General features: G+C 69.2%; 89 protein-coding genes, 1 tRNA gene and 2 pseudogenes (2 of these 92 only partly in view). 44 read left to right on the top strand and 48 right to left on the bottom strand.

The annotated features are described in order from the left end of the window. Positions 1 to 1,235: the 3' portion of a styrene monooxygenase/indole monooxygenase family protein gene (locus ACFT7S_RS05660; protein ID WP_382727390.1), read on the top strand. Its footprint begins 10 nt before the window's first position; 1,235 of the gene's 1,245 nt are visible here — the last part of the coding sequence; its start codon lies beyond the left edge, outside the window; its stop codon occupies positions 1,233 to 1,235. Positions 1,236 to 1,298: 63 nt separating this feature from the next. Here ACFT7S_RS05660 and ACFT7S_RS05655 read toward each other — a convergent pair whose 3' ends face one another. The 5 genes from ACFT7S_RS05655 to ACFT7S_RS05635 form a co-directional block, all read right to left on the bottom strand. Then, positions 1,299 to 2,498: an NlpC/P60 family protein gene (locus tag ACFT7S_RS05655; protein ID WP_382727388.1), complete on the bottom strand. Its 1,200-nt coding sequence runs from the start codon at positions 2,496 to 2,498 to the stop codon at positions 1,299 to 1,301. 120 nt (positions 2,499 to 2,618) lie between these two features. Next, a complete protein-coding gene (locus ACFT7S_RS05650) occupies positions 2,619 to 5,240 on the bottom strand; it encodes a PQQ-binding-like beta-propeller repeat protein (protein WP_382727385.1) in 2,622 nt (873 codons plus the stop codon). 108 nt (positions 5,241 to 5,348) lie between these two features. Continuing rightward, complete coding sequence (locus ACFT7S_RS05645; RefSeq protein ID WP_382727383.1) at positions 5,349 to 5,624, bottom strand: hypothetical protein; 276 nt, start codon at positions 5,622 to 5,624, stop codon at positions 5,349 to 5,351. A 4-nt stretch (positions 5,625 to 5,628) separates the two neighbouring features. Then, a complete protein-coding gene (locus ACFT7S_RS05640; protein ID WP_382727380.1) occupies positions 5,629 to 6,396 on the bottom strand; it encodes a TetR/AcrR family transcriptional regulator in 768 nt (255 codons plus the stop codon). 125 nt (positions 6,397 to 6,521) lie between these two features. Then, positions 6,522 to 7,457 carry a diiron oxygenase gene (locus ACFT7S_RS05635; RefSeq protein ID WP_382727378.1) on the bottom strand — a complete coding sequence of 312 codons (936 nt, stop codon included), beginning with the start codon at positions 7,455 to 7,457 and terminating at the stop codon, positions 6,522 to 6,524. A gap of 182 nt (positions 7,458 to 7,639) precedes the next feature. Here ACFT7S_RS05635 and ACFT7S_RS05630 point away from each other — a divergent pair, with 182 nt between their 5' ends. From ACFT7S_RS05630 to ACFT7S_RS05620, 3 genes are all read left to right on the top strand, one after another. Next, positions 7,640 to 8,746, top strand: coding sequence for a ferritin-like domain-containing protein (locus ACFT7S_RS05630; protein WP_382727375.1), 1,107 nt, complete (start codon positions 7,640 to 7,642; stop codon positions 8,744 to 8,746). Positions 8,747 to 8,963: 217 nt separating this feature from the next. Next, positions 8,964 to 9,878 (top strand): ADP-ribosylglycohydrolase family protein, encoded by a 915-nt coding sequence (locus tag ACFT7S_RS05625; protein WP_382727373.1) that lies wholly within the window; start codon positions 8,964 to 8,966, stop codon positions 9,876 to 9,878. A 55-nt stretch (positions 9,879 to 9,933) separates the two neighbouring features. Next, positions 9,934 to 10,806 (top strand): hypothetical protein, encoded by an 873-nt coding sequence (locus ACFT7S_RS05620; RefSeq protein ID WP_382727370.1) that lies wholly within the window; start codon positions 9,934 to 9,936, stop codon positions 10,804 to 10,806. On the opposite strand, the gene ACFT7S_RS05615 is transcribed toward ACFT7S_RS05620, so the two are convergent. From ACFT7S_RS05615 to ACFT7S_RS05570, 10 genes are all read right to left on the bottom strand, one after another. Beyond that, a complete protein-coding gene (locus ACFT7S_RS05615) occupies positions 10,807 to 11,319 on the bottom strand; it encodes a DUF3291 domain-containing protein (protein WP_382727367.1) in 513 nt (170 codons plus the stop codon). It abuts the gene before it with no gap. Further along, complete coding sequence (locus ACFT7S_RS05610; protein ID WP_382727364.1) at positions 11,262 to 12,383, bottom strand: amidase; 1,122 nt, start codon at positions 12,381 to 12,383, stop codon at positions 11,262 to 11,264. Before ACFT7S_RS05610 ends, ACFT7S_RS05615 begins: the two co-directional genes overlap by 58 nt. A gap of 24 nt (positions 12,384 to 12,407) precedes the next feature. Beyond that, entirely contained in the window at positions 12,408 to 13,865 is a 1,458-nt protein-coding gene (locus ACFT7S_RS05605) for a peptidoglycan D,D-transpeptidase FtsI family protein (protein WP_382727362.1), read from the bottom strand. Further along, a complete protein-coding gene (locus ACFT7S_RS05600) occupies positions 13,862 to 15,241 on the bottom strand; it encodes an FtsW/RodA/SpoVE family cell cycle protein (RefSeq protein WP_382727359.1) in 1,380 nt (459 codons plus the stop codon). Before ACFT7S_RS05600 ends, ACFT7S_RS05605 begins: the two co-directional genes overlap by 4 nt. A 120-nt stretch (positions 15,242 to 15,361) precedes the next feature. Next, positions 15,362 to 15,805: an SH3 domain-containing protein gene (locus ACFT7S_RS05595; protein ID WP_382727357.1), complete on the bottom strand. Its 444-nt coding sequence runs from the start codon at positions 15,803 to 15,805 to the stop codon at positions 15,362 to 15,364. A 256-nt stretch (positions 15,806 to 16,061) separates the two neighbouring features. Continuing rightward, positions 16,062 to 16,385: a zinc-ribbon domain-containing protein gene (locus tag ACFT7S_RS05590; RefSeq protein ID WP_382727355.1), complete on the bottom strand. Its 324-nt coding sequence runs from the start codon at positions 16,383 to 16,385 to the stop codon at positions 16,062 to 16,064. After that, positions 16,382 to 18,502 (bottom strand): HEAT repeat domain-containing protein, encoded by a 2,121-nt coding sequence (locus ACFT7S_RS05585; RefSeq protein WP_382727352.1) that lies wholly within the window; start codon positions 18,500 to 18,502, stop codon positions 16,382 to 16,384. Before ACFT7S_RS05585 ends, ACFT7S_RS05590 begins: the two co-directional genes overlap by 4 nt. A 215-nt stretch (positions 18,503 to 18,717) precedes the next feature. After that, the gene (gene ligD / locus ACFT7S_RS05580) at positions 18,718 to 19,614 is read right to left on the bottom strand and encodes a non-homologous end-joining DNA ligase (protein ID WP_382727350.1); all 897 of its coding nucleotides are present in this window, start codon (positions 19,612 to 19,614) and stop codon (positions 18,718 to 18,720) included. Positions 19,615 to 19,711: 97 nt separating this feature from the next. Then, complete coding sequence (locus tag ACFT7S_RS05575; protein WP_382727347.1) at positions 19,712 to 20,767, bottom strand: Ku protein; 1,056 nt, start codon at positions 20,765 to 20,767, stop codon at positions 19,712 to 19,714. A gap of 256 nt (positions 20,768 to 21,023) precedes the next feature. Continuing rightward, positions 21,024 to 22,673, bottom strand: coding sequence for a hypothetical protein (locus ACFT7S_RS05570; RefSeq protein WP_382727344.1), 1,650 nt, complete (start codon positions 22,671 to 22,673; stop codon positions 21,024 to 21,026). Between the two features lie 302 nt (positions 22,674 to 22,975). Here ACFT7S_RS05570 and glyA (ACFT7S_RS05565) point away from each other — a divergent pair, with 302 nt between their 5' ends. After that, positions 22,976 to 24,250, top strand: coding sequence for a serine hydroxymethyltransferase (gene glyA / locus ACFT7S_RS05565; protein WP_382727342.1), 1,275 nt, complete (start codon positions 22,976 to 22,978; stop codon positions 24,248 to 24,250). Positions 24,251 to 24,324: 74 nt separating this feature from the next. Here the strand turns inward: glyA (ACFT7S_RS05565) and ACFT7S_RS05560 are convergent. The 12 genes and pseudogenes from ACFT7S_RS05560 to ACFT7S_RS05505 all read right to left on the bottom strand — a co-directional run bounded on the left by ACFT7S_RS05560 (position 24,325) and on the right by ACFT7S_RS05505 (position 34,644). Next, positions 24,325 to 24,812: pseudogene (locus ACFT7S_RS05560) on the bottom strand (type II toxin-antitoxin system VapC family toxin). Beyond that, on the bottom strand, positions 24,802 to 25,071 hold the full coding sequence (locus tag ACFT7S_RS05555) for a type II toxin-antitoxin system Phd/YefM family antitoxin (RefSeq protein WP_382727340.1): 270 nt from the start codon (positions 25,069 to 25,071) through the stop codon (positions 24,802 to 24,804). Before ACFT7S_RS05555 ends, ACFT7S_RS05560 begins: the two are co-directional and overlap by 11 nt. 468 nt (positions 25,072 to 25,539) lie before the next feature. Beyond that, on the bottom strand, positions 25,540 to 25,836 hold the full coding sequence (locus ACFT7S_RS05550) for a hypothetical protein (protein WP_382727338.1): 297 nt from the start codon (positions 25,834 to 25,836) through the stop codon (positions 25,540 to 25,542). A gap of 32 nt (positions 25,837 to 25,868) precedes the next feature. Beyond that, positions 25,869 to 26,012 (bottom strand): annotated as a pseudogene (locus ACFT7S_RS05545) (polymorphic toxin type 30 domain-containing protein); the annotation flags it as partial. 33 nt (positions 26,013 to 26,045) lie between these two features. Continuing rightward, positions 26,046 to 26,459 (bottom strand): hypothetical protein, encoded by a 414-nt coding sequence (locus ACFT7S_RS05540; protein ID WP_382727335.1) that lies wholly within the window; start codon positions 26,457 to 26,459, stop codon positions 26,046 to 26,048. Between the two features lie 214 nt (positions 26,460 to 26,673). Next, a complete protein-coding gene (locus tag ACFT7S_RS05535; protein WP_382727333.1) occupies positions 26,674 to 27,144 on the bottom strand; it encodes a hypothetical protein in 471 nt (156 codons plus the stop codon). Positions 27,145 to 27,153: 9 nt separating this feature from the next. Then, positions 27,154 to 31,797, bottom strand: coding sequence for a putative T7SS-secreted protein (locus ACFT7S_RS05530; protein ID WP_382727331.1), 4,644 nt, complete (start codon positions 31,795 to 31,797; stop codon positions 27,154 to 27,156). Continuing rightward, positions 31,797 to 32,444, bottom strand: coding sequence for a hypothetical protein (locus ACFT7S_RS05525; protein ID WP_382727328.1), 648 nt, complete (start codon positions 32,442 to 32,444; stop codon positions 31,797 to 31,799). The genes ACFT7S_RS05530 and ACFT7S_RS05525 overlap by 1 nt, the downstream gene beginning before the upstream one ends. Continuing rightward, the gene (locus tag ACFT7S_RS05520) at positions 32,441 to 32,824 is read right to left on the bottom strand and encodes an SseB family protein (protein ID WP_382727683.1); all 384 of its coding nucleotides are present in this window, start codon (positions 32,822 to 32,824) and stop codon (positions 32,441 to 32,443) included. The genes ACFT7S_RS05525 and ACFT7S_RS05520 overlap by 4 nt, the downstream gene beginning before the upstream one ends. Positions 32,825 to 33,324: 500 nt before the next feature. Next, complete coding sequence (locus ACFT7S_RS05515) at positions 33,325 to 33,537, bottom strand: DUF397 domain-containing protein (RefSeq protein WP_382727326.1); 213 nt, start codon at positions 33,535 to 33,537, stop codon at positions 33,325 to 33,327. 30 nt (positions 33,538 to 33,567) lie between these two features. Continuing rightward, positions 33,568 to 33,792, bottom strand: a complete 225-nt coding sequence (locus ACFT7S_RS05510) for a DUF397 domain-containing protein (protein ID WP_382727323.1) — start codon at positions 33,790 to 33,792, stop codon at positions 33,568 to 33,570. A gap of 3 nt (positions 33,793 to 33,795) precedes the next feature. Then, a complete protein-coding gene (locus tag ACFT7S_RS05505; protein WP_382727320.1) occupies positions 33,796 to 34,644 on the bottom strand; it encodes a helix-turn-helix domain-containing protein in 849 nt (282 codons plus the stop codon). Positions 34,645 to 35,033: 389 nt separating this feature from the next. Between ACFT7S_RS05505 and ACFT7S_RS05500 the strand changes: the two genes are divergently transcribed. The 3 genes from ACFT7S_RS05500 (at position 35,034) to ACFT7S_RS05490 (ending at position 36,240) form a co-directional block, all read left to right on the top strand. After that, positions 35,034 to 35,597 (top strand): ATP-binding protein, encoded by a 564-nt coding sequence (locus tag ACFT7S_RS05500; protein ID WP_382727318.1) that lies wholly within the window; start codon positions 35,034 to 35,036, stop codon positions 35,595 to 35,597. Between the two features lie 74 nt (positions 35,598 to 35,671). Then, positions 35,672 to 35,848 carry a hypothetical protein gene (locus ACFT7S_RS05495; protein WP_382727315.1) on the top strand — a complete coding sequence of 59 codons (177 nt, stop codon included), beginning with the start codon at positions 35,672 to 35,674 and terminating at the stop codon, positions 35,846 to 35,848. Next, the gene (locus ACFT7S_RS05490) at positions 35,848 to 36,240 is read left to right on the top strand and encodes a type II toxin-antitoxin system VapC family toxin (protein ID WP_382727313.1); all 393 of its coding nucleotides are present in this window, start codon (positions 35,848 to 35,850) and stop codon (positions 36,238 to 36,240) included. The genes ACFT7S_RS05495 and ACFT7S_RS05490 overlap by 1 nt, the downstream gene beginning before the upstream one ends. Positions 36,241 to 36,367: 127 nt before the next feature. On the opposite strand, the gene ACFT7S_RS05485 is transcribed toward ACFT7S_RS05490, so the two are convergent. Next, complete coding sequence (locus tag ACFT7S_RS05485) at positions 36,368 to 37,609, bottom strand: glycosyltransferase (RefSeq protein WP_382727310.1); 1,242 nt, start codon at positions 37,607 to 37,609, stop codon at positions 36,368 to 36,370. Between the two features lie 139 nt (positions 37,610 to 37,748). Here ACFT7S_RS05485 and ACFT7S_RS05480 point away from each other — a divergent pair, with 139 nt between their 5' ends. Then, entirely contained in the window at positions 37,749 to 38,288 is a 540-nt protein-coding gene (locus tag ACFT7S_RS05480; RefSeq protein WP_382727308.1) for a DUF1697 domain-containing protein, read from the top strand. A 93-nt stretch (positions 38,289 to 38,381) separates the two neighbouring features. Here the strand turns inward: ACFT7S_RS05480 and ACFT7S_RS05475 are convergent, their stop codons facing one another. Next, positions 38,382 to 39,422, bottom strand: a complete 1,041-nt coding sequence (locus ACFT7S_RS05475) for a hypothetical protein (protein ID WP_382727305.1) — start codon at positions 39,420 to 39,422, stop codon at positions 38,382 to 38,384. 202 nt (positions 39,423 to 39,624) lie between these two features. Between ACFT7S_RS05475 and ACFT7S_RS05470 the strand changes: the two genes are divergently transcribed. Further along, positions 39,625 to 40,407, top strand: coding sequence for an enoyl-CoA hydratase/isomerase family protein (locus ACFT7S_RS05470; RefSeq protein ID WP_382727303.1), 783 nt, complete (start codon positions 39,625 to 39,627; stop codon positions 40,405 to 40,407). A 58-nt stretch (positions 40,408 to 40,465) separates the two neighbouring features. On the opposite strand, the gene ACFT7S_RS05465 is transcribed toward ACFT7S_RS05470, so the two are convergent. Both ACFT7S_RS05465 and ACFT7S_RS05460 read right to left on the bottom strand, forming a co-directional pair. Then, complete coding sequence (locus ACFT7S_RS05465) at positions 40,466 to 41,446, bottom strand: GNAT family N-acetyltransferase (RefSeq protein WP_382727300.1); 981 nt, start codon at positions 41,444 to 41,446, stop codon at positions 40,466 to 40,468. Then, positions 41,443 to 42,237 (bottom strand): phytanoyl-CoA dioxygenase family protein, encoded by a 795-nt coding sequence (locus ACFT7S_RS05460; protein WP_382727298.1) that lies wholly within the window; start codon positions 42,235 to 42,237, stop codon positions 41,443 to 41,445. The genes ACFT7S_RS05465 and ACFT7S_RS05460 overlap by 4 nt, the downstream gene beginning before the upstream one ends. 233 nt (positions 42,238 to 42,470) lie before the next feature. On the opposite strand from ACFT7S_RS05460, the gene ACFT7S_RS05455 reads away from it, so the two are divergent. Beyond that, complete coding sequence (locus ACFT7S_RS05455) at positions 42,471 to 43,172, top strand: HAD family hydrolase (RefSeq protein WP_382727295.1); 702 nt, start codon at positions 42,471 to 42,473, stop codon at positions 43,170 to 43,172. A 22-nt stretch (positions 43,173 to 43,194) separates the two neighbouring features. Here ACFT7S_RS05455 and ACFT7S_RS05450 read toward each other — a convergent pair whose 3' ends face one another. From ACFT7S_RS05450 to ACFT7S_RS05415, 8 genes are all read right to left on the bottom strand, one after another. After that, positions 43,195 to 44,553, bottom strand: a complete 1,359-nt coding sequence (locus ACFT7S_RS05450) for a LysR family transcriptional regulator (protein ID WP_382727293.1) — start codon at positions 44,551 to 44,553, stop codon at positions 43,195 to 43,197. Between the two features lie 122 nt (positions 44,554 to 44,675). Further along, positions 44,676 to 46,151: an MFS transporter gene (locus ACFT7S_RS05445; RefSeq protein WP_382727290.1), complete on the bottom strand. Its 1,476-nt coding sequence runs from the start codon at positions 46,149 to 46,151 to the stop codon at positions 44,676 to 44,678. After that, positions 46,148 to 48,193, bottom strand: a complete 2,046-nt coding sequence (locus ACFT7S_RS05440) for a B12-binding domain-containing radical SAM protein (protein ID WP_382727680.1) — start codon at positions 48,191 to 48,193, stop codon at positions 46,148 to 46,150. Before ACFT7S_RS05440 ends, ACFT7S_RS05445 begins: the two co-directional genes overlap by 4 nt. 58 nt (positions 48,194 to 48,251) lie before the next feature. Next, positions 48,252 to 49,655 carry a B12-binding domain-containing radical SAM protein gene (locus ACFT7S_RS05435; protein ID WP_382727287.1) on the bottom strand — a complete coding sequence of 468 codons (1,404 nt, stop codon included), beginning with the start codon at positions 49,653 to 49,655 and terminating at the stop codon, positions 48,252 to 48,254. Beyond that, a complete protein-coding gene (locus ACFT7S_RS05430; protein WP_382727284.1) occupies positions 49,652 to 51,013 on the bottom strand; it encodes an asparagine synthase C-terminal domain-containing protein in 1,362 nt (453 codons plus the stop codon). The genes ACFT7S_RS05435 and ACFT7S_RS05430 overlap by 4 nt, the downstream gene beginning before the upstream one ends. Before the next feature lies 1 nt (position 51,014). Continuing rightward, a complete protein-coding gene (locus ACFT7S_RS05425; RefSeq protein WP_382727281.1) occupies positions 51,015 to 52,124 on the bottom strand; it encodes an AMP-binding protein in 1,110 nt (369 codons plus the stop codon). A gap of 38 nt (positions 52,125 to 52,162) precedes the next feature. Beyond that, positions 52,163 to 53,596 (bottom strand): aldehyde dehydrogenase family protein, encoded by a 1,434-nt coding sequence (locus ACFT7S_RS05420; RefSeq protein ID WP_382727278.1) that lies wholly within the window; start codon positions 53,594 to 53,596, stop codon positions 52,163 to 52,165. A 2-nt stretch (positions 53,597 to 53,598) separates the two neighbouring features. Next, entirely contained in the window at positions 53,599 to 55,047 is a 1,449-nt protein-coding gene (locus tag ACFT7S_RS05415) for a B12-binding domain-containing radical SAM protein (protein ID WP_382727276.1), read from the bottom strand. A 438-nt stretch (positions 55,048 to 55,485) separates the two neighbouring features. Here ACFT7S_RS05415 and ACFT7S_RS05410 point away from each other — a divergent pair, with 438 nt between their 5' ends. Both ACFT7S_RS05410 and ACFT7S_RS05405 read left to right on the top strand, forming a co-directional pair. Next, positions 55,486 to 56,268 (top strand): phytanoyl-CoA dioxygenase family protein, encoded by a 783-nt coding sequence (locus ACFT7S_RS05410; protein WP_382727273.1) that lies wholly within the window; start codon positions 55,486 to 55,488, stop codon positions 56,266 to 56,268. 8 nt (positions 56,269 to 56,276) lie between these two features. Beyond that, positions 56,277 to 57,128, top strand: coding sequence for an enoyl-CoA hydratase/isomerase family protein (locus ACFT7S_RS05405; RefSeq protein ID WP_382727270.1), 852 nt, complete (start codon positions 56,277 to 56,279; stop codon positions 57,126 to 57,128). On the opposite strand, the gene ACFT7S_RS05400 is transcribed toward ACFT7S_RS05405, so the two are convergent. Further along, positions 57,121 to 57,801 (bottom strand): NUDIX hydrolase, encoded by a 681-nt coding sequence (locus tag ACFT7S_RS05400; protein ID WP_382727268.1) that lies wholly within the window; start codon positions 57,799 to 57,801, stop codon positions 57,121 to 57,123. The two genes, ACFT7S_RS05405 and ACFT7S_RS05400, sit on opposite strands and share 8 nt — an antisense overlap. A 214-nt stretch (positions 57,802 to 58,015) precedes the next feature. Between ACFT7S_RS05400 and ACFT7S_RS05395 the strand changes: the two genes are divergently transcribed. After that, entirely contained in the window at positions 58,016 to 59,194 is a 1,179-nt protein-coding gene (locus tag ACFT7S_RS05395; protein ID WP_382727265.1) for a P1 family peptidase, read from the top strand. 30 nt (positions 59,195 to 59,224) lie between these two features. Here ACFT7S_RS05395 and ACFT7S_RS05390 read toward each other — a convergent pair whose 3' ends face one another. The 5 genes from ACFT7S_RS05390 to ACFT7S_RS05370 all read right to left on the bottom strand — a co-directional run bounded on the left by ACFT7S_RS05390 (position 59,225) and on the right by ACFT7S_RS05370 (position 68,210). Next, entirely contained in the window at positions 59,225 to 59,623 is a 399-nt protein-coding gene (locus tag ACFT7S_RS05390; protein WP_382727262.1) for a hypothetical protein, read from the bottom strand. 82 nt (positions 59,624 to 59,705) lie between these two features. Next, on the bottom strand, positions 59,706 to 63,677 hold the full coding sequence (locus tag ACFT7S_RS05385) for an SGNH/GDSL hydrolase family protein (protein ID WP_382727259.1): 3,972 nt from the start codon (positions 63,675 to 63,677) through the stop codon (positions 59,706 to 59,708). A 207-nt stretch (positions 63,678 to 63,884) separates the two neighbouring features. Continuing rightward, entirely contained in the window at positions 63,885 to 65,345 is a 1,461-nt protein-coding gene (locus ACFT7S_RS05380) for an MFS transporter (protein ID WP_382727256.1), read from the bottom strand. 52 nt (positions 65,346 to 65,397) lie between these two features. After that, positions 65,398 to 66,933 (bottom strand): aldehyde dehydrogenase family protein, encoded by a 1,536-nt coding sequence (locus ACFT7S_RS05375; protein WP_382727254.1) that lies wholly within the window; start codon positions 66,931 to 66,933, stop codon positions 65,398 to 65,400. Positions 66,934 to 66,995: 62 nt separating this feature from the next. Further along, a complete protein-coding gene (locus ACFT7S_RS05370; RefSeq protein ID WP_382727251.1) occupies positions 66,996 to 68,210 on the bottom strand; it encodes an aminotransferase class V-fold PLP-dependent enzyme in 1,215 nt (404 codons plus the stop codon). 315 nt (positions 68,211 to 68,525) lie between these two features. Between ACFT7S_RS05370 and lat the strand changes: the two genes are divergently transcribed. From lat to bla, 4 genes are all read left to right on the top strand, one after another. Then, the gene (gene lat / locus ACFT7S_RS05365) at positions 68,526 to 69,914 is read left to right on the top strand and encodes an L-lysine 6-transaminase (RefSeq protein ID WP_382727248.1); all 1,389 of its coding nucleotides are present in this window, start codon (positions 68,526 to 68,528) and stop codon (positions 69,912 to 69,914) included. A 56-nt stretch (positions 69,915 to 69,970) separates the two neighbouring features. Then, positions 69,971 to 81,163, top strand: coding sequence for an amino acid adenylation domain-containing protein (locus ACFT7S_RS05360; RefSeq protein WP_382727245.1), 11,193 nt, complete (start codon positions 69,971 to 69,973; stop codon positions 81,161 to 81,163). A 26-nt stretch (positions 81,164 to 81,189) separates the two neighbouring features. After that, positions 81,190 to 82,179, top strand: a complete 990-nt coding sequence (locus ACFT7S_RS05355; RefSeq protein WP_382727242.1) for a 2OG-Fe(II) oxygenase family protein — start codon at positions 81,190 to 81,192, stop codon at positions 82,177 to 82,179. 177 nt (positions 82,180 to 82,356) lie between these two features. Continuing rightward, a complete protein-coding gene (gene bla / locus ACFT7S_RS05350; protein ID WP_382727240.1) occupies positions 82,357 to 83,340 on the top strand; it encodes a class A beta-lactamase in 984 nt (327 codons plus the stop codon). Positions 83,341 to 83,477: 137 nt separating this feature from the next. Here the strand turns inward: bla and ACFT7S_RS05345 are convergent, their stop codons facing one another. Then, positions 83,478 to 85,592: a LamG-like jellyroll fold domain-containing protein gene (locus ACFT7S_RS05345; RefSeq protein WP_382727237.1), complete on the bottom strand. Its 2,115-nt coding sequence runs from the start codon at positions 85,590 to 85,592 to the stop codon at positions 83,478 to 83,480. Between the two features lie 529 nt (positions 85,593 to 86,121). Then, positions 86,122 to 86,193: transfer RNA gene (locus ACFT7S_RS05340), tRNA-Arg, on the bottom strand. 152 nt (positions 86,194 to 86,345) lie between these two features. On the opposite strand from ACFT7S_RS05340, the gene ACFT7S_RS05335 reads away from it, so the two are divergent. From ACFT7S_RS05335 to ACFT7S_RS05210, 26 genes are all read left to right on the top strand, one after another. Continuing rightward, the gene (locus ACFT7S_RS05335; protein WP_382727235.1) at positions 86,346 to 86,780 is read left to right on the top strand and encodes a response regulator; all 435 of its coding nucleotides are present in this window, start codon (positions 86,346 to 86,348) and stop codon (positions 86,778 to 86,780) included. A 55-nt stretch (positions 86,781 to 86,835) separates the two neighbouring features. Beyond that, positions 86,836 to 87,897: an ArgS-related anticodon-binding protein NrtL gene (gene nrtL, locus ACFT7S_RS05330; RefSeq protein ID WP_382727232.1), complete on the top strand. Its 1,062-nt coding sequence runs from the start codon at positions 86,836 to 86,838 to the stop codon at positions 87,895 to 87,897. 24 nt (positions 87,898 to 87,921) lie between these two features. Further along, the gene (gene lysA, locus ACFT7S_RS05325) at positions 87,922 to 89,313 is read left to right on the top strand and encodes a diaminopimelate decarboxylase (RefSeq protein ID WP_382727229.1); all 1,392 of its coding nucleotides are present in this window, start codon (positions 87,922 to 87,924) and stop codon (positions 89,311 to 89,313) included. A gap of 95 nt (positions 89,314 to 89,408) precedes the next feature. Next, entirely contained in the window at positions 89,409 to 90,710 is a 1,302-nt protein-coding gene (locus ACFT7S_RS05320) for a homoserine dehydrogenase (protein WP_382727227.1), read from the top strand. Positions 90,711 to 90,716: 6 nt separating this feature from the next. Continuing rightward, positions 90,717 to 91,787, top strand: a complete 1,071-nt coding sequence (gene thrC, locus ACFT7S_RS05315; RefSeq protein ID WP_382727224.1) for a threonine synthase — start codon at positions 90,717 to 90,719, stop codon at positions 91,785 to 91,787. Between the two features lie 355 nt (positions 91,788 to 92,142). Beyond that, positions 92,143 to 93,060 (top strand): homoserine kinase, encoded by a 918-nt coding sequence (gene thrB, locus ACFT7S_RS05310; RefSeq protein WP_382727221.1) that lies wholly within the window; start codon positions 92,143 to 92,145, stop codon positions 93,058 to 93,060. A 389-nt stretch (positions 93,061 to 93,449) separates the two neighbouring features. Beyond that, positions 93,450 to 95,534 (top strand): transcription termination factor Rho, encoded by a 2,085-nt coding sequence (gene rho / locus ACFT7S_RS05305; protein WP_382727218.1) that lies wholly within the window; start codon positions 93,450 to 93,452, stop codon positions 95,532 to 95,534. A gap of 280 nt (positions 95,535 to 95,814) precedes the next feature. Beyond that, positions 95,815 to 97,590, top strand: coding sequence for a trypsin-like serine protease (locus tag ACFT7S_RS05300; RefSeq protein ID WP_382727216.1), 1,776 nt, complete (start codon positions 95,815 to 95,817; stop codon positions 97,588 to 97,590). A 137-nt stretch (positions 97,591 to 97,727) separates the two neighbouring features. Further along, positions 97,728 to 98,852: an LCP family protein gene (locus ACFT7S_RS05295; RefSeq protein ID WP_382727213.1), complete on the top strand. Its 1,125-nt coding sequence runs from the start codon at positions 97,728 to 97,730 to the stop codon at positions 98,850 to 98,852. Positions 98,853 to 99,018: 166 nt separating this feature from the next. Next, complete coding sequence (gene rpmE / locus ACFT7S_RS05290) at positions 99,019 to 99,243, top strand: 50S ribosomal protein L31 (protein WP_382727210.1); 225 nt, start codon at positions 99,019 to 99,021, stop codon at positions 99,241 to 99,243. Between the two features lie 149 nt (positions 99,244 to 99,392). Then, positions 99,393 to 100,469, top strand: coding sequence for a peptide chain release factor 1 (gene prfA / locus ACFT7S_RS05285; RefSeq protein WP_382727209.1), 1,077 nt, complete (start codon positions 99,393 to 99,395; stop codon positions 100,467 to 100,469). Positions 100,470 to 100,509: 40 nt separating this feature from the next. Next, positions 100,510 to 101,355, top strand: coding sequence for a peptide chain release factor N(5)-glutamine methyltransferase (gene prmC, locus ACFT7S_RS05280; RefSeq protein WP_382727206.1), 846 nt, complete (start codon positions 100,510 to 100,512; stop codon positions 101,353 to 101,355). 64 nt (positions 101,356 to 101,419) lie between these two features. Beyond that, positions 101,420 to 102,067: an L-threonylcarbamoyladenylate synthase gene (locus ACFT7S_RS05275; protein WP_382727203.1), complete on the top strand. Its 648-nt coding sequence runs from the start codon at positions 101,420 to 101,422 to the stop codon at positions 102,065 to 102,067. Then, a complete protein-coding gene (locus ACFT7S_RS05270; RefSeq protein ID WP_382727201.1) occupies positions 102,064 to 102,705 on the top strand; it encodes a protein-tyrosine-phosphatase in 642 nt (213 codons plus the stop codon). Before ACFT7S_RS05275 ends, ACFT7S_RS05270 begins: the two co-directional genes overlap by 4 nt. Before the next feature lie 156 nt (positions 102,706 to 102,861). Next, entirely contained in the window at positions 102,862 to 104,142 is a 1,281-nt protein-coding gene (glyA, locus tag ACFT7S_RS05265; RefSeq protein ID WP_382727198.1) for a serine hydroxymethyltransferase, read from the top strand. A gap of 84 nt (positions 104,143 to 104,226) precedes the next feature. Further along, a complete protein-coding gene (locus ACFT7S_RS05260; RefSeq protein ID WP_382727195.1) occupies positions 104,227 to 105,591 on the top strand; it encodes an MraY family glycosyltransferase in 1,365 nt (454 codons plus the stop codon). 263 nt (positions 105,592 to 105,854) lie between these two features. Next, positions 105,855 to 106,292 carry a hypothetical protein gene (locus ACFT7S_RS05255; protein WP_382727677.1) on the top strand — a complete coding sequence of 146 codons (438 nt, stop codon included), beginning with the start codon at positions 105,855 to 105,857 and terminating at the stop codon, positions 106,290 to 106,292. A 225-nt stretch (positions 106,293 to 106,517) separates the two neighbouring features. Continuing rightward, positions 106,518 to 107,339 carry a F0F1 ATP synthase subunit A gene (atpB, locus tag ACFT7S_RS05250; protein WP_382727192.1) on the top strand — a complete coding sequence of 274 codons (822 nt, stop codon included), beginning with the start codon at positions 106,518 to 106,520 and terminating at the stop codon, positions 107,337 to 107,339. A 71-nt stretch (positions 107,340 to 107,410) separates the two neighbouring features. Beyond that, the gene (gene atpE, locus ACFT7S_RS05245) at positions 107,411 to 107,641 is read left to right on the top strand and encodes an ATP synthase F0 subunit C (RefSeq protein ID WP_250967599.1); all 231 of its coding nucleotides are present in this window, start codon (positions 107,411 to 107,413) and stop codon (positions 107,639 to 107,641) included. 45 nt (positions 107,642 to 107,686) lie between these two features. After that, positions 107,687 to 108,232 carry a F0F1 ATP synthase subunit B gene (locus ACFT7S_RS05240; RefSeq protein WP_382727189.1) on the top strand — a complete coding sequence of 182 codons (546 nt, stop codon included), beginning with the start codon at positions 107,687 to 107,689 and terminating at the stop codon, positions 108,230 to 108,232. Then, positions 108,229 to 109,044, top strand: coding sequence for a F0F1 ATP synthase subunit delta (locus tag ACFT7S_RS05235; protein ID WP_382727186.1), 816 nt, complete (start codon positions 108,229 to 108,231; stop codon positions 109,042 to 109,044). Before ACFT7S_RS05240 ends, ACFT7S_RS05235 begins: the two co-directional genes overlap by 4 nt. 143 nt (positions 109,045 to 109,187) lie before the next feature. Further along, positions 109,188 to 110,759 (top strand): F0F1 ATP synthase subunit alpha, encoded by a 1,572-nt coding sequence (gene atpA / locus ACFT7S_RS05230; protein WP_173315996.1) that lies wholly within the window; start codon positions 109,188 to 109,190, stop codon positions 110,757 to 110,759. Positions 110,760 to 110,762: 3 nt separating this feature from the next. Next, complete coding sequence (locus ACFT7S_RS05225) at positions 110,763 to 111,680, top strand: F0F1 ATP synthase subunit gamma (protein ID WP_382727183.1); 918 nt, start codon at positions 110,763 to 110,765, stop codon at positions 111,678 to 111,680. Then, the gene (atpD, locus tag ACFT7S_RS05220; protein ID WP_382727180.1) at positions 111,680 to 113,122 is read left to right on the top strand and encodes a F0F1 ATP synthase subunit beta; all 1,443 of its coding nucleotides are present in this window, start codon (positions 111,680 to 111,682) and stop codon (positions 113,120 to 113,122) included. The genes ACFT7S_RS05225 and atpD overlap by 1 nt, the downstream gene beginning before the upstream one ends. 109 nt (positions 113,123 to 113,231) lie before the next feature. Next, positions 113,232 to 113,609: a F0F1 ATP synthase subunit epsilon gene (locus tag ACFT7S_RS05215; protein WP_382727177.1), complete on the top strand. Its 378-nt coding sequence runs from the start codon at positions 113,232 to 113,234 to the stop codon at positions 113,607 to 113,609. 133 nt (positions 113,610 to 113,742) lie between these two features. Continuing rightward, on the top strand, positions 113,743 to 114,189 hold the full coding sequence (locus ACFT7S_RS05210) for a DUF2550 domain-containing protein (RefSeq protein WP_382727174.1): 447 nt from the start codon (positions 113,743 to 113,745) through the stop codon (positions 114,187 to 114,189). Between the two features lie 115 nt (positions 114,190 to 114,304). Here ACFT7S_RS05210 and ACFT7S_RS05205 read toward each other — a convergent pair whose 3' ends face one another. Next, positions 114,305 to 115,343 carry the 3' portion of a glycosyl hydrolase family 18 protein gene (locus ACFT7S_RS05205; protein WP_382727172.1) on the bottom strand. It continues 839 nt past the right edge of the window, so only the last 1,039 of its 1,878 coding nucleotides appear in the window; its start codon lies off the right edge, out of view; the stop codon is at positions 114,305 to 114,307.

Raw genomic sequence — 115,343 nt, 5'->3', positions numbered from 1 at the left:
TACTCATTGTCGGAGCCGGCCAGTCCGGACTCCAGCTCGCTCTCGGACTGCAGTCGAGCGGGTACGAAGTCACCCTGATGTCCAACCGCACGGCCGACGAGATCCGGACCGGCCGGGTCATGTCGACGCAGTGCATGTTCCACACCGCGCTCCAGCACGAGCGCGACCTCAAGCTCAACTTCTGGGAGACGCAGGCCCCGCGCATCGAGGGCCTCGGCGTGTCCGTCGCTGCGCCGGACTCCTCGCGTGCCATCGACTGGGTCGGCAAGCTGGACGGCTTCGCGCAGTCCGTCGACCAGCGCGTGAAGATGGCCGGCTGGATGGAGACCTTCGCCCAGCGCGGCGGTCAGCTCGTGATCCACGGTGCGGCCGTCTCGGACCTGGACTACTTCTCCCGCACCTATGACCTCGTGATGGTCTCGGCCGGCAAGGGCGAGCTGGTCTCCATGTTCGGCCGGGACGCCGCGCGTTCGCCGTTCGACGCCCCGCAGCGAGCCCTGGCCGTGGCCTATGTGCACGGCATGGGCCCGCGCCCCGAGCACCCGGACTACGACGCGGTCCGCTGCAATCTGGTCCCGGGCGTCGGCGAGCTGTTCGTCATGCCGACCCTGACCACATCCGGCCGTGCGGACATCCTGTTCTGGGAAGGCATTCCGGGCGGACCGCTCGATGCCTTCCAGGGCATCAAGGACCCGTCCGAGCACCTCGCCATGACGCTGGAGCTGATGGAGAAGTTCACTCCGTGGGAGTACGCCCGCGCCACCAAGGTCGAACTGACCGACGCCAACGGCACGCTGGCGGGCCGCTATGCCCCGACCGTCCGCAAGCCGATCGGCCGACTGCCCGGCGGTGGCCTGGTCCTCGGTGTCGCGGACGTGGTCGTGGCCAACGACCCGATCACCGGCCAGGGCTCCAACTCGGCTTCCAAGTGCGCGAACGCCTACCTGGAATCGATCATCGAGCACGGCGACCGGGAGTTCGACGCGGACTGGATGCAGTCCACGTTCGACCGTTACTGGGACACCGCGCAGCACGTCGTGAAGTGGACCAACGCGATGCTCGGCGTTCCGCCGGAGCACGTGCTGAACCTGATCGGTGCCGCCGGTCAGCTCCAGCCGGTTGCCGATCGCTTCGCCAACGGCTTCAACGACCCGGCGGACTTCGACAACTTCTTCTTCGAGCCCGACCGGACGAACGCGTACCTCGCCGAGGTCACGGGCTCCGTAGCCGGCTGACCCGAAACCGGGCTGTCACGTCGTTCAGGTCGACGTGACAGCCCGGTGGTTCTTTCGCGTCCCCTACTCGACCGGGGCGGTGTCGGAGCTGTACCCCGTGTCGTTGCCCGCAATGGCGTCCTCCGGGAGCACCGGAGGCGTGTACGTGCTCAGCGGCTCGGCGCCCGGGTCCGGGCGTACCGCGCCCAGCAGCGGGTTCGAGGCGACCGGCGAGACCTTCACCGTGGCCCCCGGCCGCGGCGCCTGCACCACCATGCCCTTGCCGATGTAGAGCGCCACATGGGTCGCCTTCGGGAAGTAGATCACCAGGTCGCCGGGGCGTAGCGACGCGATCGGCACCTTGGGCAGCTGCCGCCACTGCTCCTGCGAGGTTCGCGGAATCGGCCGCCCGGCCGTCGACCAGGCCTGCGAGGTGAGCCCGGAGCAGTCGAACGACGCCGGTCCCTCGGCGCCCCATACATACGGTTTGCCGATCTGCCGGACCGCGTACCGCACGGCGTCGCCGCCCTGCTGGGACGGCGGCCGGGTCGAACTGAGGGCCCCGGAGGCGACCAGTTCGCGCTGGGCCGTGTCCGTGCCCTCCTTCTCCAGCCGGGAGACGGCGGCGAGCTGTTCGGCGGTGAGCGAGGCCAGCATGGCCTCGATGTCCTTCAGCCGGGAGCGTACGACGTCGCGCTGCTTCTTCTGCCTGGCGGTGGTCGTCTGCTGCTTGTCGAGCGCCTTGCGGGACGCGGTTGCCAGGAGATCGGCGTTCTTCTCGGCCCCGGCGAGCCGGTCCACCGTCGCCGCCCGGCCCGCGGCCACGCGCTGGATGATGTGGCTCTGGTCCAGGGCGGTGGCCGGGTCACGGGCCAGCAGCAGTTGCATGTACGCGGAGAAGTCGGACCGGCCCTGGTACTGCTCGCGGGCCAGCCGGCCCGCGTCACGGCGGCCCTGGTCGAGCGCGATCCGTGCCCGGGCCAGATCGTTCGCCAGCTTCTTCGCCTCGGCGGTCCGCTTCTTCAGCTCCACCGCGGTGCCGTTGTACGTCTCGCCGGCCTCCTCGGCCTGGCGGTAGAGCGTCTGAAGCTGCTTCAGCAGCCCGGCGACGCTCTCGGGCTCGGTGTCGTCGGCCGCGAACGCGTCGTCCGCGTCCACCGTCGAGTCGTCTTCGTTCACCGACGGAGCCGGGCTCGGGTCGATGGGCTCGGCGGTGGCGGGTGCGGCCGAGACGACCGCCGCGATCACCGCTGTGCAGAGCGCACGCAGGACTCTGCCGGGCACGACATCACCTCCGATGACGGAGCGGGGACCCGTAATGGGATTACCCCACAAATGACCGAATCCTCTCCATCCGGTCATGTGGTGTCAGGTGATGCAAGCACCGCGCGGCGTGGCGGCCGGTCAGGTCACCGGGAAGGCGTAAAACACCCTGCCCCGCTGCACGACGGCGGTCCCGCCGGACGTACGGACCCGGTACGGAGCGAGGACCATCGCCCCCTTCGGGTCCTTCTCCGGGTCCTGCACCCCGATGTCCTGGAACTTCCACAGCCGCCGACCGTCGGCGGCCGCGAACGCGGTGACCTGGGTGACATCCGCCGCGAGCAGCGTCTTTCCGCTGCCGCTGAGGGCGAGCGAGGGCGCGTTGCCGCCGAGGGGCACCTCGGTCGAGCGCCGCCAGCGCAGCCGGCCGGTCTCCCGCTCGACGACACCGACCTCCTGATTCCGGTTGGTGATGTGGAGCAGTTCCCCGGCCGGCACGGGGGTCCCGAAGACGGACGCCTCGGTGCCGTTCACCCGCCACAGCGGCTTGCCCGTGGCCGTCTCGAACGCCTGGAGATCGTCGCCGACGGCCCCGTACAGCTGCCCCTCCTCGTCGCCCGACGCGGCCCCGTCCGGCGTGACCGTGCCGAACCGCCGGGTCCACAGCAGCTTTCCGGTCTTCCGGTCGAAGCAGCGGAACGAGCCCTTGCCCTTCGCGGCCTTGACCTCGGCGGGGGTGAGCGTCGCGGCGGTCTGGCGTACGACGAGGTCGGCGGTCCGGACGGCGGTGAGCCGGTAGTCCGGTGTGCCGGGGGAGCGCCCGGCGGGCACGGCGACGCGCCAGAGTTCCTTGCGCTGCACGATGTCGTACGCGAAGAGGTGGGCCCGGACGACCTGGGTGTCCTTGCCGGGCTTCTTGCCCTTCTTCGGCTTCTTGGCCTTCACGGTGACCGTGTGGGAGCCGGTGAACCAGACGACGGAGCCGGACCGGCCGGTGAGCGGGGCGGCCTTGAGGCCCGGTGCGTCGGTGAAGCCGGTCGCGTACGCCACCCGGTGGACGATCTTGCCGTCCTTGGGGGAGAGCCAGAGGAATTCGGCCGGGCCTGCAATGAAGCAGAGGTTCTCGCCCGCGGCCAGCACCTCCTGCCCGCCGGCGGCGTCCGCCTGCTGCCAGGCCTTGCGTCCGGTACGCAGGCTGACGCCCGTCGCCCCGTTCTCGCCGCTCAGCACCAGCAGCTTGTCCCGCCAGATCGCGGAGGTCAGGGGCGCGGGCTCGGACGCCGGGAGCGTGTACATCCACCGCGGCTCGGGCGGCAGTCCCGGGACGGCGCGACGGGGCTTCGGCGCGGGCTTGTCGTCGGCCGGGGGTGCGGAGTCGTCGGAACCGAAAGCGAGCACGGCGCCCGCCCCCACGAAGAGTCCGGCGGCCCCGGCGGCGAAGACGGTGAGCAGTGCCCGGCGGTCGCGCGCGGCACCGAACGGCCCGGACGGCCCGGGGGAGTTGGCAGGGGCAGGGGAGATGGCCGGTGCGGGGGTCTGGGCGGGCAGGGGGAGCGGTGCCTGCGGGGCAGGGGTGAAGGGTGCCGTGCTCTGCGGTGCGGCGGCCTGCGCGTAGGGGTACGGGGCCGGGGCGGGCGGGAGCGCGGTCTGCTCGCGGGGGATGGCCAGTTGTGTGGTCGGCCGGTCGATGTGCGGCGGCCTGTTCCCGATGGCCTTGAACCGGGTGGTCCTGCTGTCCTCGACGGCATCCGTGCTCTCACCGGACTGCTCCGGCGCGACGGGGGAAGTGACTGGTGAGGGCGCCGCGTTCTGCACCACCGCGTCCTGTGGTTCATCGGACGGCGGCTCATCGAAAGTCGGTTCATCGGACGGCGGTTTCAGCCCACGCGCCCAGCTCTCCTGCTCGGCCACCGCAGCCGACAGCGGTTCGGACAGCCAGTCGCCCTTGGCCAGGGCCGACGCGCCCTCCAGCGCCAGGTCGGCGGCCACCGAGCCCGCCGACGGGCGCTCGGACGGGTTCTTCGCCAGGCAACGGGCGATCAGCTCACGCAACGCGTCCGGTACGGAGTCCAGTTCGGCATTGCCGTGCGCGATCCGCTCGGCGGCCTCATCGGCCGGGCCGTCCGCGAGCGGGGTCGTGCCGGTCGCCGCGTACGCGAGCAGCAGCCCCAGGACGAAGAGGTCGGACGCCGGGCCCGCCTCCTCGCCCCCGACCTGTTCCGGGGTGAGATAGCCGAGCCGTACGGAGAGCTGACCGCCCGGCCGCGCCTCGGCGGCCGCCGCAGCGCCCAGCGGTCCGAACGCGGTGAGCCGGGGGCCGTCCTCGGCCAGCAGAACCGTCCCGGGAGCCAGCCCCTGGAGGACGGCCCCGGTGGCGTGCACCCGGGACAGGGTTTCGGCGACGCCCGCACCCAGTATCCGCACGGCACGCTCGGGGAGCGGCCCGGTGAGGTCGATGGCCTGAGCGAGCGTCAGCGCGGGTACGTACGGCCACGCCGTCCACAGCTCACCGGAGTCCGGGGCGGCGAGCGGAGCCTGCACCCATCCGCCGGCCAGCCGCTCCGCCGTGCGCGCCTCCGCCTGGAAGCGCCGCCGGAAGGCGGGCACCGCCGCGAGTGCGGGCCGCGCCGCGCTGACGACGGCGAGTTCGGTGGTGTCGGTGTCCCTGACCACGTACTGCACGGCGCTCGCTGTCTCACGGAAGCGCGCCAGCACGGTGTACGGGCCGAAGTGACGTGGATCGTCCTGACGCAGCGCCTCCATGGCGCACCCCCCTTGTTCCCGTGCCTCGGCACCAGATCGTCGATCTTAGAGGGTCCGGCCTCCGTTGCCCGGCCCGGACACCCGTCCCGCGCCGGCCGGCGCGAGGAGTCAGTGCCCGCTGCCGGGCTTGGTCCAGGGCCACTTGAGGGTCCGTCGCTCGCGGCCCCCGGGGGCGTACTCGTACACCCAGCCGCGCGGCAGCCCCAGCCGCTTGGTGTGTCCGGCCGCGATCCGCTGGTACGCGTACACGGTGTGGGGCCCGCCCTCGGCGTCCGGTACCGGGACCTCGTACCACTTGGGGGGATGGCCGGTCGCGCCGACGAGGACGGGCAGGACCCGGCCGTCCAGGGGGCCGCCTCTGAAGAGGGTGTTCTCGCTTCTCACCGGGTCAGTCTGACGCAGCGGGCAGCAGGTGGGCCGCACCGGCCATCACCGGAATCACCAGATCCGCCAGTCGTCCGGCCGGACCTTGGGCCGTTTCCAGTGGCAGCAGGTCCGTCACCGCGGCGGCGGTCTCGGCGTCCGTCGCCGCGGTCGCCGCGAGCAGCGCGATGAGATGGTCCACGAGCCAGCCGCGCAGTCCGGCCGCCGGGGGCTGTTTCCCCTCGTCCAGCCAGATCAGGGACGCCGCCTCGACGGCGGCGATCCAGGTGCGCACCATCATCCGCAGCCTCGGCCCTGCCGGTTGCTGCCCCGTGCCGTTGCCCCTGCCGAGGTGCAGCAGGATCTGCTCGGCCGCCGCCCGGCGTACCCCGTCGACGATCGCGGTCGTACGGGAGGTGTCGGCGACGCTGCCGCCCTGGAGCAGCGCGCTGAACCCGGCGTCGTGTTCGTCGACGAAGGTGAGATACCGGTCCAGGACCCGCGACAGCCGTTCGGTGGGCGGTCCGACTGCGGGTTCCGTGAAGCACAGCGTCAGCTCGGCGGCGGCCGACCCGAGCGCCGCCTCGTACAGCTGCTGGCGGCCACCGGGGAAGTACCGGTAGACGAGCGGCCGTGAGACTCCGGCGACCGCCGCCACCTCGTCGAGCGAGACCTCGTCGGGGGCCCGGTGCGCGAAGAGGCCGAGGGCCGCGCCGATGATCTGGGCGCGGCGCACCTCGACCCCGAGCCTTCGGTACGCGGGTGTCGTCGGGGCTTCAGCAGCGGCGGTCATGCCAAGAAGCCTAGGGCCTCCCGTTTGGATCATGCCGGGCCCGCCCGCGGGGAGCGAGCATGGACCGACCGGCGATTGGGGGGCGGCGTCGCGGGGCTCCCACCCCCCCCAATCGCCGGTCGGTCTCAGGCCAGCAGACCCGAGCTCCTCCACAGCCTGCGCCCCACTCCGTTCAGCACACCGATGTCGTCGAGGAAGTCCGTCAGCCGCTTGGCGCCCGACTGCATGACCTCGGCGCGGTGGCCGCTCGCCTTCACCTGGGCGACGGCTTCCCGGCGGTCCAGGCCGACGCGCTCGTACACCTGCGGGTTGACGAAGCAGACGGAGAAGACGCGGGCCGCCTCCCCGCAGCTCACCCGGGTGAGCTCCCGCTCCCAGCGCGGTGCGGTGACCATCTGGCGGCGCAGCTCCTCGCGGGCGTACCGGACGTGCCGTGCCTCCTCCACCACATGGATGCGGGTCACTCCGCGCACCAGGGTCTGCACGCGCTCGTCCGGGAAGGTCAGCCGCTGCATCCAGTCGAGGATCTCCTCGCCGAGGAGGGTCGAGGCGAACGAGCCGGGGGTGGTGGAGACGGTCTTCATGATCCGCGCCAGGTTGTGATAGAGGCGCGGTACGGGGTAGTTGGGGGCGCCGCCCCAGGTGATCATGCGGCCGAACATCAGCGAGTGCCGGCACTCGTCCGCGATCTCGGTGAGGGCGTAGCGGACGTGGTTGCTGGTCGCCGGCTTGTCGTAGATGTGCCGGACGAGCAGCTGCATGAGGATGATCTCGAACCAGATGCCGAGCGAGGCGAGCGAGGCGGCCTCGTGCCGCGCCAGCTCCATCCGCTGTTCCTCCGACATCTTCCGCCAGAGCGGGGTGTCGTAGAGGGAGATCAGCTCGGGCGGCCAGAACCACTTGCCCTCCTCGATCGCCGAGTCCCAGTCGAGCTCGGTGTCCGGATCGAAGGAGTGCTTGGCCGAGGATTCGAGAAGACGCTCGGCGATCTGCTCGCGGTCCCGCAGGGGCCCGAGTGCGTCACGGAGCAACTGCACATCGCGTTCGGTCGCTGTCGACATGGCTGAGGGCACCTCACACATGGGTTACCGGCGGTCACTTCTTATGAGACTGCCTGTCAGTAAGCCCGTCAATCCCTTGCGCGCGACTTGTTGACCCGGCGTCTACCACCGTGTGAACCTGCCAACTGACGCCAGTGCCAAGGAACTCGGCGACGCGACCGTGCAAGGCGAAGGAGCCGTCCGTGTCGACACATGACCTCTACACCACTGCCCCCGACGAGCCGACCTGGCAGGTGCCGGCCTCCGGAGCCGCCCGTTTCAGCTGGGACTACGACGACGGCCGGGAACGTCTGCTCGCCCTCTACCAGAAGGGCAAGGACAAGCAGTGGGACGGCAACAAGCGCATCGACTGGAGCCTGGAGGTCGATCCCGCCGACCCGCTCGGCACTCCCGACGAGGCGCTCACGCTCTACGGCACCCCGCACTGGGCGAAGATGACCGAGCGCGACCGGGGCGAGCTGCGCAAGCACTACACCTCCTGGCAGTTCAGCCAGTTCCTGCACGGTGAGCAGGGCGCGATGGTCTGTGCGGCGCGCATCGTGGAATCGGTGCCCGACCTGGACGCGAAGTTCTACTCCGCGACCCAGACGATGGACGAGGCCCGGCACGCGGAGATCTACGGGCGGTTCCTGCACGAGAAGGTCGGGATGCTCTACCCGATCAACGACAACCTCCAGGGGCTGCTGGGCGACACCCTGCGCGACTCCCGCTGGGACATGCCCTACCTCGGCATGCAGGTCCTCATCGAAGGGCTGGCCCTGGCCGCCTTCGGCATGATCCGCGACACGACGACCAAGCCGCTGCCCAAGCAGATCCTCGCCTATGTCATGCAGGACGAGGCCCGGCACGTCGCCTTCGGGCGGATGGCGCTGCGCGACTACTACAAGCAGCTGAGCGACGCCGAACTGCGGGAGCGCGAGGAGTTCGTCATCGAGGGCTGCTACCTGATGCGCGACCGGCTCAGCGGAGTCGAGGTGCTGGAGAACTTCGGCATCGGCAAGCAGGAGGCCACGGAGCTCTCCGAGCACTCGGAGTATCTCCAGCTCTTCCGCAAGCTCCTCTTCAGCCGCATCGTCCCGTGCGTCAAGGACATCGGCCTGTGGGGCGAACGGCTCCAGAAGGCGTACGTCGACATGGGCGTGTTCGAACTCGGTGACTCCAGCCTGGACCTGCTGATGGCCCAGGACGAGGAGATAGCCGAGCAACTGGACCGCGACCGCTTCGGGGCGGAGGAACAGGAACGGGTGGCGGAGGTCGCGGACGCGATCGCGGAGGGAGGGGCGGGCTGAGCGCTCCCCAGGCCTGTCCGGCGGATCATGGCCGGGGGCCACGACGCCTGGCACTTCCCCGAGCTCTCAACTTCGTCCGAGCAGGGGAGATCCCACCTGAGGACGCTTCGGCGCCTTGCGATGCACCGCACCGGACGCCGCGTCCCATCCGACCCTGATCCGCCGGACAGGCCCTAATCGATGGACGCACCCGGCTGCCGGGCGGGAGGATGCCCCCATGACGCCTCCCTCCGCAGCCGATCCGGCGCCGGCCGCCGCCCGCCGCAGCCTCGAAGGGCTGGCGCTCGGTGACGCTTTCGGGGAGCGCTGGTTTCCGCTCTTCCGCGAGCCCCGGCAGGCGTACAACGAGGTCCGCGCCCGCCGCACACCGAGCGAGCCCGTGTGGAACTGGACCGACGACACCGCCCTCGCCCTGGCGCTGAACCGCGTCCTCGAGGAGTGCGGTCACGTCGACCAGGACCGTCTCGCCCTGTTCTTCGCCCTCGCCTTCGACGTCGACCAGGCACGCGGCTACGGCCACGGTATGCACCTGCTGCTGCCGCAGTTGCTGACCTCGCCGGCCGACTGGCGGACCCTGGCGCCCGAGCTGTTCGAGGGCGGCAGCCTCGGCAACGGTGCCGCCATGCGGGTCGCGCCGCTCGGTGCCCGCTTCCACGACGACCTCGGCCATGCCGCCGAACAGGCCGTGCTCTCCGCGGAGGTCACCCACGCACACCCGGAGGGGATCGCGGGCGCGGTGGCCGTCGCGGTCGCCGCGGCTCTCTCGGTACGCGGTGAACTCACCCTCGCCGGCGTCGCGGACCGTACACCCGAAGGGCTCGTACACGACGGACTGCGCCGCGCCGCGGACGTGCCGTTCGCCACCGAACCCTGGAAGGCCGCGGATCTGCTCGGCAACGGGCAGCGCATCCGCGCCGACGACACGGTCCCCTTCGCGCTGTGGACCGCCGCCCGCCACCGGGACGACCTGGAAGCGGCGCTCTGGGCGACGGCGGAGGGCTTCGGTGACGTCGACACGACGTGTGCCATCACCGGCGGGGTCGTGGCCGCGGCCACCGGGACCGGCGGGGTGCCCGACGAGTGGATGCGGCGCAGGGAGCCGCTCGGGCGTTCCGGTTATCTCTCGACCTGATACCGAAACGGGCCTTGTCGAAATTACGTTCGCACCTGTCACGTAACGTGAGCGCATGACCATGCCGCCTCAGCCGCCGCAGGGCCCGTACGGGCCGCCTCAGCCTCAGTCCCAGCCTCCGCAGAACCCGTACGGCCAGCAGCCCGCCGGCCCGCCCCAACAGCCCTACGGCTACCCGCAGCAGCCGCAGCCGCCTTACGGTCAGCAGGGTGCGTGGGGGCAGCCGGGGATACCCGGGCAGCCGGGCATGCAGCCGGGCATGCAGCCCGGGATGGGCGGGTGGCCGCCGCAGCCGCCGCCGCGCAAGAAGCGCACCGGGCTGATCGTCGGCATTGTGGTCGGTTCGCTGGTGGTCGCCGCGGGCATCGCCTTCGGCGTCGCCCAGCTCGTCGACGAGGGGGCGGACGCGGCGTTCCCCGAGGCCGAGTACAAGCTCGTGGTGGCCAAGAAGGTGCTGGACGAGGAGTTCACCCTCGCCCAGGACATGTCCGACACCGAGGGCAAGGAGATCGAGGACACCCCCGACGCCAGCATCCGGGACGGGAAGGCCGTCGTGGCGCAGTACACCGCGGGCACCAACGCCCTCGTGCTCTCCGGTATGCACGGGCGGCTCGCCACCCCCACCTTCATGCGCGGCAAGATCATGGAGGGGGCGGCGGAGGCGGAGGGCTCGAAGCTCGTCGTGCCCGCCAAGGAGTTCAAGCCCACGGGCTACGACATCACGATCGAGTGCCAGGTCGTGCAGTCGACGGAGGGCGGCATGACGAGCAACATCCCCATGTGCGCCTGGGGCGACCCCAACACGGCAGCCATGGTCGCCGTGGTCAGGCCGGAGGACGTGGTGAAGGACGCCAAGTCCATCGACCTGGCCAAGGTCGCCGAGGAGACGGCGAAGGTCCGATCCGAGATCCGCAAGCCGCTCGGCTGATCAGTTCGTCGCGGCTTCACCAGCAGCTTCGGTGGCGGCCGGTGCCGGGAAGCGCGTCCGCAGGGTGAACGCCCGCTCGGTGGGGCCGTGTTCGCGCAGGTGGAGCAGGCGCTTCTCGGCATCCCCCACCGAGGGGCGGTCGCCCGCCGGGACCCACCACAGGGCGGTCATCGACTCCTCCACCTTCGCGAACCACTCGCGGCGCCGGGCCATCAGCTCGCGGTGCCGTCCCGCGTACATGAACGTGGTCAGTGCGTCCGCGTCCCGCCACACGGACATGTTCACGATCAGCCAGGCGTCCCCGAAGACGGCCACGTCCGTGGCGTTGCCGGAGTCGGCCTGGAGGCGCCAGACGAAGCCGTCGGCCGCGTCCGCCACCGCGTTCACCGGGTCGAGGCCGTCCACGAAGTCCTTGAGCTCCGGGGAGTCCAGAGGGAACCTCAGCCGGGATATGTTCACCTGGGCCAGCTCGTAGCCGGGTTTTTCGGCGATATGTGCGTCCATGGAGTCCATGGCGGCACAGTAGGCAACGCGTCCTCGACGACGCGGGCCATTCCGAGCAGCGAGACATCCGCCCCACGCCCCGCCACGAGTTGCAGCCCGACCGGGCAGCCGTCCGAGGTGAACCCGGCGGGCACACTCGCCGCCGGATGCCCGCTCAGGTTGAACGCCCAGGTCGAGGCGGTCGAGTAGACCTCGCCGGGCCCCTCGTGCCCATGGGGCCGGTTGGGGGTGGCAGGGGTGAGCAGCAGCGGCGTACGGACGAAGAAGGCGTCGAGCCTGCGGTCGTTCTCCGCGCGGACCGCAGCGGCGGACGGGGACGGTGCGCCGCCGCGTATCTCCTGCCACGCCTGTCCCGGGTCGAGCAGCTCGCAGCCGCCGGAACCGAGCCGTACGACACCGGAGGCGGCCAGCCGCTCCACCGCGCCCCGGACCACCGCCGCCACCTCCGGGTCCACCTGCGCGTACCCGAGATCCTCGCTGTAGAGGGCAGGCACGGGCAGTTGCGCCATCCGTGGCTCGTACCCGTCCAGGACATGGCGCAGATACGTCTCCGCCCGCGCCGCCGAGCGGGCGAGCACCCCGGCCGCCGCGAGCCCGGAGCGGTCCGGGGAAGGGAGCAGTCCGTTCGTCGTCTTCAGCCCGAACACCCCGCACCAGGCCGCCGGGATGCGGACGGAGCCCGCCCCGTCGCTGCCGGTCGCCAGCTCCACCAGGCCCGCCGCGACGGCGACGGCCGAGCCCGCCGAGGAACCCCCGGGGGTCCGGTCCGCGCGCCAGGGGTTCACCGTACGGCCGTGCGCGCCCTGTCCCCAGGTCTGCCAGGCCGTACCGGGGCCCGGCACGGACGTCGCGCCGACCGGGACACCACCCGCCGCGATCAGCCGACGGGCCACGTACGACCGGATACCGGACCGCCCCTTCACCGCGAACGGCAGCCCGGCCAGCGGCAGGGTACGGGCAGCCGGCTCGCGGGCGAGCGCCTCCTCGGGCCAGACCTCGATGAACGCGCTCAGCCCGGGATCGAGCCGGGCGATCCGGTCCAGCGACCGTGCCACCGCCGATGCGTGCGTCATGCCGCCAGTGTTCCGTCCGCCCGCTCAGCCGTCGAGCGCCGCCTCCATCACGGCCCGCGCGATCGGCGCCGCGCTGCCGCCGCCGCTGATGTCGGCCCGGTTCGCGGAGGCGTCCTCCACGACGACGGCGACCGCGACGGCCGGGCGGCCCGAGTTCTCGTCCTGGGCCCAGGAGATGAACCAGGCGTACGGCGTGCCGGAGTTGTCGATGCCGTGCTGGGCGGTGCCGGTCTTGCCGCCGACGGTCACCCCGTCGATCGCGGCGTTCGTCCCCGTACCGTTCTCCACCACGTCGACCATCATCCGTTGCAGCCGCATCGCCGTCGTGGGGTTCATCGCCTGGTGGTACGAGCGCGAGCCCTGCTGCTGGACCGGGTCCCCGTCATGGGTGGTCGTACGGTCCACCAGATGCGGATATCTGAGGTCGCCGCCGTTCGCCACCGCCGAGGCGACCATCGCCATCTGGAGCGGGGTCGCCGTGGTGTCGAACTGCCCGATCGACGACTGGGCGAGCTGGTCGTCGCTCATCTCCGTATCGAAGTTGCTCTTCGCCACCCCCGAGGGGATCTTCAGTCCGGTGTCGTTGAAGCCGAACTTCCCGGCCGCCTCCACCATTCCGTCGAGGCCCACCTCCACCCCCAGATGCGCCATCACGGTGTTGCAGGAGACCCGGATCGCCTCGGACAGCGACGCCTTGCCGCAGCCGCTCGCCTCGTTGGGCAGGACGGTCGAAGTGCCGGGCAGCACATAGGGCGAGGGGGTGTCCGTCGGCTCGTCCGGGTCGCTCACCACGCCGGAGTCCAGTGCCGCGGCGGCCGTCACGATCTTGAAGGTGGAGCCCGGCGGATAGGTCTGTCGGATGGCCCGGTTGAGCATCGGCTGACTCTTCGACGTGGTGAGCCGGGCCCAGGCATCGGTGACGGCCGAGCCCGTTCCGGAGAGCCGCTCGGGGTCGTACGAGGGGGTGGAGACCAGGGCCAGGATCTTGCCGGTGGACGGTTCGAGGGCTGCCACCGCGCCCCGCCGCCCGCCGAGCCCGTCGTACGCGGCGCGCTGCATCGCGTCCTTGATGGTGGTGACGACGTTCCCCCCGGGCTGCCGACTGCGGGTGACGTCGTTCCACAGGGGGAGCGGGGCGAGCAGCGAGTCGGTGCCGGACAGGATGTCGTCCTCGGCGTTCTCGATGAGGGTGGTGCCGTAGGTCTGCGAGGCGTACCCCGTCACCGGTGCGTACAGCGGGCCGTGCTTGTAGGTGCGCTCGTACGCCAGTTGCTCGCCGGTGTCCTTGGAGCCGGTGACGGACTCCTCGCCGACCAGGATGTTCCCGCGCGGCTGGTCGTAACGGTCGATCGTGGAGCGGCGGTTGGCGGAGTTGCCGTCCAGTTCGTCGGCCTCGAAGAGCTGGATGCGGGCGGCGTTCACGAGCAGGGCCACGAGCAGCAGCAGACAGAAGGCGGCGGCCCGCCGGATGTAGCGGATCACGACTCGTCCTCCATTACCGGTGCGATGACTCCTGTCTCCGCCTGATCGGGGTGCGGGGTGCGGGCCACGTCGCTGACCCGGATCAGCAGCGCGACGATGATCCAGTTGGTGACGACGGACGAACCGCCCTGCGCCAGGAAGGGCATGGCCATCCCGGTCAGCGGGATCAGCCCCATCACGCCGCCCGCGATCACGAAGACCTGGAGGGCGAGGATCGAGGCGAGCCCGATCGAGAGCAGTCGTCCGAACGGGTCGCGCAGTGCGAGGCCGGCCCGGTAGCCGCGGGCCACCAGCAGTGCGTACAGCAGGAATACGGCGGTCAGCCCGGCCAGGCCGAGTTCCTCGCCCGCCGTCGCCAGGATGAAGTCGGACTTGGCGGCGAAGCCGATGAGGATGGAGTGGCCGAGGCCGAGGCCGGTCCCGAGCATGCCGCCCGCGGCGAACGCGAACAGTGACTGGGCCAGCTGGCTCGGGCCCTGCCCCGCGTTGATGGACGCGAACGGGTCGAGCCAGTCCTCGACCCGGCTGTGCACATGCGGTTCGAACGAGCCGACGACGAAGGCGCCGACGGCGGCGAGCACCATGCCGACGGCGATCCATCCGGTCCGGCCGGTCGCCACGTACAGCATGATCACGAAGAGCCCGAAGAAGAGCAGCGAGGTGCCCAGGTCGCGTTCGAGGACCAGGACGCCGACGCTGAGCAGCCAGATCGCCACGATCGGCCCCAGCACCCGGCCGGTGGGGAGCTGGAGCTTCCACAGCTTGCGGCCGGTGTACGCGAGGGCGTTGCGGTTGGCGGCGAGATACGCGGCGAAGAAGACCGCGAGGAGGATCTTGGCGAACTCGCCGGGCTGGAAGGAGAATCCGCCGACCCTGATCCAGATCTTGGCGCCGTTCACCGCGGGGAAGAAGATCGGCACGATCATCAGCACCAGTGCGGCGGCGACCGAGAGATAGGCGTACCGCTGGAGCACCCGGTGGTCGCGGAGCAGGACGACGACGGTGATGAAGAGCGCGACGCCGAGGGTGGACCAGATCAGCTGCGTGGGCGCGGCCTGGTCCTTGGGGGTCTCCAGGTCGAGCCGGTAGATCAGCACCAGACCGAGACCGTTGAGCAGCACGGCGATCGGGAGCAGCAGCGGATCGGCGTACGGGGCGCGGAAGCGGACGGCGAGATGGGCGACGAGGGCCAGCAGGCCGAGCCCGGCGCCGTAGCCGGCGACATCGGGCGGTACGGCGCCGTTCCTGGCGAGTCCGACGTCGGCGTATCCGTAGACGGAGATGAGGACGGCCCCGATGAGGAGGCAGAGCTCCACCCCGCGCCGCTTGGGCAGGCGTAGCTCGGGCGGGGGAGCGTCCGCCCTCGTTGCGGTCATGCCACGCAACGTAGCAAGAGGTGGGAGTTATTTCCCTTATGTCATAGCGCTTTCCCTGATGTCATAGCGCGCCCGTCCCCGGGGACGATCGGGACGGGCGCGCTCAGCGGTGCCGGACAGTCAGCACCAGCGAGGGGCCGTACCGATGTTCGCGATGTAACGGGCCGAGCCCCAGGCCCAGGTGCCGTTGGTGAGGAGATACCAGCGGTTGTTGCCGTCGACGTTGCTGCCGGTGGTCTTGCAGAAGATGTGCACCACTGTGTCGTACGGGACGTGTCCGACGATCCGGCTGCTCCGGGTGGGACGGTCGCGCAGCAGCAGCCCGGACCGGGCGATGACGCGGCCGAGGTACTTGCCATGGGCGGCCTTGGTGGCGGCGTCCTCGGCCTCCTCGGGGGAGTCGCCGTCCCCGGCGGGAGCGGTGGCCTCCGCGCGTGGGGCGGCCGGCGGTGCGGCGGGTCCGGCGGCGAGGGCCGGGGCGGCGGCGGCGAGGGCCGCGAGGGTGCCGGTGGCGATGCAGAGACCCATTCGGCGGAATGCCGGACGGCGGGAGTGAGCGGACATGCTGCCTCCAAGGGGAAGGAATTGGGGGCGAGGGACCCGTGGGACACGGCTCTCGCCTCGCCTGCTTCACCCTAGGTTCGCTACGTAGAGTCTGCAATCCGACGCTATCTGTCACTTCCGCCTGGTTTGTTCTTTCTTGGGGTGGTCGGGGGCGCTGTGGCCGCCCGGGACCCTCCGCCGTCCTCCGGCCCGTCGTCGAGCGCCACGTACTCCGGGAGGATGAGGGTTGCGGGGCGGGGTGCGGGGCGGCGGTGGATCAGCGCTGGTACGGGTTCTGGCCCGAGCCGGGAGGCGCGTACCCCGGCTGCTGCTGCGACTGGCCGAACGGATTACCGTCCTGGTTCGCGGCGTGCTGCGCGAGCAGCTGCTCGGCCTGCTCCTTCGGGATCTGCTGCTCCCCGCCGCAGAACGTGCACTGCGTCGCGAACTTCGTGGAGAACGGGAAGAGCGGCACGAAGAACAGCGTGAACTTCGTGACCCTCTTGCGCAGCGTGTGCGCGGCGGGATTGCCGCACCAGCCGCACACCATCGTCAGGATGGCCAGCTGGTACAGATACCCCCGCGTACCAAAAATGATCATGGTGTGGTTCCCTTCCCCGTGTTCCCCAGCAGCGTCCGCCGGCACAGCGCCAGCAGCTGTTCGTCCTCATATGTGTCGTGGCTGCCGTACCCGCCGTCCATCGCGTTGTGACGGCGTACGGAGGCGAGCTCGGCGCTCAGCACATGTGCTGCCTCCGACCCTGCACCAGCAGCCCCCATCCGCGCCAGGCATTCCGCGACCCGGACTCTGACGTGACGGTTCTTCTCCCACGCCGCAAGGAGTATGGGCACCACATCACCGGCCCGGCCCGTTACCTCCCAGAGGGCGATCGCGGCATCCACGCGCAGCCACAGCTCCTCGTGGCGCAGCAGCGCGCGCAGCTTCGGCGCGGCCACCGCGGCGCGCTCGCCGAGCCTGCCCAGCGCGTTCGCCGCCGCCCGCCGGTCGTGCACCTGCTCCGCCCACAACCCCTCGATGAGGACCGGCAGCACGGTGTCGGCGTCCCCGTCGACCGCCCACAGTGCCTCGGCCGCCTCCGTCGCCGCCGCGGTCCCCGGGCGGCGGAGCAGCGCCCGCAGGTCCGGGACGGCGCATTGCGCCGCGGGCCCGAACGAGCCGAGCGCCCGCAGCGCCGCCGTACGCAGCCACTCGCCGCGGTACTCCGGCGCACCCCGCAGCATCCGCAGCACCTCCGGCGCGGCCTCGCCCGCCCGGAGCGCGGTCAGCCCACTGAGCAGCGGACTCGCCCGGTCGTACGCGCTCTCGTCGAGACGGACCTCACTGAGCCTGCGTTGCAGCGCACCGGCGAGCGGGGCCGCCGCCGCACCGAGGTGCCCGATGGCGAAGCCCACGTCGTGCGGGACCTCCGGCCGGTCCAGGGCCGCCGCCAGCGCGGGCACGACCCGGGCGTCGCCCAGCCGGGCCAGCGCCTTCACGGTGGAACCGAGCCCCGGCGGCCCGCTCGCCCACTCCTTCACCCAGGCCCCCGGATCCGCCGCCATCCGCTCGGCCAGCGCGTCCGCGGCAGGGGCTGCCAGACCGAACAGCTCTTCCAGTACGTGGGAGGCGGCATCGGCCAGCCCCGGTTCGGGATCGGCGAGCTGGGCGCCGATCAGGGCGACCAGGTCCTCGTACGAGCCGCGCCAGGCCCTGATCAGCCCACTGCTCATCCGCACGGCATCGACGCGCTGCCACCGGTCCGGGCTGCGCAACTGGTCGGTCAGCAGCGCCGTCCGCTCGGCGACCCGGTCGTCCAGGCCGACGTGCAGCGTCCGCAGCAGATCGGCCGACCAGGGCGCGCTGCGCCCCGCAGACTCCTCGGCGGACAGCGCCCGCAACTGCCCCACCAGCGTCGGGATGCCGGTGTGCGGTGCCGGGTCGCCGCCCGGCGGCGGTCCGGTGTCCGCGGGCTGCTCCGGCACCGGCGGTACGGACCGCAGCTCCCGCATCAGCCCCGCGACGACCGCCACCACATCGCGCGGCAGCGAGTCCGGGGAGCAGCGCGCGAGCTGGGCGAGCGCCGCGAGCCGCAGCCCCGGCCCGTACTTCCGCGACGACAGACGGCTCAGCCACTCCGCGGCCCGGCCGGCGAGCGGCCGGTGGCGCAGCGCGACCCGTCCGGCCGCCTCGACCAGCGCCATCCGCACCTCGTCGTCGGGCTCCACCGGGAGCCGCTCCCGCAGCAGGGCGAGCACCCGCACCGGGTGGCTGTGCAGGGTGGCGAGTGCGAGCGGGGCGGCGAGCCGCACACCCGGGTCCTCGTCGGCGATCAGCTCGAAGAAGACCCCGGCGCCCGCGGTGACGGCCGCCGCCGCCATCGCGTAGTTGGCGGCGCCCTCGATCTCCTCCTCGTCGATCTCGGCCTCGTCGTCCTCGTCCAGATCGATGCCGCCGATGCTGGTCAGCAGCTCGACGATGCAGCCCCGGTCCTGTATCCCGGGGTCCACCACCAGCTCGAAGAGGAAGGGAATGCAGGCGAGCGTGCACCCGTACACATCGCCCTGGTGGTGGACGGCCCCGTACATGCCGTCCAGGGCGCTCTCGCGCTCGGCCGGGTCGGCGGACGCCAGGCCGCGCAGTAGCCCCGGCACATCGTCGGCCGGCCCGTAGGCATGCTCCATCGAAGCCCACTCGACCTCGTCGATCCCCGCGAACACGCCATCCCCTCCCCGCGAACGCCCCTGCACCCGACGGCAGACACCACGGTTTCAAGCAGCGCCTGGGCAGAGTGTGCACCACACCCCCGACAATCCACCCTCCACTTGTGGCCTTTCCTGGCACAGTCACAGGGACGTAATCAGGGCGTTTCAGAGACCCGGGTCCATAGGCATACGGCGGCCCGGGTCCACAGGCCTGCGGCGGCCCGGCAGGCCTACGGCGCGTCCGGCAACGGCCGGGCCAGCTCCGGGTCGAACAGCGGGCCGAGCAGATCCCCGTACCGATCCAGCCGCGCAGCCATGTCGCCCGCCAGGAACACCATGTCGCCGGGTGCCCCGCAGCCCCCGATCTCGTCCCAGGTGACGGGCGCGGACACGGTCGGTTCGGCCCGGGCCCGCAGGGTGTACGGGGTGGCGGTCGTCTTGGCGGCGGCGTTCTGGCTGAAGTCGACAAAGACCTTCCCCGGGCGCAGCGCCCGGGTCATGCGGTGCACGACCAGCTCGGGCAGGGTGTCCTGCGCCTCAACGGCCAGCCCCTTGGCGTAGGCCGACACCTGCTCGGCGGGGGTCGGCTCCAGGGGGACGAGCAGGTGCAGCCCCTTGGACCCGGACGTTTTGCCGTAGGAGGTCAGCCCGTCCGCCGCGAGCCGTTCCCGCAGCCAGAGCCCGACCGTGCAGCACTCCACGATGCTCGCGGGCGCCCCGGGGTCCAGGTCGAACACCAGCCGGTCGGCGATCTGGGGAGCCTCGGCCCGCCACTGCGGAGTGTGGAATTCCACCACCAGATTGGCCGCCCACACCAGGGAGGCCAGATCCTGTACGAGGACCTGGCGCGAGCTCTGCGCCTCATGGCGCTGCACCTCGGCCGTCCGTACCCAGTCGGGCGTACCGGGCGGCGGGTTCTTGGTGAAGAAACGCTGTCCGTCGGGCCCGTCCGGGTAGCGCAGGAAGGAAACGGGCCGGTCGTCCAGATGCGCGAGCAGCGGCGCCGCGACCGTGGCCGCGTAGTAGTGCAGCACCTCGCCCTTGGTGGTCCCGGTGGCCGGATACAGCACCTTGTCGAGATTGCTGAGCGCCAGCCGCCGCCCCTCCACCTCCGTGATCGGCGTCATACGACAAGAATCACACGAAATCCGACCCAGACAATTGCTGGGGGAGGATCAGGGCAGCACAGGGCTATGCCAGGCGTGGTGCAAGGATGCGGCCGGTTCAGGCGGAGGCCCGCTTGGTGGTCTTCTTGGCTGCTGTCTTCTTGGCCGCTGCCTTCTTCGCAGCGCCCCTGCCCGTGCTCTTCGTGGCGGCGGTGGTCTTCTTACCGCCGGATTCCTTCGGTGATGGGGCGGCCTTCTTGGCTGCGGAGCCTGTCGCTTTCCTGGCTGGTGCCGCCTTCTTCGATGCCGACTTCCTCGCCGGAGCCTTCTTCGCGGTCTTGCGGGCAGGCAGGGTCCGGACCTCGGCCTCTGTCTCCTCGCCGGTGTCCTCCCCGCGCGACTCCTTGGCCGCGCGGACGCTGTTCTCCAGGGCGGCCATGAGGTCGATGACCTTGCCGCCGGTTGGAGCGGCTTCCGCCTCGCGCGGTGGCTCGACACCCTGAAGCCTGGCTTCGATCACCTGCTGGAGCGCTTCCTGATACTCGTCATGGAGCGCTGACAGGTCGAAGTCCTGGGAGAGCATGTCCATGAGGGACTTGGCCATCTGCAGTTCCTGGGGCCGGATCGTCACGTCGCCCTCCGGCGTGACGCCGGCGGCGGAACGGACCTCGTCGGGCCAGAGGCAGGTCTGGAGGACGAGGGTGTCCTCATGCACTCGGAGAACGGCGAGCGACTCCCTCGACCGGATAGCGATTTTCGTGACGGCGATCTGTCCGGATTCCGTCAGAGCCTCTTTGAGCAGGGCATAGGGTTTTTCCGCTGCCCGGTCGGACGTGCCGACGTAGTAGGCCTTGGAGAACATCAGCGGATCGATGGTCTCGGCATCGACGAAGGCCAGCACGTCAATGAGCTTCTTGCTGGGAAGGGGGAGGTCCGCGAGATCTTCGTCGGAGAGCATGATCATGCTGCCGTCCGGGGCCTCATAGCCCTTTGTGATCTCCTGGTAAGAGATCTCGGCGTCCTCGGCTTCGCATACGCGCCGCATCCGCACCCTGGAGCCGTCCTTCTCGTGCACCTGGCGAAGCGGGATGTCGTGCTCCTCCGTGGCCGTGAAGAGTTGGACTGGGATCGTGACCAGCCCAAACGAAATGGCCCCCTTCCAGGTCGCTCTCATGCAGTGCTCCTTCCCTGGGCCCTCAGGCTAAGCCGAGGGCAGGCGCCGCGACACTCGGCGACCACCGGGCCCCGACGGACCGGCCGGCCCGTCACCGGCCGGTCCGTCGGTAGGCTGCGAGCCGGGGATCAAGATCAACGGGGCGTGGACATGCCGCCCCCGGAAGCGCCGGCACGCCGGACGTGCCCGCGGGCGGTCCCGACCGGGACGGCCCACGCAAGGACCCCGCCCAGGGAGATTGAGGTGCGCGGCCCGGTCAGCCGGTCGACGCCGGACTGATCGGGTCGGACAGGGAGGGCAGGTCGAGACCTGGGGACGGATCGCTCTCGGTCGTCACGTACGTACAACTCGTATACGTATAACCGGGCTTGACGCTCGATCCCGACGAGTAGCTGTCCACGTCCGCCGACGCACCCGTGCCGTGCTTGTACAGGAAGTGGTAGTCGCCCGCCGGGAGTTGGAGGGTCACCTTCGGGTACGTCTTGCCGCTCGCCCGGCAGGCGAGCTCCGGCCCGCTCGACGCGCTGTACCGCTCGCAACTGCCGCACGCCTTCAGCTCGACAGCGCCGGAGACCGGGCCGGTGTAGAGGATCTCGACCGCGTTCGGCGCGTCGTTACTAATGACGAGCTCCATCCGGGAGCCGCCCGGCTTCTTCCGGGGCGGCAGCCGCTTGCCCGCCGACGGCCGGTCCTCGGCTATCTCCGCCGCGATGACGATGTCCCGGGCGTGCTGTCTGCGCCCGTCCTTCTTGTACGTGTCGGCGAAACCGGTCAGCGTCTCTCGCGCCTCGGTGAACTTCTTGTCCTTGAACTCGTCCACCCCGCAGGCGTAGACACCGTCCCGGACGCCGCCGTCGGCCTTCGCGCTCAGCGCGGACACGGTCTTGTCGGGCATCGCGGCCACCGTGGCACCGATACGCCGCAACACCTCGGTCGCCGCGCACGGTTCGCCCCCGCGCACCGCCTCGACCTGCTCGTCCATCTTCCCGGTGACAGCCGGTCCGACCTTCTTGGCCGGTGCGGAACCGGGCAGCGTACGCAGCAGTTCGCCCAGCTCGCCGCCGTCCGAAGCGTCGTTCGCGTCGCTCCCGTCACCGAGCTTGGACACTCCGCACCCGTACAGCGACTCGGCGAGCGGCTCGTCGGGCCACCCGGCCAGGGAGCCCAGCAGCTTCGCGTCGACCGAGTCGGGCACGGTCTGCAGATGGGTCAGCGGCTCGACGGCCTGGCAGTGGTCCTTGGCCCGGTACGGTGCCGAGACCGCCTCGTAGTACGCCTTCAGCCGTGACGGCACCAGCTTCCCGGCCCGCGAACCGGCATGCTCCTCGCCGAGCTCGCGGTAGACGGCGAGCGCGGACCGGTACTCCACCCGTCCCCTGGCGAACGGCTGCTTCGACGCGGCGGCGACGGCCCGGTCCCCCTTCTCCAGCCGGTCGAGCAGCATCTGCTCGACGGCCTTGTCCCGCTCGGAGCCGTACACCACGACGCCACCCGCCGGGACCCCCAGCAGCACCACGCCCAGCACGGCCGCCACCAGAGGCTTCCACGAGCCGCCCACGGCCGAACGCCGGGCGGTCCACGCCCCGTCGGCGGCAGCGAGAACGAGCACGACGAGAAAACTGACGACAATCCCCGCAGGCACCCCATCGGCCTCGGCCGGGAGCGTGGCCAGCAACAGCCCACCGGTCGCCGCCCAGCAGAGGGCCGCCCTGGCCCAGCGCCGCATCAGGGCATAGCCGAGCCCGAGCCCCGTGAGGTTGAGCAACGCGACGGCCACGGAACGCAACGCCGCACCCGGTGGCGGCGGCCCGACCGCAGGGGGGCCGCCCGGAGGCGCTGGTGGCCCACCTGGCGCCTGCCAGGGCCCCGGCTCCGGCCCGAAGTGCTGATGATCCCCCGCCGTCATACGGTCCCCCAACCGTCGAACCCGCCTAAGTCTCCACGAAGCTGCCCGCTTTCCTCACGGTCCATGCTCCGAATCGGCACATCTTGGCGGCGGTCCACGTTGTGGATGTCCGTGCTGCCGTCTCGTCCGACCAGTAAAGTGCGCAGGGCCGCGACTGGCGCGTACCCCGGCAGGGGTCCTGTGGAATCGACCACGAGGGAGCGGCACACCCCGGGCGCGCCCGGGAGCGTCACCGCCGGAGAGCCGTCCGCCTGGGCATCCGGGTCCATGCCGCAGCAATGCGACCGACCCGGGAGGATCCCATGACCGCACCCGCCATCCGCCACCCCGCCCTGGCTTCCGCAGATCCGGAGATCGCCGCCCTGGTGACCTCCGAGGAGCAGCTCCAGGCGGACACCCTGCGCCTGATCCCCAGTGAGAACTACGTCTCGGCCGCGGTGCTTGAGGCATCAGGCACGGTGCTCCAGAACAAGTACTCCGAGGGCTACGCGGGCAAGCGCTACTACGAGGGCCAGCAGAACATCGACCAGGTGGAGACACTCGCCGTCGAACGGGCCAAGGCGCTGTTCCGCATGGACCACGCCAATGTGCAGCCGTACTCCGGCTCACCGGCCAACCTCGCCGTCTATCTGGCGTTCCTGAAGCCCGGCGACACCGTTCTCGGTATGTCCCTCCCCATGGGCGGCCATCTGACCCACGGATGGGGGGTCTCAGCCACCGGCTCCTGGTTCCGCGGAGTGCAGTACGGGGTACGTCGCGACACGGGACGCGTCGACCTCGACGAGGTACGTGACCTGGCGCTCGCCGAGCGCCCCAAGGTGATCTTCTGTGGCGGTACCGCCGTCCCCCGGGTGATCGACTTCGCCGGCTTCGCCGAGATCGCCCGGGAGACCGGAGCCGTCCTCGTCGCCGACGTCGCCCACATCGCCGGCCTGATCGCCGGTGGCGCGCACCCCTCGCCCGCCCCGTACGCGGACGTGGTCTCCACCACCACCCACAAGACCCTGCGCGGCCCCCGCGGCGCGATGCTGCTGTCCAGGGCGGAGCACGCCCGCGCCATCGACCGCGCGGTCTTCCCGGGCCTCCAGGGCGGCCCGCACAACCAGACCACGGCAGCCATCGCGGTCGCCCTGAAGGAAGCGGCCGGCGCAGACTTCAGCGGCTACGCCCGCCAGGTGGTCGCCAACGCCCGTGCCCTGGGGGAGGAGTTGGCAGCCCTCGGCTTCGACCTGGTCTCAGGAGGCACGGACAACCACCTCCTGCTGATCGATCTCACCGCCAAGGCCGTCCCCGGCAAGATCGCGGCCAAGGCCCTGGACCGTGCGGGCATCGTGGTGAACTACAACACCGTCCCGTACGACACCCGTAAGCCCTTCGACCCGTCCGGCATCCGCATCGGCACCCCGGCCCTGACCTCGCGCGGCATCCCCGCCTCCGAGATGGGCGCCGTCGCACGCTGGATCGACCTCGTGGTCGACGCGGCCCGCACGGGCGACGAGGCCACGATCACGAAGGTCCGCGCCGAGGTGAAGACCCTGATGGACGCCTACCCGGCGCCGGGGCTGCCCGTGGCCTGACCCCTCCGGCGAGGGCAAGCCCTGCCGGTGCGCGGAACTGGTCAGAGGGGACGCTGTGCGAGCCGCCCGTATCTTCACCGGTCGTGGAGCACCTTGGGGCGCGTGACGGGCACGACCGTGAGGAGGTCGTCCAGTCCCTTGAAGTCGTCCGGGTTCGTGGTGAACAGCGGAAGCTCCTCGGCGACGGCGACCGCGGCGATCATCAGGTCCGCGATTCGGCGTCGTGGTTTGCGGCCCACGCCGATCACGGCGGCGCACACCCTGCCGTAGATGCGGGCGGCCTCCGCCCCGAAGGGGATGGGATCGAACTCGTTCTCGGCCCGCTGGAGCACATCGAGCCTTCTGGCACGCTCGGCGTGTTCGTCGTAGTCGGACTGCTCCTCGTTGCGGCGGACCTCGTGGGGTCCGCCGCAGAGAGCTCGCCGAGAGTGATGGCACTGATCGCCATCTCGGCGGGGAGCTCGGCGGGGTCCAGCCACTTGCGCAGAATCATGATGCTGGTGTCGAGCAGCCCTCGCCGGTACGCGACGGGCGGCACCGCGGCGGGTCCCTCAACGGGCATAGGGGTCGTCCATTCCCTGTTCGGCCGTACGCTCCTGATCGGCGCGGAAGGCGTCCAGGGAGATGTCGGGGGCGGTACGTGACATGCCGGCGAACTCCTCGCGCGGGACGAACGTACGGCGCCGCCGCAACGGAATCAGCTCACCGATCTGGTGCCCGTCCCGGGTGACGGTGAACGACTGACCGCCCTGGACGGCGTCCATGATCTCTTTGCACCGATTACGGAGATCCCGCTGGGTGATCTCGGGCTGCGCGCTCATGGGTCTACGGTACGCGGGGTAGGTCGCGGTGTGCTATCGGGTGCTACGGGGGAGGGGGCGATCGTTGCGCGTGAGAAGAATTCGATTGCATTCACCGCCACTTCCCCATTTTGTCGTTGATTGCGCCCACGGTGTGCCGGACATCGATTTCAGCGAACCTCTGAAACCATTGATCCCCCGGCGCAAAGCAGCCACTGATTCCCCGGCGAAGGAAACCCTGGCGGTGTGTGGCGGATCGAAGAAGTTGACGTTGTCATCGGGGAAAAATGCCTGCCCGATGCGTGCGACTTCACCGATGCACCTTACGGTGCAGACCTCTCCGCGATCGTTGGAGCGCTCAACCTCGTAGATCTGCAGTCGACTGGGTTCGGCAATAATTGTGTGCCTCCGCGACGAACTGCGATATCTGTTCCGGTGAAAGTTTGGGTGCATCCCATTTTGGCGCGTCAGTTGACCGCGCGGCCTTGCTCAGCTTTCCAGCAAGTCGGTGACGTATCCCTGGATTTGAGGTGACAGTTCCCCGAGTCGGATCTCCCGCAGCTGCGCGACATGGTTAAGACCGACATGACCGGTTGACACCAATTCGAGGATGGCATGGAGCTCGGCCTCCAGGGCTGAGTTCTCCTTCTCGGAGGCCGCAGCCGCCGCAAGCAGCGTAGCCAACGATGAAGCCTGAGCGGGCGAATAGGCACTCAGATGATCGGCGACTTCGTCGGCCGCGCGTTCACGCGTTGCCGGTTCTGTATCCAGGACCTTGCATGCCATGCGATAAATTCACGGGATTCCATATGCTCAACCTATTTGATCAATACGGCTGTCGATGGCGCAAAGCCCCCTGCCTCTCCCTGGCATTTGCCACAGATCGAGATCCGGTAGACGTCCCCATTCGCTGCATTCGAGCCCGCCGGGGCGGTTCCGTCCCTGTCATGCACCCGGAGTCGAACGGCGGTCGAGGTCCTTGACCCGCCTGCGGTCTACCAGGGGTGATTACGAGGCTTGCGCAGCCAGAATCCGTGCGGCTCTTCACCTGAGGACGGCTTCAGCCACGGGCGGAGCTCGTCCACCTCGTCCGGCACCGACTCGTGCACAAAGCGCTCATCCAACGCTGCCAGCAGAGTGGACAGCTCCGCTTGAGTCTCCTCAGTCAGTGTTCCCATGGCAAGCTGCAGTTGATCGCGTGCATCCAGATCATTGATGTAAGCGCTGATCGGGTACTGCCCCGGTAGTTGCCAGTCGGACTCCATCCTCCGCACAAGATGCTCCCATGCCGAGAACAGGCTCCTGACGGAATACACCGGATCTGTAATCTTCTCGCGAAGTCTGGGCGCAACCCGAGCTCGCTCGATTTCCAATCGGCGGGCATCGCACCGAGAGACGCTGTTGATCACCGACGGAGTGATCCTGGACCATGTCTCGCCTGTGTTCGGTGCCTCCGCCGACCCCTGCCAAGATTTCGAACTTTCGTTCATTGCACTACTCCTGGAGTTGGCGCATGTTCAGGTCAACAAAATCTGCTCCAGAACCATGCGCTCATCGTCCGCGACGCGGAGCTTCGCAATGCGTCGCCCGAGCACATCGTAGGTGTATCACCACTTCTGGCCGTCAGGGGTGGTGACCGAGCTCAGACGATCTTCGGCGTGACGTAACGAAGGCGATGTATTCGTGCTCCTCTTCGAAGATCACGAGCATCTTTTCCCCGTCCTCCGAAATGATTGTGAGGTCTCGCCCGATCGCCTCCAGCAGACTCTCCGGCCAGTTCGGAGAAAGGCAACGGAACTTCAGCCAGGGGAAGTTTTGCAACCCTGTATGAGTGATCAGGGTTTCCGGGAATCCATGGTCTTCAGCTACAGATTTCACCCAAATGGCTAGATCGTGAAGCGACTCGGTAGTGAACGTGTAGTCGGGCGGAGTGGTTGACCGTGTAAACCGGGAAAATTCAGTAGCTACCCAATCGGGGATTTCTCCGGGATCCACAAAGTTCAGGAATGTGTCGTTCGGAAGAGCGTGTTCAATTTCATCCCTCTCCTTTTTTTCTTTTGCGAGTAGGATCTTTTTTCTCAATGCTTCGCTCACTTACTCACCTTACTGTCCTGTGTAATACATGTGGTGTTTTTCTCCGACCTGCTGGTATCTTTCGCCCATCATGTCTACATTGTGGCCGCCCCCGCCCTTGGGTTGTCCGGCATGAAAATGAGGGTAGGGGGCATGGGGGTCAGCTGTATGCTCGGCGATTACTCGCGTGCCCTGAGGTGTTTCATATTGATAGTAGCGTCCATGTGCGCCCGCGTTCTTCGGATCGTATACGTAGTTGCTCGCCCGATGGCGCTGTGTTGCATCGCCGCCGACCTCCCATTGTTTCACCGGCTGTTGACTGTTGGGAATGCCCGCTCTCTCCCGTGCTGCGTTGAATGCTTCAGCGCGTTTGTCGAAGAATTTGTTGCACGGTGCGAGCCCGTATGGGTCGCTCCAGGTGTGAGGGTTCTGTACATAGGTGGACGGGTTGGGGGCGGGTGCTAGGCCAAGTGGGTCTGTTGAAAGGTATCTGGCAGTTTCGGGGTCGTAATAGCGGTGGAGGTTGTAGTGCAGGCCAGTTTCAGTATCAAAATACTGACCGGGGAATCGGAGGGGTGTGTACGCCTTACTGTTTTTTTCCCAGGCGGTCGTGCCCCATACAGTGTTACGTGTGTGCCAGGCTATTTCGCCAAATTCATCAATCAGTTCGCAGGGTGTCCCGATCAGATCCGTGACGATACTGAAGAAACGTCCATCGATCTCGTTTCCGGAGGCGTCAAGAATGCGTTCTGCCTGAGCCATGGGGTGGAGTCCGTCATGATCCCAGGTGAGCGCGACAGCGCGGGAGTGCACCGCGTTGTTCGTTACTTGTTCGCACAGGTTCGCGCCGTCCCAGGCGAATGTCGTCTCTTCCAGTACACGTCGGCCGTCATCCGCAAGGCGGCGCTTGAATGCCCGGCGGCCCAGCGGGTCGTACCCGTAGCGCCAAACCTCGCCACTGGGTGTGGTGACCGAGGTCAGGCGATCGTGTGGATCCCACCCGTACTGCCAGGTCTCGGACTTGCCGGAGAGAGAGAGTTTCTGGCGTAGTACGACTCTTCCCTGCCCGTCGTGCTTGTAACGGAAGTTACCCGCGCGACGTATCCGCGTGCCGACATAGCTGCGCGTGCCGATGGACTCGTGCTGGGGATGCGAGGAGGGCCAGGCTGCCTCGACTTGGTTGCCGGCCGCATCGTACGCATACTGCTCGGTCCAGTTGGGGGCTCGAACCTCAGTTATTCGGCCTACCGGATCGAGCGAGATGCTCTTGAAGCCGGAGATGTGGTCACGTACTCCGATGAGGTTGGCGTCTGGGCGGTACGAAAAGAAGCGGTGCCGAAGATTACGACCCCGAGTCGTCACCTGCTGCTCGATCAGTCGCCCCACCGAGTCACGTGCCTGGTTAATTGTGAGCATTTCACCGAGTCGACGGTTGATCTCGCGTCCGGCAGCGTCATATTCGAATAGGAGTGTGCGGCCGGAGGTGGTGAACTCACTCCGTCGACCCGCCGCATCATATTTCCACCGGCTGATTGCTCCGCTCGGTGTCGTTCGCCCGATTTGCCGCCCGAGCGCGTCGTAATCGTACTCGACCGTCCGGCCGTCTACGGTCTCGGATTTCAGGCGCCCGTAGCGGTCACGCAATCGTGTCAGCGTGACGTCGGAATCGGTCGCTACTGCCAGCTCGTCGAAGATATCGTATTCGTAAGTTGTTACAGAGCCCATGGACTCCTTGCGGAGTGTTTGACCCAGTGCGTTTCGTTCGAATTCTGTTTTCTGGCCCAACCCATTGGACATGCCGCTCAAATGGCCGCTGGCGGTATACGTATAGGTGAGTGACCTGCCGTCGAAATCAGTTTCCGATAGTAGCTTCCCTGTCGGGTAGTAGGTGTATCGCCACGTCAGCCCTTGTGGGTTTTTAACTTGAACAAGGCGTAGGTTCGTATCGTGACTGAACTCATGCCGTATACCGTCAGGGCCGGATCGGGCGATCATCAGGTCGAAGTCTGAGTACTCGAAGACAGATATGCTACCCAGGGCATCGGTATGCGTGAGGCAGTTACCCTCTCCGTCGTACGTCCAAGCTTGGGTGCTGCCATCCGCCTCCTTTCGGCGGGCGAGATTTCCTTCGATCGTCCACTCGAAGACAGTGGCTTCTCCGAGCGGATCGGTGACGAGCCGCAGGCGACCAAATCCGTCGTGATCGCACGAAGTCGTTCCACCCGCAGGATCCGTCGTCTCTATCGGGATGCCCGCCGTGTTGCAGCGTATGAAGGAGCTGTGGCCCAGGGCGTCGGTCAGAGATACGAGGTGCCCGTTCTGGTCGTAACGGTAGTGCGTCGTTGCGCCAGTGGGATCAGTGACCGATGCGCGGTTGCCGCGCTCGTCGTATGTCTGTCGGGTGACTGTTCCGTCCGTGCTTCTGATGCGTACGGGTAGACCAAGGTTGTTGTAATCAACCACCAGTTCCCGTCCGTCGGGTCGCACCACCGAGGTGAGGTGACCGTTCTCGTCGTATACGGACTGTGTGACGTGACCCAGTGGGTCGGTGACGGCGAGCGGTCGGTGGTAGCGGTCGTACTCGAAGCGGGTGACCGCTCCGAGAGCGTCGATCTCGGCGACGACCTGGGAGCGGTCGTTGATCACATAGCGCGCGGTGTGGTCCATGCCGTCCGTCATGGACGTCATGCGCAGGCCGGTCTCGGGGTCGGTGTCGTCCCAGGTGAAGTGGGCTTCGAGGTGTCCGTTCGTGCCGGTCTGGTACACGCAGCGGTCGTGTTCGTCGTAGACGTACTCGTACCGACTGCCGTTGGTGTCCGTCCACGCGGTGATGCGGCCCAGCTCGTCGCAATCGAAACGCAGTGGTACGCCCGAGGAGTTGGTGACCGCTGTGAGGTGGCCGTTGGTGTAGCCGTAGCGGAGGATCTCCTGGTCGGTGCCGTCCGGTGCAGCGCCTGCCAGGTGCAGGGCGGTGACCCTGCCATCGCTCGTGGTGAGCTTCAGGTGGTAGCCGCCGTGGTGCACGATCGACGCCGGAGCACCCGTCTCGTCGTACTCGAAGGTGATCCAGCGGCCGTTGCGGTCGTCGATCTGAGCCAGAAGCGCCAGCTCCCCGCTGGGATGGTCGACGAAGTGCCGGACCCGGCCGGTCTCCGGGTCGGTGACCGTATAGCCGTCGCTCACCCGGTCCAGAGGCCAGCGCCGGCCATGCGTTGGCATGACAGGAACGCCGGGCGCGGGATGCGGATAGGCGAGCAGACTGCCTTCGTCGCAGCTGAACACCACTCCCTCCGCGTCGATCTCCAACCGCTGGTCGACCGTGCTCGACCAACCGGATCCGAACCAGCGGCCTGCTCGGTAGGAGGAATCAAATACACGCCCGAAGACAAGAGGCAGCGACCCGGGCAGCACGATGTCCGTCTGCGGGAGCAGCATGCGACCGGTCGCGACGTCGACGGGGTCTCCGGCGCACTTGACTTCGCTGCACTTCTTGGCGTTGGAGTCGGGGTTGTTCTCGTGTCCGTGCCGGTTCTTGCCCTTCGGGCTGTCGGCCAGGTCCTTCATCCCGGCCCGCAGGCCGCCCTTGAGCAGACCGCCGCCCTTGGTGCCGACGAGCTCAGGTATGAGTCGGCCGATGAATTCGGAGGGGTCGCCCTTGGCGGCGTCCCAGGCGTTCTTGAGTGCCCGGTCGGGGTTGGCGGCGGTGGAGACGAGGCCGGAGAGCGTCATGTTGACGCCCTTGTAGTACTCGGCCGGGTGGGTCAGGTTGTACGGATCCTGCGGATTGACCGAGCGGACGAAGTTCACCAAACCCGCGGTGCCCTTGATGACACCGCCACCAAGGTGGGCCAGCTCGATGCCCTGGCCCACGCCGTAGTCGACAAGCTCCTGTTTCGCCCGGTCCAGGCCGGTGGGCTCCTTCGGAGCATGGGCCATGGCAGCGGTGACCGCACCCTTGGCCGCTTCGGCAGCCTCGTTGCGCGCTCGCCGGGCACCTTCGAGGATCTCCTGTGCGTGCTGCCGTTTGACCGTGCTCGGATCGGAGAACTCCCCCGGATGCGGTAGCGGGTGATCGGTGTTGCGGACGGCGTCGTAGGCTGCCGCCTTCTTCCGGAACGCGGCAGCAGCCGTCTCGTAGTCCTGCTTGCCCTCCTTGTAGAGAGCGATCGCCTCCCGGGCCTTGCCCTGCGCGCCGGTGACCGTCCCGGCATACGTCTCCAGCGCGGCGGCCGCGTCCTCGAACGCGGCCGCCGCCCGCAGCCAGTCAGTGGGCAGGGTCTGGAACTTCTCCCGGAAGGTATCGGCGGCCACGCCCTTCCAGTGACCGGAGTCGAGCCGTTTCATCCCGCCGCCCACGAGATCGAACGCCTTCTGGAAGTCCCGCAGGTTCTTCACCGCCGCGGCGATCTTCTCCGGCCTGCCGTGGATCAGCTCGTTCGCTTCCTCACTCTGCCCGAGCTGCTGCTCCCCGACCTCCGCACCCAGCGAGGACGCGGTCTTATCACCCCAGTCCTCGACCGAGTCCGCCCACGAGTCGGCACCGACCTTCTCCAGACCGGAGCCGAGCACATCGGTGCCCTTGTCGATGCCCTCGCCAACGAGCGCCTTGCCCTTGTCGACAAGATTGCCGGCCCCGTCGTAAAGGTCCCCGCCGAGCTTTCCCCAGTCCACCATCAGCGACTCTCCCCCCACCGCGGCTGCTCGGCCTGATCGATCGTCGCCTGCGACGGATCGAGCTGCTCCTTGAGCTGTTCATCCGCCGCCGCCCGCACCCCCGGGTCGATCAGACCGCTGCGCTCCATCGAGTCGAGCGCGGCGTCCTCAACGTCGTAGGCGGTGTTCTGCCAGTTCTGCTGAACCTCGCCGTGGGCCTCGATCATCGACTCCGCGCTGTAGTCCGGATTGTCGTAAGCGGACTGACTGCTGATCGTGTCCCAGCTCATCTTCTTGACGTCGTCCTCGGACAGGTGCGGATTCCCGTTCAGGGAGTTCACACCGACCTTGAACGAGTCCTTGATGTACTGCTCCTGCTCCGCGAAGGAACCCGCCGACAGCCCGACCGCGAGCGCGAAGCCGTTCCCCTTCTGCGTCAGGGCCCGCACACCCCACTCCCAGCGGTCGCAGAACGTCTGGAACTCCGACGCCAGCCCGCCGTGCCCCAACTCCAGCCCCGACAACGCAAGATCGGAGAACCCTCGGCCCGTAGATGCCTGGCCGATCATGCCAAGATCCTTCAACTCGGCATGCGCCAGATCGATCCCCTTCGCGATCGCAGCCAACGCCTCCGGCGGCACATCAAGATCAGGACGCTCCCCGCTCACTGCATCCCCCCGAGATCCACCGCAACCGCATCCGGCACGATCCCCGCCACCGGCGGAAACAACATCCCGCCGTCCCCACTACCGGCGTCCAGTGCCACTCCCGCAGGGCCCGGCAGCATAGGCACCGTCACATCAAGCAACCGCGCGCCCAGAACGGTCTGATAGGTCCACTCCCGCCCGGCATCCCCACGAGCCCGCGCGAACCGGGCCACCGCTTCTTCGTCAGAGAACGCGCAGATCCAGCGAACCCCGTTCTGTTCCGCCGACCACAGGTCACCATGGGCATCCAGCGGCACCAACACGGCCGTACGCCTGAACTCGCCCAGCAACACAGCAAACTCATGCCGGGCAGCCGCCATCGGATCACCGTCCGGCGGCATGGCCGGAGTCGGGTCCGGTGCCTCACGCTGCGCGGAAGACGCCTCGTCAGCAGGCCAGTCGGCCAAGTCTGCGATCTTTGAACGCGGGGCAGACGGCTCTGCTGGATGATTCCCGATATCGAACACGCGTCGAATGCTGTCACGGCACGCTTCTCAGAAGCAACGCATGAAAAGTGGCCAGCCAGTCGTCGAGAGGAGCGCCGCGCACTTGGGCGCAGAACGGGACCGGTAGCGAGGAGGGCTCTGCCTCTGGGGGCCGGGTGGCTCTTCATTCGGCGGTCACTGAAACCGGAAAGGCTCAAAAGGTCGGCCTGAATGGGCCGCTGGCATGATGGTGCCGTTCTGATCTCGACGGGCAGCTCGGTGAGGTCCACCCACTTGCGCAGAATGCATGATGTGGCGTCGAGCAGCTTCTGCCGGTACCAAGGCAACCTCCGGACGCCCCAGCTATGCGGGCGCGGGCAGGCAGGTAGCTGCCGCCTATTCCCCGCCCGAGCGACTCAGATCAGGTCGCTGACGAACGTGCACCAGGCTTCGCGGCCGAAGGCGATGAACGGGCCGGCGGGGCGCTTGCTGTCGCGGACGGGGACGAGGTGGGGGAGGTTTTGACCCACTTCGACGCACTCTCCCTGCCCACCGCTGTAGCTACTCGTGCGCCACTCAGGTCCGGCTAGGTCCTGCAGGTCTGGCGTGCTGTGGAGTGCGCTGGCCATGCTCTACTCCCTCGGCGCAGGGTTGGATGGCTACAGGTTGTCGAAGTCTCCAACCGTCATGCCCGACTTGAAGGCACGCCACTCGCCGGGGGTGAAGCAGAGGTGCGGGCCGGACGGGTTCTTCGAGTCGCGGACTGCAACGCCGCCGCCGGGGAGGGGGGCCAGCTCGAAGCACTCGCCGTTGTTGGCCGTGAAGCTGCTCTTCTGCCACGACAGCGTGGAGGCATCGATCGAGTAGAGGTCTGCCTTCTCCATGAGTCAGTCATCCTTGTTTCTGGTACGTGCGATGATGTCGCGGCTCTCGTCCGGAGAGAGTGCCGCATCCATGAGGCTGCGGAAGAGGCGATGCAGGCGCCGCAGGTCTCGGGGGTCGTCCATCGTCAAACTACCAGCGACCGACTCGCCGAAGGCCACGTCGGGCACGTCCTCGTCTGAGAACTGCAGGATTCTGAACGCGCCGATCTGGGCGGCATCTTCGCCTTTCGTGTACGGAACGACTCGGAGCTCGACGCTTTCGTGCGCGGAGATCTCCAGCAGGTAGTCCAGCTGCTCCTGATGCGTGCGCTTGCCTCCCACCTGGAAGTCCAAGGCGGCTTGCGTGATGACGTAGCGGCACTCCAGTGGTGCTGCTGTCTCCAGCAGGCAGTGCCGCTGTCGCAGGCCACGTACCTCGACGAGCGCATCGATCTGATCCGGTCCGAGCGAGGTGAAGCCCACGCCGGTGACTGCCTGTGCGTAAGCCTCTGTTTGCAACAGGCCCGGCAGGATGCCGACTTGATACTCATGAACGGTTGAGGCCGCTGCTTCGAATCCGAGGAACCGTTCGTACTGCGCGCTGATTACGTCGTTGTACGGGGACCACCATGGTGGGCGCCGCTCGCGCGTGGCTGCGTGCAGTTCAGCGAGTTCGTCGCGCTGGGCGGCAGGTACCTCATAGAGGTCCATGAGCTTGGCGAAGTGGGCCTGGGAGCACACTCGTTTGCCGTTCTCAATGCGGCTGATCAGTGAGAGATCGCAGGCCAGAGACGCGGCGACCTCCGCGAGAGTGAGCTGGTCGGCTTCGTTGCGCAGGCGACGCAGGGTTCGGCCGAAAGTGACGCGGGACATGAGCAAGGTGCTGCTGTTGCCGGAGATGACTTCCCCCTGGGTGTGCGAACGAGCCGCTTAGGCCGTTCAGTTGGCGGCAATCGTGGACGGAAATGAGTCGGGAGCGATCAATTCCTATCTGCGTTGTCAATTGACAGGCAGGTGACTTGACGATGCCTGGCAGAGGGTCCGTTTAGCTTCTGTGACGTACCGCACTCGAGCGAAAGCCGAGAGTGGTTGCGTCCGTTCGGTCGCGCGGGACACGTGCGACGACTGATGGACGAGCGAGCGCTGGCCTCTCATCTTGGGGCGCGGACTGCTCGCGGAATCGGCGGGTGCTGTGATGGGCGAACCGTACGAAACGAACTTCAGGCTCGCGCTGCCGCAGCAGCGTTCCCCGGGCGCGGGCGGTGCTGCGGGCCAAGCTCGGGGAGTGGCGTGCCGGTCGCGGCGCCGCAGAGGACGGCGAGTTGGTGCTCTCGGAGCTGGTGACCAACGCGCTGTGCGTACCCGCGCCGGGAGATCGGCTGGTGGGCGTGCGCATTGCATGCAGGGAGAGGGGCGAACTCCTGCGGCTGGAGGTGAGTGACGCGGGGGAGGGCCGGCCGGAGGTGCAGCGGCCCGGTGAGATGGACGCGGCCGGGCGTGGGCTGCTGCTTGTGGAAGCCCTGGCCCATCGCTGGGGCGTGGACGAACGCCTGGCCGGGATCGGCAAGACCGTCTGGGCGGAGCTGCTGGCCCCCGGTGTCGACCCCGCTCCGCCGGAAGTGGAGATCGCGGCGGTCACCGTCCGCCCCGGCCAATGCGTACGCGCTTGGGGCGCTTGGCGCATGGTCCAGACAGTCCGGAGTGAGCGGTACGCGTCGAGAGGGCTCGCCGTCGTCATCGCCCTGGACGACGGTGGTCCGGCACTTCGCCTGCATGCGGCGGAACCGGTGACTGTGCGGACCGGTGGGCCGGTGGCCGCGTCGTGAGGGGGTTGTGGAAGAGGTTCCGTCAGCGCAACGTGCGCCGCGCCGGGCCACGCTTCACCGGCACCTTGACGCAGGTGACCGACGGCCGGCTGGTCGTGATCAGCCGGGCCGGTGAGCCGGTACCGCAGGTGCTGCCGCCACCGCCGAAGGTGCTGCGCGCCGGTCGCGGCTCGCTCCGGGGCCGTATCCGCATCCCCGCCAACTTCGACGACCCGCCTGCCACCATCGCCGAAGCTTTCGGGGTGCGTTGATGCGACTTCTGCTCGACGCCAGGGTGGTCATGTGGTGGCTGGACGACTCACCGGAACTGTCACTGAAGGTCAAGGACTTGCTGGACACCGAGCCTGGTGTCCACGTCAGCGCCGTGTCACCGTGGGAGATCACCACCAAGCAGTTTCTCGGCACGTTCGAAGGTCCGGGAGATCTGGCCGAGCAGGTGCGTGACGTCCAGTTCGGCAGCCTGCCCATCACCGCCGCCCACGGGGTGCGGGCCGGTCGGCTGCCGATGCTGCACACGGATCCCTTCGACCGGATGCTGATCGCACAGGCGCAGGCCGAAGGGATGGTGCTGGTCACCAGGAACACGTGGATACCGCAGACGACGTACAGGTCATGCGGGTCTGACCCGCCGCTACTCGGGTGAGGTGTAGCGCCGCTTGCCGTCCACCGTGGCGTATCCGTCAGGCAGGGAATCGCCGACCTCCTTCATTGCGGAAGGGATGGAGCGTGATCCGCTACGAAGACTCCGCAAAACGGCGCGCCGCGTTGGTTCACGCGGACGTCGGCGCCCCTTCCTGGCCGATCGTGTCCAGCAGCAGCTTCGCGGCCACCGTCGCACCGTCCGTGCGGATCGTGTCGGCCAGGGCCACCGCTCGTGCGCAGGTCTCGGAGGTCAGGGCCGTCTTGAGCGCGGCCGACAGGGACTCGACGGTCGGGGTCGGGCCGTCGTGTGCCGCGCCGATGCCCAGGTCGGTCACCCGGGCGGCCCAGTACGGCTGGTCCGCTCCCTGGGGTACCACCACATGTGGCGCGCCGGCCCGGGTGGCGGTCGTCGTGGTGCCCGCGCTGCCGTGGTGGACGACGGCGGCCGCCCGGCGGAACAGTGCCTGATGGTTGACCTCGCCGACGGCGAAGCAGTCGTCCTGGTCGTCGATCAGGGCCAGGTCGGCCCAGCCGTGGGAGACGACTGTGCGGCGGCCCTGTGCGCGGATCGCCTCGATGGCCACCCGGGCGACGTCCTTCGGGGCGCTCATGGGCGTGCTGCCGAAGCCCACGTACACCGGTGGTGTGCCGGCGTCCAGGAACGCCACCAACTCGGTGGGGAGCGGGCGTTCGTCCGGCAGGATCCACGCGCCGGTCTGCACCACGTCGAGATCCGCCGTCGGCTGCCACGGGGACAGGACCGGGTCCGTGGCCAGCCACGGCTGGTCGGTGAAGGCGTAGTCGCGGATGTTGTCCACGGGTGGCAGGCCGATCGACTCCCGCTGGGTGTTGAGCAGCTCGCCGAACATCGCGTTCGCGATCTGGGCGTCCAGGTCCCACAGCGCGCGGTTGTCGGTCGCGCCCAGTGGCAACGGCCGGCCCCGCCGCGCGGGCGGTCGGCGGTACGGGGACGGCAGGCTGACCGGCTGGTGGCTCACGTGCACATAGCGGATGCCCAGCTTCTCGGCCACCGATCGCGCGCCGGCTGTGACCGGCAACGGGCCGGTCGCCACCAGCGCATCACATCCCTCGGCCGCCGCGGCGACCGTGTCGAACTGAGCGGCCATCAACTCGGCCGCACGCTGCGCCAGGCCCACCGCAGAACCCGGCGTCACCGAGGTCACCAGCGGGCGCACCGGTCGGCCGGTCGGCACCAGCGGTAGACCGGCCTCGGCCAACCGCTTCGCGAACTCCTCGTCCGGCGGCGCGCACACCCGCACCTCCGCGCCGAGTTCCAGCAACCGCACCGCGAGTCCCGCTATCGGTTCGACGCTCCCGCGCGCCCCGTACGTCGACAACACCACACGCATTTCGTGACTCCCCTGTCCGCACGTGTCTGCTTCAGCCGCCGATTCTGCCGCACGCGCCGTGCCCGCTGATCGTTCACCGTCCTCTACGGCGGTACCGTCGGTCCTGAAGGGTCTTCCACGGTGGGCAAGGTGGTTGGGTGTGCTGTACATCGCGTTTCTGCGTGGCCTGAACGTTCCCGGCCGCTCGGTGAAGATGGAGTATCTCCGCGGGCTGTTCACGGAGATGGGCTTCGCGTCGGTCCGCAGCTACATCCAGACCGGGAACGTCTTCTTCGAATCCGACGAGGACGACCGGGACGTACTGGGCGAGATCATTCGTACGGGTCTGGGCGACGCCCTTGGTTACGAGGTCGCCGTCTGCCTGCGTACCGTTCCCGAGCTGGAGGCGCTCCTCGCACTCGACCCGTTCAAGGACGTCACCGTCACCGATGACATGCGTTGCTGCGTCGTGTTCACCACCGAGCGGATCGATCCGGCACTGGAATTGCCGCTGATGTCGCCGAAGAAGGACATCGAGATCATCCGCACCGCGCCGTACGAGGCGTTCGTGGTCTGGCATCTGATCAACGGCAGGGCGCCGAACGCCAAGGGCTTCCAGGAACGGGTGCTCGGGCGGGATGCGACGACCCGGTTCTTCCACACCGTCGGCAAGATCCTCGCCGCGGCGAAGAAGGGCTGACGCCGGACTCGGAAAGGCTGACGCCGGACTCGGAAAGGCTGACGCCGGACTCGGAAAGACTGACGCCGGACTCAGGAAAGGCTGACGCCGGGCTCAGCCGGCCGGCAGTGGTTCGCCCATGAAGGCGGCGAGGCGGCGCATGCCTGGGGCGCACGAGCGGTGCAGTTCCTCGGTCTGCTCGGGGGAGAGCGCGGCGGAGGCGCCCGTCCGGCCCGCGTCCACCCGTCCGGCCACCCGGGCCGCCCAGGCCGCCGGTTCCGGGATGCCGGTGAACCGGCCGAAGCGGGTGAGTTCCGGGACCGGGTCGGCCACGATCCGGTCGTAGGAGATGTGCAGGAGCCGGTCCTCGGGGAGCCCGACGAGGTGTTTGACCGCGCCGGTGCTGTACGACCACATTGTCCCGAACCGCTCCAGCGGAAGGTCGGCGTTCGCGAGCGCCGAGGCGTCCAGGGTGTCCGGCGCGAACATGCGCAGGTCCTCAGGGAGGCGCTGGGCGTGGTCCGGGTCATGGACCGCGTACGGGTCCACCCCCAGAATCTTGCGCATCTCCCTGATCTGCACCGCGAGCCGGAATATGGGGTGCCGGCTCATGGACACCGCGCAGTCGGGGCCGTGCCGGTACATATGGACGAAGCGGGCCTCGGGGAAGTACGTGAGGATATCGGGCAGGAAGCGCTGCGCGGCCCCCGAGCGCTCGATCACGACCTCGCGGCCGAGGAACGAGGCCCACCAGGCGAAGAGCCGTACGTACTGACGGGGGAGCGGGGCCGCCGGCCAGCCGGTCACCTCGTCCCGGATGCTGTCGAGCAGCGCATCCGGATCGTCGGTGAGCGGGGGCAGCGTCATCACCGAGAGGGCGGGTACGTCCCCGGCGGCATAGCGGCCGGAACCGAGCGGGTAGCGGTACTCGGGGACCCTGACGCCCTTGCGCATCAGTGTGTTGGGCTTCAGCCGCGGTGCGCTGAGCAGGTCCCAGAACGCCGGGCCGTCCAGGTCGCCTCCCGTAAACCCCCACGGGTCCAGGCAGGCGAAGAACTCGCTGAGGCTGAGCACCTCGCGGTGTTCGTTCACGAGATCCGAGAGCATGGTCGAACCGCAACGGCCGGTGCCCAGGACGATGGTGAGTGGCGCCACCTTTTCGCTCCTTCCGTCGGCGGAGAGATTTCACGCGCGCAGGGAGATCGTCTTTCCCCTTTCTCTTCTGATTCTCTTCTTTGGCTCTATTGAAGAAGTTCCTTTCAATTAACGGCGGTTGACAGGGATTGGGCGTTGACTGGTGCTTGTGGCCGTCCTTAGGATTCCGAGCTCCGAGGGAAAGAGTCCGATGGTGAATCCGATGGTGAATCAGACGTCGCAGGCCAACGAATCCATAGCGTGTTCCAAGGACGACGACGGAGTCCTCCTCGCGGAATTCACGGGCGCGCACGAGCAGAATCCCTTCAGCCGGGCCCGGATGCGGGAACTCACCGCGCTGATGCGGGACATCGACGCGGACGACAAGGTGCGGTGCGTCCTGCTGTACGGCGGTCCCGGGCGTTCCTTCGGTGTCGGCGGGGACTTCAACGAGGTCTCGATGTTCACCGGCGGCGACGAGGTGAACGACTGGATCGACGACATCACCGATCTGTACGCGACGATCGCGGGGATCTCCAAGCCGGTCGTCGCGGCGATCGACGGTTTCGCCATCGGAGTCGGCCTCCAGATCGCCCTGTGTTGCGACTACCGGGTGGGCAGTGAGAACGCCCGGCTCGTGATGCCGGAGCTGAAGGTGGGTATCGCCTGCAACTTCGGCGGCTTCATGCTGCGGTACACCGTCGGCACCACCGTCATGCAGCGGATGCTCTACACCTGCGAGGAGTGGCCCGCCGACCGGGCGCTGGCCGACGGACTGCTCCACGAGGTGCAGCCCGTGGACAACACGCTGGGCCGCGCCCTGGAACTGTCCCGCACCCTGGCGCGCTACACCCCGGAGGCGGTGCAGGGCACCCGCCCGCGCGTCAACGCCCCGTTCGTGGAAGGGCTGGAGCGCCTCCGCGCCGAGGCCAAGGACTCGCACCGCAAAGCGTTCGCCGCGGGCGAGGCGCAGGTCCGGATGCGCCGGATCATCGGCCGGAGTTGAGTGAAGGGTCCGTGGGGGCGGGCCGGGCGGCCCGCCCCCACGGTCTACGGACTACGGTCTACGGCGTGACCGTGCGGCGGAAGTCGTCGAAGCGGGCCTCCACCTGCCAGCCAAGACGCCGGTAGAGGGCCAGCGCGGGGGTGTTGGCCATGTCGACGGTCAGGACCATCGCCGTACGCCCCCGGCGCCGTGACGCGTGCATCACCGACAGCAGCAGCAGGCTGCCCAGGCCCCGTTGCCGGGTCTGCGGCACGACACCGATCTGCCGTACGTACGCCGCGTTGCGGCTGTCCAGCATGCGATCGGTGATGTTGGCGAAACCGACAGCCGTGCCGTCCGCCTCCAGGAGCGCGCACTGCGCCGGATCGACGCCCGGGTCCGTCCGCCACCACTCCAGCCAGGTGTCGAACCCGTCCTCGCTCTTGCCGGCCTCCTCGGCGGCGAAGGCCCTGTTCTTCACGGCGTGGAACGTACGCAGGTCCTGCTCGCCGTCGAGCGGACGTACCGCCGTGCCCGGCACGCGAGGCACCTGCGGGAGCTCGTCGTCCAGCGTGACCGCCATGCGGTAGTACGGGTGCGGGGAGCCGAAACCGCGTGAGTGCAGGGCGGCACGGGCGGCCTTCTCGCCCTCGGAGACGAAGCAGGACAGCTCGCCCTCGCCCCCGGCCGGAAGATCGCCCCCGGCCAGGAGCTCGCCGCAGCGCTGCTCGGCGAAGTCCAGCAGCCGCGCCCCGTCGTCGGCGGTGGCGTCCGGCCCGAGCACCAGCTCCGCCGTCCACCCCGAGATCCCCGACGCGCTGCTCAGCCACACCGCGCCCACGGGGCTGCCGTCGGTGCCCGGCAGCAGCCGGGCGTCAGTCCGGGCGTCCACGCCAGGAGCGGTCAGCCGGCCCGTGATCCAGGCGCGTGTCGTCTCAACCCTGCCCAGCGCGGCGAGATCCCGGTCGCGGACGAGCTGCCAGACGGCGTCCGTATGGGCGCGCGGATCGAGGGGGATGAGGGCGGGTGTCTCGCGCGCCCGTTGGCTGAGGGCCGTCATCGGGCCGCGCCCGCGCCGCCCTTGTCCCGCCGGGGGAGCGAGTAGACGTAGCTGACCGCCCGGCGCTCGTCCTCGGTGCGGTTGGGGGCCGAGGTGTGCGCCGTGAAGCCGCCGAACAGCACCGCGGAACCGGCGCGCCGGGGGAGCGTCACCGGGGTCAGCTCCGGCCAGAGCCTGTCGATGTCGAGCGTGGGTTCACGTGGCGAGGCGAAGAGGTCGTCCTGATTGATGCCGTCCGGCTTGTACGCGATCCGCTCGCGGTGCGAGCCGGGCAGGAACTGCAGACAGCCGTTGTCCTCGCGGGCGTCGTCCACCGCGATCCAGATGGTGTAGACGTCCTCGTACTTCTCGTAGAACTCCTCCTTGAGGAAGAGTGCGTCCTGATGCCACGGCTTCTCCGAGCCGACCTCCGAGGGCTTCGCCCACAGGAAGGTGTTGTAGAAGTCGCCCGCGACACCGTGCAGCGGCCGGACCACGCCCTCGTTGAGGTTGATCAGCTCCGGGATCGCGGCCAGTTCGGGCGAGTGTTCATGGGCCATGCCCACGACCCGTACCTTGCCCGGAATGCATTCCTTGCCGGCGGCGCGCGCGGCCCATCCGCCGCCCTCGCCGTCCGACTCCAGCTGCCATCCGAAGGTGCTGTAGCGCATGTCCTCGGTCCGCCGGATCAGATCCGAGCAGCCGCGGCGCATCAGGTCGAGGGCTGGTTCGGGCACCAGGTCGTCGAGCTGGATGACGCCGCGCTCCTCCAGTTCGCCGGCGAGGTCTGCGATCGACTGGCTGAGGGGCATGGCTCCACCTTTCTGTACGCGCACGCGCACGCGCGGCCACGGACAGGGGCACGGGCGCGGGCATGCGGCGTCAAGAACTCTGTGTGACTCGACTATGTGCAAGCCGCTGCTGCACGGGCAACGGAACGGCCGCGGACGGTTCGGGGCAGGCCCCAAATGGCATAGGGGGCACGGGGCTTGGTGGCCCCTATGGTGGGTGAGGTGGGCTGCTGTCCAGGGGCTGGAGGATTCGCATGGCGGGATCGGAGACCGCGTCCGTCTCGGCGCTGATCGTGGACTGGGGCGGCGTACTGACGCAGTCGTTCAACGAGGCGGTCGCGGTGTGGGCCGCCGTCGAGGGCGTGGCCGCCGGGGAGTTCGACGCGGTCCTGGGGCGGTTGCTCGGGCCCGACGCGGTGCCGGACGGCGGGCCCAATCCATTCCACCGGGTCGAGCGGGGCGAGCTGCCCGTGGCGGACTTCGAGTCCGCGCTCGCCGCGCTCCTGCGACGCACCGACGGGACGCCCGTGCCGGCGGCCGGCCTGGTGCAGCGCATGTTCGCGCCCTTCGCCATGGACCCGGTCATGACGGGGCTGCTGCGCCGGGTGCGGGGTGCCGGGGTCCCCGTGGCGCTGCTGTCCAACTCCTGGGGCCATCGGTACGACCGTGAGGGCTGGGACGAGCTGTTCGACGCGGTGGTGATCTCCTGCGAGGTGGGGATGCGCAAGCCGGAACCGGAGATCTTCCGGCACACCGCCCGTCTGCTGGACCGCCGGCCCGAGGAGTGCGTGTTCGTGGACGACCTGGGCCGCAACGTGCGCGCCGCGTCCGCCCTGGGGATGGCCACCGTCCACCACCGTACGGCGGCGGATACCGAGGATGCCCTGATTGTCGCTTTGTCCTCAATCTCCCCCATAGCCTTAATGGCATGGGAGGGGCCCCCTCGACGGGCTTGATTTTGCCCTACGTGGTTTTGCCCTACGCGCAGGCTGCCGCCGGAGATGCCGCGATCTGCCGCATACGGCCGACCAGTTCGTCGAGCCGGCTCTCGGCCGGCCCCGTACAGTCCAGCAGCCGGCGGGCGGCGGCGGACAGCGAGGTGCCGCGTGCCGTGCTGTAGACCAGCGGCAGCCCGCAGCCCTTCTCCAGCCGGTGGATACGCCGGGTCAGCGCGGGCTGGGTGACCAGCAGCGTGGCGGCGGCGCGGTTCAGGCTGCCGATCCGGTCGATGACCCGGAGCAGATGCAGGTGCTCCGCCTCGAAACGGTTGTCCGAGTCCGGTCCGGCCCAGTGGAGTTCGGAGAGCAGGACGGGAAGCGGTCCGCGGGCCCCCGACGACGAGGCATCGGCCTCGGGCCGGGCCCGTATCGGACGCCCCGGCCCCTCGGTGAGCGGAGGGAAGGAGGCGGAGGCGGCGTACACGGGATTCCGTTTCGCCGCGCGCTGCGCGTAGCCGTACCGCAGCCAGGTGCACAGCTCATGGGCGAGCGTCAGCGGTACGACGAGCGGGTCCACGGCCAGCGTGAGCCGGCGGACCAGCCGCTGGCGCAACGGGCGCAGCACCAGGCTCAGTTCGTGCTCCGGCTCCGGGGAGAGCGGGGAGACCAGCGCGACGCCGTAGCCGCGGCCGACCAGCTCCAGGGCCGCGCTCTGCGAGCGGACCGTGAAACTGACGCGGGGAGCGGGCGAGAGGAGGGAGAAGGCCCATCCCTGGTCGTCGCACGCATCGCCGCCCACCGTGGCCACCCACTCCGCGTCGGCCAGGTCGTGCAGGTCGAGCGCCCCCCGCCGGGCGAGCGGATGGTCCCGGGGCAGCGCGACCCACTGGGGTTCGTCGACGACGGTGCGCACCAGCGCCTCGCTGCGCCGCAGTCCCGGCCTGCGGGTGGTCTCCCAGCCGCACGCGGCGTCGACCGCGTACCGCTCGAACCGCTGCCAGACATCACGGCTGTCACCCGCCACCACGTCGAACACCGCTTCGGGGAAACGATCCGCCAGGTCACGGCCCATGCCGTACGCCCGTTCCGTGCCCACCGCGAACTGCACGACCGGCAGCCGCTCCTCCGTGTCGGTGCGGTGGTGGGACGTGGCCATCGCGAAGTCGATCGCGCCCACCAGCCGCCGTCCCGCGTGCAGCAGGGCGTGACCGGCCTCGGTGAGCTCGGTGCCGGTGGAACTGCGCGACACCAGGGGCGTACGCAGCCGCCGCTCCAGCTTGATCAGGCGGCGGCTCGCCGACGACTGCGTCATCCGGCCGCCCCGCTCCACCGCGTGCAGGCTCCCATGGTCGGAGACCGCCTGCAGCAAGGCCACATCCGAACGCCGAAGATCGAACATTCAGCACCCCTCCCCCGTCGGACCGAACCCGCCCAACCGTCGCGGCAGGAGGGGCGGTACGGGCCTCGCGTGACGTACGTCTCGCCACCGTAAGGCCGTCCGAGGGCTCCGGGGGGCCGCCGTCAGGTAGTTGGCCGGATCGGGCGGGTGACCCGTCCGGAGCCGATCGGAGCCTCGGGCTCCGCCTGCCCGGCGGGCGGGAGGGCGGTACGCGGGAACGCCAGCGCCGCCGCGACCCCGGCGGCGGCCAGAACGGTGGCCCCCACGAAAACAGTCGTGTACGAGGAGGCGGCCGGATATCCATGGGTACTTGTCGTCACGGCCAGGACCATGAAGCTGACCTGCACGCCGAAGGACCCCCCGAGATTGCGCAGCACGCTGTTGATCCCGACCGTCACCGCCGTCGAACCGCTCGGCGAGGCGAGGGTGAGCAGCTCCGCCATCGCGCCGCCCAGCAGTCCGGTGCCCAGCCCGGTCAGCGCCGTGCCCAGCGCCAGGCCGGTGGCGGTCCCGGTCATGAGGGCGAACACGGCCGGGGAGGCGGCGAACAGCACGGTGCTCGTGATCATCACGGCCCGCGCCGTCATCAGGCCGGTCTGCCGCAGCCAGCCCGACAGCAGCCCGCCGGTGACGGCGGCGACCTGCATCGGGAGCATCACCAGCACGGTGAGGGTGCCGTCGGCGGACAGCCCGTAGCCCGTGGAGCGGGGGGCGTCGGCGAGCACCGGGGCCAGGATGCCCGTCTGGAACATCACCAGACCGGTCAGCAGGCTCACCACGTTGAGGGTCCAGATCGGCCGCCGACCGAGCAGCCGGGTGTCGATCGCGGGCTGCGCCGACCGCCGCTCCACACGCACGAGCGCCACACAGCCCGCGGCTCCGGCCACCAGCAGCAACGCCCCGGTGGCCGAGCCGAGCCCCTCCCGGCCGTACTGGCTCAGGGCCAGCAGCAGACAGGCGCTCACCGCGCTCAGCAGCAGGAGACCGGGGATGTCCACCCGGGTCCCGGACCTGCGCGGGGTCTCGGGCAGCACCGCCAGGCCCGCCAGCAGCAGGACGGCCGCGAGCACGCCCGCGGTGACGAACAGCCCCCGGAACGCGGCGGCCCCGTCACCGAAGACACCGACCAGCAGGATGCCGATACCGCCCCCCGTCCCGAAGGCCGCGGACAGCACCCCGGAGGGTCCGGCCAGCGACTGCCCCGGGAACCCCTCCCGCAACAGGCCGATGGCGAGCGGGAAGAGCCCCGCCGCGACGCCCTGCACCAGACGCGCGACGAGCAGGACGGTGAACGACTGCGCGGCGGCGGCCACGACAGCCGCCACCGCCACGACGGCGAGCACGGCGACGAGCACCACCCGCCGGCCGTAGAGATCCCCCAGGCGCCCCACCACAGGGGTGGCGACACAGCCGACCAGCAGATGGCCGGAGACGATCCACGCCGCGTCCGTGCCGGAGACCCCGAAGGCGTGCTGGATCTGCGGCAGCAGCGTGGCGACGCCCAGTTGAAGCAGCGCGAAGAGCCCGCAGGCCCCCGCGAGCACGGCCAGGGCCGCACGCCGTGCGGTGGACGGCGTGCGGTCGTGAGCCTTGTTCACCGCTGTTCGCTGGCTACCGGTTCCGCCAGGGACGTCACCTCGGCGGCCTCGAAGCGGTGGCAGTAGTGACCCATGCGGGAAACCGGGTAGCTGGTGCCGATCGCCGCCATCGTGAACGCCTTGAGGTCACCGGCCACCGGCCGGTAGCGCCCGTTCGCCCCGAAGCTCCGGTCGCCGTAGCCGACCCGGATCCGGCGCGGCTCCAGTGCCCCGCCGGTGAAGTAGCCGGGCCAGTCGTGGGCGTACTCGGCGGACTTGCCCTTCTCGGGCGCGTACTCCGGGCGCAGCATGACGTCCTGCTGGAACCGGAGCACGTCGTCCAGGCGGGCGTCCTGGTCCGGATGCAGGTCCAGGGTGCCGAGGTACTCCCGCAGTTCGGCCTGGAACCGGTCGAAGTCGCGGGCGATGCGGAGCCAGCCCCAGTTGTCGATCGTCCAGCCGCGGCGCTTGCCGTACGGGGCCAGATCGGCGGCCATGTCGGGCTGGCTCGCGACCAGGTTGGCCAGCGGCAGGGTCGGTATGTCGATGTAGTCGTGGTAGAGGCTGCGCATCCGCAGATACAGGGCGCCGAGGACGCTGTCCGGACGTTCGGCGAAGTAGTTCTGCAGTCCCTCGTAGAAGCGGGTGTAGCCGATCTCGTGCTCCTGCCGCAGGAAGATCGACAGATAGCGGGTGTAGCAGCCGTTGTGCAGGAACTGCACGGCCTGGATGAAGCTGAAGCACTCGACCCAGTCGGCGCGCGGCATGGCGTTGGTCTCCATGACCATCTGCATGGTCTCCGCCTCGTCGTCGGGTGTGCCGTCGCGCTCCACGTACATCCGCTTCGGGACGGTGCGCAGCCCGTACGTGGCGATCTTCTCCGGGGTGTTGAGCGGCGCGTTGGGGAGAATAGCCAGCTCGTAGACCCTCAGGTCCTCGTGATTGCCCGCCTCCAGCAGCGAGCCGATGCCATCGCGGAAGGAGCGCGCGGTCTCCAGGGGCAGGCCCAGGATCAGCTCGGTGTAGGTGTGGATGTTCTCCGCCGCGTACCGCTGCTGGAGCTTGCGGTAGTTGTCCAGGCCGATGTTCTTGCGGTCGATGGCTTCCAGGACGTCCATGTCGGTGCTCTGCATCGACAGGGTGGTGCCCATCAGCAGATCGGCGTCGTGCCAGGTCTTGCTGATGTCGAAGACCCGGTCGTTGGAGTTCTTGGCGAAGTTGACCCGGACCTGCCTCGGGGCCCCCAGCTCGCCCCGGGTCTCCGCCAGGGCGTGCGCGATTTCCAGGTCGCGCGGCATGATGCCGAAGTTGGCATCACAGATGAACAGGTCCTCCACGTCGTGGCGGGCGAACCACTCGATCTCGTCCTGCAGACGTTCGTCCTCGAACTTCCGCAGCGTGCTCATCGTCGCCGAGCCCCAGTCGCAGAACGAGCAGGAGTACGGGCAGCCGCGGTTGGTCTCCCACAGGGCGTAGAAGCGCAGCCCCCGCTCCCGGCAGGTGGCCACGGCTCCGTCCATCACCCCCAGCAGATACGGGCTCGGAGTGTCGATCAGCCGCGGCAGCCGTACGGCCTTCGGCCCGGCCACCGCCGCCGCTCCCCGGCGCACCGAGACGCCCGGCACCGTCGTGTAGTCCGGGCTCGTGGTCAAACGCTCCGCCAGCAGTCCGCGGAACGCCACCTCGCCCTCGCCGTGCGCCAGCACGTCCACGTACGGGTGCCGTTCGAAGAAGTCCCCCGGCCGGTCGGGGACATGCGGTCCGCCGGCCACGATCAGCACGTTCGGGTAGCGCTCCTTGACCAGCCTCGCCACCTTCATCTGGCGGCGGAAGTTCCACACGTAACAGGACAGGGCCAGGACATCGGGCTCGACGATGCCGTCCGCCATCTCCTGGACCGGCGCGACCAGGAAGACGGGCTCCTGGAAGGCGTAGGCGGCGGCGATGTTCTCGTCCTGCTCCGCGTAGGTGCGCAGCAGACCGGCCACCAGGGGCAGGAAGGGGAACGCGTTGAGGCCGATGAAGTACACCTTGCGGCCGCGGCTGGGGAGTTCGGCGGACATGCTGGTCACGGCTCCTCGTGGTCGGACGGTTCTCGCTGTGGGCACGGGCCGGTCGGTCTTACTTCGTACTGGGGACGCGCTCCGGCTCCCACGGGCGCGACCAGTCCGCGCCGCCGCGGATGGCGCGGAGCATCTCGTCGAAGGCGCTGTCGTCGGAGTAGTAGAAGACCGACGGGTCGGCGCCGGAGGTGACACCGGGAGTGGCACGCGCGCTCGCCCCCGCCAGCAGATCGGCGAGCCGGTGGTAGAAGGTCTCCAGCGGCAGCCGGGTGGGGAACAGGGCGTGGTAGCAGTCGAACAGCTCCGGATCGTCGCTGATCAGCTGGGACCTGCTCTCGTCGTACAGGTCGGTGCCGGGCAGCGGTGTCAGCACCGAGAAGCTAGGCATGTCGACTTGTAGCTCCTCCACGGTGTGGCTGAGCCGGGCGAAGTCCTCGTCCAGCCAGTTGGGCTGCACGATGAAGTTGGCCCGCACCTTGACCCCGTTGGCGTGGAAGAGGTCCAGCGCCCGCCGGGTCTGGCCCGGGTCGGTGCCCTTGCGGTAGCCCGACAGTTCGTCGTCGGTCATCGACTCCGCGCCGACCAGCACCGAGTCCAGACCGACCTCGGCCCAGCGGGCGATCACATCGGGCCTGCGCAGCGCCGTGTCGGTCCGTACGTACATATGGAACCGCTTGCGGAAACCGGCCTTGTCGATGGCGTCGGCGAGCTCCAGCATCCGTCCGGGCTGGATGAACGCCTCGTCGTCCACGACGTACAGATTCCGGCCCTCGATGTCGGCCATCTCCGCGAGCACCCGGTCGATGTCCTTCACCAGGTAGCGCCGGTCCGTCATCCGCCACAGCGAACAGAACTTGCAGGTGTACGGACAGCCGGCGGTGAACCGGATCAGCGACACCGGGCGGTACACCGAGTGAAAGTAGTCCCCGCGGTGGTGGGCGAGCAGCGAACGGTCCGGCATCGGCAGGTTGTTGAGCGCCGCGGGCTTCGGTCGGCGGTCGCGCTCCAGACCGGTGCGCGCGTCGTACGGGGCGAGGCCCGACACGGGGGAGGGGGAGCGGCCGGCCTCCAGCTCGGAGGCCAGATGACTGAGCGCCGCGCCGCCCTCACCGGCGACGATCCAGTCGGCCGAGAAGCCGTTCAGCCACTCCGCCGACACCGTCGGATGGTGGCCGCCCAGCACGATCGGGACGTCGGGCCACAGCCGCCGCGCCTCCCGGCTCACTTCCCGCGAGACGTGCACGCTGGTCGTGTAGGGGATGGCCACGCCGATCAGGTCGGGGGGCTCGTGCGTCTGTGCGTACGTCTCCAACGACGGGTCCAGCCGCAGATCGTGGATGGTCACGTCGTGATCGCCGCGCAGCGCGCCGCCGAGATACTCCAGCGGCAGCGGTTCGCAGCAGCTCAGCCGGTCGCTGAGGAGGGCCCGTTCGTTCCGAGGCCACACCAGCAAGACCTTCATCGGGTCCCTCCCTCTCGTCGGTCCCGGTCGCCGTGCCCGTCCTGGCAGAAGACGGAGGTCGCGAGGGTGTGCAGCCGCTCGGTCTGGACGCGGGGGTCGTCGCCGCCCAGCGTGGCGGCGAACATCCGGCTCATGGCGGTGCCTTCGTGGATGCCCCGCTTGGGCCGCCAGGCCACCTCCGCGGGCAGGACCTCGGCTGCGGCACTGCGCAGCACCCACTTCGCCGTGCCCTCGCGGACCTTCAGCCGTCCCCGGATGCCCAGGGCCGCCGCCATCACCTCACGCGTCCAGTACGGGTAGCGGACGACGATGTCGCGGGCGTCGGCGAAGGCCGGACCGAACTCGTTGCTGCGGGCCGTCGCGGCGGTCTGCGCTACCACCGCCCGCTCGATGTCCGCCTCGCTTCCGGTCCCGCCGAGCCCCGCGAACAGGAGGTCGGCGCCGTATCCGGAGAGCAGCACCTGACGCCGTTCGGCGGCCATCGTGTTGAGCAGGAAGCAGGCGGGCGCGGCGATCTGGAGCGTCAGCAGGTCCCAGGTCTCCAGCGCGCGGATCATGCCAGGCAGCAGCTCCGAGAGCTGGTCGGGGCCGAACATCAGCTCGTGGTGCTTGCTGCCCAGGCGCTCCGCGAACCACGCGGCCTGCTCGAACTCGTCGCCGAAGGGAGTGCCCACGGTGTACGTGTGCAGTTCCGCGCCGGAGGTCTCCCGGGCGGCCAGCGCCGCGACCGTCGAGGAGTCCACCCCGCCGCTCAGCATGACGCCCATCTCGTCGACACCGGCGGCCAGTTGCCCCACCGACGTACGCAGCGCTTCGCGTACGGCGGCCACCGCCTCCTGCGGGTCGGTCGTCACCGGCTTGTCCGGCAGCCCGCGCACCTGACGGGTGGCGAGCGGCTCGGTGCCGTACGCGTCGACGGCCAGCGTCACCGCGCTGTTCGCCGGGACCGCCGTCACCCCCGCGAAGCGCCCGCCCGGCAGCAGCGACTGCGCCGCGCCGCCGAGCACCGGGGAACCGGCCAGCAGCGGCAGCACAGCTCCGGCCGAGGTGGCGATCAGCAGGCTGTCGTCGGCGGCGCGCGCGTAGTGCAGCGGGCAGGTGGCGCCGACATCGCTCCACAGGGTGGCCCGGCCGCCGCGTACCAGCACCGCGCAGAAGCGCGCGTAGCACCGCTCGGTCCAGGACAGCAGCTCGTCGAGCGGGGCGTGGACCGGCGGGGCCTCTTCGGTCAGCCGGTCACCGTGCACGACCAGCGCGTCCGCGCCCTCGCGCACCACCAGGGTGCTCAGTCCGCGACCCGTGCCCAGGGCTTGGAACTCCACCGGGCCCGAGTGGCAGCGCAGCAGGAAACCGGCCATGTCAGTACACCCCTTCGACGCGTCGTCCTTCGGTGAATTCAGGGGAGTACGGGTCCCCCAGCCAGGGCCAGGGATAGCGCTCGGCGGCCACCCCGTACGGGCGCACCCGGCGGGCCCGGTCGCGCTCCAGGAAGCCGGGCACCAGCGCGTCGTCGGTCAGCCGCCAGACGCGTACCCGGCCCTCCTCGCCGTACGGCACCTCGGCGCCGTGCTCGTCGATGACGTCCAGCGCGACGTGCGGCCGGCAGGGGACGTAGACCACCCGGTGGTCGTCCTCCGCCTCGTACGGCTTCTGCCAGTTGATGCCGGTGGTCGAGGTGCCGTACATACCGACGACCGGCACCCCGGGGAAGACTTCCTCGCGCAACTCGCGGTGGGCGTCGGGCTCCATCGTCGTACCGGCGTGGACGATGGCCCGTACACCGGCCAGCGCCTCGGTGCCCAGCCGCTCGGGCAGCATGTCCAGCAGCCGCGAGGTGCAGAAGACCACCCCGATGTCCTGCGACCGGACCACTTCCGCCACCTGGTCCCAGATGTGCTGGACATACCGGTCGTACGCGGCCGTCATGCCCTCCTCGCCGAAGATCTTCACGATCCGCGGGTCGAGGTCGATCGAGAAGCACATGCCGCCGCGCCGCTCCGCGAACGCGACGACGAGCCGGCCCGTGGTGTGCGGTCCCATCGGCCCGACGAACAGCCAGTTGGTGTTCCTCGGCACCCCGTGCAGATCCAGGAACTCGTCGGAGAACTCCAGGATGTCCGCCCAGTAGCGCGCGCCCCAGGTCCCGTGCTTGGCGGGCCCGGTGGTGCCGCCGGTCTGGGCGGCCCACAGTGCGCCGCCCTCGCCGAGCACCGACCGCGGGACGAAGTTCTCCAGCGGGGTCCGCCGCGACGCCTCCTCGTAGTGCATCTGGTCGGCGCCGTCCGTCAGCCCGAGCAGGGTGACGGCGTCCTGGAGACTCAGGACCTTCTCCAGGGCGTTGGTGCCCAGACGCCGGTCCCGCTCCAGCCAGTAGGGGGTGCCATGCCGGGGGTCTAAGTGGAGGCGGACGGTCCGGCGAACGTCGTCGTCGGTGATCGGACGGAGCACCGACTCGCTCGGACGTGGCATGGCGGTTCCCTCTTCTCTGATGCTGTCCCTGCCGCCGGTCACGCGGAGGTGCCCGGCAGAACTGCCTTCTTCTTGAACAGGAAGTCGGCCACATACCCCTCGTGCGGATCGCGGGGGTCGTAGCCGCGGTCGAACTCCTCGCCGCCGAAGACCTTGTCGACGCCGGGTTCCTCGGCGAGCGCGCGGACCAGCCCGCCCGCCTCGCCGAGCACGGACACGATCAGCGAACCCGCACAGGCCGCGACCGCCTTCGAGCGGGGGACATGGGCCACCGCCGTGAACGGGAACGGCAGTTCCGTCCCGAACAGCGGCGAACCCGCGTCCAGCAGCAGCACCGTGGGGCGCAGATACGCCACACCGTCGAGATCCACCCGCAGCGGCACCCCGGTGGCGGCCTCGGTGACATCGACCGCGCCCGCCGCGATCTCCCGCTCGATACGCGTCGCCAGCGTGTCCCGTACTGCACGGTCCGGGAAGGCCGGAACCGTGGCCGACGGGTCGTCCAGCGGCAGCACCGGACGGGTCGCGAACTCCCGCGCGAGCTGCCCCGCCGCGTCCTCGGCGTCGCCGAGCACGACCAGGGAGCTGATGTTGGTGCACAGCCGCCCGCAGCCCGCGAACGCCTCCCGGGCCAGCCGCTCCCAGGCGTCCTTCGGCCCGTCGTCGCCGACGAGCGCCCGGCTGCGGCCGTAGTGGTACGTCTTGACCTTCCCCGGCGGCAGGTCGGCGGGGACCTCCTCGCCGGGCCACAGCACCTGGTCGGCCAGCCGGCGCAGGGCGGGCGCGTCGCCGTGCACCAGCGAGACCGCGTTGTCCGGCAGCCCGGCGGCGTACAGCGCCTCGGTGACCAGTACCGCCGTGAACGGGTCCCTGGCGGAGGTGCTCAGCAGCACCGGGCGGCGCGCGGCCAGGGCCTGCATCCACTCGATGCCGATGGTCGGGAAGTTGTCGGGCACCCGCACATGCACGGACCGCCCGGCGGGCCGCCAGCTCCACCGCGGGTCGTCGCCGCCGGTCCGGTACGCGGAGACGGTCCCGTCCGGGGACTGCGCGGCAAGGATCTCCTCCATCCGGCCCAGATCGTCGGCGACCGTACGGACCCCGCGCTCCGCCCGCCGCAACGGCAGACCCGTCGCCGCGGACAGCGCCCGCAGCCACGGGCCGAGCTCCCCGCCGTCCAGCCGGGCGGTGAGCCGCCCGGCGGCGTCGCGCAGCAGCCCGAACCAGGCGTCGTCGTCGATCCCGCGCAGCACACGGGCCGTTTTCGCGGCCTCCTGCGCCATCCCGAACTGCACCAGCCGCCCGGCGTTGCCCAGCCGGGCCAGTGGCCGCCCGGCACCGTCGTGCAGCTGCCCCGGCCGGTTCGACATCACCGGGCGCGAGCCCGAGTACGCCGGAACGTCCAGGGTGCCCGCATTGCCCCCAGTGCCCGGGACAGCCGGGGAGGCCGTCCCGGCCGCTGTCGTGAGCATCGTCACTGGACCTCCGGGACCAGGGCCGCGGGCTCCTTGGCCACCGGTGCGCCACCGTCCATCAGACCGAGGCGCGTCTGCACGGTCTTCAGGTTGGCGAGGAAGGCGATGCGCTTGTACTGGCCGTCCTTACGGGTCGGGGTCATGTCGTCGTAGAGCTTCCACAGCTCGTCGATGGAGGCCCCGGGGCTGGACGTCACCGGGACGTGCCCGGTGTAGCAGTCGGTGTCGCTGGTCTCGACCGTGAACTCGACGCGCTTGGCCATGTCCTTCTCGAGGTCGGCATGGAACGGCACGAAGAAGCAGGGGGACACGATGTCGTGGGGGTTGTCGCCGAGCCGGGCCTGCAGCCAGGTGATGGTCGAGCGCATCGCCTCGTCGGTCTCGCCGGGGATACCCAGGATCATCGTGGCCTGCGTGCCGATTCCGGCCTTGCCCAGGGAGTCCAGCGCGCGCTCGGTCACCGCGACCTTGACCGGCCGGCCCAGGCGCTTGAGCAGCGACCAGTCCAGCGTCTCCACGCCGACCAGCAGCCGGAAGCAGCCGGACTTGCGCAGCATCTTCGCCATGTCGTCGTCGATCAGGTCGGGCCTGGCCTTGGCCTCCCACTCGAACTTGCCCTGCAGACCGGAGTCCTCGATGGCCTGGCACAGCTCCTGCATGCGCGGGACGTCCTCGACGAAGTCGTCGTCCTCGATCCGGATGCGGTCGAAGCCGTGCACCTCGACGAGTTCACGGATCTCCGCCAGCACCCGCCCTGCACTGTGCCGGCGCTGACCGACACCCCATTGGTGCTTGGAGTAGCAGTAGGCGCAGGCGTACGAGCAGCCGCGGGCGGTGACGACGTTGCCGGCCCGGCCGCGGGAGATGGTCCGGTACCGCTCCATGTCGGCCAGGTCGCGGGCCGGCATGGGCAGCTTGTCCAGGCGCATCACCTGCGGGGCCGCGGGTGTCTCGACGACCTTGCCGTCGTCGTCACGGAAGACGATCCCGCGCACCTTGTGGAAGTTCTTCCGGCCGTTGGTGCCGAACTCGTGGACCAGGTGCGAGAAGGTGACCTCGCCCTCGCCCTTGACGACGACGTCGGCGGAGCCGTCCTCGACCAGCTGGCGGGCCAGCGGGGTCGCGCCGACACCGCCCAGCACGGTCAGGGCGCGCGGGTGGTGGTGCTTGACCTCGGAGGCGAGCTTGATGCCGTTCTTGAGGCTGGAGGTCAGCACCTGGATGCCGACGATGTCCGGACTGAAGCCCCGCAGGGGCTCGTTGGGCGTGGCGAGCGGCCGCTGCAGGACGAAGAGCTGGTCGTCGATGAAGTGGACGTCGGTGCCCACGGTGTCGTGGAAGGTGCCTTCCCGCAGTACGGCGGCCAGGGACAGCAGCCCCAACTGCGGTGCGGAGATCGACTCCCCTGAGTACGCCGACCGGCGAGCGTTCACGAGAAGAACTTGCATGCTTGTCTGCCTCCTGCGAGTGGACAGTCCTCAGGCGCGGTCCGGCTGACCGCCCGCAGCCTGCGTACACACGGGGCCTGTGGCCGGCGAACGTGCTGTGCGTGCGGCCCGCGTGGCACACGGTGGGCCTGCTCCGGTCGTCAGCGGGTGATCAGGGATGGGGGGACCGCCGGGCGTCTGACCCGGCGGTACGGCGGGAAGAGCGGGCCGGGCTGCATGTGTGCTCCAGCCCACCACGGGCCTCCGACGCCGTCCAATGCCTTTAACGGGTCGCGCCCGCACTGCCGTGGCATGGGCGCACGGCCCGCCTCCGGCCATGCCGTCGGCGCATCACGGCGATGCGCCAACGGCTGCTGTGCCGGGCGCCGGCTCTGTGGCAGCATCGCTGCGGAGTTCAGCAGACCGAAGTGATCCTGCACGCGCTCCGGAGAGGTACCGATGACCGCTTTCCAGCGACCGGCCGACGCAGCGGACGTGACGACCGTGACGTCGGACCCCGCGGCAGACCGCGAGACGTTCGAGCGGGACGGAGTGATCCGCTGGGACAACGTCCTGACGCCCTCCCAGGTGATCGCGCTCCGCGCGTCCATGGAGCGGGCGTTCTTCGCCGAGGGCGACAAGCCCGCCGACGGGGTCCTCGACCTGTCCGAGACGACGGAGAGGCCGAGCGACAGGGCGCTGCTCCAGAAGATCGGCATCTGGCAGAACGACCCCGTCTGCGAGGAGCAGATCCGCCGCCCCGACCTGGTGCCCCGCGTGGAGGCCCTGCTCGGCGGGCCGGTACGGCTCTTTCGCGACCACTCCTTCTACAAGCCCGCGGGCAAGGGCGAACGCAGCCGCCTGGTGCTGCACCAGGACAACCGCTACTGGCACCTGGACCCGCCGGACGCCGTCACCATCTGGATGGCCCTGGACGACGCCACCCTGGAGAACGGCTGCGTGCACTACGTGAAGGGCACCCACCACCTGGGCCGCGTCGAGCACGTACGCCCCGAGGAGGGTGCCGTCCTCGTCGAGGCCCTGACCGACCAGGAGACGGTGCCGTATCCCATCCCGGCGGGCAGCGCCCTGGTGCACCACATCAACACCCTGCACGGCTCGGGCCCCAACCTCACCGACCAGCCCAGGCGCGCCTATTCGCTGGTCTTCGTGCGGGCAGACACGACGGTACGTGGCAGGCCGATGACCGACTACCCGCTCGCCGCCGACCTCATCCGGTGAGCCGCTCGATGCCCGACACCGACACCGACACCCCGCCCGCCGGTCTTCACCCGGACACGTACGAGACGATCCTGCTCGAACGCGCCGACGGCATCGCCTGGGTCACCCTCAACCGGCCCGAGCGGCTCAACGCCACCACCGAGCGCATGCATTACGAGCTCATCGACGCCTTCGCGCGGGTGGCGGACGACGGGGTCACCAAGGTGCTCGTGTTCACCGGTGCCGGGGACCGGGCCTTCTGCATCGGCAGCGATCTGGGGTTCCTGGGCGAGGTGCTGGCCGGCGACAAGGGCGACACCGAGATGTTCGAGGTCTACCTGGCGCGGATGAACCGGGTGGCGTTCGCCCTGGAGCGGCTGCCCATGCCGACCATCGCGATGGTGCAGGCCAAGGCGCGGGCGGGCGGCTTCGAACTGGCCATGGCCTGCGACCTGGTGCTGATCTCGGAGGAGGCGCGCATCGGCGACGTCCACACCCCGTACGGCCATATGGCGGGCGCCGGCGCCTCCCACCGCGCGGTCCGCAAGATGGGTCTCCAGCCCGCGATGGAGATGCTCCTGACCGGCCGTTGGCTGTCGGCCGCCGAAGCCGTCCAGACGGGTCTGGCCCTGCGGGCGGTGCCGAAGGACCTGCTGCGCGAGGAGACCGCGGCACTCGCCGCCACACTGGCCGCGATGCCGGGCGACTGTCTGCGCCATGTGAAGGCCGCCGTCATGGGCGGTCTCGGTGTCTCCGGGGAGGAGGCCGTCGCGGCGGAGACACGCGAGTACCTCGCGCTGATGCGGGGCTCCACCGGGCCGGTGGACGGATTCCGCCAGGGCCAGCGCGATCGGGCGGCCCGCCGCGAAGGCGTCAACTGACGCCCCCGTAACGGCGCTTGGCGTCGGCCAGTTCCTCGACCCGGGTGGTGTCCCACGGGCGTTCCCACCCCGCGAGCCGCAGCAGCCAGGCGACGAGGCTCCCGGTGAAGCCCCACAGGAACAGCTCCCCGGCCAGGAAGCCGGGCCCGGTGTAGCCCGCTGTCATACGGACCCGCAGCCGGCCCGCCGGATCGGCGAGATCCCGTACGGGGACCCGGTGCACGGACACGATCTCGCTGCCGTCGCTCGCAGGCGTCGTACCGCCCTCCCACCAGCCGAGCACGGGCGTGACGGAGAAGCCGCTCCAGGCCAGGTACAGCGGTCGCAGCGGGGTGACGACGCGGATGGCCACCGGGTCGAGGCCGGTCTCCTCCGTCGTCTCGCGCAGGGCGGTGTGCACCGCGTCGCGGTCCTCGGGCCCCACGGAGCCGCCGGGGAAACACACCTGTCCCGGATGGTCCCGCAGCGCGCCGGAGCGCCGGAGGAACAGCAGATCGGGCCCGCTCTCCCCGGCGCCGAACAGCACCAGGACGGCGGAGGACCTGCCCGAGGCCGGGCCCGGCGAGGTGTAGCGCTCCAGTTCCGGAGCGCTGTCCCGGCCGGCCCGCAGGGCCACGTCGGTCAGCCAGGAGGGCACGTGGGGTCCGGGCGGAAGTCCCGTGTCGAGAGCCACGGCCGCCAGCGTAGGGGAGCCGCCGGTCCCCGGCGCCGGTCTCCACCGGCATTGGCGGGGAATCGGTCATGCCCTTTGCGGCGCACCCCGATGCGCTCGGGGCATGACTGCCGAGCGGCCGTGAAACCAGGCCGGTTGAGGTCACCGTGTGCCGTGTGACGCCCCGGTACCTTGAGGTGATCGCGCCGCAGGGGCGTCTCGGGGAGGACAGCGGATGAGTGTGCGTCAGGGGACGGACGGGGCCGGACCGGCGACGGCCGGGCCGACGACCGGGCCGATGAACGCGCTGACGGATGTGGCGGGGCTGCGGGTGGGCCATGCGGCACGGACCGGCGACGGCTGGCTGACCGGCGTCACCGTGGTGCTCGCCCCCGAGGGCGGCGTCGTGGCCGCCGTCGACGTGCGCGGGGGCGGCCCCGGCACCCGGGAGACCGACGCGCTGGACCCGCGCAACCTCGTGCAGCGCATCGACGCCGTGGTGCTGACCGGCGGCAGCGCCTTCGGGCTCGACGCGGCGGGCGGTGTGGCGGAGTGGCTGGAGGAGCGGGGGCGCGGCTTCCGCGTGGGGCCGGGCCCGGACCAGGTGGTCCCGGTGGTCCCCGCCGCCGCCCTGTTCGACCTCGGGCGCGGCGGGCGGTGGCGGGCCCGGCCGGGTGCTGACCTCGGGCGCGCGGCCGTCGAAGCGGCGGACGGTACGGAGGAGGGCGCCGCGGTACCGCAGGGCTGCGTCGGCGCGGGCACCGGCGCGGTGGCCGGCGGGGTCAAGGGCGGCGTCGGTACGGCGAGTGTCGTGCTGCCGTCCGGGGCGACCGTGGCGGCGCTGGCGGTGGTCAACGCGGCAGGCTCGCTGCTCGATCCCGATACCGGGCTTCTCTACGGCGCCCGGACGGGCCTCGGTGACGAATTCCTGGCGCGCGGGCTGTCCACCATGCCCCCGGACGAGGCACGGCACACCCGGGCGCAGGACCGGCTGACCGCGGCCCGCGCGGAGACCGGGCGGCGGCAGGCGGGTCCGGTGCAGCCGCTCAACACCACGCTGGCCGTGGTCGCCACCGACGCGGCGCTGACCCGCCCGCAGGCGCAGAAGCTGGCCGGCACCGCCCACGACGGCCTGGCCCGCGCGGTGCGGCCGGTGCATCTGCTCACCGACGGCGACACCGTCTTCGCCCTGTCCACCGGGCAGTTGCCGCTGGTGCCGGAGAGCCTGGAGACATCCGGCGGCACGGCCGACCGCTCGGGCTGGGGTGCTCACCTGGAAGCCATGGAACTCAACGCGGTGCTCGCGGCGGGTGCCGATGTACTCACCCGGGCCGTGGTCCACGCGGCCCTGGCCGCCGAAGGCGTCGACGGTCCGGGCGGCGACTTCCCCTCGTACAAGGAGCTGTACGGCTGACCGTTCAGCGGCAGGAAGGTCGAGGGCCCGTCACTTGTCCGGTGTCCGGACCAGCGACAGCAGCCCGCCGAGCACGGCGAACAGGGCAAGGAACAACGCCGTGCCGACGCCGTCGACGGCGTCCTCGACCACATGGCCCCCGAGGAAGAACCACACCCCGGTGGCGGCGATGACGAGCAGATGATTGCCCCGCTCCTGCATCGCGCGCATCCCCGCCCACAACAGCACCGGCATGCACGCCACCCCGGCGATCAACGCCAGCACCGATTCGACGGAACCCGCCAGGAACGCGTCCGGGTTCGCGTCCCGCGCCCCCGACGCCCAATCCCTGCCGCCCGACCAGATCAGATAGCAGACGGTGGCGGCCACTTCCGATACGACAGCGCCCTTCACCCCACGAGCGGTACGGATTCTCGCCGTATTCGTCATACCTTCAGCCTTTCATGGCACAGGCAGGGGACCTGAGTACACGTACTCAGGTCCCCGCCCGTTCTTGCGTTCTCTTACGTTCCTACAGCGTGTGTTGCAGGCTGTCGGCGTACAGTCGCGCACCCGGAATCTTCGGGTGGAACGACTTCATGGACGGTGCGATGTTGCCCGGCAGCCAGTCCGGGTCCCGGGCGTCGGCCTTGGCGTGACCGGACAGCACGATGCCGTGCACCGTCTCCGGATCACCACAGATCGCCTTGCCCGCGAACTCGTCGCGCGGGTCGGAGAACACCGCCTTCGCGGCGTACAGCCGGTTGGCGTCGTCGACCGCGCCCTGCATCTCGCCGGCCAGCGTGTCCGCCATGCTGTTCAGCCACGGCGCCTCCTCGGTACCGATACCGAGGACACAACCCCCGACGCCCTCAAGGAGCTTCGGGTAGCCCATGAGCACGATCTTCGCGTTCGGCGCCTTCTTGTGGAGCTCGTTGAGCATGCCGGTCAGACGCGGCCGGATCTGCTCGTTGAGCCACTTCGGCGCCCACTGGTCCATCGGACCGGTCTCGCCGCCGGTCTTGCTCCCGTTGTCGGGGTTGACGGCGTCGATGGAGTTGTTGTTGCACACGGTGCCGGCCGTGATGCACTCCTGGATGATGTCGGCGAACCGTGCGTCGTTACCGCCGATCGACAGGGTGACCAGCGTGGTGTTCTGGTCGAGATACCCCTGCTGGATCTGCGGCAGTTCGCTGTTCTGCCCGTCGCGCAGGATGTTGTAGTGGCGGGCACCGGAGCACGCGATGAACTGGAAGTCCATGATCTTGTCGCGGTCGTCGGCCATCTGCCCGATGGACTTGGTGTAGCCGGGCAGGGCGGCCTGACGTGCCCAGGCGTACTTGGACCGGTGGCACTTGTTCTCGGTGTCCGGCTGCTGCGGGTCGTAGTAGTCGGAGTCGTTGTAGTAGTCGTCGCCGCCGTTCTCGGAGGCGCCTTCACCCGAGGAGTACGAGTCACCCATGGAGACGACCTGGTGGGTCGGCTTGGCACCCAGCGGCTCGAAGCCGACCGAGTCCCACGCCACGTCCTCCGTGCCCTTGCCGTCGTCCGTCACGTTCGACAGCGCCACCGTCGGCACGCCGGTGAAGTTGAACGCCCCGAGCGACACCCACTTGTTCTCCAGCACCCGCTGGGGCTTCACCCGCTTCGGGCTGGTGGAGTTGGTACCGCCCACCGTGTAGGCGGCCTGGCGGGTATGGGCACCGTGGTCGGGCACGTGCGCCCAGACCCGCATCCAGCCCCGGTCCGTCGTGCCCAGCGTCCAGGTACCGGTGGTCTTCAGCCGGGAGGCATCCGTCGTCCCGGTCTTGTTGGTGTGCGTGAACCAGAAGTGGTTGCCGTGCGCCGCACCGATCTGATGGAGATCGATCCGGGACGAGGCGGAGCCGAAGTCGAAGTTGAACGTCCCCGACGAGGACACCGCGCCGCACGATCGCCCGGTGGACCCCACTGGGGTGACGCCGTTGGCGACGTCGTCAACGATCTTCGTTCCGGTGGGCAGCCCGGACGCACACCGCGGCGGGTAGGAGTTCTCGTCCGGCTGTTCCGGATAGGTGTCGTCGAACCGGTGGAGCGGGTGCCCGCACTGGGCGCTGCTGGTGCAGTTCTTCCACGTGACGGACTTGTGGAACCAGCACTTCAGGTACAGCGGGTCCGAGCTGCTCGGGTCTCCCGGCAGCAGGCAGGGGCCGCCACCGGTGTTGTTCGTCGCGCCCGTGCCGATCTTCGACGGGTTGCAGTCGTTACTGGAGTCGCAGAACAGGCCGATCGGGGGCTTGGCCGTCGTGCGGTAGGCCGTGGACGTCCACCACGCGGCACGGTAACCGGGCTGGAAGTCACCGGGCTTGAACATGGCCGCGAGCGGCCGGGCCGCCCAGCCGATGACCTTCTCCGAGTACGGCCAGTCCTGCGGGTGCGCGGCGTGACTGTAGTCGTCACCGCCGCCGGAGTTCTCCAGGAACGGGGTGCGGTTCTCCTTCCACAGCGGGTTCGCCGGGTTGTTCGTCCACCCCACGCCCCACTTGCCGGAGGTGGTGCCGGACGAAGCCTGCGTGTAGTAACCGCTGTTGTACGCCCACAGGGCGAAGAACCAGTTCTCGATGTACTTCGGGTCGCCGCCGTTGATCATCAGGCCGTCGGCGCGCGTCTGGTTCCACTTCTCGATCAGGATGTTCACGCCCGCCGCGATGTTCGCGGCGTAGTCGAGCGCGATTGCCTCCTGCTGCGCCACCGTCTTCGTGGGCTGGCCCTTGCCGGGGAGCCGCATGCCGTCGGTGACCTGCGTGACACCGTAACCGCAGTCGGACTTGCTCCAGTTGATCAGCCACGGGTCGCTCTGCTGGCCGTCGGAGGCGTACTCGATGCCGTAGAAGTTGCCGATCAGCGAGTTGGCCGAGACGCCCGGTACCGCGTACCGGGTGGCCTGCCACATGTTCGACTCCTGCGCGGTGATGCCGAGCATCACCTGCGCCGGTACGTGCCAGTCGGCACCGCTGCCGCCCGCCAGGGGCGTCAGGGGGAACATCGACTGCGGCGCGTACCCCGCCATGCCGGTGTTCTTCCAGTTCGCCGCCCTGGTCACATGCTTGTTGAGCTGACCGACGACGGCCTGGTCGACGGCCCACTCGATCTGCCGCGGGGTCGGCTGGAACGCCTGCTTCTTCACGTCGTTCCGCGGCACCGAGCACGTGCGGTCCGTGTCGATGGGCGTGGCCATCGTCGACACACCGCCGGACTTCGGGGCCGCGCCCAGGGCCGGGCTCATCGCGGTCGCGGCGCGCTGGGCCTTCTCGTCGCCGATCCGGTTACCCGGCGCGGCGTTCAGAACGGCCGTCTCACCCGTGTCGAGCGCCTTGAGGGTGATCCGGGCGGCTCGCGGTGAGGCGGCGTCCTTCGCCGAGATCCGCGAGTCCTTGCCGTCGGCCCACGCGGTGGTCACCGCGGCGGCGCCGCGACTGGAGATCCGTGCGTCCTTGTCGATGCCGCCCGGGTTGCGGACGGCGCCGGGGAGCGCCCCCTTGCTGCGTGCCTCACCGGTGACGTACACCGCGCCCGAGGGCGTGCGCGCGATGTCGAACCGGCTCAGTCCGCCCTGAGCGAGCTTGGCGGCCCTGCCCTTGCCGTTCGCGGTCCGCAGCGTTCCCGCGGTGACCCGGGAGACGGCTGCCTGGTCGTCGGCCGATGACCCCGCCTTGCCGCCGGGGAGGCGGTCGATGAAGGTCACACCGCCGTCGGCGTCCGGCTTCAGCTGGAACGGCGGGGCGTGGGTGGGAGCCACCGTCCGCACCGTCGAGCCGTTGATCTTCACGACCTGCCGGCCGCGCGCGGCGACGATCGCGCCGCCGACCGGAACCGCCGATGTGACCTGACCGGCCACCGTCGCCTTGGCGGAGGTGCCCGTGCCGGCCTCGACCCTGACGAGCCGGGTCTCGTTCTTCTTCGAGGTGTTCTCGTCGGTGAACTGGGAGAACACCACGTCGTCGCCCGTACCGCAGCCCGGGGAGAAGTACGCCAGCGTGGCCTGGAACGGCAGCTTGCGTACGTCCCCGCTGCGCAGGTCCACGATGGCGGTGAACGCGCCGCGGCTCATCAGATCGGGCTTGTTCGTGAACGTACGGGGGGCGTACGCCACGGCGGCGTACCGGCCCGATTCGGTCACACAGGCGTTGCCGATCCACGCGTCCGTGTCGAAGCCCGGCTCGGACAGCGAGGCGGCGGTCTTCCACCCGTAGCCGTCCTTCTCGTCGGCCACCATCACATGGAAGCCCGAGCCGTCACCCGAGGTGGTGAACGCCTGGTCCGAGGACGACCGGTAGTCCGTGCCCAGCACCTCGGCACGCTTTTTCGCGGGAACCGAGCGGGGCTTGACCCCCGGATCGGTCCCGTCGGCCGAGGGCGCGGTCGGCGAGGACCAGCCGTTCGCCGCTCCCGGGGGCACTGCGTCCGCGAAGGCCTGCGTCGTCCCGACACCGCAGGCCACCGCAAGAGCGGCGACAGCGGCCACCGAAACACGCGCATGTCTTAATACGCTGCGTCTCAACTTCCCGTCCTTTTCCTGGTGTTCGCGCCCAGGACCGGGCGCGTGACCGCACCCGGGAACCGGCGCCCGCAGGCACACGAAGGCAGACTCCCTGGGGGCGGAGACCTTGACGTGGGGCGGGAGATCGTCAGATCTCGACCGCGCCTGATTCGGCTCGTCCGTGCCATCGTGTCACCGGGCGCTCTTCTGCCGCTCTCCTCCGTTCCGCGTGTCCGCGCCCGACGTGGGCGCCCCCTGGCCCTTGCGCGTCAGGTGGCGCTGGGCGGGAAGCAGGGGAGCGATCGCGGCGAGGGCGACGAGGATCACGGCCATGGCCCGGAACGCGTTGCCGTAACTCTCCATGAGCGCGGCGGGCGGGCCCGTGGCGCCGCTGGTGGTGAGGGTGAGCAGGACGGCGAGGCCGAACGCCCCTCCGAACTGCCGTGAGGTGTTCACCAGTCCGGACGCGGCCCCGGCCTCGGTGGGCCCGACCCCGGAGGTGACCGTGAGGGTCAGGGGGGTGCTCACCAGGCCGCCACCGAACGAGATCACCACCGCCGGCCCGAGTATGCCGGAGAGGTATCCGCTGTCCGGACCGATGCCGCTCTGCCACAGGAAGCCCGCCGCGGCGACGAGCGCGCCGGAGGCGATCAGGACACGGGCCTGTACATACCGCATCAGCCACGGGGTCAGGAACAGCCCGACCAGCAGCATCACCACCGTGTGCGGCAGGAACCCCAGGCCCGTCTGCGCGGCGCTGTAGTGCAGCACCCCCTGCATGGTGAGGGTCAGGAAATACCAGATCGGGATGTGGAAGCCCGCTCCGGCCAGCATCATCCCCACGTTCCCCCAGCCGACCCCGGGCAGCCTCAACAGGCCCGGCGGGACGAGCGGTTGGGTGGCGTACCACTTCTCGACCGCCACGAAGGCGGCGAGGGCGACGACCCCGCCGGCCAGGGGCAGGGCGGTGGCTGGGTCGGTCCAGGCGTGGATACGGGCCTGGGCGATGCCGAGCGTGAGCAGGGCAAGACCCGCCGTGGCCAGCACCGCACCGGGCAGATCGAGCCGGACCCGTCGCGGCGGAGCGGTGCGGTCCTTGAGCAGCCGGGCGGCCAGCAGGAGCAGGGGAATCCCGATCGGCACATTGATCAGCAGTACCGACCGCCAGGACAGGTACTCGGTCAGGATGCCGCCGAAGAGATTGCCCGACGCCCCGCCGGCCAGGCTGACCGCGGTCCAGATCGCGAGCGCTCTGGTCCGCCGCGGCCCCTCGGGGAACGTGGTGGTCACCATGGTCAGGGCCAGCGGGGCGAGTACGGCCGCCCCGACGCCCTTCGCCGCCCGCGCCGCGATCAGCATCGCGGGCGACGAGGCGAGCCCGCCGACCGTCCCGGCGACGACGAACACCGAGAGGCCGACGAGGAAGACGCGCCGGTGCCCGTACAGATCGCCCAGCCGTCCGCCCAGCAGCAACAGCCCGGCGAACGCCAGGGCGTAACTGCTGACGACCCATTGCAGGTTCGCCGGGTCGAAGCCGAGCTCCTTCTGCATCGAAGGAAGCGCGACGGTGATCACCGAGACGTCGAACAGAACGATGAACTGTGCCGCACACGCCAACGCGAGCGTCGACGTCGCGGTGGTTTTGCCGCGCATGTCCCTCCCCAGGAGCCGTTCAGCCAGGACGGTGCCGTACGTCTCGACCGGTCTACTGGGAGAAGTCCACCCCCTGCGCCAGCGCCACCCTGCCCGAGTAGTTCACCGTGTTGGTCGCGCGGCGCATATAGGCGCGCCAGGCGTCGGAGCCGGACTCGCGGCCTCCGCCTGTCTCCTTCTCGCCGCCGAACGCCCCGCCGATCTCGGCGCCCGAGGTGCCGATGTTGACGTTGACGATGCCGCAGTCCGCACCGTCCGCCGCGATGAACCGCTCGGCCTCGCCCTGGTCCGCGGTGAAGATCCCGGACGACAGCCCCTGCGGTACGTCGTTGTGCAGCCGGATCGCCTCGTCGAGGTCCCGGTAGGTGAGGACGTACAGGATGGGTGCGAAGGTCTCCTCGCGTACGACGGCGGTCTGCGCGGGCATCCGTACGAGAGCGGGCCGTACGTAACCGGCGTCGGGCGCCGCGTCCTCCAGCTCCTGTTCACCGCCGACGACCACGGTGCCGCCCTCCTGGACCGCCCGGTCGAGGGACTCACGCATCCTGGCGTGCGCCGCCTCGTTCACCAGCGGCCCGACCAGGGTCGAGTCCTGGAACGGGTCGCCGACCGGAAGCCTGCGGTACGCGGAGGCGAGCCGCTCGACGACGGTGTCCACGATGTCGGCGTGCACGATCAGCCTGCGGAGCGTGGTGCACCGCTGGCCGGCGGTGCCCGCCGCCGCGAACACGGCGGCGTTGAGGGTGAGATCGAGGTCCGCCGATGCGGTGACCACGGCCGCGTTGTTGCCGCCGAGCTCAAGGATGGTGCGCCCGAACCTGGCGGCCACCCGGGGGCCGACCTCGCGGCCCATCCGGGTCGAGCCGGTCGCGCTGACCAGCGGTACCAGCGGCGAGTCCACGAGCTGCGTGCCGGCCTCCGCACCGCCGAGCACCACCTGGTTGAGGTGGGCCGGGGCGCCGGTCTCGGCGATCGCGCGGTCGAGCAGGGCGGAGCAGGCCAGCGCGGTCAGCGGGGTCAGCTCGGACGGCTTCCAGACCACGGTGTCACCGCAGACCAGGGCCACCGCGGCGTTCCACGCCCACACGGCGACCGGGAAGTTGAAGGCGCTGATCACACCGACCACACCCAGCGGGTGCCAGGTCTCCATCAGCCGGTGACCGGGGCGCTCGGACGGCATCGTGCGGCCGTAGAGCTGGCGGGACAGGCCCACCGCGAAGTCGCAGATGTCGATCATCTCCTGCACTTCACCGAGTGCTTCGGAGCGGATCTTGCCGGCCTCCACGGTGACCAGGTCGGCCACGTACTCCTTGTGCTCGGTGAGCAGTTCGCCGAGCCGCTTGACCAGCGCGCCGCGCACCGGCGCGGGGGTGGTCCGCCAGTCGAGGAACGCGGCGTGCGCGGCCTCGATGGCCCGGTCGATGTCCGCCGGGGTGTCGGCGCGCAGACCGAACAGGTTCTGTCCGGTGACCGGTGTGCGGGCGGCCAGGGCGTCCCCCTTGACCGTGGCGAGTTCGACTCCACACCTGGCCAGGGCGTTCTCCGCCCGGGCGCGTATGTCATCGGTGCTGCTGACTGCGGTAACCATGCCGACTCCTGGTCGATCGTGCCGGGGCCCGGCCGGTTCGCGGCCGGCACCCGAAGCTTCCACTACTTCCGAGGTGTTGATCCTCGGTCCTGCAACTCCTTCAGCGCCTCCGCCAAGCAATCGATCTCGGCCTCGGTGGTGTAGAAGTGCGTCGAGACCCGGATCAGGGGCCCGTCCGGCCGCTCGGCCACCGCCGACTCGATCCGGAAGCGCTCCCAGAGACCGCGGCGCAGTTCGTCCGCGTCCGTACCTCCGGGCAGACGGAACGCCACCATCCCGCCGGACAGGTCCGCCGAATCCGGTGTGGCCGGTTCCAGTCCGTACCAGCCGGTGAGGCGGTGGCGTGCGTAGTCCGTCATCTCGCGCATACGTGAGCGGATTCTGTCGTGTCCGAGCTCCGCCTGGAAGCCGATGGCCTCCGGCAGTGTGAGCCACGGGCAGATGTCCCGCGTTCCCTCGCACTCCAGCCTGCGCAGGCGGGGGGTGCTGCCGAACCGGTCGCGCTCGTCCGGCGGACCGCTTCCGGCCGGGGGATGGTAGGCCCAGCTCACCTGCGAGGGCCGCAGAGTCTCCTCATGTCCCGCGCCGATGTGCAGGAAGCCGACGCCGGTGGGGGCCAGCAGCCATTTGTGGCCACTTCCCGCGTAGAAGTCGCAGGGCAGGGCGGCCAGGTCGAGCGCGGTGAACGCCGGTGCGTGGGCGCCGTCGATCATGGTCAGGACGGAGCGCCTGCGGGCCTGTTCGCAGAGTTCCGCGGCCGGCAGCACCAGCCCCGTCGGCGATACGACATGGCTGAAGAAGAGCAGCCGGGTCCGCGGGTTCATCGCGGCGACCGCGGCGTCGACGATCTCCTGGGGGTCGCCCGGCATGTCCGGCAGCCGGAACGTCCGTACGGTCAGCCCCTGTTCCCGGGCCACGCGCTCCCAGCACCACCGCATCGGCGCGTACTCGTGGTCGCTCATCAGGATTTCGCCCGGCGCGGCCGGCCGCAGCGAGGACGCCACCAGATTGACGGCCGCGGTCACATTGGTGGTGAGGGCCAGGCGGTGCGGCTCGCTGCCGACGAAGGCCGCCAGGGACTCGCGGGCCCGCCACAGCAGCGGGGGGACGTCGCGCAGCAGGAAGTCCATCGGCTCGTGGGCGAGCCGGCTGCGCAGAGCGGTGACGCGCTCGAAGACGCGACGGGGCAACGGCCCGCCGGAGCCGGTGTTCAGGTTGACGACGGTGGGGTCGAGCAGCATCTGCTCACGGGCACCGGCCCAGTCCGTATCGGCCATGTGGTGTTCTCCCGCCCCTAGACAACGGACACATAAGACAGAACAGGGGCCTGCCGACATATCCCGAGCCGATCCGAAATGTTTTCACGCGTTACACGCTGCAGGCGGGCCACGTCAGTGTAGACATCATTCCGGTTCTGTCCATACCTCTTCTTCGCCACTGTTCCTTATAGGACAGCACTCGTCCGAAAGAGGACGACAAGAGCTGCAGAAGAGAGCGTCAAGAGTTTCTGGTCCTAGAACTGGTGCGCTGACCTGGGAGTGCGCCGCGGATACGCCTCTCCGGTTTCACCGAGGACGACACTGGGAGACGCAATGTCTGTGGCAACGTCAACAACGGGTGAACAAGAAGGAATTACCGGTCACGGAATTCCTGAGAAAGCGTCCTTGAAGGCCGGAGACGTGCATCGCGCGCTTGAGCCGCACGTTCTTGTGGATGGCTACGGATTCGTTCTCGATTTGTCGGAGAGTTCGGGAACCTGGCTCGTCGACGGTGTCACCGGAAATCGCTATCTCGATCTCTTCTCCTTCTTTGCGTCCGCGCCGCTCGGTATGAACCCTTCCTGCATCGCGGACGACGAGACGTTCATGCGGGAGCTCGCCGCCGCCGCCGTGAACAAGCCCTCGAACCCGGATCTGTACACGATTCCGTACGCCGAGTTCGTCAGGACGTTCGCCCGGGTGCTCGGAGATCCGGCACTTCCGCACCTGTTCTTCGTGGACGGCGGGGCGCTGGCCGTCGAGAACGCGCTCAAGGCCGCCTTCGACTGGAAGGCACAGAAGCTGGGTCTCGACGACGACGCCGTCAACGGTCTCCAGGTGCTGCACCTGGAGCGTTCCTTCCACGGCCGCAGTGGCTACACCATGTCGTTGACGAACACCGAGGTGTCGAAGACCACCCGGTACCCCAAGTTCTCCTGGCCGCGCATTCCGTCGCCCGCGCTCCGGCATCCGCTCGCCGAGCACGCCCGGGAGAACGAGGAGGCCGAGCAGCAGGCGCTGAGGGCCGCCGAGGCGGCGTTCGTCGCAGCCGACGGGATGATCGCCTGCTTCATCGCCGAACCCATCCAGGGCGAGGGCGGCGACAACCACCTGAGCGCCGGCTTCCTTCAGTCGATGGAGCGGCTCTGTCGCCGGTACGACGCCCTCTTCGTACTCGACGAGGTCCAGAGCGGCTGCGGAATCACGGGCACCGCCTGGGCCTACCAGCAACTGGGCCTGACACCCGACCTGGTGGCCTTCGGCAAGAAGACACAGGTCTGCGGTGTGATGGGCGGCGGCCGGATCGACGAGGTCACTGACAACGTTTTCGCCGTCTCGTCCCGGATCAGCTCGACCTGGGGCGGCAACCTCGCCGACATGGTCCGTGCCACCCGGATACTCGAGACGATCGAGCGGACGCGTCTCTTCGAGACCGTGGGCCGGCTCGGCACCTACCTCGGCGACGGCCTCGAAGCCCTCGCCGTCAAGCACTCCGACGTCGTGACCAACGCCCGGGGCCGCGGTCTGATGCGCGCGGTCGACCTGCCCGACACCCGGTTCCGTGACGACGTCCTGCGCCGGATGTACCAGGAGCACCAGGTGATCGCCCTGCCGTGCGGCGACCGCAGCCTGCGGTTCCGCCCGCCGCTGACGATCACCGAGAGCGAGATTGACCAGGCCCTGGAGGCGCTGGCGCTCAGCGTCGTACCGCCCACCAGCTGACGCACCACGTGTAGTCCGACCTGCTGCCGCAACGACAAAAGACGGAGATCCCACCCATGACGTCAGCACGGTTCCCGACGACCGCCGCGGAGTGGTTTGCTCGCATCGATGGAGTATCGGGCGAGCGCTGCGATCTGGAGATGCTGCTCAAGGACGAGTGGCGCAACAAGATCGCGGTACGGGACGACGACCCCGGTATTCGCGCGACGGAATACCGGGAACTGTCCATCGGCGGACAGGACTACACGACGCTGAAGAACGCACTGGCCGGCCACGACGGTGTGTCGGTCGGTGCGTTCGCGCTCGTCACGCTCCACAGCGTGATGCGCGCGTACGGCCACGGAAACCGGACGGTCGCCGGATTCGTCGACGCCACCGCGACACGGAAGCTGCAACACTCCCGCATTCTTCCCGTCATAATCGACCACGTGGCCCAGTCGGGGCTCACCTGCCTCGACGCGGTGCGGGAAATCGACGAAGCGCTCCGCAGCGATGACTCGTATGCGACCCCGGACGAGTTGCTCCAGCGCGGACTCTTCGACGCGCTGCTCGTGCTCGCTGACCACGAGGTGCCCCTGGCCGAACTGCCGTCGTCCCCGCTCACCATGGTCGTCCGGGACACCGGCGGGTCTCTGAGCTGGACGATCGCGTACGCGGGCGAGCTGTTCGAGGACCGGACGATCGCCGGTGTGCTCGATGTCGTACGCGAGGTACTCGGCCAGTTCCTCAGCCGTCCCGCCCTGCTCGTCGCCGACATCGAGCTGGTGTCGCGGGAGCAGCGGGAGCAGATCCGCGCGTGGAACGCCACCGACGGCGACTTCCCCCAGGGCAAGCGGCTTAACCACCTCTTCGAGGACGCCGTCCTGCGGTCGCCGGACCGCGAGGCCGTCGTCTTCGGTGACACCAGGCTGACGTATCGCGAGGTCAACGAGCGCTCCAACCAGTTCGCGCACTGGCTGCTGGGACCCGGGGCCGGGGTCCGGCCGGAGGAACTGGTCGGGCTGTACCTCGACAAGAGCGACCTGGGCGTCGTCGCCACCCTGGGCATCTGGAAGTCCGGCGCCGCCTACGTACCCATCGACCCCGGCTACCCGGCGGAGCGCGTCAGGTTCGCCGTACGCGACACGGGGCTCTCCGGCATCGTCACCAACCAGCGGCACGCGGCACGGCTCCGGGAGATGCTCGGCTCCGAGCACGCCGAGGTGCGCATCATCGAGGTCGAAACCGTACTGGCCGAGCAGGCCGGGGCGGGGAGCGCAGTGCTCGACAACCCGCACCTTCCCCTCGGAAGCGGGGACCTCGCCTATCTGACGTACACCTCCGGCACGACGGGTGTGCCGAAGGGCGTGCCCAAGTACCACGACAGTGTCGTGAACAGCATCACGGACCTCTCCGAGCGCTACGACATGCGCCGGCCCGGCGAGGAGCGGGTCGCGCTCTTCGCGTCGTACGTCTTCGAACCGCATCTGCGCCAGACCCTGATCGCGCTCATCAACTCGCAGACGCTGGTGATCGTCCCGGAGCGGGTCAGGCTGGACCCGGACCGCTTCCCCGTGTTCCTGGAGAACAACGGGATCACCTATCTCAACGCCACGGGGTCGGTGATCCAGTACTTCGACCTGCGTCGATGTCCGAGTCTCAAGAAGATCCTGCTGGTCGGCGAGGAACTGACCGCGGCCGGGCTCCGCCGGCTCCGCGAGAACTTCTCCGGCCACATCATCAACGAGTACGCCTTCACCGAGGCCGCTTTCGTCACAGCCGTGAAGGAATTCGCGCCGGGTGTCACGGAGCGCAAGGACCGCAGCATCGGCCGCCCGGTCCGCAACGTCAAGTGGTACGTGCTGAGCCAGAACCTGAAGCAGCTGCCGATCGGCGCGATCGGAGAGCTGTACATCGGCGGACGCGGAGTGGCCCCGGGCTATCTCAACCGGGACGACCTGACGGCGGAGCGGTTCACGCCGAACCCGTTCCGGTCCGAGCAGGAGGTGGCGGGCGGCCAGAACGCCCGCATCTACAAGACCGGCGACCTGGCGCGGCTCCTGCCCTCGGGCGAGGTCGAGTTCATGGGGCGCAGCGACTTCCAGCTGAAGCTGAACGGCGTCCGTGTGGAGCCCGGCGAGATCGAGGCACAGGCGACCGAGTTCCCCGGTGTACGCAAGTGTGTCGTCGTGGCCCGTGAAGGGGCCGGCGGCCCCGGCGACCGCTGTCTGGCCGGGTACTACCTCACCGAACCCTCGGCTGAGGTGACCGAGGACGAGCTGCTGGCCTTCCTCGAACAGCGGCTGATCCGGATCATGGTCCCCGCCCGGATGGTCCGCCTCGACAGCATTCCGGTCAACGTCAACGGCAAGGTGGACTGGCGCGCCCTGCCCGAGGTGGACGCCGCCAGGCCCGGCACGGCACCGGCTTCCGCCGGCCGCCCGGCGGACCCGGCGGGCGGCGTCATCGACGAGCTCCGCGAGATCTGGAGCACCGTCCTCGGAGTGCCGGCGGCCCGGATCGGCGACCGCGACGACTTCTTCCGGCTCGGCGGCCAGAGCATCTCCTGCATCCTGCTCATCGCACGGGTGCGTCGGCAACTGGGCGTCTTCGTCGGTGTCGAGGACGTGTTCACCCTCAGGACGCTCGGCGAACTGGCCCAGCACCTGGACCGGCAGCTGGAGCAGGGGCCGCGACCGGAAGCACAGGGGGCCGTCGAGGAGGCCCTGAGCGAGGGCGAATCCCTGCGGCTCCGCGCCAACGGCCTCCAGCAGGGCCTGCTCTACCACGCACTGAAGAGCCGCAACGGCGACGACGCCTACGTCATGCAGTCGGTGCACCGCTACCGGTGCCGCATCCAGCCCGAGCAGATGAAGGAAGCGTGGCAGGACGCCCAGCGGAAGTACCCCGCGCTGCGGCTGCGCTTCGAGTGGGCCGAGGAACCGCTCCAGATCATCGAGCACGACGACAAGCCCTTCGACTGGCGCTTCGTCGACCTGAGCGAGATCGCGGACCCCGGCGAGCAGGACGCCCGCATCAGGGAACTCCAGGAACGGGACCGCATCGAGCCGTACGAACCGGCCGCCGGCCGACTGTTCCGTGTCTACCTGGTCAAGCAGCGCGAGGACCTGTTCTCGCTGATCTTCAGCTGCCACCACCTCATCATGGACGGCTGGAGCCTGCCCGTACTCCACGACGACGTGCACCGCACCTACCTCCGCCTGATCCGGGGCACGGGGGCCGAACCGGCCGTGGACCACGCGTACGTGGCGGCGCAGCGGCAATGGGAAGCGCACCGGGACGACCACGTCGACTACTGGGTCCAGCAGATCGAGCGCATCGACGAGCGCGGTGACTTCGGCGGACTGCTCAAGGAGGAGATCCGCTACCAGGTCGCACTCAGCGACTACGACCATATCCGTGAGCACCGGACCAAGAAGCTGGGACTCGGCGCCGACCTGACCGCCGAGCTCAAGGCACGGTGCGCGGCGAACTCCGTCACCCTGCACTCGGTGCTCCAGTTCGTCTGGCACAAGGTGCTGTACGCCATCGGCGGTGGGAACACCACGGTGGTCGGGACGATCGTCTCCGGGCGCAATCTGCACGTCGACGCCATCGAGGACTCGGTCGGCCTGTTCATCAACACGCTGCCGCTGATCGTCGACCACGACGACCAGGCGGACAAGACCGTCGGCGCCGCGATCAGCGACATCCAGGCCGCCGTGAACACCATGAACAGCAAGAGCACGGTGGAGCTGGGCCGCCTCCAGACCGGCGGAATGAAGCGCCGGCTCTTCGACACGCTGCTCGTGCTGGAGAACTACCCGCGGCTCCTGGAGGAGGCGGAGGAGCACGACGAACTCCTCCGCTTCGAGAAGGGGTACGACGCCGACAAGGTCGACTACCCGCTGGCCGTCGTGGCACGCGAGGAGGACGACGAGCTGACGGTCACCCTCTGGTACGCGGGCGAGCTGTTCGAGGACTCCACCATCGACACGCTGCTCGACGCCACGGACACCCTGTTCCAGCAGGTCGCGGCCGAAATCGCGCAGCCTGTCGAAAGCCTTGAACTGGTCTCACCGGGGATGATCGAGCGCTTCGACGAGTGGAACCGCACCGAGACCGCCTTCCCCGCCGGACAGACCCTCCACGGGGTCTTCGAGGAGATGGCGGCGGTCTGGCCCGACGAGGACGCGGTCGTCTACCGCGACCGCCGCCTGACCTACCGGGAGCTGGACGAGCGGGCGAACCGGCTGGCCCACCATCTGCGGTCGGTCGTCGAGCTCAAGCCGAACGACCTGGTCGGCCTGGTGGTCGACAAGAGCGAGTTGATGATCACGGCGATCCTCGCGGTGTGGAAGGCCGGGGCGGCGTACGTGCCGATCGACCCGAGCTACCCCGACGACCGGATCGCGTTCATGCTCCAGGACACCACGGCCCGCGCCGTGGTGACCAACGAGATCTACGGTGAGCGGCTGCGCACCGTGTCCGCCGGGGCCGGGCTCCAGGTCCTGGACATCGAGCAACTGCCACTGGACGACCAGCCGGCCCACAAGCCGGTCACCGCGGTCACCAGCACCGACCTGGCGTACGCGATCTACACCTCGGGCACCACCGGCAAGCCGAAGGCCGTACTGGTCGAGCACCGGGGTGTCGTCAACCTCCAGGTCTCCGTGGCCAAGCTGTTCGGCCTGGCGAAGGAGAAGGGGGACGAGGCACTCCTCTCGTTCTCCAACTACGTCTTCGACCACTTCGTCGAGCAGATGACCGACGCGCTGCTCAACGGGCAGAAGCTGGTCGTCCTCGACGACAGCATGCGCACGGACACCGAGCGGCTGTACGCGTACATCAACGACGAGCAGGTCACGTACCTCTCCGGCACGCCGTCGGTGCTCTCGCTGTACGACTACGCGACCACGACGTCCCTGACCCGCATCGACGCGATCGGTGAGGACTTCACCGAGCCGGTGTTCGACAAGATCCGCGGGACGTTCGGGAAGACCGTCATCAACGGCTACGGCCCGACCGAGATCTCGATCACGAGCCACAAGCGGCTGTACGCGCCGGGCGAGCGGCGCGCCACCAAGAGCATCGGGCACCCCGTGGCGAACACCGCGTGCTACGTGCTCAACAAGTCGATGCAGCGGGTACCGGTCGGCGGCATGGGTGAGCTCTACATCGGCGGCATCGGTGTCACCCGCGGATACCTCAACCGTGACGAACTGACGGCCGACCGGTTCGTGGACAACCCGTTCCGGACCCCGGAGGAGAAGGCCGCGGGCACCAACGCACGCGTCTACAAGACGGGTGACCTCGCACGGTGGCTGCCCAACGGAGAGCTGGAGTGCCTGGGCCGCACCGACCTCCAGGTAAAGATCCGCGGACAGCGCGTCGAGCTCGGCGAGGTCGAGGCCGCCCTGTCCTCGTACAAGGGAGTGACCCGGTCCCTGGTGATCGCCCGCGAGCACGGGGCGACGGCCTCCGCGGCTGCCCAGAAGTACCTCGTCGGCTTCTACGTCTGCGACCGCGAGCTCGACGAGCAGGACGTGAAGCAGTGGATGCGGGCCAAACTGCCCGAGGCCATCGTCCCCGCCCGCGTCCTGCGGATCACGGACATCCCCGTGACCCCCAGCGGGAAGCTGGACACCCACCGGCTCCCGGAGACGGACTTCGGACCGGGCGACAGCACCGAGTACGTCGCCCCGTCCAACGACATCGAGACCAAGCTCTGCGGTATCTGGTCCACGGTGCTCGGCGTCGCCCCCGACCGCATCGGAGTGCACGAGGACTTCTTCGCACTCGGCGGTGACAGCATCCGCGCCATGGCGCTCGCCCAGGCCATCACCACCAGCTTCGGCCGCGGCCTCGGTGTCGCCACCGTGCTCCAGCACACGACGCTCGGGGCGCAGGCGGCCCACATCCAGGAGATGGCCGCACAGGCCGACGACGAGCCCTTCGAACCGGCCGCCGGGCGCGCCGCCGAAGGGGCGGGCGAGCCCCTGGTGTCGCTCGCGCAGGAACGGCTGCTGTTCATCGACGAGTTCGAGGGCGGCACCGCCGCGTACAACATCCCGTTCGTTCTGCGGATCGCCACGGGCGGTGGCGTCTCGCGGGACACGATCGACCAGGCCCTGCGCACGCTGCTGCGCCGCCATCCCGCCCTGCGCACCCTGCTCAGGACGGACGGCGACGGTGTCAGGCGGCAGTTCACGCTGCCGGAGGACGAGGCGTCGGCCCTGTTCCACCCGGCCGTGCACACGGTGGGCAGCACCACGGAGCTCGACGAGCGACTGGTCGGGACCCAGGGTTACGTGTTCCGTCTGGACGAGGAACTGCCGCTCCGGGCCGACCTGTTCGAGCTCGCCACGGACCGCGACGGGGTGTATCTGAGCCTCGTCCTGCACCACAGCTGCTTCGACGGCTGGTCCTGGAACACCTTCCGCCGGGAGCTGACGGCCCTCCTCCGGGGCGTGCCCGGCACGGAACTCGGCACGATCCGCGGCACCTACGCGGACTTCGCCGTGTGGCAGCGCCAGTACCTGAGCGGCGGGCGGCTCTCGGAGCTGACCGCGTTCTGGACGGACGCGCTGGCCGGCTTCGAGACGACCAGGCTGCCGCTGGACAGGCCGCGCCCGCCCCGCTTCGACTACCGCGGCCGGGAGATCGAGTTCGCCCTCGACGAGCCGACCACCGAGGCGCTGAAGGCCCTGGCCCAGTCGGCGAGGGTGAGCCTGTACAGCGTGCTGCTCGGCGCCTGGGGCCTCATGCTCCACACGTACACCGGACAGCACGACTTCGTCGTGGGAACGCCCTCCGCCAACCGGGGGCGCCCGGAGTTCGACCGCACGATCGGCTTCTTCGCCAACCTCCTCGCCCTGCGCGTCCGGATCGACCCGGAGGCCACACTCACGGAATACGTCCACGCGGTCGGCGGGAACGTCGTCGCGGCGCAGGTGCACGGCGAGCTGCCGTTCGAGCAGCTGGTGAAGGAGCTCGACCCCGAGAAGGACCCGAGCCGCCACCCCGTCCTCCAGATCAACTTCACCCTCCAGAACGTCACGGACCGCGCCGACGGCACCCCGGCGGCGGCGGACGAGCCCCCGGCACCGGTCGCGTACACACCGGACGGCGGCGGCTGGACGGCCACCAAGTTCGACCTCTCGGCCACCCTCACCGAAACCGGGGGCGGCCTGGCCGGGAACCTGACCTATGCCGCCTCGCTCTTCGACGACGCGAGCGCCGCCGGCTTCATCACCACCTTCCAGCAGATCCTGACGGAGTTCGCCCGGCTGTCCTCCCTCGGGACCCGCGCCAGGCTGGCCGACGTCACCCGCCTCGACGAAACGGACCGGGCGGCCCTGCTGGCGGCTGACGGCAGCACCGCGCGGGCGCTCCCCGCACCACTCCCCGCGCGGGCACTCCACGCGGTGTTCGAGGAGATGGCGGCGGCCCGCCCCGACGAGGACGCGGTCGTGTGCGGCGATACGGCGCTGACCTACCGCCGGCTCAACGAGCGGGCGAACCGGCTGGCCCACTATCTGCGGTCGGTCGTCGAGCTGCGGCCGAACGATCTGGTCGGCCTGGTGCTCGACAAGAGCGAGCTGACGATCACGGCGATCCTCGCGGTGTGGAAGGCCGGGGCGGCGTACGTGCCGATCGACCCGGGCTATCCCGACGACCGGATCGCGTTCATGCTCCAGGACACCGGCGCCCGGCTGGTCGTGACCAACGAGGCCCACAGCGAGCGGCTGCGCGCCCTGCCTGCCGCGGCGGGTACGCAGGTGGTGGACATCGACCGGCTGCCGATGGGCTACCGGTCGGCCGAGAACCCGGTCACGCCGGTGACCGCCGAGGACGTCGCGTACGCGATCTACACCTCGGGGACCACCGGGAAGCCCAAGGCCGTACTCGTTCCGCACCGCGCGGTGGACAGCTTCCGTGAGCAGCTGAACGGGCGCTACTTCGGGACCCCCGAAGCGTCACCCGACGCAGCACGTCACGGCGTCCTGTTCCTCGCGAACTACGTCTTCGACTTCTCCGTCGAGCAGCTCGCGCTCTCGGTCCTGGCCGGTCACAAGCTCATCGTCCCGCCGCCCTCGCCCGCCCACGACGACGGCTTCTACGCGTACGCGAACCGTGCCGGACTGACGTATCTGAGCGGTACGCCGACCCAGATCCAGCAGTTCGACCTCGCGCGTCTGACGCGGTTGCGGTGCGTCCTGGTCGCGGGGGAGGCGTTCCACGAGAGCCACTTCGAGAAGATCCGGCGGGAGTACGCCGGGCCGATCGTCAACGCCTACGGGACCACGGAGACGGCGGTCTACAACACGAACCGGCGCTTCGAGCCGGGCGAGAGCTATCGCAACACCTTCGGCGGGCCGCTCGGAAACACCCGGCTGTACGTGCTCGGCGAGGCGATGGAGCTGCTGCCCGCCGGTGCGGTCGGGGAGCTGTACGTCGCGGGCGAATGCGTCACGCACGGGTACCTGAACAGGCCGGAGCTGACGCGGGAGCGCTTCCTGCCGAACCCGTTCCGCAGCGAGGCCGAGCGCGAGGACGGCCGATGTCCGGTCATCTACCGCACCGGTGACCTCGTCCGGCGCACCCGGGACGGCGAGATCCAGTACGTCGGACGCAACGACGCCCAGGTCAAGATCAACGGACTGCGCATCGAACTCGGTGAGGTGGAAGCGGTCCTGGCCACCTGTCCGGACGTCCGCGAGTGCGCCGTCGTCGTCACGGCCGACGAGCGCACCCCGGGCAGCAGGCGACTGGTCGGCTACTACGTGGCGGACGCCGACGCGAGCGTCGACGAGGACGGGATCTTCGCCACCCTGAGGGCCCAGCTCATGCCGGGCATGGTGCCGGCGCTGCTGGTGCGGCTCGACGGGCCGCTGCCGATGACCATCAACGGGAAGCTCGACACCAAGGCCCTGCCGCAGCCGGGCCTCTCCGTGAAACGGGCGGCCTACGCCCCTCCGCGCAACCGCACGGAGGCGCGGCTGTGCCAGCTGTGGTCCGCGCAGCTGCCCGTCGGCTCGGTGGGCATCGACGACGACTTCTTCCGTTCGGGCGGCGACAGCATCAGTGCCCTGCACCTGGCGAGCCAGGTGCAGCGGGAGTCCGGCCGCAAGGTCGGCGTCAAGGACATCTTCGACTTCCCGACCGTACGCCGACTTGTCGACAACGTACTGTCCCGCCCCGAAGCCGTGCGGGGCGCGGACGGGGACGAGGGGGAAGCGCCCGAGCAAGGCCGGCTGAGCGGCGACTGTCCGCTGCTGCCCATCCAGGAATGGTTCTTCGCGAAGCCACTGGCCGAACGCGACTGGTGGAACCACAACTTCGCCGTCAAGACCCCGCCGCTCGACGTGGCGAAACTCCGCGGGGCCATGACCCGGCTCGTCGGACACCACGACGCCTTCAGCCTGCGCTACACCGGAACCGGCGGAGCGGACGTCACCCAGACGTACGGCGGCAGCCCGGACACCGTCCTGCACGAGCTCGACGTGTCCCACCTGCGGGCCGAGGAGATCAGCAGCCGACTTGCCGAGTGGCAGAGCGGGTTCGACCTGGCGGACGGCCCGACCCACTGTGCGGCGTACCTCCACGGGTTCGAGGACGGCTCGGCGCGCGTCTGGTTCGCCCTGCACCACCTGATCGTCGACACCGTCAGCTGGCACATCCTCGCGCAGGACCTGGAGATCCTGTACCACGACGGTGAGCTGGAGGAGAAGACGAGCAGCTACCGGCAGTGGGCCCGGGCGCTGCGCGGCTACGTCCCCGGCGAGGACGAGCGACAGCTCTGGGCGGAGATCACCCGGGGCATGGCCTCGGCGCCCGACGGCGAGCTGACCGCGCCGTCGTGCGACGCGGAGACGCGCCGTGCGGAGTTCGCGCTCGACGCGTCGGACACCCGGACCCTGCTCACCGAGAGCCACTGGGCGTACGACACCACCATGAACGACCTGCTGCTGACCGCGACCGGTCTCGCGCTGCGGTCGGTCACGGGACTTGCGACGAACTACGTCACGGTCGAGGGCCACGGCCGCGAACGCTTCGAGGGAGCACCCGACGTCCGGGACACCGTCGGATGGTTCACGACGATGTACCCCCTGGCCGTCGAGGCGGACCCGCAGGACCTCGGCCGCAGCATCCTGGGCACGAAGGACGCCTTCCGGCGGGTGCCGCACCACGGCATCGGCTACGGAGCCCTCTTCGGCCGGTACGGCGGTGAGCGGGCGCCCCTCCCGGCGGTCAGCTTCAACTATCTGGGCCGGCTTTCCGACGACGGGGAGCAGGCGCAGGACCGGGCCGCGGGCTGGCAGCTCGACTCGGCGATGTGCGGCAGCCACATCGCCGAGCGGAACCGGGGAGCGGACCAGTTCGGCGTCGACGTGACGATGCGGTGCACCGGCGGCCGTCTCGTGACGGTGGTCGACAGCCGGCTGGACGAAGCCGCCACCCAACTCTTCGCGAGCGAACTGAAGTCGGCTCTCGAAGAGCTGGCCGCCCACACGGCGACCGTGGCACGCACCGGGACGGGCCGCGCGCGGACGGACCGGCCGACAGCACCCGAGGGCGCCTTCGACCCGTACATCCTCGTCAACGAGGAGAGCGCGGAACGCACCCTCTTCGTCTTCCCGCCCGGCGAGGGCGGGGCCGAGAGCTACCTGAGCAACATCGCCCAACGGCTGCCCGGATACCGGCTCGTGCTCTTCAACAACATCCATCTGCACGCGCCCATGGCCTCGTTCGAGGACCTGGCCCGCTACTACCAGGAGCACATCCGGGAACTCCAGCCGTCCGGCCCCTACAGCCTCCTCGGCTGGAGCTTCGGGGGAGTCCTCTCGCTGGAGGTGTCGCTGCAACTGACACGCGCCGGCGAAAAGATCGACAACCTGCTCCTCATCGACCCGTACTTCAATGTGCGGCAGGCATCGGCCGATATCGGGCTCCCCGAGGTCGAGGACATCCTCGACCCGATCAACTACCACTACGCGCCGAGCCGGGAGGATCTGACCCGGCTGGGCCAACGCACCGGAAAACTGCTGATGTTCAAGGCGGACGAGCTCAACGAAATAGTCCGCGACGACGAACAGCGCCGGCTGTTCGAGTACTACCAGCGGTCGCCGTACAACAGCCTGGACACTCTGCTGCCCGCCGAGTCGATCGAGATCCATCCGCTCCGCGGAGAGACCCACCATTCGTGGGTACGCAACGACCGCCTGGTCGCCGGCATGTGTGAACGCATCTCGCAATGCCTTCTCTAGAGTCCACAGAGTCCACGGAGGGTTTCATGCCAGTTCTGATGCCGTCAGCCGAAGTTCCGACCATCGACATTTCGCCGCTGTTCGGCGACGACGCGGACGCCAAGAAGCACGTCGCCCAGCAGATCAACAAGGCGTGCCGGGGGTCCGGATTCTTCTACGCGTCCCACCACGGAGTGGACGTACAGCTGCTCCAGGACGTGGTCAACGAGTTCCACCGGACCATGACCGACCAGGAGAAGCACGACCTGGCGATCAACGCGTACAACAAGGACAACCCGCACGTACGCAACGGCTACTACAAGGCGATCAAGGGCAAGAAGGCGGTCGAGTCCTTCTGCTACCTGAACCCGCTGTTCGGCGAGGACCACCCGATGATCAGGTCGGGGACCCCGATGCACGAGGTGAACCTCTGGCCGGACGAGGACCGGCACCCGAGGTTCCGCCCCTTCGGCGAGAAGTACTTCGCCGAGATGCTCCAGCTCTCCACGGTGATCATGCGGGGGCTCGCGCTCGCTCTCGGAAAGCCCGAGAACTTCTTCGACGCGGGGCTCGCGAAGGAGGACACGCTGTCCTCCGTGTCGATGATCCGCTACCCCTGTCTGGAGGACTACCCGCCGGTGAAGACCGGTCCGGACGGCATGAAGCTGAGCTTCGAGGACCATCTGGACGTCTCGATGATCACCGTGCTCTACCAGACCCAGGTGCAGAACCTCCAGGTCGAGACGGTCGACGGCTGGCAGGACCTGCCGACGTCCCAGGACAACTTCCTGGTGAACTGCGGTACGTACATGGGGCACATCACCAACGACTACTTCCCGGCCCCGAACCATCGCGTGAAGTTCGTCAACGCGGAACGGCTGTCCCTGCCCTTCTTCCTCAACGCGGGGCACAACAGCGTGATCGAACCCTTCTGGCCCGAGGGCGCGCAGGACAGGAAGACGAACCCGGCCATCTCGTACGGTGAGTACCTCCAGCAGGGTCTGCGGTCGCTGATCGTCAAGAACGGCCAGACCTGAGGGTGATCTCCCGAGAGCTCCCGCGACGGCCCGCCGGATTCACCGGCGGGCCGTCGCGCCGTCCGGGACAGGGCCGAACATGAGGGTGTTTGACCACATCGGTACCCCAGGCAAGGATGGTCCCGATCATGACTCCATCGTGTGCGCCCTGCGTGCGCGGGCCCGGAGGTTTGGACCATGCAGCAATCCCGTGCCCGGCGCGCCGTTATCGGTGCGCTCACCGCCCTCGCACTCGCCCCGCTGACGGCCTGCGGCCAGGGCGGCACGCCGCCATCGGCCCCGCCCCGCTCCCCGTCCACCGCGACGAGCGAACCGGGCGGACCGAGCGAACCGGGCGGACCGAGCGAGGCCGCGAAGCCGTTGGCCGGCGAATCCCTGGAAATGAAGCGGGAGTTCAGGGCCCTTGAGAAGAAGTTCGACGCCCGGCTCGGCGTCTACGCCATCGACACCGGCACCGGACGCGAGGTGTCCTACAACGACAACGAGCGGTTCGCCTACGCCTCCACCTTCAAGGCCCTGGCCGCAGGCGCGGTCCTGCGCGAGTTCTCCCTGAGCGGCATGGACCGGGTCATCACGTACTCCAGGAAGGACCTGGTCCCCCGCTCCGAGGTCACGGCGAAACACGTGGAGACCGGGATGAGCCTGGGCGCACTGTGCGACGCGGCCATACGGTACGGCGACAACACCGCGGCCAACCTGCTCCTCGACCAACTCGGCGGCCCCGAGGGCCTGGACGCCGCGCTGGAGGAGATCGGCGACGACGTCACCCGGATGAACCGCCGCGAGACCCAGCTCAACGAGTGGTCCCCGGGCGCCACCCAGGACACGAGCACCCCACGTGCCCTGGCCGAGGACTTGCGCTCCTTCGCCCTCGACGACACCCTCGGCAAGCCCGAACGCACCCAGCTCGCGAAGTGGCTCCGCTCCAGCACGACAGGCGCCGCCCTCATCAAGGCCGGAATGCCCAAGGACTGGGTGGTCGGCAACCGGGCCGGAGCCGGCAGCACCTACGGCGTCCGGAACGACATCGCCGTGGTCTGGCCCCCCGACACCGCGCCCATCGTGGTGGCGATCATGTCGAACAGCAGAAAGCCGGACACCGGCTACGACGACAGACTGATCGCACAGGCGGCATCCGTGGTCGCGGACACCCTGTCCTGACCACGGCCACGCAAAAAAGTCCCTGACCGGCATTTCTGCTGGTCAGGGACTTGATCCGGAAGTGCCCCCGGCAGGATCGGAGCCTCGGTTTCGGCGGGCCGTCGGGAGGTCAGGCATCTGGACTCAGCACGGACGGATCAGCACAGGCAGGGATTCGTACCCCAGCCCAGGCTGGATACGTCCCTGTCCCGCAGCGCACCGGAATATGCCTGCACTTCGTCCACATCGCCGTGGAGGTACTCGCCCCAGCCGTCACCGGCTTTGGCCCGGCCGATCTGGAGGTCACCGGTGCTGTGCCAGCCGTTGGGGAGGCTCGCGGTCGCTTCAGCGTTGGTGTAGCCGTCGAGGTAGAGCTTGATCGTGTCGGTCCCGTCGTCGTAGATCACGGCGAGACGATGACCCTGGCCCTCGCCGCCGTCCGCGCCCGCGATCCGGGACACCACCTTCTCGGGAGATCCGACCTCGTCCTTCTCCGGCATCACGAGTTGCCAGGTGTGCGTGGACGGCTCGTAGCGCACCTTGAACGCGTCGGTGTGCTCGCCGGCCTGCGAGAGCACGGTCATCGGGTGGGCCGGCGCGGAGTCCGCGAGGCGCACGACGACGCCGAGGGTGAAGCTGTCGCCGGTGTCCACGACCGGCCCGTCGGCAGCGGCGTACCCGGTCTCGCCGTCCAGGCGCAGATGCCCGTCGCCGACGAGCGGCGGCGGCACGTAGGTGCAGTCGGGGTCGATCTCCGGGATGCAGGAGTTGTCGGAGCCCCGGTAGATCGAGGCTCCCGTGCCGAGCCGCAGCGGCGCGCCGTCCGACTGCTCGGGGCTCGCGCCGTCCGTCGCGTCGTCCATCGACCAGTGACCGAGCAGCTTCGGCTTGCGCAGTGCCAGTTCGGATACCTCGCCCGGTACCACGACCCGCTCGTGGACCCGTACGTCGCCGATGTCACCGTGCCACCGGTCGCGGTAGCCGGTAGTCCCACGGGCTCGTCCGATCTGGAACGCGCCGGCCGCCTCCGCTGGAGTCGCCTTCGCCGCGGTGCCGACCTCCTGGCCGTTGACGTACAACTGTGCGCGACCTGTCTCCGCGTCGTACAGCCCCAGCAGATGGGCCCACTCGCCCGTCTCGGGCGTACCACCGGACACCCGTGCGCCCCCGATCGCGAACGACCAGACAGGGCCGGGGTCCTGGCTGCGCAGCCCGAGGCCGAAGCCGGGCTTCCCGTCCGCGTCCTGGCTGGCGACGGTCATGGTCCGGCCGGTTTCGGCGGGCCGCGCCCAGGCGCTGACGGCGAAGGACGTGCGGATGTCGGTGGCCGGGGCGTCCGTGGTGAGGAAGCCGTGGCCGCTGCCGTCGAGGCCGACTGTGGCGGTGGTTCCGGTGCCCGCGGGCGCCGGGCCGCCGAAGGTCACGCCAGTGCCGGCACGGGCGACGGTGCCCGTCTCGGCAGAGGCCGTGCGGGAGCCCGCCGGGTCGTCCAGCTTCCAGCGGGCGACAGGGGCACGCCCGTTCTGCACGTTGAAGTCGTACGACGAACTACCGCTGCCTCGGCCCGCCCGGTCGAGCGCGCGGACCGTCAGCTGCTTGGGACCTGCAGTGAGCGGCAGGTACGGAACGGTCACAGCTGCGCCCGGCCGCTCGGCGGAGACGGTCCCGTACGGGCCGCCCAGGAAGCCGTACGTGTACGCCACCACGTCGTCCGAGGGCGAGTCCATGGTGAAGTGGCCGTAGACGCCCACCCCGTCCACCCAGAACACGTCCTCCGGATTCGGGTATTCGGGGGAGCTGATCGTCGCCTTCTCAGGATTCACGTCGTCGTACACGAAGGAACAGACCGAGACGTCGCCCTCGTCGCTCCATGCGGAGGTCGCCTCGCCGTCGTTCGCGCGGACGTGCCAGGACACGACCGTGTTCGCCGGGATGTCGCCCGGCATCGTCCAGTAGAAGCGCGCCCCCGACGACAAGGTGATGGTGGTGTAGGTACGACGCTGCTCAACTCCTGCTGCGTCCGTCCACCAGGCTTCGAACTCGCCCTTGACCGGGCTGGATTCGGAGGGCTGGTTGTCCTCCTCCGGGTCGTACAGCATGGCACTGAGCCTGGGTGACTCCGGGACGTATGGCGTGTCGTCGCCGGTGGCGCAGGCTTTGCCCTCCGACTGGAGGTCCTGGATCAGCGGCTGCTTCGGCGGCAGGTTGTCCACCGCATACGCCGTGCCGGCAGACGTGGCCAGCAGCGCCGCCGCGCAGCTCCCCACCACCATCCGTCTGTATCTGACCGTCCTTCCGAACCTGGTCAATGTCCCTCCCCTGTAAGTGTTTGAGCTCGCGGATCACACGAGCCGCATGAAGCTAACAGAGATGTCTGACAACGCAGACGAGGATTTCTCCCCTTCGCTCAGGCACTGGTAGCGGGTAGCAGCTCCGGTAGAACGATGAGTCGGCCGGCCGTTGGATGACCAGAGGGTGGTGGGGGGCTCGGTGACCTGTTCCAGCTCGGCACGGCCGAGGACGGTCGGCTCTTTGCCAACGAGCGTGGGGGAGTCCTCGGCTCCACCAGCTACTGGCGGGTGCGGCAGGAGGCCAGGCCGTTCGCACCACGATCGAGAAGTCCATGGGGTGGGGTGAGGGGACCGGCCAGTGAGCGCTCGGCGGTCATGAAAACCCACTCGCCACTCACTCGCGATCAGTGGCGGACAACGACAAAGAGCCGGACCCAGTGAGACTGGGTCCGGCTCTTGAAGTCTGGCACTTCGCCTGTTCAGCGGCTTGATCGCGCTGGTCCGGCGGAAGTGCCCCCGGCAGGATTCGAACCTGCGCACCCGGCTCCGGAGGCCGATGCTCTATCCCCTGAGCTACGGGGGCGTGTCGCTATGTTGTGCGGCGACGAGTGAAACCCTACCAGCTTCCGCAGGCTGTCCGTGAACAGGTATTCACGGGTCCCCGTGACGTATGCCCCGCGGGCGGAAGTGGGCAAAACCCGGACGCAGCCACTCCGGCCGACCTACTCTCGGAGGGTGTCTGGCGCGTCCGGCCGCGTGCTTGTTGTCGACGACAGCAAGGTCATCCGGCAGTTGATCAGGGTCAATCTCGAGCTGGAGGGCTTCGAGGTCGTGACCGCGGCGGATGGTGCCGAGTGTCTGGATCTGGTGCACCGGGTCTGTCCGGATGTGATCACACTCGATGTGGTGATGCCCCGGCTCGACGGAGTCCAGACCGCCGCCCGGCTGCGTGCCGACCCCCGGACGAGTCATCTGCCCGTCGCGATCGTCAGCGCCTGCACGCCGTACGAGGTGGACGCGGGGGTGGCCGCAGGGGTGGATGCCTATCTGGCCAAGCCGTTCGAGCCCAGTGAGCTGGTGCGGATGGTCCATCGTCTGCTGCACCGGGAGGACCCGCCGTCGATCGACGGCAGACACGGTGCCGGACGGGCGGGGAGCCCGGCCGGCTGACCGCATGGCGAAACCGGGTCGCGAAGTGCCCCCCCTCCTCCCATACGCTTGTCCCGTGACCCCGGCAGATCTCTCCCGAACCGTGCTGCACGCCGTGCGGCGCGCGGTCGACGAGGATGCCTTGCGCGCGCCCGTACCCACGCGCGTGCGAGTGGAGAGGACCAGGCCCGGTGGCAGCGGCGACTACGCCTGCGCCGTGGCCCTCCAGCTGGCCGGTCCCGCCGCACTTCCGCCGCGGGAAGTGGCGCAGATCCTCCGCGACCGGGTCGCCGGTACGCCCGGGATCGGGCGGGTCGAGATCACCGGGCCCGGTTTTCTGAACTTCACGCTCGACGCGTCGGCCGACGCCGCCGCGCGCGCCGCCCTCGTCCATGAGGTACGGGAGCAGGGGCTCCGCTACGGGCGGGTCACCGCGCACACCGGACAGCTCCACCGGCTGCACCACCGGCGCGAGGTCCGGGCCGCGGTGGTCTCCCAGACTCTGTCACGCGTCCTGCGCACGCAGGGCGGCCAGGTGCGTACCGGCTGCACCGAGGCGCCCGACCCCGACTGGGAGCAGCTGCGGATCTCCGTCGGACCGCACGACGGGGCCGCCGGGAGCGTCGAGCTCCGGCCCGTTCCCGCCGGAGCCACGGCCGGTGAACTGCTCGGCCGCCTCGGCCGCGACGCCGCCCTGTGGGGACTGCTCCGCCCCGCCGGCCACGACCGCGCCCCGCTCGGCGACGACCTCCTTCTCCAGGGGGAGGCAAATCAGCTCTTCCTGGTCCGCTACGCCCACGCCCGCGCCCGCGCGCTCTCCCGCGCCGCCGCTCGGCTCGGGTTCACCGGCGCGTACGAGGAGGACGTCGAGGCGCCCGCGCTCCACGCCGTACTCGCCGACCACCCCCACGTCCTCGCCGCGGCGGCCCGCCACCACGCACCCGACCGGATCGCCCGGCACCTCGAAACGGTGGCGCACGCCTTCTTCGACTTCCACGACGCCTGTTCGCCGCTCCCCGTCGGCGACGAGAAACCCTCGGCCGCCCACCGTTCACGGCTGGCCCTTGCCGAAGCCGCCGGGACGGTGCTGGCAGGCGGCCTGTACCTGCTCGGCATCAGCGCGCCCGAACACCTCTGAGACCCGAAAGAGCAGAACACCACGATGAGCCGATCCGCCCACCCCGCCGGACCCCGTCACGCCGATGTCCTCCACGAAGGGCACTACGCGGCGCCGCCCGCCGACCTGAACGTCCTGGACGAGAAGGTCTGGTCCCGTACCGTCACCCGTGACGCGGACGGCGCGCTCACCGTCGGCGGTATCGAAGTCGCCCGGCTCGCCGAGGAGTTCGGCACCCCGGCCTACTTCCTCGACGAGAGCGACTTCCGGGCCAGGTGCCGGGCCTGGTCCGACGCCTTCGGACGCGACGCCGATGTGTTCTACGCGGGCAAGGCGTTCCTGTCGCGTGCCGTCGTGCGCTGGCTCCAGGAAGAGGGACTGAATCTCGACGTCTGCTCCGGCGGCGAGCTGACCACCGCGCTGGACGCCGGAATGCCGCCCGAGCGCATCGCCTTCCACGGTAACAACAAGAGCATGGCCGAGATCGAGCGCGCGATCGGACTCGGCGTCGGACGGATCGTGCTCGACTCCTTCCAGGAGATCGTCCGGGTCGCCGATGTCGCCCAGCGCCTCGGCAAGCGCCAGCGCGTCCAGATCCGCGTCACCGTCGGCGTCGAGGCGCACACCCACGAGTTCATCGCCACCGCCCACGAGGACCAGAAGTTCGGCATCGCGCTGGCCGGGGGACAGGCCGCGGAGGCCGTCCGCAGGGCGCTCACCCTCGACGGTCTCGAGCTCATCGGTATCCACTCGCACATCGGCTCGCAGATCTTCGACATGGCCGGCTTCGAGGTCTCCGCGCGCCGTGTGGTGCAGCTGCTCGCCGAGGTGCGCGACGAGCACGGCGTGGAGCTCCCCGAGATCGACCTGGGCGGCGGGCTCGGCATCGCCTACACCTCCGAGGACGACCCGCGCGAGCCGCACGAGATCGCCAAGGCGCTCAGCGACATCGTCACCCGCGAGTGCGAGTCGGCCGGCCTCGCCACCCCGCGTATCTCCGTCGAGCCGGGCCGTGCCATCGTCGGACCCACCGCGTTCACGCTGTACGAGGTCGGCACCATCAAGCCCCTCGAAGGACTCCGTACGTACGTGAGCGTCGACGGCGGCATGTCGGACAACATCCGCACCGCGCTGTACGACGCCGAATACAGCGTCGCGCTCGTCTCCCGGAGTTCCGACGCCGAGCCGATGCTTGTGCGTGTCGTCGGCAAGCACTGCGAGAGTGGCGACATCGTGGTCAAGGACGCGTTCCTGCCGGCCGACCTCGCCCCCGGCGACCTGATCGCGGTGCCCGCCACCGGTGCGTACTGCCGCTCCATGGCGAGCAACTACAACCATGCCCTGCGCCCGCCGGTCGTCGCCGTGCGGGACGGACAGGCGCGCGTGATCGTCCGACGGGAGACAGAGGAAGATCTTCTGTCACTCGATGTCGGCTGATGAAATAGTTATCTCAGGATCCGGACGGGTGGCAGAAACTCCCGTCCGGTGAGTGAGACTGGTCCACACATTAGATGTATGAGAAACGAGGTCGGATGATGCGTACGCGTCCGCTGAAGGTGGCGCTGCTGGGCTGTGGAGTGGTCGGCTCAGAGGTGGCGCGCATCATGACGACGCACGCCGACGACCTCGCCGCGCGCATCGGCGCGCCGGTGGAACTCGCCGGTGTCGCCGTCCGTCGACCCTCCAAGGTGCGGGAGGGGATTGACCCCGCACTGGTCACCACTGACGCGACCGCCCTGGTCAAACGGGGTGACATCGATGTGGTCATCGAGGTCATCGGGGGCATCGAGCCGGCCAGGACGCTGATCACGACCGCCTTCGAGCACGGCGCCAGCGTCGTCTCCGCCAACAAGGCGCTGCTCGCCGAGGACGGCGCCGCACTCCACGCCGCCGCGGAGAGCCAGGGCCGGGATCTCTACTACGAGGCGGCCGTGGCCGGCGCCATTCCGCTCGTACGTCCGCTCCGCGAATCCCTCGCGGGCGACAAGGTCAACCGGGTCCTGGGCATCGTCAACGGCACCACCAACTTCATCCTCGACAAGATGGACACGAGCGGAGCCGGATATTCCGAGGCGCTCGACGAGGCCACCGCCCTCGGGTATGCCGAGGCCGACCCGACCGCCGACGTCGAGGGCTTCGACGCCGCGGCGAAGGCCGCCATCCTCGCCGGCATCGCCTTCCACACCCGGGTGAAGATCGGTGAGGTGCACCGCGAGGGCATCACCGAGGTGACCGCGGCGGACATCGCTTCCGCCCGTCGCATGGGCTGCACCGTCAAGCTCCTCGCCATCTGCGAGCGCGCCGCCGACGGCAAGTCCGTCACCGCCCGCGTGCACCCCGCGATGATCCCGCTCAGCCACCCGCTGGCCTCCGTGCGCGAGGCGTACAACGCGGTCTTCGTCGAGGCCGAAGCGGCCGGTCAGCTGATGTTCTACGGCCCCGGCGCCGGTGGCTCGCCGACCGCCTCCGCGGTCCTCGGCGACCTGGTCGCGGTCTGCCGCAACAAGCTCAGCGAGACCACCGGCCCGGGTGAGTCCGCGTACACGCGTCTGCCGGTCAGCCCCATGGGCGAGGTCGTCACGCGGTACCACATCAGTCTCGACGTGGCCGACAAGCCTGGCGTACTCGCCCAGGTCGCGACGGTCTTCGCCGAACAGGGCGTATCCATCGATACGGTCCGCCAGCAGAGCCGACATGACGGAGACGGCGAGGCTTCTCTCGTCGTCGTCACCCACCGCGCGCCCGACGCCGCCCTTTCGGCGACCGTCGAGGCGCTGCGCAAGCTGGACACCGTGCGCGGTGTCGCCAGCATCATGCGTGTTGAAGGGGAGTAAGGACCCATGACCACCAAGGGCACCCACCAGTGGCGCGGCATCATCGAGGAGTACCGGGACCGCCTTCCGGTCACGAGCACGACGCCGGTCGTCTCGCTTCGTGAGGGCGGCACGCCGCTCGTCCCCGCTCAGGTCCTCTCCGAGCGCACGGGCTGCGAGGTGCACCTCAAGGTGGAGGGCGCCAACCCCACCGGGTCGTTCAAGGACCGCGGCATGACGATGGCGATCACCCGCGCCAAGGAGGAGGGCGCGAAGGCAGTCATCTGCGCCTCCACCGGCAACACCTCGGCCTCCGCCGCCGCCTACGCGGTGCGGGCCGGCATGGTCTGTGCCGTCCTCGTGCCGCAGGGCAAGATCGCCCTCGGCAAGATGGGCCAGGCGCTGGTCCACGGTGCCAAGATCCTCCAGGTCGACGGCAACTTCGACGACTGCCTCACCCTGGCCCGCCAGCTCTCGGACAACTACCCGGTGGCGCTGGTCAATTCGGTCAATCCGGTCCGTATCGAGGGCCAGAAGACCGCCGCGTTCGAGATCGTCGACGCGCTCGGCAACGCTCCGGACATCCACGTCCTGCCCGTCGGCAACGCGGGCAACATCACCGCGTACTGGAAGGGTTACACCGAATACGCGGCGGACGGCATGGCCGCCCGCACCCCGCGCATGTGGGGCTTCCAGGCGTCCGGTTCCGCGCCCATCGTGCGCGGCGAGATCGTCAAGGACCCGTCGACCATCGCCACCGCGATCCGGATCGGCAACCCGGCGTCCTGGCAGTACGCGCTGGCCGCACGGGACGAGTCGGGCGGCTTCATCGATGAGGTGACGGACCGCCAGATCCTGTCCGCGTACCGCCTGTTGGCCTCCCAGGAGGGCGTCTTCGTCGAGCCCGCATCGGCCGCTTCGGTCGCCGGTCTGCTCAAGGCGGCCGAAGAGGGCAAGGTCGACCCCGGCCAGACGATCGTCTGCACGGTCACCGGCAACGGCCTCAAGGACCCCGACTGGGCCGTCGCGGGCGCCCCGCAGCCGGTCACGGTCCCGGTCGACGCGGTCACCGCGGCCGAGAAGCTGGGCCTCGTCTAAGGCCTGTCCGGCCATGATCCGCCGGACAGGCTCTAGCCTGTCCGGCGGAGCGGGGAACGGCGGCACGAACCAGCTCAACCGCCCCTTTTCGGGGCGGAGAGCGCATAGGAGGCGTGCGACACGCATCGTGCGCCTCCTGTGCGCCCTATGTCGCGACAGAACCTTCCTTCGATAAGCTGTACCCACACGCTCCGCCGTAGTCGACGCGGTGCAGTTGCCGTCGTGGCCGTCGGGTCCGCCACCGGATATCCGCCGCACCCGCACCACGACCCCCACAGCCGCCCCGCTCGACGCCCCCGCACGCCGATCCACCGCATTACATCCCCGCCGCCTTACAAGGAGAGTCGTCCAGCCGATGGCCGGTCCCGCGTTCCGAGCTGCCGCCGTCCGGGTGCGCGTCCCCGCAACCAGCGCCAACCTGGGCCCGGGCTTCGACGCCCTGGGCCTGTCACTGGGGCTGTACGACGATGTCGTGGTCCGGGTCGCCGACTCGGGGCTGCACATCGACATCGCGGGTGAGGGCGCCGAAACGCTGCCCCGTGACGAGAGCCACCTCCTCGTACGCTCCCTGCGCACCGCCTTCGACCTGCTCGGCGGACAGCCCCGCGGCCTCGAGATCGTCTGCGCCAACCGCATTCCGCACGGCCGCGGCCTCGGTTCCTCCTCCGCCGCCATCTGCGCCGGCATCGTCGCCGCCCGCGCCGTGACGACGGGCGGCGACGCACGCCTCGACGATGCGGCCCTGCTGGAGCTGGCGACCGAGATCGAGGGCCACCCCGACAACGTCGCCGCCTGTCTGCTCGGCGGCTTCACCCTCGCCTGGATGGACGGAGGAGCCGCCAGGGCGATCAGGATGGACCCCGCCGATTCCGTCGTTCCGGTGGTTTTCGTGCCGGGCAGGCCCGTTCTCACCGAGACCGCCCGCGGTCTGCTCCCGCGCACCGTCCCGCATGTGGACGCCGCGGTCAACGCCGGTCGTGCCGGTCTCCTCGTCGAGGCCCTGACCAGGCGTCCCGAGCTGCTGCTCGCCGCTACCGAGGACCGGATCCACCAGGAATACCGGGCGCCCGCGATGCCGGAGAGCGTGGAACTGGTCAACCGTCTGCGGGCCGACGGCGTCCCTGCTGTCATCTCCGGTGCGGGCCCCACGGTCCTCGCGCTGACGGATGAGGGTTCGGCCGACAAGATCGCCCGACTGGCGGGCGAGGGCTGGGCCGCGAACCGGCTCGCGCTCGATGCCACGGGCGCGAGCGTGCTGCCGCTCGCCCCGTAGTCACATGTGATTACCGGTGAGTGAGAGGGGGAATGTTTGTTGGAGCCGGTAGTGTTAACCTCAAGTCTGCAACCGACGTCTTTGTGGCGCGTTGCTTCGTGTCCCCGTCCGGGACCACCATTCTTCCGGGAGCCTCCCCAACTGCCTGAGCAGCCTGCCTGAGCAGTTTCGAGCACGCTCCGGAACCGGCACGACACCCTCTTGCTATGTCCAGGAGTGGGCCGAGCAGGGGGATCTCGCGCCGGACCCCGCACATTCATCTCTCCGCCGTACCCGGCGGACCACCGCCCCGGCACGGTCCGCGATCGAGAAGATCACAGACCGCAGTCGGACAGCACAACCGGTCGCCGAGCCAGAAGGCCGACGTCCGCTCCAGGGAAGGACCCTTCGTGAGCGACACCACCGATCTGATGGGCGTGACTGCCGACAAGAGCGTCGACAGCGCCGCGCCCGCCGAAGGTGCTGCCACTGGCACCACCGCACGGCGCCGCCGCTCTGGCACCGGCCTCGATGGCATGGTCCTGGCCGAGCTGCAGCAGGTCGCGTCCGGCCTCGGCATCAGGGGCACTGCGCGGATGCGCAAGAGCCAGCTGATCGAGGTCATCAAGGAGGCGCAGGCCGGGGGCTCCTCCGCACCCAAGACTGCCTCCAAGGCCGCTGCGGCCCCCGCCGGTACGGACACCGAGAGCAAGCCGAAGCGGCGTGCCACGTCCAAGGCGCGCACCGGGGACGAGGCCGCCGCCTCGCCCGAGAGCAAGGCCACGGCCCAGCAGCAGATCGACATCCCCGGTCAGCCGGCCAATGACGAACAGCCCACGGGCGAGCGTCGTCGGCGCCGTGCGACCGCGCAGGCGGGCAGCCCCGACACCAAGACCGACGTCAGGACGGAACCGCAGGCCGAGCCGAAGAGCGAGGCCCGTGGCGAAGACCGCGGCGAGGCGAAGGGCGAGGCGAAGGCCGAGTCCGCCGTCGACAACGCCGAGGGCCGCCGCGGCGACCGTCAGGACCGCGGCCAGCGCGGTGAGCGTGGCGACCGCGGTGAGCGTGGGGACCGCGGTGAGCGTCGCGAGCGTCAGCGTGAGCGCCGCGGCAAAGGCGACGACCAGGGCCAGCAGGGCGGCGGCGGCCAGCGGCCGCAGCGCCAGGGCCAGGGTCAGACCCAGAGCCAGGGCCAGGGCCAGCAGGGCCAGGGCCAGCAGGGTGGCGGCCCCCAGGACGACGGTTTCGACGACGAGGGTGGCCGCCGCGGCCGCCGTGGCCGTTACCGGGACCGCCGTGGCCGTCGTGGCCGCGAGGACACCTTCGCTCCCGACGTACAGGTTGCCGACGACGACGTCCTGATCCCCGTCGCGGGCATCCTGGACATCCTCGACAACTACGCGTTCATCCGGACCTCCGGCTACCTGCCCGGTCCGAACGACGTGTACGTCTCGCTCGCACAGGTCCGCAAGAACGGCCTGCGCAAGGGTGACCACGTCACGGGCGCGGTCCGCCAGCCCAAGGACGGCGAGCGCCGCGAGAAGTTCAACGCGCTGGTCCGCCTCGACTCGGTCAACGGCATGGCGCCGGAAACCGGCCGCGGCCGCCCCGAGTTCCAGAAGCTCACGCCGCTCTACCCGCAGGACCGGCTCCGCCTGGAGACCGACTCCAACATCCTGACCACCCGGATCGTCGACCTGGTCGCCCCCATCGGCAAGGGCCAGCGTGGCCTCATCGTGGCCCCGCCGAAGACCGGTAAGACCATGATCCTGCAGGCCATCGCCAACGCGATCACGGTCAACAGCCCCGAGTGCCACCTGATGGTCGTCCTGGTCGACGAGCGTCCGGAAGAGGTCACCGACATGCAGCGGTCGGTGAAGGGCGAGGTCATCTCCTCGACCTTCGACCGCCCCGCCGAGGACCACACCACGGTCGCCGAGCTGGCCATCGAGCGCGCCAAGCGTCTCGTCGAGCTGGGTCACGACGTGGTCGTCCTGCTCGACTCGATCACCCGTCTGGGCCGTGCGTACAACCTCGCGGCACCGGCGTCCGGACGCATCCTGTCCGGTGGTGTCGACTCGACCGCGCTGTACCCGCCGAAGCGCTTCTTCGGTGCCGCGCGCAACATCGAGGACGGCGGCTCGCTGACCATCCTGGCCACCGCGCTCGTCGAGACCGGCTCGCGCATGGACGAGGTGATCTTCGAGGAGTTCAAGGGCACCGGCAACATGGAGCTCAAGCTCGACCGGAAGCTCTCGGACAAGCGCATCTTCCCGGCGGTGGACGTCGACGCGTCCAGCACCCGTAAGGAAGAAATCCTTCTCGGCGCCGACGAATTGGCAGTCGTCTGGAAGCTGCGCCGGGTGCTGCACGCACTCGACCAGCAGCAGGCGATCGAGCTGCTGCTCGACCGCATGAAGAAGACCCAGTCCAACGCCGAGTTCCTTCTGCAGATTCAGAAGACGACTCCCGGCAGCGGCAATGGGAACGACTGAACAAAAAGCTGAATCGGGACAGTTCAACCGTCCCTGAAATCCGCCCCGTTACTTCGGTGACGGGGCGGATTCTTTTTACCTTCCTCCGCAGTCCCCCTTTTGTTGATCCTGGCGTAATATCTGCGTCAGTTGAGGTGGGGGGCCATCCCGGCAGCACCGCAGAGGCGAAAGCCCTTCTTTGTGCTGCCCTGCTGCGGGCAGTTGTTCTGCCGAGCCCCCGCCATCCCACGATCCGGCGGAGCTTTCGCGCACCGCCGGTTCCGATACGAAGGATCGCCGCGTGCATATACGCACCAGGGGGGGCCGGCACTCGCGCCGGCTCAAGCTCGCCGTTCCGGCCGTAGCTGTCACCGTCCTCGCCCTCGTGGGCACGGGGCTCACGATGTCCAGCTCCCAGGCCGAAGAGCCGGTTCCGACCGTGGCGGCAGGAGCCGTGGACCGGCCCGCCGGCCCGTCGAAGTCCGCGCTGCTCGAGCGTGTGGCCGACTCGGCCGAGGCGGACCGCAAGGCCCTCGCGCCGTCCAAGCTCAACGCCACGGACGACCCGGGTCCCGCCCCGATGGTCATCGGCGGCACGGAGACGTCCATTTCCACCGCCCCGTGGATGGCACAGCTCTGGTACCACGACGACAACGGGACCCCGAGCGACGCCAACGACGACCTGGGCTTCTTCTGCGGTGGCGTGGTCATCGCGCCCACCAAGATCGCCACGGCCGCGCACTGCGTCAAGGGCTTCGACTGGTCGGCGAACGGCGCGGTCGTGACCGGAGCCGACTCCACCGAGACGACCGGCACCGGGACCGTGACGTGGCCCTACCGTCAGTGGTCCAACCCGCTGTACGCGGACAACAACGGCGCGGCGGACAACGACATCGCGGTGCTCACGCTCAACGACGCGGCCACCGTCAAGCCGCTGCCCGTGATGTCCAAGACGGACACGGCTCTCTACACGGCCGGCACCCAGGCCAAGGTCTACGGCTGGGGCCGCACCAGCTCGACCAACAACGAGATCTCCACGACTCTGCGTACGGCGACGCTGCCGATCGTCTCGGACACGGCGTGCGCCAACTCGTACGGGAGCTGGTTCAAGGCCGGACACATGGTCTGCGCGGGCAAGACGGGCGCGACCGACGCCGAGACGACCGGCGCCTGCAACGGTGACTCCGGCGGCCCGCTCGTGGTCGGTGGCAAGCTGGTCGGCATCGTGTCGTGGGGCATCACGGACTGTGTCGGAGAGGGCGCGTACAGCGTCTTCACCAAGGTGAGCAGCTACGTTCCCGCCATCAACGCGCGGGCGTACGACACCAATCTGAACTGGGACCACCGCGCGGACCTGCTGGCCCGCAAGGCATCGACGAACACCATGTACGCGTTCCTCTCGACCGGCACTGGCATGTCGAAGTACACCTTCGGCAGCAACTGGGGCGGCCTCAACGTCCTGCTCCAGACGGACCTCAACCGGGACGACTATCAGGACCTGCTCTACCGCACCAGCGACGGCAGCCTGTACTGGGACTGGACCAACCCGGCGACCCAGGAATGGGAGTCCAAGCGGATCGCCACCGGCTGGGGCTCGCGCAAGCAGATCCTGGCGCCCGGCGACCTGACCAGTGACGGTCACCCCGACATCCTGTCGACGGACTCCGCCGGTGTCTTCTGGCTGTACCCCGGCAAGGGCAACGGCTCCTTCGCCACCCGGGTCAAGATCGGTGGCGGCGGTCTCAGCTACAGCATGGTCCGCGGCAGCGGCGACTTCACGAACGACGGCAAGGCCGACATCATCGCCCGCGGCAGCGGCGGCAAGATCTACCTCTTCAAGGGCACCGGCAAGGCGAGCGCCCCGTTCGCTTCCAAGGTCCTCGTCAGGACCTGGGACGTCGCCAACGCGCTCGTCACCACGGGTGACTTCAGCGGCGACGGCATCGCGGACATCATCGTCCGCGTGAAGACCGGCGAGCTGTACCTCTACCCGGGCACCGGCCAGGCCAACAGCAACATCTTCGGCGCCCGCAAGCTGCTGGGCACCGGAGCGTCGAGCTACAACCTGTTCGGCTGATCCTTGCTCGGCTGATCACAGCCCCGCAGCAGCCCTGCAAAGAACCCCCGCGTGTTCGAACGCGGGGGTTCTTTGCATATTGGAACAATCATGTGTAAGTCTTTTCAGCCGCAAACCCCGTCACGGAATGTGAGCAGATGCCGGACCACACGAGCGAGATCACGCGGACCGGACCGCGGCGCACAGGCGCCACGGGCCGCCGCCGCAAGAGCCCCGAGCGCAGCCCCCGGCGCACGGCGCTGCGCGTGTCCGCATGGGTGCTCGCCGCGGCCGTCGTGCTGGGCGGCGCGGGCTCCGGATACGTCTACTTCAAGCTGGACGGCAACCTCTCCAGCGTCGACATCGACGCCAAGCTGGGCGGCGACCGGCCCGACGACGTCGACAACGGCTCCCAGGACATCCTGGTGCTCGGCTCCGACTCCCGTTCCGGAGCCAACGACGCATACGGCGAGGACGAGGGCACCGCCCGGTCGGACACGGCGATGGTGGTGCACGTCGACAAGGGACACACGTCGGCCTCCGTCGTCTCCATCCCCCGGGACACGATCATCGAGCGCCCCGCCTGCACCGGCGATGTCGCCGGTGAACCGGTGGCTTCGGACGACCGGGCGATGTTCAACACGGCGTACGAGGTCGGCGGACCGGCCTGTGCGGTGAAGACCGTCGAAGCGATGTCCGGCATTCGCATGGATCACTACATCGAGGTCGACTTCACCGGCTTCAAGAAGCTCATTGACGAACTCGGTGGTGTCGACGTCACCACCGAGCAGGCGATCAGTGATTCCAAGAGCCATCTGAATCTGCAGCCCGGCACGCACAGGCTCGACGGGGAGGAGTCGCTCGGGCTCGTCCGCACCCGCAAGAGTGTCGGCGACGGAAGCGACCTGGGCCGTATCCAGCTGCAGCAGGCGTTCGTAAAGGCGCTGATGGAACGGACGAAGAGTGTCGGTGTGTTTTCCAGTCCGAAGAAACTCCTCGGGCTCGCCGACGCGGCCACGAAGGCCGTCACCACCGACTCCGGCCTCGGTTCGGTAAAGAAACTCACGTCATTCGCGAACGGGCTGAAGGGCCTCGGCCCGAAGAATGTCCATATGGTCACGATGCCCGTGCAGTACGACCCGGCCGACCCCAACCGTGTCGTCCCCATGGAGAAGTCGTCCCGGCAGGTCTGGGCGGCCCTGAAGCAGGACCGGGTGATCCCCGCGTCGGCCACCGTGAAATCCGCGGGCGACAAGGGAACGGCCGGCCAGGTCGTCCAGTGACGCCGTTCCGTCCGGTGACGCCGTTTCCGGCGGGCCGGGAATACGTGGGGCCGGACCCCGGTTTTGGGAGATACGGCCAGTCCTGGCAGACTGGTACGTCGGCCCCGGTTCACGGACGCGCAATCCGCGCGGACGACCCGGAGCCCTCCCGAAACTAGGAGACACCTTGAAGCGCGACATTCACCCCGAGTACGTCGAGACCCAGGTCAGCTGTACCTGCGGTGCGTCGTTCACCACCCGGAGCACCATCGGCAACGGCGCCATCCGCGCCGAGGTCTGCTCCGAGTGCCACCCGTTCTACACGGGCAAGCAGAAGATCCTCGACACCGGTGGCCGCGTGGCCCGCTTCGAGGCCCGCTTCGGCAAGGCTGCCGGCTCCGCCAGCAAGTAGCGAGCCACTGCGCCGGTTCTCGACGCCCTCATTCCAGGGGGCGTCGGGACCGGCGTTTTTTCCGGCCGGACGTCCGGGGGCGCCCCCCGGAACCCCCGGACAGCACGCCCTCCAGCAGGCCCGTTGACGTAACTAACCAGGAGCCCCCGATGTTCGAGGCGGTCGAGGAACTGATCGGTGAACATGCCGATCTCGAGAAGAAGCTCGCCGACCCGTCGGTCCACGCGGACCAGGCCAACGCGCGCAAGCTCAACAAGCGCTACGCGGAGCTGACCCCGATCGTCTCCACGTACCTGTCCTGGAAGCGCACCGGCGACGACATCGAGACCGCTCGCGAGTTCGCGGCCGACGACCCGGACTTCGCCGCCGAGGTGAAGGACCTGGAGAAGCAGCGCGAAGCACTCACCGAGAAGCTCCGCCTCCTCCTCGTCCCGCGCGACCCCAGCGACGACAAGGACGTGCTCCTGGAGATCAAGGCGGGCGCGGGCGGCGACGAGTCCGCCCTGTTCGCCGGCGATCTGCTGCGTATGTATCTGCGCTACGCCGAGCGCGTCGGCTGGAAGACCGAGATCATCGACTCCACCGAGTCCGAGCTCGGCGGCTACAAGGACGTCCAGGTCGCCGTGAAGACCAAGGGCGGCAACGGTGCCACCGAGCCCGGCCAGGGCGTGTGGGCCCGGATGAAGTACGAGGGCGGCGTGCACCGTGTGCAGCGCGTGCCCTCCACCGAGTCCCAGGGCCGTATCCACACCTCGGCCGCCGGAGTGCTCGTCACGCCCGAGGCGGAAGAGGTCGAGGTCGAGATCCACGCCAACGACCTGCGTATCGACGTCTACCGCTCCTCCGGTCCCGGCGGCCAGTCCGTCAACACGACCGACTCCGCGGTCCGCATCACGCACCTGCCGACCGGTGTCGTCGCCTCCTGCCAGAACGAGAAGAGCCAGCTCCAGAACAAGGAGCAGGCCATGCGTATCCTGCGTTCCCGGCTCCTCGCCGCGGCCCAGGAAGCGGCCGAGCAGGAAGCCTCCGACGTCCGCCGCAGCCAGGTCCGTACCGTCGACCGCTCCGAGAAGATCCGCACGTACAACTTCCCGGAAAACCGGATCTCGGACCACCGCGTCGGCTTCAAGGCGTACAACTTGGACCAGGTGCTCGACGGTGACCTCGATGCCGTCATCCAGGCATGCGTCGACGCCGACTCGGCCGCCAAGCTCGCCAACGCGTAACCCGCCCGCCCCGCCCGTAACCCCCGTACGGAGAACCGCGATGAACCTGCTGCTCGCCGAGGTGGCCCAGGCCACCCAGCGGCTGGCCGACGCCGGTGTCCCTTCACCGCGATTCGACGCCGAGGAACTCGCCGCCTTCGTGCACGGCGTCAAGCGGGGCGAGCTGCACAACGTGCCGGACCGGGACTTCGACGCCCGCTACTGGGAGACCATCGCCCGCCGTGAGGCCCGCGAACCCCTCCAGCACATCACCGGTCGCGCCTTCTTCCGCTACCTGGAGCTCCAGGTGGGGCCCGGTGTCTTCGTGCCCCGCCCGGAGACCGAATCCGTCGTCGGCTGGGCCATAGACGCCGTCCGCGCTATGGATGTCGTCGAACCGCTCATCGTCGATCTCTGTACGGGATCGGGTGCCATCGCCCTCGCGATGGCACAGGAGGTGCCGCGCTCGCGTGTGCACGGTGTGGAGCTGTCCGAGGACGCCCTCACATGGACCAGGAAGAACGCCGAGGGGTCCAGGGTCACCGTCCACCGCGGGGACGCCGCTACGGCCCTTCCCGAGCTCGACGGCCAGGTCGACCTGGTCATCTCCAACCCGCCGTACATCCCGCTCACCGAGTGGGAGTACGTGGCGCCCGAGGCCCGTGACCACGACCCGCAGATGGCCCTCTTCTCCGGCGAGGACGGCCTCGACCTCATCCGGTCCATCGAACGGACCGCACACCGCCTGCTGCGTCCCGGCGGCCTCGTCGTCATCGAGCACGCCGATACCCAGGGCGGCCAGGTGCCGTGGATCTTCACCGAGGAGCGGGGCTGGGCCGACGCGGCCGACCACCCCGACCTGAATAACCGGCCCCGTTTCGCGACCGCCCGCAAGGCCATGCCGTGACCGGCGATCCGGACCCGCACGACCCGTACCCGCCATACCCGTACATGCTTGAGGAGGCCGGCTGATGGCACGGCGATACGACTGCAACGACGCGACCGACCGTACGACCGGCCTGCGTGAGGCCGCGTCCGCCGTCCGCCGCGGCGAACTGGTCGTGCTGCCCACCGACACCGTGTACGGGCTCGGTGCGGATGCCTTCAGCTCCGAGGGTGTCAGCGATCTGCTCGACGCCAAGGGCCGCGGCCGCAATATGCCGACCCCTGTCCTGATCGGCTCCCCGAACACCCTGCACGGCCTGGTCACGGACTTCTCCGAGCAGGCGTGGGAGCTCGTCGACGCCTTCTGGCCCGGCGCGCTCACCCTCGTCGCCAAGCACCAGCCCTCGCTCCAGTGGGACCTCGGCGACACCCGGGGCACCGTCGCCATCCGGATGCCCCTGCACCCGGTGGCCATCGAGCTGCTCACCGAAGTCGGCCCGATGGCCGTCTCCAGTGCCAACCTCACCGGACACCCCTCGCCGGAGGACTGCGACGCCGCCCAGGAGATGCTGGGCGACTCCGTCTCCGTCTACCTCGACGGCGGTCCGACGCCCGGCATCGTGCCGTCCTCCATCGTCGACGTCACGGGCAAGATCCCGGTCCTGCTGCGCGCCGGCGCGCTCTCCGTAGAGGAGCTGCGCAAGGTGGTACCCGACCTCGAGGTGGCCAATTGACCGCCCCTGAGGGGCGTGGCATAGCGCGGCAGACCGACACTTTCCGCATCCTCCACGTCAGCACCGGCAACGTCTGCCGCTCACCGATCACCGAGCGGCTGACCCGGCATGCCCTGGTGGACCGCCTCGGCGATCCGCTCAGCGGCGGCCTGATCGTGGAGAGCGCGGGCACCTGGGGGCACGAAGGCGCCCCCATGGAGGCCAACGCCGAGGTCGTCCTCGCCGACTTCGGCGCCGACGCCACCGGCTTCGTCGGCCGCGAGCTGCTCGACGAGCACGTGATCCGCGCCGACCTCGTGCTCACCGCCACCCGCGACCACCGGGCCCAGGTGATCTCCATGGGCCACTCGGCCGGGCTGCGGACGTTCACGCTCAAGGAGTTCACCCGGCTCGTCCGGGCCATAGACCCCGCCACGCTCCCGGACGCGCGCGACGAGGGCGTCGTCGAGCGCGCGCGCGCCCTGGTGCGCGCGGCGGCGGCGCTGCGCGGCTGGCTGCTGGCCCCCACCGCGGAGGCGGACGAGGTGTACGACCCGTACGGCGCCCCGATCACGTTCTTCCGCTCCATCGGCGACGAGATCAACCAGGCCCTCGACCCCGTCGTCACGGCGCTGACAGGCGTACAGACCCCGCACTGACGCCGTCGCCGTCGGGCGCAGGCACCCGCACTGAGCCCTATGGCGCACAGGTCGTGCGCCGACCGGCCTACTGGGCCGTCCGGCAGCAGGCAGTGGTCCGCGCACGGGCCTACATTGGTCTGAGAGCCCACCCCTCCCCAGGCCCGGAGCCGTCAGATGCCGGTCACCACTCCAGCCGCACCCGCAGCCGTGTCCCGCTCGCGCACAGCCCTCCCGCAGGACTTCGGCGCCCTGCTCCGGCACGACCCGGAGATCGCCGACGTGCTGCTGGGGGAGGCGGACCGGCAGGCCGGCACCCTCCAGCTGATCGCCGCCGAGAACTTCACCTCGCCCGCGGTCCTCGCCGCCCTCGGCTCCCCGCTCGCCAACAAGTACGCCGAGGGCTACCCCGGCGCTCGTCACCACGGCGGCTGCGAACAGGCCGACGCCGCCGAACGCATCGCGATCCAGCGGGCCACCGCGCTCTTCGGCGCCGAGCACGCCAACGTCCAGCCGCACTCCGGCTCCTCGGCAGTCCTCGCCGCCTACGCCGCCCTGCTGCGCCCCGGCGACACGGTGCTGGCCATGGGACTCCCGTACGGGGGACACCTCACCCATGGCTCGCCCGCCAACTTCTCCGGCCGCTGGTTCGAGTTCGTCGGCTACGGCGTGGACCCCGACAGCGGTCTGATCGACTACGCACAGGTCCGCGCCCTGGCCCGGGCCCGGCGCCCCAAGGCCATCGTGTGCGGTTCCATCTCGTACCCCCGGCACCCCGACTACGAGCTGTTCCGGGAGATCGCCGACGAGGTCGGTGCGTATCTGATCGCCGACGCCGCCCACCCGATGGGCCTGATCGCCGGGGGAGCGGCGCCCAGCCCCGTGCCGTACGCGGACGTGGTCTGCGCGACCACGCACAAGGTGCTGCGGGGGCCGCGCGGCGGCATGATCCTCTGCGGTCCGGAACTGGCGGAGCGGATCGACCGCGCGGTGTTCCCGTTCACCCAGGGCGGCGCCCAGATGCACACGGTCGCGGCAAAGGCCGTCGCCTTCGGTGAGGCGGCGACTCCGGCGTTCGCGCTGTACGCCCATCAGGTGGTCGCCCATGCGCGGGTACTCGCCGCCGGGCTGGAGGCCGAGGGCTTCGACGTCACCACCGAGGGCACCGACACCCATCTGATCGTCGCGGACCCGGCTCCCCTGGGCGTCGACGGCCGCACCGCCCGCGAGCGGCTGGCGGCGGCGGGTGTGGTCCTGGACACCTGCGCCCTGCCCTACGGCGACGCCCGGGGCATCAGGCTGGGCACGGCCGCCGTCACCACGCAGGGCATGGACGAAGCCGATATGGTGCGGATCGCGGCGCTCTTCGGTGCGGCGGTCCGGGAGACCGGCGACGCCGGCCATCTGCTGGCGGACGTGCGGGAACTCACGGCGATGAATCCGCCCTATCCGGGGTAGGCGAAGCAGGTGCAACCATCTCCCGTACCGTGGAGTCCTTGTTCTTGAGGCTAGGGTGTGGGGCTGAGATGGTCGGCGATTTCTGTGGGGCAGCCCGTGCGTGATTACCTGCTGACGCTCTGTGTCACGGCCGCAGTTACCTATCTGCTGACCGGACCGGTGCGAAAGTTCGCCATCGCGATCGGGGCCATGCCCGCGATCCGTGCGCGTGATGTACACCGAGAACCGACACCGCGGCTCGGTGGCATCGCCATGTTCGGCGGACTGTGCGCGGGACTGATCGTCGCCGCCCATCTGAACAACCTCACGGATGTCTTCGAACTCTCCAACGAGCCAAGGGCGTTGCTCTCCGGCGCCGCGCTGATCTGGCTGATCGGCGTCCTGGACGACAAGTTCGAACTCGACGCACTGATCAAGCTCGGCGGGCAGATGATCGCCGCCGCCGTCATGGTCATCCAGGGCCTCACGGTCCTGTGGCTGCCGATCCCCGGCGTGGGCACGGTCGCCCTCACCCAGTGGCAGGGCACGCTGCTCACGGTCGCGCTGGTCGTCATCACCATCAACGCGGTGAACTTCGTGGACGGCCTGGACGGCCTGGCGGCCGGCATGGTGTGCATCGCCTCCGCCGCGTTCTTCCTCTACACCTACCGGCTCTGGTACGGGTACGGGATCGAGGCGGCCGCCCCCGCGACGCTCTTCGCGGCGATCCTGATGGGCATGTGCCTCGGGTTCCTGCCGCACAACATGCACCCCGCGCGGATCTTCATGGGCGACTCCGGATCGATGCTGATCGGTCTGGTCCTCGCGGCGGGCGCGATCTCCGTCACCGGACAGGTGGACCCGGACACGATGAAGCTGTTCGAGGGCAGCGAGCGGCAGGCGACCCACGCGATGCTGCCGGTCTTCATCCCGCTGCTCCTGCCGCTGACGATCATCGCGATCCCGGCCGCCGACCTGGTGCTGGCGATCGTGCGGCGCACCTGGAACGGTCAGTCGCCGTTCGCCGCCGACCGCGGGCATCTGCACCACCGGCTGCTGGAGATCGGCCACTCGCACAGCCGGGCCGTCATGATCATGTACTTCTGGTCCGCCTTGATCGCCTTCGGTGCGGTCGGGTACTCGGTCCACTCGGCGTCGATGTGGATCGTGCTCACGATCATGGGTGCGAGTGCGGTGGGCCTGATCCTGCTGCTGATGCCCCGCTTCACGCCCCGCACCCCGGACTGGGCCGACTCGTTCGTACCGCCCCGCTACCGGCGCCGCAGGCACGTGGCCAGGTCGCAACACGTGGTCGCGTACGGGCAACAGGGCCCGGACGACCCGCAGATGGCGCCGGAGGCCCCTGAGCGGACCCCGGTGGCGGTCGGAGTCTCGGGCGTCAACGGGGCGACGGCGATCGGCTCCCGCGGGCGTACGCACGAGCGGCGCAGGGCCGATTCATCGCGTTGACGTTTCGGACATCAATGCCCTTTACCAGACAATGCGTTGGTTTGTCCCGCGCAAACGCGCAGGGTCACTCTCATGTGTGACAGTTGGCACACTTTTCAGGTAAAGACCTCATCAAATAGTTTGTGATACCGTTCACGAGACCCGGTGGTAGAGCCGAAGGACCTTGGTAAGAGGGTCCATTGGCCGAGCATCGACTCGCGCCGGGCCTACGCTCGTCCATGACGACACCTACTGCCCACCCCCTGCAGAGCGGAGTTGCCGCCATGCCGTCCAACGACGTCCGGACCCTCCTCCAGACCGCCGTACCCACTGCTGCCGTCGGCGCTGTCGCCGCCGCGATCAGCGGTGCGGTCGCCGGCGGCAAGGGAGTCCTGGGTGCGGTCGTTGCGACGCTGGTGGTGATCCTCTTCATGGGGATCGGGCTGGTCGTTCTGCAACGGACCGCCAGGTCCCTCCCGCACCTGTTCCAGGCGATGGGGCTGATGCTGTACACGGCACAGCTCCTGCTGCTGTTCATTTTCGTCGCCGCGTTCAAGAACACCGAGGTGTTCAACCCGAAGGCCTTCGCGATCACGCTGGTCGCGACGACTCTCGCGTGGATCGGCGCACAGGCGCGTGCGCACATGAAGGCCAAGATCCTTTACGTCGAACCCGACTCCGACAAGGGCGACAAGCCCAAGAACTCGGGGTCTTCGACGTGAAGGGTAGGGGCGGAATAAGCGCAGGTTCGGGACCCTGCTATCGTCCGGTTCCAACTGCGGCACTGCGGGCGCGGGCATGTGAGCTGACGCCTGCTCGATCGCGAGGCTCAATGCCTGACTGCCGCTCACACATCCGTAACACCAGTCCAGTGCCGAACCGCGGCTGCGCGCCGCGCCGACACAACGAGGTTGCCGTACCTATGCGCCACGCTGAAGGAGCCCGCGGTGAGTGCTGACCCGACACAGGTGCTCGCCTTCGAGACCGATTGCCACATCTTCGACGGTTGTGGTTTCCCGGCACCCGGCTTGCACTCGTTCCTGTTCGAGCCGCTGTGGGGTGACCCGGACAGCAACTTGTACTTCAACAAGCCGATGCTGCTCGCGCTCCTCGGTTCGCTCATCATCGTCGGCTTCTTCTGGGCGGCTTTCCGCAAGCCCAAGATGGTCCCCGGCAAGCTGCAGTCGATCGCGGAGGTGGGTTACGACTTCATCCGCCGCGGCATCGTCTACGAGACGATCGGCAAGCGCGAGGGTGAGAAGTACGTCCCCCTCGTCGTCTCGCTGTTCTTCTTCGTCTGGATGATGAACCTCTGGTCGATCATTCCGGTCGCCCAGTTCCCGGTGACGTCGATCATCGCGTACCCGGCTGTACTGGCTGCGATCGTCTACGTGCTGTGGGTCAGCCTGACCTTCAAGCGCCACGGCTTCATCGGTGGCTGGAAGAACATCACGGGCTACGACAAGTCGCTCGGCCCGGTGCTTCCGCTGGCCATGTTCATCGAGTTCTTCTCGAACCTGCTGGTCAGGCCGTTCACCCACGCGGTGCGACTCTTCGCGAACATGTTTGCTGGTCACACCCTCCTGCTGCTGTTCACGATCGCCAGCTGGTACCTGCTCAACGGCATCGGTATCGCCTACGCCGGCGTCTCGTTCGTGATGGTCATCGTGATGACCGCGTTCGAGCTCTTTGTCCAGGCGCTGCAGGCGTACGTCTTCGTACTCCTGACCTGCACCTTCATTCAGGGCGCGCTCGCCAAGCACCACTGAGCACCCGTCCCTGTCCCCAGTCGTCCGGTGGCCAACCCCCACCGGTCCGTGAAAGAGAAGGAAGAACTGGCATGTCCCAGACCCTTGCTGCCGTCACCGGCTCCCTCGGCTCCATTGGTTACGGCCTCGCCGCCATCGGCCCCGGCGTCGGCGTCGGCATCATCTTCGGTAACGGCACCCAGGCTCTTGCCCGTCAGCCCGAGGCTGCCGGTCTCATCCGCGCCAACCAGATCCTCGGCTTCGCCTTCTGTGAGGCGCTCGCCCTCATCGGTCTGGTCATGCCGTTCGTCTACGGCCAGTAAAGATCTTCGGATCTACGACCAGCCCACTAGACGAAAGGCACTGATGTGAGCCAGCTGCTTACGGTCGCGGCTGAGGAGATGGAAAGTCCCCTCATCCCGCCGATTCCAGAGCTCGTCATCGGCCTCATCGCCTTCCTCATCGTCTTCGGTCTCCTCGCCTGGAAGCTTCTCCCGAACATCAACAAGGTTCTGGACGAGCGTCGCGAGGCCATCGAAGGCGGTATCGAAAAGGCCGATGCGGCCCAGACCGAGGCCCAGAGCGTTCTTGAGCAGTACAAGGCTCAGCTCGCCGAGGCCCGCCACGAAGCCGCTCGTATGCGCCAGGAGGCGCAGGAGCAGGGTGTCGTCATCATCCAGGAGATGAGGGCGGAAGGTCAGCGGCAGCGCGAAGAGATCATCGCCGCCGGCCACGCCCAGATCGAGGCCGACCGCAAGGCCGCGTCCTCCGCGCTGCGTCAGGACGTGGGCACGCTCGCCACCGCCCTGGCCGGCAAGCTCGTCGGCGAGTCCCTCGAGGACCACGCCCGGCAGAGCGGCACCGTCGACCGTTTCCTCGATGAACTCGAGGCGAAGGCCGAGGCCGTCCGATGAACGGAGCGAGCCGCGAGGCACTGGCTGGCGCACGTGAGCGTCTCGACGCACTGACCGACAACACGTCGGTCGACGCGGCGAAGCTCGCCGAGGAGCTGGCAGCCGTCACCGCGCTGCTCCACCGCGAGGTATCGCTGCGCCGGGTCTTCACCGACCCGTCGCAGAGCGGCGAGGCCAAGGCCGAGCTGGCCGGACGACTGCTGAGCGGTCAGGTGGGCGGCGAAGCCGTGGACCTGGTCTCCGGCATGGTCCGTTCCCGCTGGTCGCAGTCGCGTGACCTGGTCGACTCGGTCGAGGAGCTGGCGAACACCGCAGACCTCACCGCGGCCCAGCGCGCGGGTGCACTCGACGACGTCGAGGACGAGCTCTTCCGGTTCGGCCGGATCGTCGGTTCCGACAAGGAACTGCGTTCCGCCCTGACCAGCCGGACCGCGTCCACCGCCGCCAAGAGCGAGCTGCTCCGCAGCCTGCTCGGCGGCAAGGCGCAGCCCGTCACCGAGCGAGTCGTCACGCGCCTCGTGACCCAGCCCCGTGGACGTAGCCTGGAGGCGGGACTCGACTCCCTGTCCAAGCTCGCCGCGGAGCGCCGGGACCGCATGGTCGCCGTCGTCACCTCGGCGGTACCGCTGTCCGATCGGCAGAAGCAGCGCCTCGGCGCCGCCCTGGCGAAGATCTACGGCCGGCAGATGCACCTGAACCTGGACGTGGACCCCGCGGTCCTCGGCGGGATCTCGGTGCGCGTCGGTGACGAGGTCATCAACGGCACGATCGCGGAGCGCCTCGAAGAGGCCACCCGCCGGATGGCCGGCTGACAGCGCGCAGCGCACAAGCACCAACTGAACGAGCAAGAACAGCGGCCCGGTTGGGCCGTGCAGAAATTGCAGAAGATTCCTGGGGGTCGCCCCCAGACCCCCTTAAGAAACTTCGGGCCCAACAAGGAGAGCAGGGAACCCAGATGGCGGAGCTCACGATCCGGCCGGAGGAGATCCGGGACGCGCTGGAGAACTTTGTCCAGTCGTACAAGCCGGACGCGGCCTCGCGCGAGGAGGTCGGTACGGTCAGCGTTGCCGGCGACGGCATCGCGAAGGTGGAGGGCCTGCCCTCCGCTATGGCGAACGAGCTGCTGAAGTTCGAGGACGGAACCCTCGGTCTCGCCCTCAACCTCGAGGAGCGCGAGATCGGTGCGATCGTCCTCGGCGAGTTCAGCGGAATCGAAGAGGGCCAGCCGGTGCAGCGCACCGGTGAGGTGCTCTCCGTCGGCGTAGGCGAGGGTTACCTCGGCCGCGTCGTCGACCCGCTCGGCAACCCGATCGACGGTCTCGGCGAGATCGCGACCGACAGCCGCCGCGCGCTCGAGCTGCAGGCCCCTGGCGTCATGGTCCGCAAGTCGGTGCACGAGCCGATGCAGACCGGCTACAAGGCCGTCGACGCCATGGTGCCGATCGGCCGCGGCCAGCGTCAGCTGATCATTGGTGACCGTCAGACGGGTAAGACCGCTCTGGCCGTCGACACGATCATCAACCAGCGCGACAACTGGCGCTCGGGCGACGTGAACAAGCAGGTGCGCTGCATCTACGTCGCCATCGGTCAGAAGGGGTCCACCATCGCCTCCGTGCGTGGTGCCCTCGAAGAGGCCGGCGCGCTCGAGTACACGACCATCGTCGCCGCCCCGGCGTCCGACCCGGCTGGCTTCAAGTACCTGGCGCCGTACACCGGTTCGGCCATCGGCCAGCACTGGATGTACGCCGGCAAGCACGTCCTGATCATCTTCGACGACCTGTCGAAGCAGGCCGACGCCTACCGCGCCGTGTCGCTGCTGCTGCGCCGCCCGCCGGGCCGTGAGGCATACCCGGGCGACGTCTTCTACTTGCACTCGCGTCTGCTGGAGCGTTGCGCCAAGCTCTCCGACGAGATGGGCAAGGGCTCGATGACGGGTCTCCCGATCGTCGAGACCAAGGCGAACGACGTGTCGGCGTTCATTCCGACCAACGTCATCTCCATCACCGACGGCCAGTGCTTCCTGGAGTCCGACCTGTTCAACGCGGGTCAGCGTCCGGCGCTCAACGTCGGTATCTCGGTCTCCCGAGTCGGTGGCTCCGCCCAGCACAAGGCCATGAAGCAGGTCTCCGGCCGTCTTCGTGTGGACCTCGCCCAGTACCGCGAGCTGGAGGCGTTCGCCGCCTTCGGTTCCGACCTGGACGCGGCCTCCAAGGCTTCGCTGGAGCGCGGTAAGCGCATGGTCGAGCTGCTGAAGCAGCCGCAGTACGCCCCCTTCCCGGTCGAGGAGCAGGTCGTCTCCGTCTGGGCCGGCACCACCGGCAAGATGGACGACGTCCCGGTCGAGGACATCCGTCGCTTCGAGAGCGAGCTGCTGGAGTACCTGCGCCGCGAGCGCAAGGACCTCCTGACCAGCATCGCCGAGGGCGGCAAGATGTCCGACGACACGCTGCAGTCGATCGCTGACGCGATCGCCGCCTTCAAGCAGCAGTTCGAGACCTCGGACGGCAAGCTTCTGGGCGAGGGCTGATCGATGGGCGCTCAGCTTCGCGTTTACAAGCGCCGCATCCAAGCCGTCACCGCGACCAAGAAGATCACCAAGGCGATGGAAATGATCGCCGCCTCGCGCATCGTCAAGGCGCAGCGCAAGGTGCAGGCTTCGATGCCGTACGCGACCGAGCTGAACCGTGCGGTGACCGCGGTGGCGACCGGCTCCACCACCAAGCACCCGCTCACCACCGAAGCCGAGTCCCCGGCCCGCGCCGCAGTCCTGCTCATCACGAGCGACCGCGGTCTGGCCGGCGGCTACTCCTCCAACGCCATCAAGGCGGCGGAGCGGCTCCGGGAGCGGCTCGCAGGTGAGGGCAAGGAGGTCGACACGTACATCGTCGGCCGCAAGGGTGTCGCCTACTACGGCTTCCGCGAGCGCAAGGTCGCGGAGTCCTGGACCGGCTTCACCGACAGCCCGGCGTACGGGGATGCCAAGAATGTCGCCGCGCCCCTGATCGAGGCCATCCAGAAGGACTCGGCCGAGGGCGGCGTCGACGAACTGCACATCGTCTTCACCGAGTTCGTGTCGATGATGACGCAGAACCCGGTGGACAACCGGATGCTGCCGCTCTCGCTCGACAAGGTTGCGGAGGAGAGCGGTACGAAGGGCGAGATCCTTCCGCTGTTCGACTTCGAGCCGTCGGCGGAGGACGTCCTCGACGCCCTCCTGCCGCGCTACGTCGAGAGCCGTATCTACAACGCACTGCTGCAGGCTGCTGCTTCCGAGCACGCCGCCCGCCGCCGCGCGATGAAGTCGGCGACCGACAACGCCGGGGATCTCATCAAGAGCCTCTCCCGGCTTGCCAACGCGGCCCGCCAGGCCGAAATCACCCAGGAAATCAGCGAGATCGTCGGCGGTGCCAGTGCTCTGGCCGACGCGACCGCGGGGAGTGACAAGTAATGACGACCACTGTTGAGACGGCCGCTGCCACGGGCCGCGTCGCCCGGGTCATCGGCCCGGTCGTCGACGTGGAGTTCCCCGTCGACGCGATGCCGGAGATCTACAACGCACTGCACGTCGAGGTCGACGACCCGGCCGAGGACGGCGCTCGCAAGACGCTGACCCTCGAAGTCGCCCAGCACCTGGGTGACGGCGTGGTCCGTGCGATCTCGATGCAGCCCACCGACGGTCTGGTCCGCCAGGCCCCGGTGACCAACACCGGCAAGGGCATCATGGTGCCGGTCGGTGACATCACCAAGGGCAAGGTGTTCAACACCCTCGGTCAGATCCTGAACGAGCCGGAAGCCGAAGCTCAGATCACCGAGCGCTGGCCGATCCACCGCAAGGCCCCGGCCTTCGACCAGCTCGAGTCCAAGACCGAGATGTTCGAGACCGGCCTGAAGGTCGTCGACCTGCTGACCCCGTACGTCAAGGGCGGCAAGATCGGTCTGTTCGGTGGTGCGGGCGTCGGCAAGACGGTCCTCATCCAGGAAATGATCATGCGCGTGGCGAAGCTGCACGACGGTGTGTCGGTGTTCGCCGGCGTCGGTGAGCGTACCCGTGAGGGCAACGACCTCATCGACGAGATGACGGACTCGGGTGTTCTGGAGAAGACCGCGCTGGTCTTCGGCCAGATGGACGAGCCGCCGGGCACGCGTCTTCGCGTGGCCCTGTCCGCCCTGACCATGGCGGAGTACTTCCGCGATGTGCAGAAGCAGGACGTGCTGCTCTTCATCGACAACATTTTCCGCTTCACGCAGGCCGGTTCCGAGGTCTCCACGCTGCTCGGCCGTATGCCGTCCGCAGTGGGTTACCAGCCGACCCTGGCCGACGAGATGGGTGTGCTCCAGGAGCGCATCACCTCGACGCGTGGTCACTCGATCACCTCGATGCAGGCGATCTACGTCCCCGCGGACGACCTGACCGACCCGGCCCCGGCCACCACGTTCGCCCACCTCGACGCGACGACGGTTCTTTCCCGTCCGATCTCCGAGAAGGGCATCTACCCGGCCGTGGACCCGCTGGACTCCACGTCCCGCATCCTGGACCCGCGCTACATCACGCAGGACCACTACGACACGGCTACCCGTGTCAAGGGAATCCTGCAGAAGTACAAGGACCTCCAGGACATCATCGCGATCCTCGGTATCGACGAGCTGGGCGAGGAGGACAAGCTCGTTGTCCACCGTGCCCGTCGCGTCGAGCGCTTCCTGTCGCAGAACACCCACGCCGCCAAGCAGTTCACCGGCCTGGACGGTTCGGACGTGCCGCTCGACGAGTCGATCGCCGCGTTCAACTCGATCTGCGACGGTGAGTACGACCACTTCCCGGAGCAGGCGTTCTTCATGTGCGGTGGCATTGAGGACCTCAAGGCCAACGCCAAGGAGCTCGGCGTCTCCTGAGCCTCCGGCTCACCGAGGGGGGTGGGTGTGTCCCGCCCCCCTCACCACGCCCCGTAGAATTGACCCAACACCCGGCTCGACCGCCGGGTGGTGACCCGAGGAGCCACCCTTGGCTGCTGAGCTGCATGTCGAGCTGGTCGCCGCGGACCGCAGTGTCTGGTCCGGCGAGGCCACCCTGGTCGTCGCGCGTACCACGTCCGGCGACATCGGCGTCATGCCCGGTCACCAGCCGCTTCTCGGTGTGCTGGAATCGGGCCCGGTGACGATCCGTACCAGTGGAGGCGACACCGTCGTCGCCGCTGTGCACGGTGGATTCATCTCGTTCGCGGACGACAAGCTGTCGCTGCTGGCGGAGATCGCCGAGCTGGCGGACGAGATCGATGTCCAGCGCGCCGAGCGTGCGCTGGAGCGCGCGAAGTCGGACACGGACGGCGCCGCCGAGCGGCGCGCCGATGTACGACTGCGCGCGGTGGCGGTGCTGCACTAGCACCCCCGCCGACAGATGTTTTTACTCAGCCGCGGCCCGAGCTGGAATTCTCCAGACCGTGCCGCGGCTGAGGCAATGCAGATGCAGTTCGGTCCGGATATCCGTAATCGACGTTGCGAGGAGGTCGGTGGAGATGGTCCTCGCTCTGTGGGTTGGCGGTCTGGTCGTCGTACTGGTCCTGTTGGGTCTGTTCGTGTTCGGCCTGCGTCGCCGGCTGATCCAGCGCTCCGGCGGTACGTTCGACTGCAGTCTGCGCTGGGACATTTCCAAGGAACCGGACCCCACCGGCAAGGGCTGGGTGTACGGCGTCGCCCGCTACAGCGGCGACCGGGTCGACTGGTTCCGGGTCTTCTCCTACGATCCCCGTCCTCGCCGTGCCCTGGAGCGTGCCTCGATCGAGGTGGTCGCCCGTCGGCTGCCCGAGGGCGAGGAAGAGCTCGCGCTCCTGTCCGATTCCGTCGTGCTCGGCTGTCTCCACCGCGGGACGCGCCTGGAGCTGGCGATGAGCGAGGACGCCCTCACCGGCTTCCTCGCCTGGCTGGAGGCGGCGCCGCCCGGCCAGAGGGTGAACGTGGCCTGAGGGCCGTACACAGACAGCGAAAAACCGGGGAGACAGGGGACGGACCTGTCTCCCCGGCTGCTTTCCGGGGCTGTGCGGGCTGTGCGGGCTGTGCGGTGGTGCTACGGCACGGGGATTACTGGAGACCGCTGTTGATCGCGCTCACCAGTTCGCCGTTGGCGGTGTCACCGCTGAACTCCCAGAAGAAGGCGCCACCCAGCCCCTGGTTCTTCGCCCACGTCATCTTCGAGGTGACGGTGGCCGGGGTGTCGTAGCTCCACCAGTTGGTGCCGCAGTGGGCGTAGGCGGTGCCGGCGACGGTGCCGGTGGCCGGGCAGCTGTTCTTGAGGACCTTGTAGTCCTCGATGCCCGCTTCGTACGTTCCCTGGGCCGCGCCGGTCGCCGTGCCGCCCGGGGCGGACTGGGTGACGCCGGTCCAGCCGCGGCCGTAGAAGCCGATGCCGAGCAGCAGCTTCTTGGCGGGGACGCCCTTTGCCTTGAGCTTGGCGATCGCGTCGGCGGCGGTGAAGCCGGCCTGCGGGATGCCGGTGTACGAGGTGAGCGGCGAGTGCGGGGCCGTCGGGCCCTTGTCCGCCCAGGCGCCGAAGAAGTCGTACGTCATCACGTTGTACCAGTCCATGGACTGCGCGGCGCCCGCGTAGTCAGCGGCGTCGATCTTGCCGCCGGCGGAGCCGTCCGCGGTGATGGCGGCGGTGACGAGGTTGTTGGCGCCGAACTTGGTGCGCAGCGCGGAGGCGACGTTCTTCAGTGCGGCCGGGCCGCTGGTGTCACAGGTGAGACCGCAGGCGTTGGGGTACTCCCAGTCGATGTCGATGCCGTCGAAGACATCGGCCCAACGGGGGTCCTCCACCAGGTCGTAGCAGGACTGGGCGAACGCGGCCGGGTTCTGGGCCGCGGCACCGAAGCCGCCGGACCAGGTCCAGCCGCCGAAGGACCAGAGGACCTTGATGTTCGGGTACTTCGCCTTGAGCTTGCGCAGCTGGTTGAAGTTGCCGCGCAGCGGCTGGTCCCAGGTGTCCGCGACGCCGTCGACGGACTGGTCGGCCGTGTACGCCTTGTCGTAGTCGGCGTAGGCGTCACCGATGGTGCACTTGCCGCCCTGGACGTTGCCGAAGGCGTAGTTGATGTGCGTGATCTTCGCGGCGGAGCCGGAC

Source organism: Streptomyces sp. NPDC057136 (assembly GCF_042670885.1).
Lineage (GTDB): Bacteria > Actinomycetota > Actinomycetes > Streptomycetales > Streptomycetaceae > Streptomyces.
This window is presented reverse-complemented; position numbering and strand designations above follow the sequence as displayed.

Coding starts and splice junctions, on each gene's coding strand:
- ACFT7S_RS05210 (WP_382727174.1), top strand. CDS start 113,743: ATGGTCCTCGCTCTGTGGGTTGGCGGTCTGGTCGTCGTACTGGTCCTG.
- ACFT7S_RS05640 (WP_382727380.1), bottom strand. CDS start 6,396: ATGACCGCCGCTGCTGAAGCCCCGACGACACCCGCGTACCGAAGGCTC.
- ACFT7S_RS05520 (WP_382727683.1), bottom strand. CDS start 32,824: ATGCCGCCGGACGGTGATCCGATGGCGGCTGCCCGGCATGAGTTTGCT.
- ACFT7S_RS05320 (WP_382727227.1), top strand. CDS start 89,409: ATGATGCGTACGCGTCCGCTGAAGGTGGCGCTGCTGGGCTGTGGAGTG.
- atpA (WP_173315996.1), top strand. CDS start 109,188: ATGGCGGAGCTCACGATCCGGCCGGAGGAGATCCGGGACGCGCTGGAG.
- ACFT7S_RS05610 (WP_382727364.1), bottom strand. CDS start 12,383: ATGACGCACGCATCGGCGGTGGCACGGTCGCTGGACCGGATCGCCCGG.
- lysA (WP_382727229.1), top strand. CDS start 87,922: ATGAGCCGATCCGCCCACCCCGCCGGACCCCGTCACGCCGATGTCCTC.
- ACFT7S_RS05505 (WP_382727320.1), bottom strand. CDS start 34,644: ATGTCCCGCGTCACTTTCGGCCGAACCCTGCGTCGCCTGCGCAACGAA.
- ACFT7S_RS05275 (WP_382727203.1), top strand. CDS start 101,420: ATGGCACGGCGATACGACTGCAACGACGCGACCGACCGTACGACCGGC.
- ACFT7S_RS05345 (WP_382727237.1), bottom strand. CDS start 85,592: ATGGTGGTGGGGAGCTGCGCGGCGGCGCTGCTGGCCACGTCTGCCGGC.
- ACFT7S_RS05355 (WP_382727242.1), top strand. CDS start 81,190: ATGCCAGTTCTGATGCCGTCAGCCGAAGTTCCGACCATCGACATTTCG.
- atpD (WP_382727180.1), top strand. CDS start 111,680: ATGACGACCACTGTTGAGACGGCCGCTGCCACGGGCCGCGTCGCCCGG.
- ACFT7S_RS05420 (WP_382727278.1), bottom strand. CDS start 53,596: ATGCTCACGACAGCGGCCGGGACGGCCTCCCCGGCTGTCCCGGGCACT.
- ACFT7S_RS05375 (WP_382727254.1), bottom strand. CDS start 66,933: ATGGTTACCGCAGTCAGCAGCACCGATGACATACGCGCCCGGGCGGAG.
- ACFT7S_RS05485 (WP_382727310.1), bottom strand. CDS start 37,609: ATGCGTGTGGTGTTGTCGACGTACGGGGCGCGCGGGAGCGTCGAACCG.
- ACFT7S_RS05600 (WP_382727359.1), bottom strand. CDS start 15,241: ATGACCGCAACGAGGGCGGACGCTCCCCCGCCCGAGCTACGCCTGCCC.
- ACFT7S_RS05465 (WP_382727300.1), bottom strand. CDS start 41,446: ATGACGGCCCTCAGCCAACGGGCGCGCGAGACACCCGCCCTCATCCCC.
- ACFT7S_RS05410 (WP_382727273.1), top strand. CDS start 55,486: ATGACCGCTTTCCAGCGACCGGCCGACGCAGCGGACGTGACGACCGTG.
- ACFT7S_RS05430 (WP_382727284.1), bottom strand. CDS start 51,013: ATGGCCGGTTTCCTGCTGCGCTGCCACTCGGGCCCGGTGGAGTTCCAA.
- ACFT7S_RS05550 (WP_382727338.1), bottom strand. CDS start 25,836: ATGGCATGCAAGGTCCTGGATACAGAACCGGCAACGCGTGAACGCGCG.
- ACFT7S_RS05615 (WP_382727367.1), bottom strand. CDS start 11,319: ATGGACTCCATGGACGCACATATCGCCGAAAAACCCGGCTACGAGCTG.
- ACFT7S_RS05455 (WP_382727295.1), top strand. CDS start 42,471: ATGGCGGGATCGGAGACCGCGTCCGTCTCGGCGCTGATCGTGGACTGG.
- ACFT7S_RS05415 (WP_382727276.1), bottom strand. CDS start 55,047: ATGCAAGTTCTTCTCGTGAACGCTCGCCGGTCGGCGTACTCAGGGGAG.
- thrB (WP_382727221.1), top strand. CDS start 92,143: ATGGCCGGTCCCGCGTTCCGAGCTGCCGCCGTCCGGGTGCGCGTCCCC.
- atpE (WP_250967599.1), top strand. CDS start 107,411: ATGTCCCAGACCCTTGCTGCCGTCACCGGCTCCCTCGGCTCCATTGGT.
- ligD (WP_382727350.1), bottom strand. CDS start 19,614: ATGACGCCGATCACGGAGGTGGAGGGGCGGCGGCTGGCGCTCAGCAAT.
- ACFT7S_RS05515 (WP_382727326.1), bottom strand. CDS start 33,537: ATGGCCAGCGCACTCCACAGCACGCCAGACCTGCAGGACCTAGCCGGA.
- ACFT7S_RS05235 (WP_382727186.1), top strand. CDS start 108,229: ATGAACGGAGCGAGCCGCGAGGCACTGGCTGGCGCACGTGAGCGTCTC.
- ACFT7S_RS05510 (WP_382727323.1), bottom strand. CDS start 33,792: ATGGAGAAGGCAGACCTCTACTCGATCGATGCCTCCACGCTGTCGTGG.
- ACFT7S_RS05575 (WP_382727347.1), bottom strand. CDS start 20,767: ATGAGAGCGACCTGGAAGGGGGCCATTTCGTTTGGGCTGGTCACGATC.
- ACFT7S_RS05635 (WP_382727378.1), bottom strand. CDS start 7,457: ATGTCGACAGCGACCGAACGCGATGTGCAGTTGCTCCGTGACGCACTC.
- ACFT7S_RS05625 (WP_382727373.1), top strand. CDS start 8,964: ATGACGCCTCCCTCCGCAGCCGATCCGGCGCCGGCCGCCGCCCGCCGC.
- prfA (WP_382727209.1), top strand. CDS start 99,393: ATGTTCGAGGCGGTCGAGGAACTGATCGGTGAACATGCCGATCTCGAG.
- ACFT7S_RS05380 (WP_382727256.1), bottom strand. CDS start 65,345: ATGCGCGGCAAAACCACCGCGACGTCGACGCTCGCGTTGGCGTGTGCG.
- ACFT7S_RS05390 (WP_382727262.1), bottom strand. CDS start 59,623: ATGACGAATACGGCGAGAATCCGTACCGCTCGTGGGGTGAAGGGCGCT.
- thrC (WP_382727224.1), top strand. CDS start 90,717: ATGACCACCAAGGGCACCCACCAGTGGCGCGGCATCATCGAGGAGTAC.
- prmC (WP_382727206.1), top strand. CDS start 100,510: ATGAACCTGCTGCTCGCCGAGGTGGCCCAGGCCACCCAGCGGCTGGCC.
- ACFT7S_RS05590 (WP_382727355.1), bottom strand. CDS start 16,385: ATGATCATTTTTGGTACGCGGGGGTATCTGTACCAGCTGGCCATCCTG.
- ACFT7S_RS05295 (WP_382727213.1), top strand. CDS start 97,728: ATGCCGGACCACACGAGCGAGATCACGCGGACCGGACCGCGGCGCACA.
- ACFT7S_RS05360 (WP_382727245.1), top strand. CDS start 69,971: ATGACGTCAGCACGGTTCCCGACGACCGCCGCGGAGTGGTTTGCTCGC.
- ACFT7S_RS05225 (WP_382727183.1), top strand. CDS start 110,763: ATGGGCGCTCAGCTTCGCGTTTACAAGCGCCGCATCCAAGCCGTCACC.
- ACFT7S_RS05595 (WP_382727357.1), bottom strand. CDS start 15,805: ATGTCCGCTCACTCCCGCCGTCCGGCATTCCGCCGAATGGGTCTCTGC.
- ACFT7S_RS05470 (WP_382727303.1), top strand. CDS start 39,625: ATGGTGAATCAGACGTCGCAGGCCAACGAATCCATAGCGTGTTCCAAG.
- ACFT7S_RS05370 (WP_382727251.1), bottom strand. CDS start 68,210: ATGGCCGATACGGACTGGGCCGGTGCCCGTGAGCAGATGCTGCTCGAC.
- ACFT7S_RS05570 (WP_382727344.1), bottom strand. CDS start 22,673: ATGACGGCGGGGGATCATCAGCACTTCGGGCCGGAGCCGGGGCCCTGG.
- ACFT7S_RS05425 (WP_382727281.1), bottom strand. CDS start 52,124: ATGCCACGTCCGAGCGAGTCGGTGCTCCGTCCGATCACCGACGACGAC.
- ACFT7S_RS05255 (WP_382727677.1), top strand. CDS start 105,855: ATGCCGTCCAACGACGTCCGGACCCTCCTCCAGACCGCCGTACCCACT.
- lat (WP_382727248.1), top strand. CDS start 68,526: ATGTCTGTGGCAACGTCAACAACGGGTGAACAAGAAGGAATTACCGGT.
- ACFT7S_RS05530 (WP_382727331.1), bottom strand. CDS start 31,797: ATGGTGGACTGGGGAAAGCTCGGCGGGGACCTTTACGACGGGGCCGGC.
- glyA (WP_382727198.1), top strand. CDS start 102,862: ATGCCGGTCACCACTCCAGCCGCACCCGCAGCCGTGTCCCGCTCGCGC.
- ACFT7S_RS05395 (WP_382727265.1), top strand. CDS start 58,016: ATGAGTGTGCGTCAGGGGACGGACGGGGCCGGACCGGCGACGGCCGGG.
- bla (WP_382727240.1), top strand. CDS start 82,357: ATGCAGCAATCCCGTGCCCGGCGCGCCGTTATCGGTGCGCTCACCGCC.
- ACFT7S_RS05405 (WP_382727270.1), top strand. CDS start 56,277: ATGCCCGACACCGACACCGACACCCCGCCCGCCGGTCTTCACCCGGAC.
- ACFT7S_RS05440 (WP_382727680.1), bottom strand. CDS start 48,193: ATGTCCGCCGAACTCCCCAGCCGCGGCCGCAAGGTGTACTTCATCGGC.
- ACFT7S_RS05650 (WP_382727385.1), bottom strand. CDS start 5,240: ATGGAGGCGCTGCGTCAGGACGATCCACGTCACTTCGGCCCGTACACC.
- glyA (WP_382727342.1), top strand. CDS start 22,976: ATGACCGCACCCGCCATCCGCCACCCCGCCCTGGCTTCCGCAGATCCG.
- ACFT7S_RS05460 (WP_382727298.1), bottom strand. CDS start 42,237: ATGCCCCTCAGCCAGTCGATCGCAGACCTCGCCGGCGAACTGGAGGAG.
- ACFT7S_RS05450 (WP_382727293.1), bottom strand. CDS start 44,553: ATGTTCGATCTTCGGCGTTCGGATGTGGCCTTGCTGCAGGCGGTCTCC.
- ACFT7S_RS05490 (WP_382727313.1), top strand. CDS start 35,848: ATGCGACTTCTGCTCGACGCCAGGGTGGTCATGTGGTGGCTGGACGAC.
- ACFT7S_RS05435 (WP_382727287.1), bottom strand. CDS start 49,655: ATGAAGGTCTTGCTGGTGTGGCCTCGGAACGAACGGGCCCTCCTCAGC.
- ACFT7S_RS05620 (WP_382727370.1), top strand. CDS start 9,934: ATGACCATGCCGCCTCAGCCGCCGCAGGGCCCGTACGGGCCGCCTCAG.
- ACFT7S_RS05555 (WP_382727340.1), bottom strand. CDS start 25,071: ATGAGCGCGCAGCCCGAGATCACCCAGCGGGATCTCCGTAATCGGTGC.